The following is a 110,977-nucleotide window of genomic DNA, read 5'->3' on the forward strand; positions in this document are numbered from 1 at the left end:
AAGGGATTCAATTGATTTGAAGCCCCCTCGGAAGGGGGAAAGACATGTTTTCCTGAATACCGTCGAGCGGGCGCACGGTGCGTGCACCCAGCGCCTTGAGCCGATCGACAATCGATTGTGCCAGCTCTTCGGGTGCCGACGCCCCCGCGGTCAGGCCCACGCGGCGCTTGCCAGCCACCCATTCGGGGCGCACCTGTTCAGGTGTATCCACCATATAGGCAGGTACGCCCAGCTTTTCGGCCAGTTCACGCAGGCGGTTCGAGTTCGAGCTGTTCGGGCTGCCGACCACGATCACCACTTCCACCTGCGGCGCCATGAACTTCACGGCGTCCTGGCGATTCTGCGTCGCGTAGCAGATGTCCTGCTTCTTGGGCTCGTGCACGGCCGGAAAGCGCGCTTTGATGGCCGCCACGATCTCCTGGGTCTCATCCACCGACAGCGTGGTCTGCGTCACGTAGGCCAGACGCGTCGGGTCTTTCACCTCGAGATGCGCAACGTCATCGACGGACTCAACCAGCAGCATGCCGTCGTTGGCCTGCCCCATGGTGCCTTCCACCTCGGGATGGCCCTTGTGCCCGATCATGATGATCTCGAAACCCTGCGCACGCATCTTCGAGACTTCCACGTGCACCTTGGTCACCAGCGGGCAGGTCGCATCGAACACGCGCAGGCCGCGCGCTTCCGCCGCCTCACGCACAGCCCGTGACACGCCGTGCGCACTGAAGATGACTGTGCCACCCACTGGCACATCGTCGAGTTCCTGCACGAACACCGCGCCCTTGTTGCGCAGATCGCCAACCACATAAGCGTTGTGCACGATCTCGTGACGAACGTAAATCGGCGCGCCAAACAACTCCAGCGCGCGCTCGACGATCTCGATGGCACGATCCACGCCGGCGCAGAAGCCGCGCGGCTGCGCCAGCAAGACCTCGGCGTCGGCCTGGGTGACAGGATCAATGGGATCGAGCGGGGCGTTCACAGCGTTGCTCATATCAGAGGATGCCGATCAGCTGGACTTCAAACACGATCGTCTGGCCGGCCAGCGGGTGGTTGAAGTCAAACAATGCCGAGGTCTCGCCCACTTCCTTGAGCACACCGGCATATTTGCCGCCGCTCGGCGCATTGAACTCAACCAGGTCGCCCGGCTGGTAATCCTCTTCGAACGAGGAGTTCTCCCGCAGCGTGGCCAGCGACACGCGCTGCAGCAGTTCCGGATTGCGTGGGCCGAACGCATGCTCCGGTGCCAGCCGGAACGTCGTGCGCTCGCCCTCGCGCATACCAAGCAGCGCCTGCTCCAGCGTGGGCGCCATCTGGCCCTGGCCGAGCAGCAGCGTGGCCGGTTTGTCGTCGAAGGTGGTAACGATGTCGGTGTCGTTTTCCAGCGCGATGCGGTAGTGCAGCGTCAGAAAGGAATCCGGGCCAACCACCTTGCCTGTGCCGCTTGGCGTCGCCGCGGACGCCTCGTTCACCAAATTTTGCACGCTCAACCTGCTTGACCAAAAAGTAACCCGTTATTGTACGTCAGCCCTCCGCGCTGCCGCAGGCGCGACGCGCGCCGCACTCCCGCTGGCAGGGCCTTTCCTCCGCGCATCCCAACCCTATGGCAATCGTCGACTGGCCCGCCCACGAGCGGCCGCGTGAAAAACTGCTCGCCCACGGCCCCGCTGCGCTCTCCGATGCGGAGCTGCTGGCCATTTTCCTGCGCGTGGGCGTGCCAGGCAAAAGCGCCGTCGACCTCGCCCGCGAACTGCTCGCGCACTTCGGGTCCCTCGCGCGGCTGTGTCATGCCTCTCAACAGGAGTTCTCGTCGATCAACGGCATGGGCCCCGCCAAATACGCACAACTGCACGCGCTGCTGGAAGTTGCCCGGCGTGCACTGAAAGAAGACTTCACGCAGGGTCAGACCTTTGAATCCGCACAAAGCGTGAAGGATTTCTTGCGCCTGACACTCGGCCACCGCCCGCATGAAGTGTTCGCCTGTTTCTTTCTAGATGTACGGCACCGGCTGATCGCTTGGGAAGAACTCTTCCGCGGCACGCTGACCGAAGCCCGCGTCTACCCGCGCGAGATCGCGAAGCGCGCGCTACATCACAATGCAGCCGCCGTGATCCTGGCCCACAACCACCCCACCGGCAACACTGAACCCAGCGAATCCGACGTCATCCTGACCCGCGAACTGTGCCGCGCGCTGGCAATGCTCGACGTGATCGTCCTGGATCACATGATCGTCGGCCGCAACCACGTCTACGGCTTTCTCGAACACGGCAAAATGTAGTGCCGATGCCGCATCGCACGGGGCCCAACGGCAATCCATCGATCTCGTTGATTTGTCAGCGGTTTTGTGTGTATAATCCGCGTTTCGCTGAAGTCCCACCTCTACAGTGGCGCTGCGCTTGGTTTTGGTCCCAGCGCCCGGTCGCAAACTGTAGCCAACGAATTTAGTTAGGAGTGCTCCATGGCACGCGTCTGTCAAGTGACCGGGAAAGCGCCGATGGTCGGCAATAACGTTTCCCACGCAAACAACAAGACCAAGCGCCGTTTTCTGCCGAACCTGCAGAATCGCCGCTTTTGGGTCGAATCCGAAAACCGCTGGGTCAGCCTGCGCGTCTCGAACGCTGGTCTGCGCCTGATCGATAAAAAAGGCATCGACGAAGTGCTCGTGGACCTGCGCGCACGCGGCGAAGTCTAATTAGGAGTTAAACATGGCCAGCAAAGGCGGACGCGACAAGATCAAGCTGGAATCGACCGCAGGTACGGGTCATTTCTACACGACCACCAAGAACAAGCGCACCAAGCCGGAAAAGATGGAGATCATGAAGTTCGATCCCGTCGCCCGCAAGCACGTCGCTTACAAGGAAACCAAGATCAAGTAATCCTCGCGGATTGCGTATCTTGTTTCCGTCGGCATGACCGACAGCAAAAACCCGCTTTCAAGCGGGTTTTTTGTTGCCTGCGGTTTGGCGCATGCTGCGGTGTACACTGCTTCTCTTTCCGATTGACACGCGACTGTGTTGTTCACCAGTTGCGTCTGAACCGCGTTCCGCGTCTTCCATGAATTTCGATGTTGCCGTTGTTGGCAGCGGCTTGGCGGGCCTGACCGTCGCCCTGCACCTAGCCGATCACCGCCGCGTGGTCGTCATCAGCAAACGCAGCCTGCCGGAAGGCGCCAGCGATTGGGCGCAGGGCGGCATTGCCGCCGTGCTCGATTCGGGCGACAGCCATGACGAACACGTCGACGACACGCTCATCGCTGGCGCAGGACTGTGCGATGAAGCCGCTACCCGCTACATCGTCGAGAACGGGCGCTCGGCCATTGAATGGCTGATCGGCCACGGCGTGCCTTTCACGCGCGATGAGCAGGCCGAACTCGGCTTCCACCTGACACGCGAAGGCGGCCATCGCCATCGACGCATCATCCACGCAGCCGATGCCACCGGCCATGCCGTCGTCACGACGCTGGTTGAGAAGGTACGCAATCACCCGAACATCACGCTGCTGGAAGACCACTTCGCGATCGACCTGATTACCGATGCGAAGCTGGGTCGGCCGGGCATGCGTTGCCACGGCCTCTACGCGCTCGACATTGCATCGGGCCATGTCAAGACGATTACCGCGAGCCAAACCGTGATGGCCACGGGTGGCGCGGGCAAGGTCTATCTCTATACGACGAATCCGGATACGGCCAGCGGCGACGGCATCGCCATGGCCTGGCGAGCGGGCTGCCGCGTGGCGAACATGGAGTTCATCCAGTTCCACCCCACGTGCCTGTACCACCCGTTCGCGAAGTCCTTCCTGATTACCGAGGCCGTACGCGGTGAAGGCGGCAAGCTGATCCTGCCCGACGGCACGCGTTTCATGCCCGCGCACGACGAGCGCGCCGAACTGGCTCCGCGCGATATCGTCGCCCGCGCGATCGACTTCGAGATGAAGAAGCGTGGGCTGGACTGCGTCTATCTGGACATCAGCCATCAGAGCCCAGCGTTCCTCAAGGAACATTTCCCGACCATCATGGCGCGCTGCCTGGAGCTGGGCATCGACATCACGCGCCAACCGATTCCGGTCGTGCCGGCGGCGCACTACACGTGCGGCGGTGTGGTCACAGACCACCTCGGGCGCACGGATATCGCCGGCCTGTACGCCGTGGGCGAGACAGCTTACACCGGCCTGCACGGCGCCAACCGGCTGGCGAGCAATTCGCTGCTGGAATGCATGGTGATCGGGCGTGGCGCGGCGGAAGACATCCTGGCGCAGCCGCCCTCGAACCCGACCTCGGTGCAGATTCCCGCGTGGGATGAGAGCCGCGTGACCGATCCCGATGAGGAAGTCGTCGTCTCGCACAACTGGGACGAACTGCGTCGCATGATGTGGAACTACGTCGGCATCGTGCGCACGAACAAGCGGCTGGAGCGGGCGCAGCACCGCATTGCGCTATTGCGCGAAGAGATTACGGAGTACTACGCTAACTTCCGCGTGAGCCACGATCTGCTCGAGCTGCGCAACCTCGTCGAGGCCGCCTCGCTGATCGTCGACAGTGCGCTGTCACGGCATGAGAGCCGCGGCCTGCATTTCTCGCGCGACTACCCCGAAACGCTACCCAAGGCACTGCCGACGGTCATGCAGCCGACCCATCGGCAGATCGCCCGGAAACGCTGAGGCTTAGCCTTAGTCGACGATTCGCAAAGAGAAGTCGGTTGCGCGCACGTCTTTCGTGAGCGCGCCGACGGAGATTCGGTCCACGCCGGTCTCGGCAAAGGTGCGGATCGTCTCGATGTTTACGCCGCCGGACACCTCGAGCAGCGCCCTGCCCGCCGTTACGCGCACAGCCTCGCGCATCGCGGGCGGTTCGAAGTTGTCGAGCAGCACGGACGTGGCACCTGCCGCCAGTGCTTCATCCAGCTGCGCGAGCGTTTCCACCTCAACCTGAATCGTCACGCCCGCGTTCAGCGCCTGCGCCGCACGCAGGGCCGCTGTCACGCCACCTGCCGCAGCGATGTGGTTTTCCTTGATCAGGATGCCGTCGTACAAGGCTAAGCGCTGATTCTCGCCGCCACCGATCCGCACGGCGTACTTCTGCGCCAGGCGCAGGCCCGGCAGCGTCTTACGTGTGTCGAGCACGCGGGCGCGCGTGCCCTCGACGGCTGCGGCGTAACGCGAAGTCGCCGTCGCCACACCGGACAGCAACTGCAGGAAGTTCAGCGACGGGCGCTCAGCCGTCAACAGCGAACGCGCCGGGCCCTCGATCTCGCACACCACGGAATCGGGCGCCATGCGATCGCCTTCGTGCTGACGCCACGTGACCCGCAGCGTCGGGTCAACGGCGCGCATGCACGCATCGAACCAGGGTGTGCCGCAGAGCACGGCGTGCTCACGCACGATCACGCGCGCGCGTGCAAGGCGATCGGCGGGGATCAGCAAGCCAGTGCGGTCGCCCGTGCCAACGTCCTCGGCAATGGCTGCGGCCACATTCGCGGACAACGCCTCGCGCAGTGCCGGGCCAAAGCCATCGAAAATTGCCTCAGCCGCAGGGGCGAGACGCGTCGTGTTCATCTGTGTTGCCGTCATGCCGGGCCGATTCCTTGAAAGAGTTGTGCGTTCGCGGCCAGGTCGCCTTGCGGGCGAACCGTGGCTTTCTCGCGCGCGGCAAAGTCCAGCATGCGATCGATGCAGACCACGGCTTGCCGCCCGATGGCCGGATCGACGTGGATCTCGTTGCGACCGGTTTCCAGCACCTCGGCCAGATTGGTCAGCGCGTTCATCGCCATCCAGGGGCAATGCGCGCAGCTCTTGCAGGTGGCAGCGTTGCCGGCGGTCGGCGCCTCGATGAAGCGCTTGCCCGGGGCGGCCATGCGCATCTTGTGCAGGATGCCGTTGTCGGTCGCGACAATAAATTCCTGCGCCGACAATGACTGCGCTGCGGCAATCAGCTGCGAAGTCGAACCCACGACATCGGCCTGGGCCACGACCGATTCCGGCGATTCCGGATGCACGAGAATCTTCGCGTTCGGGTGCTCGGCACGCAGCAGGTCAAGCTCCATGCCTTTGAATTCGTCGTGCACCAAGCACGAGCCCTGCCACATCAGCATGTCGGCGCCGGTCTGCTTCTGAATGTAGCTGCCGAGATGGCGATCGGGTGCCCACAGGATCTTCTTACCCTGCGCGTGCAGGTGCTGCACGATCTTCAGGCCGATGGAAGACGTCACCATCCAGTCCGCGCGCGCCTTCACGGCGGCGCTGGTATTGGCATAGACGACCACGGTGCGATCCGGATGCGCGTCGCAGAAGGCGGCGAACTCATCCGGCGGGCAACCCAGATCCAACGAGCAGGTCGCATCCAGATCCGGCATCAGCACGGTCTTTTCAGGACTCAGAATCTTGGCGGTCTCGCCCATGAAGCGCACGCCCGCCACGATCAATGTCTTAGCCGAATGGTCGCGGCCAAAGCGCGCCATCTCCAGCGAATCGGACACGCAGCCACCGGTCTCCTCGGCCAGATCCTGAAGGTCGGCGTCAACGTAGTAGTGCGCGACCAGCACGGCCTCGCGTTCCTTGAGCAGGCGCTTGATGCGGGCCTTCAGTTCGTCGCGTTCCTCACGCGACAGCACCGGCGGCACCTTGGCCCAGGCGTGGGCCACGCAACTGGCGCCGGATTGCGCCTCGGAAAGCATATCCGGGCGCTCGAATTCAACCGTCTTGATGTGGGTTTCCATGGTGGTCTCCGCGTCCATTCGCGCTGTGAAAGCGCCAAGAAGCTGGCGCGGCAATGAAACGGACGGCGTGTGAGGAGGACTGGCACCGCGATACATTGTCGCGGCTTGCTAAAAATGTGAGTTGGGGCAGTTTACCCAAAAGAAAAGCCCCGCTGCGGAGCGGGGCTTCACCTATGAAACAAGAAACTCAGGCGTAGCGGCGCAGGCGCACAGCAAATTCCTGCAGCGCGTGGATACCGCTTTCCTCAGCACGCTTGCACCACTCTTGCAGCTGATACAGCAGTTGCTCACGCGTGGCGTTCGATCGGCCCCACAGGGCGCCAAGCTCACGGCGCATCTCAACGAAGGTGTGCAGCGCCGAATGATCCGACACGATTTGGGAGAGCTGCTCGCGCTGCGGCGCGCCCAGTTTCGTCTCGTCGCGGTGGAACCACTTGCGGGCCGGCTTCAGCGCGCGGTACTCGACAGCGCGCGAGTCCTTCAGCTTGGCCAGCTCCTGGCGGTAGGCCGCCTTGACGGTCTTCGCGTAGCGGGCCATCACGTCGTAGCGGTTGGCGATGATGGCTTCCAGCGTGTTCTGGTCGACCGGCTTCACGTCGCCAAAACGAGCCTTGGGCGCCACTTTCTTGACTTTCGCCAAACCGACAATTTCCAGCGCGCGGATGTAGCCCCAGCCGATATCGAACTCGTACCACTTGACCGAAAACTTGGCCGACGTAGCGTACGTGTGGTGGTTGTTGTGCAGTTCTTCGCCGCCGATGATGATGCCCCACGGCGACACGTTGGTCGAAGCGTCTTCGCAATCGAAGTTGCGGTAGCCCCAGAAGTGGCCCAAACCATTGATGATGCCGGCAGCGTGGATCGGGATCCACAGCATCTGCACCGCCCACACCGTCAGGCCCAGCGCGCCGAACATCAGCACGTCCAGGATCAGCATCAAACCGACGCCCTGCCACGTGAACTTCGAATACACGTTCTTCTCGACCCAATCGTCAGGCGTACCGTGGCCGAACTTCTGGATCGTTTCCTTGTTCTTGGCCTCAGCACGATACAGCTCGGCCCCTTCCATCAGCACCTTGCGGATGCCACGGGTCTGCGGGCTGTGCGGGTCTTCTTCGGTTTCGCACTTGGCGTGGTGCTTACGGTGAATGGCGGTCCATTCCTTGGTGACCATGCCCGTGGTTAGCCACAGCCAGAAACGGAAGAAGTGTCCGGCGATGGGATGCACGTCCAGCGCACGGTGCGCCTGGCAGCGGTGCAGAAAAATCGTGACGCTGGCGATCGTGATGTGCGTCATCACCAGCGTGAAAATCAGGATCTGCCACCAGGCCCAATCCAGGGTGCCGTTGGCAAGGAAAGTCAGAAAGGAGTCGATCAAAGTGTTCTCCGTGGTCAACTCGGGTGATCAAAGCAGCCTTTGGTCCATCAATCGATCCGGACGTTGCTGCCTCTTAAGGCCATCCACTGTCGCAGCGTTACGACAATGGGGTCGTGTTGGCGGGGATTCGGGTGTTGACACCCGGCTTGCGCGTCACATCGGCGAGCTTTCCGACCGCCGTTTATATGACCTCCGCCCCAGCGCAATACAAGGTATTCGCGGCGTCTTGTCGCAAGTGCGATGCCTTCGCGACGGGGCCGTCAATTCCTACGTGGGGTCATCCAACATTTTAACCGAATACCCCCTCGATTCCATGGGGGAAAACCGCTGGTTTGACCTCAGGCAAGTGGGCACCGTTCCGCCCGCAGGTGTGCTAAGTCGGCAGGGGTGCGCTGGAAGAGGCCGCCACATCACCCGAAGTGCCTGAAGCGCCCTGCAAGGCCAGCGAGCCCAGGACACGCACTTCGCGTTGTGGGTACGGAATCTCGATGCCAGCCTCCTTGAAGCGACGATAGATGGCGCGGTTCAGGTCGGACTGCACGCCCAGCTTGCCATTGTGCGGATCGGCGATCCACACGCCAAGTTCGTACTCGATACCGCTGTCGGCGAACAGAGCCATGAAAGCGGCGGGCGCCGGCTCGGGCAGAACACGCGGGATGCCCTCGGCGCATTGCACCAGTAGCGCCAGCACGGCTTCGGGGTCGGCGGCATACGATGCCTGCACGCGCACCGCCACGCGCACGGTGCCGCGCTCGTTATGGTTTTGCACGGCCTGCGCGACCATCAGTTCGTTCGGAACCAGCGTATCGCCGTCGCCATTGCGCACCACGGTATAGCGGGTGCGGATCTGCGTGACGATGCCGGTGTACGTGCTGACGGTAATCTGATCGCCCAGCTTGAGTGAGCGCTCGAGCAGGATGATGAAGCCCGAGACGTAATTGCTGGCGATCTTCTGCAAGCCGAAGCCCAGGCCAACGCCCAGCGCGCCGCCAAACACCGACAGCACCGTCAGGTCGATGCCAACCAGCGACAGGCTCAGCAGCAACGACACCAGCAGCAGCACCGCCTTGGTCACGCGCGACAACACCACCTTCAGGTTGGCATCGATTGCCGAAGCACGCGTAATGCGGCTGTCCAGCCACGAGCCGAACCACATCGCCACCAGCACGGTGACGAGAATCCAGACCACGCCCATCAGCATGGCGGCAAGGCTTACTTTCTGCTTGCCGCCCAGCGCAAAGCGGATGCCGTCAAGGTAGTCCACCACATCGCCCAGCACACCCAGCACGTAGAGCACCATGCCGATCCACATCAGCGTGGTCAAAACGCGCTCTGCCAGGACGAGCATGCCGTGCAGCTCGCCGTTGGCCGACAGCACGCGACGCAGCACGTAGAAGCCGAGATAGAGGATCGCCAGGCCAAACAGCGGCACCGCAGCCAGCCGGAACACGCTGATCGGCATGGTGCCGATCAGGGCGTAGCGCGCGCCCACCACCAGCAGCCAGCCGATCAGCGGGAACATCGCCCGCTCCAGGCTCGACCAGGCAAAACGCAGGGCGAACGTGTCGTTCACATGGGCCGTGTGCAAGCGCCGCGAAATCGGCCGCGCGATCAGCCAGGCGGCCGCGAGCACCAGCAGCAGCACACCCAGCTGCCAGATAAAGCGAGGGCCACCCAGATCGAAGACAATGTCGTCGATCATGTGGCCCAGCGCGATGTGGTTCAGGTTCAGCGGCAATCCGTTCATTGGGCGGCCGGTTGTTGGGCTCGATAGGGCAACGCGTCACCCGCATGCTTCTGCCAGTTGGCGGCATAGCGCTGGGCGAGATCGGCGTCGCCGCGCACGATCAGTACGTTCTCGGCATTGCCGCGCTGCGCGGTCTGCGTGAAGTTGAAGCTGCCGGTGACCAGCACCGGATGCGCGCCGCGCGGGTCGATCACGATGACCTTGTTGTGCGCATTTTTATAGCGCACCTCCAGCCAGACTGGGATGCCCGCATTGGCGACCTCGGGCACGCGGCTGCCGCCGGAGCGCGTCATCTGCTCGCGATCGGCCAGCACGCGCACATCAACGCCACGCTGATGCGCCGCCAGCAGCGCACGCGTAATCGCCTTGTTCGACAGCAGATACGCCTGCACCAGCACCTGCTCGCGCGCCTGGTCAATGGCATCGGCCAACAACCCTTCGATGTCGTCATCCGGCGTAAACGCTGCCTGCACCGTGCCCTTGGCCGGCTGCACCGGCGGCGCGCTGCGGGCCAGTGCGACACCACCTGCAGCAAACGCCAGCCATGCGGCCAGCAGCCACCCCAAGCGGCGCACCATCATGCGCGGCGCTCCAGCACGGCCGCGAAGAAGCCGTCGGTCTGATGTGTGTGTGGATACAGCTCCAGGTAAGGCCCCATTTCCAGCGCGATCTTCTGCGCGGCCAGCACCTCACCGGCGGGCACGAGCACGAAATCTTCATGCGCGGCCAGGAACTGCTCAACCACCTGCTGGTTCTCGCGCGCCAGCACGCTGCAGGTCGCGTAGACGAGGCGACCGCCCGGCTTCAGCAGCCGCGCCGCCGATGTCAGGATCGACAACTGCTTGGCCGACATTTCTTCCACGGCCTGTGCGGACTGGCGCCACTTCAGGTCCGGATTGCGGCGCAGCGTGCCCAAGCCGCTGCACGGCGCGTCGACCAACACACGATCGATCTTGCCCGCCAGGCGCTTGACCTTGGCATCGTGCTCGCTGTCGATGCGACCGGGATGCACGTTGGACAAACCGCTGCGCGCCAGGCGCGGGCCCAGGTTCGACAAGCGCTTTTCCGATACGTCGAAGGCATACAGGCGCCCGGTCGAGCGCATCGCCGCGCCGATCGCCAGGGTCTTGCCACCGGCGCCGGCGCAGAAATCGACCACCATCTCGCCGCGCTTGGGTGCCAGCAATTGGCACAGCAGTTGGCTGCCCTCGTCCTGCACCTCGACCGTGCCGTTGGTGAAGATAGCGAGCTTGTTCAACGCCGGCTTGCCGGCCAGGCGAATGCCCACCGGCGAGAGCGGCGCTGCACTGCCTTCAATACCGGCTTCGGCAAGCGTGGCGAGTACGGCGTCGCGTTCGCCCTTGAGCGTGTTCACGCGCAAGTCCAGCGGCGCCGGCGTGAGCCATGCTTGCGCCAGTGCTTCGGTGAACTCCGCACCGTGCTGGGCAACTAGCGCATCGAAGAGCCAGTCGGGCAGGTTGGCGCGCACGCGGGCCGCCAGCGCGGCGCGGTCACGGTTTTCCCAGCGATCCAGCCATTCGGCTTCTACGGGGTTCAGGAACGGGGCAATGGCCTCACGCCCGGCGGTCTGCAGCAAGCCCAGCAGCACCAGGCGACGACGCGCCGGGCCCGTGCCGCTCTCGGCAAACTGGCCGAATTCCACCTTGCGGCGCAGCACGGCAAACGCCGCTTCGGCGATGATGCCGCGCTCGCGGTGGCCAAGTTCGTGATGCTCCCGGAAGTACTGGCTGACCACCATGTCGGCGGGCGCCGCAAAGTGCAGCAGGCGCGCAAGCACCTTGTCGAGATGCTCCAGATGGCTGCCATGCACGCCCGTGCGGGAACGCGGAGCGCTGCGGGGCGCAGGCTTGCCCTGCGGGGCCCGGTACCAGCCGCCGCCACCCGAACTCGCGCGCTTGTTGCCCGACCCGCCGCCGCTTCCATTGCCGCCCGAACGCTGACGATTCTGGCTCATGCTGCCTCCCGGGCGTTGACGCCAATCACAAGCTGCGATTCATCCGGCCAGACGCGCACCACACCGTGTTCGACCGACAACCGCCCTTCCACGAACCAGCGCACGGCACGCGGATAGATCGTGTGCTCCTGTGCCAGCAGCCGCCCGGCCAGCGAGTCAGGCGTGTCGCCTTGACGCACGTCGATGATGGCCTGCAGCACGATCGGGCCGTGATCCAGGTCGGCGGTGACGAAATGTACAGTCGCGCCATGCACCTTCACGCCCATGGCCAGCGCGGCCTCGTGCGTGTGCAACCCGGGGAAGCACGGCAGCAGCGACGGATGAATGTTCAGCATGCGGCCGGCGTAGCGCTTTACAAAGCCGGGCGTGAGGATGCGCATGAAACCGGCCAGCACCACCAGATCCGGCGAAAAGCCGTCGATCACCTGCGCCAGGGCGGCATCGAAGCTGTCGCGATCGGGGAAAGCCTTGTGGTCGACCACTGCGGTGGCAATGCCGTGCGAAGCGGCAAATTTAAGTCCTGCCGCATCGGGCCGATTAGAAATGACGGCGGCAATGCGTCCCGACCAACCTTCGGCCTGACAGGCGCGGACAATGGCTTCCATATTGGAGCCGCGTCCGGAAATGAGAATGACGATGTTTTTCATCGCGGCATTTTATCAAGTGCGCCGCCGTTCCCCGAGAAAATCGGGTGTGACGGCTGCAAGGCCATGCCGTGGGCGCTTTTGCAGTCACCGTGGCATTTTGCCGACGGGTGCCGGCAAAAACCTTGTCGCACCCGCAAAAGGAAGGGGCAACCGTTGGCGTGCATTGGCGCGCTCTGATAATCTCAGCACCATAAATGTCCGCGCTCCCGAGGGGTCGGGTGTGCAGCCCGCGATGATTCGACGCAAATCAAACGTCCGTTCATCCTGCGCTGCAACATCGTGCGGGCGATACCGTGACGGTCGATCGGCTCAGGGTGATAAACCCGGCCAGTCGGCCATCGCCCGCGCCGGGTCGACACGCGTACAACAACAAGAGGGCTCTGCCCTCACCGGGGAATAAGAATGACGAGCTCGCTGCGTAGCCTGCTGGTGGTCGACGACCACCCTCTCGCCTTGTCTGGCACGACCACGTTTCTTGCACACGCCTTGCCTGAAGTTCAGGTGCACGCGGCCATTGGCCGGCGCCAGGCGCTTGCGCTGGTTGAAGAAGGCGTCCGGCCTGACGTCGTGCTGCTCGATGTATGGCTGTCCGATTGCACCGGCTTCGATGCCATGCGTGAACTGCGCGGCAAACTGCCGGAAGCGCGCTTTGCCTTCATGTCGGCGGAAAACACGCCGGAAATCGTCGCCAAGGCCCAAGCGCTGGGCGCCATCGGCTTCATCGGCAAGCATGCCGATGCCCATGCGTTCTCCAAGGCAGTGGCCGGCATCTTTGGCGGCGATGCGTCCTTCCCGTCGGAAGACGATATGGGCGGCATCAATGGCAAGGGCGGCGCTTCGCACGGCATCCCCATCACGCCGGCCGAACTGGGACTGACGCCGCGTCAGGGCTCGGTGCTCGCGCTGCTGCTCGAAGGTCTGCCGAACAAGTCGATCGCACGTCAGCTGGGCCTGACGGAAAACACCGTCAAAGAGCATGTCTCGGCGATTTTGCAGCGGCTGGGCGTGCGCACGCGCATCCAGATCATTTCGCGCATGGAGCGTTTTCGCCTGACGGGCGCGGCCTGAACTGAGCGTCTGGCCTCTCAATCCGGCGCCACCATCGACGGCGCCGTTTTACATTCCCATCCGTATCAGTAGGCCACCTGCGGCTCGGCTGAGCGGCCGCGCAGCCAGCGCTTGAGCAGCACGCGCAGCATGTTCGGGTCCATGGGCTTGGCCAGTAGCAGATAGCCGGCTTCTTCGGCACGCGCCAGGGCGGCGGAGTTGCGATCGCCGGTCAGCAGCACGGCGTGGGCATCCGGATGACTAACCTGCCAGCGTTCGAGAAGTTGCAGGCCGTCTTCCTCCCCGGGCAGGCGCAAGTCGCAGAAGATGATCTGCGGGCGGATGCCGCGCGCCAGCAATTGCTCGGCGGAGCGGCCATCGGCTGCACTGTGGACTTCCACGCCCCACGCTTCAAGCAGCGCGTGCCAGGCCTTGCGGATCTGCGGGTCGTCGTCCACTACCAGTACCACGCCGGAGAATCGCGGCTGATCGAGCACGGCGCGCTTTTGCTCGGCGCGCGGCTGCGTGGCCAGCGGCGCCTTGATCTCGGCGGGCACCGGCCGCAGCGCCATCCAAAACATCGAGCCGCGCCCCGGCACCGAGCGCACGCCGAACGTGCCGCGCAGCAGACGCACGCATTCCTTGTAGATCGACAGGCCCAAACCCAAGCCCTGGCTCGGATCGCGTTCTGGGTTTTCGACCTGGTAGTAGGTCGAGAAAATGTCTTTCTGATGCTCAGGCGCGATGCCGATACCGGTATCCCACACCTCGATCCGCAAATGCTTCTGGCGCACGCGCAGCGCCACCATCACGCCACCGCGCTCGGTGTAGCGCAGCGCGTTCTGCAGCAGGTTGAACAGCGCCCGGCGCAGCAGCACCGGCTCGGCCATCCCGTACACCGGCAGCGGCGGAATGCGCGCCGCGAGCGTCAGGCCCTTGGCGCGGGCATCCGGCATGAATTGCTGGACCACCTCGGTGATCACCTCGCCCAGATCCACCGGCTCCAGTGTCGGCGAGGTCTTGCGGCTCTCCAGCTTTGACAGGTCCAGCAGCGAGCGGAACAGCAGGTCGATGGTCGCGGCGCCCGAGGCGAGTTGTTCCACCAATGGCGCCAAGGATTCCGACTGATTGCGCGCCCGCAACGCCTCCACCAGCAGCACAATTGCATGCACCGGCTGACGCAAATCGTGGCTGGCCGCGGCCAGGAAGCGCGATTTTTCTTCCGACGCCGACAACGCGCGCTGCTTTTCATCCTGATAGCGGCGCGCGAGCTGGCGGCTCTCGTTCTCCAGCTGGATTTCGCGCACCAGCGTGTTGTGGATGTTCACGGCATGCCGGGTCAGCAGCGCCGCAAAGAACAGCAGCACGCCGCGCAAATACAGCCCGTGCCCCGGAAACGCCTGCTCGGCCAGCAAAAAGTGCGGCGCCAGGATGCCCGTTCCGAGGATCAGCAGGCTCGACGGCACCGGCGCTTGCGACAACACCGCCGCCGCCGCCACACCGATGATCACGATCATCAGCAGGCTGCTGAACTCCAGCGACGGCGACATCAGATACAGCCCCGCCGAGCAGCCCCACGCCACCCCGCCCACCGCCGACATGACGTGCATGCCCGTCCACCACTTGCGGGTGTGCGCGGCCAGCGTCATGCGGGTCAGGTCGTAGCGATAGCCGAAATAGAAGCGCAGGCCCGACACCGTCAGGCACAGCATGATCAGGCACCAGCCCAATAGCGCCGGCCGGTTGGAGGCATCCCAGAACGCGGCGACCGTCAAGGCAGGCAGGACGACCGAGGCGGCGATCCCCATGGGCGCCCCGCGATGCACGGCGGCGAGCAGCTTGGCTCGGGCATCCAGTTCAAGCGGCGCGCGGCTGGCAAGCCCGAACTTGGCGAAGAAAAGGCGCAGCGAGGCGTTCAAGGGGGATGTAGGGAAGAAACTGGATACCGGATTGTGCCGCAAGCATGAACCGCGCGGGCGCACCGTTCGGACGATTGTGCAACACCCCGACACCAATCCGCGTGCGCGCCGGGGATGGGGCAATCCCTTATATAATGTGCGTTTTGCTGGATTTTGGCGGCTGCCACGTCAATCCGGCACAAGAACGCACTTCTCCCTTCCTCGACCACCGACGCTTCTCGTGAAAGTCTTTCGCGGCCTGCCCAACGCCGAAAGTCGCGCGCCCTGCGCGTTGACCATCGGCAACTTCGACGGCGTGCACCGCGGGCACCAGTCTCTGCTGGCCCGCGCACGCGCGGCGGCCGATGCACGCGGATTGCCGCTCACGGTGATGACGTTCGAGCCGCATCCGCGCGAATTCTTCATACCGGACCGCGCGCCCACCCGCATCGCCCTGCTGCGCGACAAGCTGGAAAGCCTGCGCCGCCAGGGCGTCGACCGCGTGGTCGTGGAGCATTTCAACGCGCATTTCGCCGGGCAGACGCCCGACGAGTTCGTGCGCAATGTTTTGGTGGATGGCCTGCACACGCGCTGGCTGCTGGTGGGCGATGATTTCCGCTTCGGCGCCAAGCGCGCCGGCGATTTCGCTTATCTCCAGGCCGCTGGTGCCCAGTTCGGCTTCGAAGTCGAGCAGATGGGCTCGGTGTCGGAGTCCGGCGTGCGCATCTCCAGTTCCGCCGTGCGCGAGGCGCTGGCCGCCGGTGACCTGGAACATGCCCGCCGCCTGCTCGGTCACGGTTATGCCATCAGCGGGCACGTGGTGCACGGGCAAAAGCTCGGCCGCTCGCTCGGCTTCCCGACGCTGAATCTGCGCATCTCGCACCGCAGGCCGGCGGTGGCCGGCATCTTTGTCGTGCAGGTGCACGGGCTGGCCGAAAAACCGCTGCCGGCCGTCGCCAGCATTGGCGTACGCCCGACGGTGGACGACTCCGGCCGCGTGCTGCTGGAAGTGCATATCTTCGATTACCAGGCCAATGTCTACGGCAAGCTTGTCCGCGTGGAATTCATGAAGAAGCTGCGCGACGAGGCTCGCTACGATTCGCTCGATGCGCTCAAGGACGCCATCGCGCAGGACTGTGTTCATGCGCGGCAGTTCTTCGGCCTGCCTGTTCCGCCGGCCGGCGAGTCTCCAACGCTTCGGCGCGACTTCGCCACCTCCGCCACCGACCGAATTCAGTAGGCGGCCGACACGTTCGCCGCCCAGAAGCCACACGCTGCGCACGCGCGTCCTGCACTGTCAGCCGCGCCTGCACCCACCCGAATTGCCCGAATCTGCCCCACATCACACCATGTCCGATTCCAAGAAGCCTACGCCGGAGAAGAGCAAATACCCGGTCAACCTGCTGGACACGCCCTTCCCCATGCGCGGCGACCTGCCCAAGCGCGAACCGCTGTGGGTCAAGCAATGGCAGGACAAGCAGCTCTACAAGAAGATCCGTGCTGCTCGTAAAGGCGCGAAGAAGTTCATCCTTCACGACGGCCCGCCGTATGCCAACGGCGATCTGCACATCGGCCACGCGGTCAACAAGATCCTCAAGGACATGGTGATCAAGGCGCGCGGCCTGACCGGGCTGGACGCCGTCTATGTGCCGGGCTGGGACTGCCACGGCATGCCGATCGAGATCCAGATCGAAAAGCAGTTCGGCAAGGGTCTGCCCGTCAAGGAAGTGCAGGAGAAGGCGCGCGCCTACGCCACGGGGCAGATCGCGCGCCAGAAGGCCGATTTCGAGCGACTGGGCGTGCTGGGTGACTGGGCCGATCCCTATCTGACCATGAACTTCCGCAACGAAGCGGATGAAGTGCGTGCGCTGGGCAAGATCCTGGAGAAAGGCTACGTCTTCCGCGGCCTGAAGCCGGTCAACTGGTGCTTCGACTGCGGCTCGGCACTGGCTGAGGCGGAAGTCGAATACGCGGATCGCACCGACCTGTCGATCGACGTCGGCTTCCCATTTGCCGATATCGACGCACTGGCGAGCGCCTTCCACGTCGGCGCCGATGTGCTCAAGGCCAAGCCGGGCTGGATCGTGATCTGGACCACCACGCCGTGGACGATCCCCTCCAACCAGGCGCTGAACCTGCACCCGGAAATCGAATACGCGCTGGTCGACACGTCGCGCGGGCTGCTGATCGTTGCCAAGGAGCGCGTCGAAGCCTGCCTGCAAAGCTGGAAGCTGGAAGGCACCGTGCTGGCCACGTGCGAAGGCGCAGCGCTCAATGGCGTGCGCTTCCACCATCCGCTTGCCAAGATGGACGCGGGCTACGATCGCACCTCGCCCGTCTACCTGGGCGACTACGTGACCATCGACACCGGTACCGGCATCGTCCACTCCGCGCCCGCCTACGGCGTGGAAGACTTCCAGTCGTGCAAGGCACACAACATGCCCGACTCGGAAATCATCAACCCGGTGATGGGTAACGGCGTGTACGCATCGACGCTGCCGCTGTTCGGCGGGCAGATGATCTGGGACGCCAATCCGAAGATCGTCGAAGTGCTGCGCGAATCCGGCAACCTGTTCGACGCGCACAAGTACGCGCACAGCTACATGCACTGCTGGCGCCACAAGACGCCGATCATCTATCGCGCCACGTCGCAGTGGTTTGCGGGGATGGACGTGCAGCCCAACGACGGCAACGCCACGCTGCGCGAAACGGCGCTCGCCGGCATCGATGCCACCGCGTTCTACCCGTCGTGGGGCAAACAGCGCCTGCACAACATGATCGCCAACCGCCCGGACTGGACGCTGTCGCGCCAGCGCCAATGGGGCGTGCCGATGGCCTTCTTCGTGCACAAGGAAACCGGCGCATTGCACCCGCGCACGCCCGAGCTGCTGGAGCAGGTCGCCCAGCGCATCGAACAGAGCGGCATCGAAGCCTGGCAGTCGCTCGACCCGCGCGAGCTGCTCGGCGACGAGGCTGACGTGTACGAGAAGAATCGCGACACGCTCGACGTGTGGTTCGACTCGGGCACAACGCACTGGCACGTCATCCGCGGCTCGCACGCGGCGGACCTGTACGACGCTTCGGCCGACCTGCCGGACGGTCGCCTGGCCGATCTGTACCTGGAAGGTTCCGACCAGCACCGTGGCTGGTTCCATTCGTCGCTGCTGACGGCCTCGATGCTGTACGGCAAGCCGCCATACAAGGGCCTGCTCACACACGGCTTCACGGTGGACGGCGAAGGCCGCAAGATGTCCAAGTCGATCGGCAACACGATCGCGCCGCAGGAAATCGCCAACAAGATGGGCGCCGAGATCATCCGCCTGTGGGTGGCCTCGACCGACTACTCGGGCGAACTGGCCATCTCGGATGAAATCCTGAAGCGCGTGGTGGAAGGCTATCGCCGCATCCGCAACACGCTGCGCTTCCTGCTCGCCAATCTGACCGACTACGACCACGCCAAGCACGCGCTGCCGACCGAGCAATGGCTCGAAATCGACCGCTACGCGGTAGCGCTGACGGATGCGTTGCAGAAGGAAGTCCTGTCGCACTACGACGTGTATGAATTCCACCCGGTGGTCGCCAAGCTGCAGACGTTCTGCTCGGAAGACCTGGGCGGCTTCTACCTCGACGTGCTGAAGGACCGCCTGTACACCACGGCGCCCGATTCCGTGGCACGCCGCTCGGCACAGAACGCGCTGTATCACATCACCCAGGCCATGCTGCACTGGATGGCGCCGTTCCTGTCGTTCACGGCCGAAGAGGCCTGGCAGGTGTTTGCGCACGGCACGGAGCACACCGACACCATCTTCACCAGCACGTATTACAACGCTCCGGTGCCGCAAGGCGCCAGCGCGCTGCTGGAGAAATGGGCCGCCATCCGCAACGTGCGCGGCGAAGTGACCAAGCAGCTGGAGGCGCTGCGTATCGACGGCAAGATCGGCTCGTCGCTGCAGGCGGAAGTGACGGTGTCGGCGGGTGAATCCGTGCATGACGCACTGGCCAGCCTCGGCGACGACCTGCGCTTCGTGCTGATCACGTCCGCGGCCAAGCTGGAGCGCGCGCCGGAAGGCGGCGATCTGCTCATCACCGTGGTGCCGTCCACGCACGCCAAATGCGAGCGCTGCTGGCATTACCGCGCCGACGTCGGCCACGATCACGCCCACCCGACCCTCTGCAAGCGCTGCACCGACAACCTGTTCGGTTCCGGCGAACAACGGAGCGCTGCCTGATGGCCACTCGGAACAACGGCAAGAGCAAATCGATCGGGTTGAAGAAGAGCAGCGGCGGTCATGGCGTGGGCCCCTGGCTGGGTCTGGCCGTCATCTGGATCCTGCTGGACCAGTTGACCAAGATCGCCGTCCTCAAAACCTTCACTTACGGCGAGTCGCGCCCGGTCACCGGGTTCTTCAACCTGGTGCTCGCCTATAACAGGGGAGCGGCGTTTTCGTTCCTGGCGGCGGCAGGCGGCTGGCAGCGCTGGTTCTTCACGGGCCTGGGCGTGGCGGCGGCGCTGTTCATCGTGTGGCTGCTCAAGCGGCACAGCGGGCAGAAGATGTTCTGCTTCGCGCTGGCGCTGATTCTGGGCGGCGCGCTGGGCAACGTGATCGACCGCGTCATCTACGGTCACGTGGTGGACTTCCTCGACTTCTACCTGCACAACTACCACTGGCCGGCCTTCAACGTGGCGGACTGCGGCATCACCATCGGCGCGGTGCTGCTGATCGTCGACGAACTGCGACGCGTGCGTCGCTGATCCTGCTGTGTCAGAACTCCAGCATTGGAACGGCGAAGCGGTGCTATGCCTCGATGAGGCCGGCCCGCGCATCGCCAGCGAACAGGATGCGCTGGACCACCTGATTGGCGAGGCGCTGGGGCATGGAGCATCGATGATTGCCGTGCCTGTCAGCCGTCTCGATGCCGCGTTCTTTGCACTGCGCACCGGCCTGGCCGGCGGCATCGCGCAGAAGATCACGAACTATCGACTGAAGCTCGCCGTGGTCGGAGACATCTCTGCGCATCTCCAAGCCAGCAACGCGCTGCGCGACTGGGTGCGGGAATCCAACAAGCGCGACACGGTCCGCTTCGTGCCCTCGCTTGACGACCTGGCCGCCGATGCGCGGCCCATGCCAGCCAAATGAGGCTCAGGCCCGGTAGCGGACGGCATACCACGCCCGCTTGACGTACTCCGCAAGAATCGACCCGGCTTCGTAGATCGGGACCGACTTGGCCAGCGTGTCGCCCGGGAATACGCCCTGCGCACCCCAGGTGACCTCCGGCCATACCTTGCGGAACACCGCCAGCGCCCGGCCGGTGTGATACCAGCTCGTGACCAGTATTGCGCTTTGCACCTGCTGGCCCGCTAGCGTCCCGCGCGTCATCCGCGCATTTTCCATCGTGCTGCCAGACACACATTCGTGGCCGATGCGCTCTGCGGGCACACCCGCCATCACCAGGCGACGTTCGATCAGCAGGCAATCGCCCTGCCCGCTGACGAACACGCGGGGAGCAACGCCCGCGTGGTACAGCTCGGCGGCGCCGATCACGCGCTGGCCCGATTCGCCGCCCAGCACGACGATCACGTCCGCCTGTGCGAGCCTCGGCTCCTCGCGCAGCCATGCCTTCGCCCCACACACGAGCGCACCTCCGACCACCACCGCCACGATGGCGCAACCGCCAATCCAGGCGAGAACATTGCGAACTGCGGAACGACCGAAAACCATATCGAGAATGCGCTCTTAACGAAAAACCCGAGCGCCAGACGCGCCGCGGGGCAAGCCGGTATCATCGCCACTGTTCAGCAGGAAGCCCGGGCACCGGGTTGTATCCTGCCCGCGCATATTGCGTCAATCGGATTCCCAAGCGGGTTGTTATGGAACTGCAAGGCAAACATTTCGTGCTCGGCCTGACCGGGGGCATCGCGTGCTACAAGTCGGCCGAGCTGGTGCGGCTCTTGACCAAGGCGGGCGCCACCGTGCAGGTGGTGATGACCGAGGCCGCCACGCACTTCATCACGCCGGTGACGATGCAGGCGCTTTCCGGTCGCCCGGTCTTCACGTCGCAGTGGGATGGCCGCATCGGCAACAACATGCCGCACATCGACCTCTCGCGCGAGGCAGATGCCATCGTCATTGCGCCTGCCTCCACGGACTTTCTCGCCAAGCTCGCGCACGGCATGGCCGACGATCTGCTCTCAACGCTGTGCATCGCGCGCGATTGCCCGCTGCTCGTGGCGCCCGCGATGAACCGCCAGATGTGGGCCGCGCCCGCCACGCAACGCAATGCCGCCCAACTGCGAGCCGACGACGTCACCCTGCTCGGCCCCGATGCCGGCGACCAGGCCTGCGGCGAAGTCGGCGACGGTCGCATGCTCGAGCCGGAAGACATCGTCGAGCAGCTCATCGGCTTCTTCCAGCCCAAGCTGCTGCGCGGCCACCGCGTGCTGCTGACAGCCGGCCCGACCTTCGAGCCGATCGACCCGGTGCGCGGCATCACGAATCTGTCCAGCGGCAAGATGGGCTTTGCGCTGGCGCGGGCCGCATCGCAGGCCGGTGCCGAAGTCGCGCTAGTCGCCGGTCCGTGCCATCAGGACACCCCTGCAGGCGTATTGCGCATCGATGTGCAAACCGCCCAGCAGATGCACGACGCCGTCATGCGCGAACTGGATGCGGCGAAGAACGACATCTTCATTGCCGTGGCCGCCGTGGCCGATTGGCGTGTGGCACAAGCCGCGGAGCAGAAGCTTAAGAAGCAGAGCGATTCCGACGTGCCCACACTCATGTTCACGCAAAACCCTGACATCCTGGCCGCCGTGGCGCGCCGCGCAAATGCGCCGTTCTGTGTCGGCTTTGCAGCAGAAACCGAACGCCTGGAAGAGTTCGGCGAGGCCAAGCGTCAGAAAAAAGGCATCCCGTTGCTGGTCGGCAATCTCGGCCATCAGACTTTCGGCCGCGACGACAACGAAGTGGCGCTCTTCGATGCAAAGGGGATCACGCGCCTGCCGCGTGCCGACAAGCTGACGCTCGCGCGCCAGATCGTCGCGGCCATCGCCGATCGCGTGCATGGGGCTCAGTCATGAGCGCCGCGCCGATCCGCCTGTCCGTCCTCGATCAAAGCCCCGTCATCTACGGCCACAGCGCGCGCGATGCCATCGCCGCGACGGTCGACCTGGCGCAACTCACGGATGCACTCGGCTACACGCGCTACTGGTGCGCCGAGCACCACGGCCTGCGTGGCGTCAGCAATCCGGCGCCGGAAGTGATGATCGCCCGCGTGGCGAGCGCCACGAAACACCTGCGCGTGGGCTCCGGCGGCGTGATGCTGCCGTATTACAGCCCGTTCAAGCTGGCCGAGCAGTTCCGCCTGCTGGAAGCGCTGTTCCCGAACCGCATCGACCTGGGCGTCGGCCGCGCACCCGGCGGCGACATGCGCACCGCGCAGGCCGTGGCCATGGGCGACTACAACCGCGGCGACATCTTCCCGCAGCAGGTGCAGGAACTGATCTGGCACCTGACGGGCACGCTGCCGCCGGATCACCCCGCCTACGGCGTCATCCTGCAGCCGGAGATCGACACCCAACCCGAACTGTGGGTGCTCGGCTCCAGCGATTTTGGCGGCGCGCTGGCCGCGCGCCTGGGTATCCGTTTCGCGTTCGCGCACTTCATCAACCCGCACGTCGGGCACATCGTCTCCCAGCAGTACCGCACCGATTTCGAACCTGGCTACGATGCGCGCCCGTATAGCGCCGCCGCCGTCTTCGTGATCGCCGCCGACACCGAGGCCGAGGCGCGCCGCTATGAAGCTGCCATCGACCTGCGCCGCGTGCAGATGGCGCTTGGCGTGAATGGCCCGATCCCGACCGTCGAGCAAGGCGAAGCGCACGTCTACACCGAACGCGACCAGGCCATCGTCATGCGCGAGCGGCCGCGCAGCATCATCGGCACGCCGGAATCCGTGGCCGAGCAGATGCATGCGCTCAAGGACCGCTTTGTCGCCGACGAACTGATCGTGCTGACCGTCGCGCCAAGCTACAAGGCGCGCCTGCGCTCATACGAGCTGCTAGCCGAGGCGTTTGCGCTACCATCTCCGGCTTCTGCAACCTCTTCGGCCTGCCCCGCATGAAACTCGACGTCAAGATCCTCGACGCCCGCCTGCACGAACAACTCCCGCAGTACGCCACCACCGGCAGCGCCGGGCTGGACCTGCGCGCCTGCGTCGACGCCCCGCTCACCATCGAACCTGGCACTACGCACCTGATCCCGACCGGCATGGCCATCCACCTGGCCGACCCGGGCTATGCCGCGCTGATCCTGCCGCGCTCGGGCATGGGCCACAAACATGGCATCGTGCTGGGCAACCTGGTCGGCCTGATCGATTCGGACTACCAGGGCCAGCTGATGGTCAGCACGTGGAACCGCGGCAGCACTGCGTTCGTGCTCAACCCGATGGAGCGGCTTGCGCAGCTCGTGATCGTGCCGGTGGTACAAGCCGAGCTGAACATCGTGGACGACTTTGCCGAGAGCGAGCGCGGTGCCGGTGGTTTCGGCAGCACCGGGCGTCACTGACAATATCGCCCACATATAAAAAAGGCCCGGAACTTCCGGGCCTTTTGTTTGGTGCGACAAACTCGTCACGCTTCCGCTTCTTCCTGGGCAGGTGCCGGCGGCGCTTCGTTCTCGGAGAACTCCAGCTTCACCGCGTCTGCATCGTCCAGATCCACGATCACCTTGCCGCCGTTGACCAGCTTGCCGAACAGCAGTTCGTCGGCCAGAGCCTTGCGGATCAGGTCTTGAATCAGGCGCTGCATCGGGCGTGCACCCATCAGCGGGTCGAAACCCTTCTTCGCCAGGAAGCGACGCAGCTTCTCGGTAAAGATGGCATCCACCTTCTTCTCGTGCAGTTGCTCTTCCAGCTGCATGAGGAACTTGTCGACCACGCGCATGATGATTTCCTCATCCAGCGAGCGGAAGCTGATGGTTGCGTCCAGACGGTTGCGGAACTCAGGCGTGAACATGCGCTTGATGTCGGCCATCTCGTCGCCCTGTTCGCGCGCCGTGGTGAAACCGATCGTTGCCTTGTTCATCGTCTCGGCGCCCGCATTGGTCGTCATGATGATGATCACGTTGCGGAAGTCCGCCTTGCGGCCGTTGTTGTCCGTCAGCGCGCCGTGGTCCATCACCTGCAGCAGGATGTTGAAGATGTCCGGGTGCGCCTTTTCTATCTCGTCCAGCAGCAGCACGCAGTGCGGCTTCTTGGTCACGGCTTCCGTCAGCAGGCCGCCCTGATCGAAGCCCACGTAGCCCGGAGGCGCGCCGATCAGCCGGCTCACCGCATGGCGCTCCATGTACTCCGACATGTCGAAGCGGATCAGCTCGATGCCGAGGATGAACGCGAGCTGCTTGGCGACTTCCGTCTTGCCCACGCCTGTCGGGCCGCTGAACAGGAACGAGCCGATCGGCTTGTCCGTCTTGCCCAGCCCGGCGCGCGACATCTTGATGGCCGAAGCAAGCGCATCAATGGCCGGGTCCTGCCCGAACACGACCGACTTCAGGTCGCGCTCCAGCGTCTGCAGCTTGCTGCGGTCGTCCTGCGACACGCTTTGCGGCGGAACGCGGGCAATACGCGAGACGATGTCCTCGATCTCACCCTTGCCGATGGTCTTCTTCTGCTTCGACTTCGGCAGGATGCGTTGTGCAGCACCGGCTTCATCGATCACGTCGATCGCCTTGTCGGGCAAATGGCGGTCGGTGATGAAGCGTGCCGACAATTCAGCCGCGGCGGTCAGCGCCGACGACGCGTACTTCACGCCATGGTGTTCTTCAAAGCGCGACTTCAGGCCACGCAGAATCTGGACGGTCTGGTCGACCGTCGGCTCCACCACGTCGATCTTCTGGAAGCGGCGGGACAGCGCAGCATCCTTCTCGAAAATGCCGCGGTATTCCGTGAACGTCGTCGCACCGATGCACTTGAGCGCGCCCGACGACAGCGCGGGCTTGAGCAGGTTGCTGGCGTCCAGCGTGCCGCCCGAAGCGGCGCCTGCGCCAATCAGCGTGTGGATCTCGTCGATGAACAGAATCGCGTTCGGGTTGTCCTTGAGCGACTTCAGCACGCCCTTCAGGCGTTGCTCAAAGTCGCCGCGGTACTTCGTGCCGGCCAGCAGCGCGCCCATGTCGAGCGAGTAGACGACGGACTTTGCCAGGATGTCCGGCACTTCGCCCTTGGTGATGCGCCATGCCAAGCCTTCTGCGATGGCCGTCTTGCCGACACCGGCCTCGCCCACCAGCAGCGGGTTGTTTTTACGCCGGCGGCAAAGCACCTGCACCACGCGCTCCACTTCCTGCTCGCGACCGATCAGGGGATCGATCTTGCCGGCCTTGGCCAACGCGTTCAGGTTTTGCGTGAATTGCTCGAGCGGGCTTTCCTTGCCGTCGCCGCCTTCGCCCTCGGGGTTGCCTTCGCCTTGCTTGGCAGGCTCGGCCTGGTCCTTGCGGATGCCGTGGCTGATGAAGTTGACGACGTCCAGCCGGGTCACGCCCTGTTGCTGGAGGTAGTACACCGCGTGCGAATCCTTCTCGCCGAAGATGGCGACCAGCACGTTCGCGCCCGTCACTTCCTTCTTCCCGTTCGATGTGGATTGCACGTGCATGATGGCGCGCTGGATCACGCGCTGGAAGCCGAGTGTCGGCTGCGTGTCCACCTCGTCCGTGCCCGGTACCACCGGGGTGTTGTCGGCGATGAAGTTCTTCAGGTGCGTGCGGAGGTCTTCGATGTTGGCAGCGCAGGCGCGAAGCACCTCGGCGGCCGTCGGGTTGTCCAGCAGCGCAAGCAGCAGATGCTCCACCGTAATGAATTCGTGGCGAGCCTGGCGGGCTTCAACAAACGCCATGTGCAGGCTGACTTCCAGTTCTTGCGCAATCATGCTTCCTCCATCACACACTGCAGCGGATGCCCCGCTTGCCGTGCATGGGTTGACACCAATTCCACTTTCGTCGCGGCGATATCCCGGGTATAGAGACCGCACACGCCCTTACCTTCCCGATGCACCGTCAGCATGATTTGTGTGGCTGTTTCCCGGTCTTTGCTGAAGTATTGTTGAAGAATCATCACGACGAATTCCATCGGGGTGTAGTCGTCGTTAAGCAGCAGCACCTTGTACATCGCGGGCGGTTTGAGCGCTTGCTCTTTCCGCTCCAGGACGGTGCCTGCATCGTGTTGTGGAGTGGTCGCTTGCCGGATTGCCATGGTCTTATTCTAACCACTCCTTTCGAGTTCGCAATTTGGGGAAATAACGCCGACTTCAAGGTCTACAAACGGTTTGGCCCGTGCCGCGTGCGTCCGTCAGCCCTCGGGAGCGAAGGGTCTTACCGCCTCCGCGCTGGCTGGAGCCGGCGCAAGCGCCGCGCCCGGGATGCCAATCGTTTTCCGTACTTTGAGGCGATCGGCCGGATTTCGAGCAAATCCTCTTCAGAAACTGACCGTTTTTCGCCACAAACCCATCCTTTGTGGCCTTGACAGTCTCTTACATTCCTCGAACAATCGAATTCAGCATGTGCGCCCTACTGCCCCGCAAACCGTTGGCAGTGAGCCACATGAATGGTGGGCCCGGGAGGCCTCACACCAGTCGACAACAGATCGACAACCGCTTCAGGCTGTGGTGTTTGCCACAAGAAGACCGATCGCTTGCGGCGCGGTTCCACCCGTGCCATTCGTCGTGCCCTGCGGGCCGGCGGCCGGGCGATGACTGCGCGGTACCGCTCTGAACTGCCCCGACAGGCACACCCCTCCCGGCTCGGACTTGTGTTTTAACGGAGGGGTTTTCATGGCACTCGGTACGGTCAAATGGTTTAACGACGCCAAGGGTTTCGGTTTCATCTCGCCTGACGAAGGCGGCGAAGAGCTGTTCGCGCATTTCTCGGCCATCCAAATGGCTGGCTTCAAGACGCTCAAGGAAAATCAGCGCGTCTCGTTTGAAGTGACGCAAGGTCCGAAGGGCAAGCAGGCCACCAACATCCAGGCTGCCTGATTGGCGTTGTGCGGCACCTTGCCGCATGGCGATGGTGCCCAAATGCAAAAAACCCGGCGACATGCCGGGTTTTTTGTTGCCGGGGCGCACGACAATGGCGCAGATGACTCACCGCGCGCAACACGTCATTTCGGCGGGCTGTGCACTTGCGGTGTGGTGATCCCCGTCATTCCAAGGAGCCCCCCCATGAAACACCCCCTGACCCGCACCGCCGCCGCGGCAACGCTGCTGATTGCCGCACTGCTTCCCGCTGTCGCCCACGCCCAGCTTGGAGACCTGATCAAGGGTGCCACGCAGGGCAACAGCCAGGACACCACCGGTGGCCTTGGCAGCATCGGCAGCCTGGGCGGTGTGCCGTCGCTAGAGTCATTGACGTCGGGCAGCGCCGGCAATGTGGCTGGCGTGCTGGAGTTCTGCATGAAGAACAACTACCTGGGCGGCGCCACCGACGCGGCCTCGGTCAAAGACAGGCTGCTCGGCAAGCTGGGGGATGCGCCGGCATCCAACCCGGGTTACACCGAGGGCACAAAAGGCATCCTGACCAATTCGGATGGCAACAAATTCGACCTGAGCAGCATCAAGTCGCAGATCACCAAGCAGGCTTGCGACAAGATCCTGTCGCAGGGCAAATCGCTGCTTTAAGCCGCGGCGCAGGCGAGCGCGCACTACACTGCAATATTGACTCGCCGTTCGCCTCTCTTCTGCACCCCAAGGAGCCTCATGCTGGAAACCGCCGCGCTGGCCGCCGGGCTGTCCTGGACCAGCGGATTCCGCCTCTATCTGGCCGTATTTGCTGCCGGCGTGCTCGGCCGCACGGGTTGGCTGCATTTGCCGCCCGGGCTGCAGATGCTGGAATCGTGGTGGGTGATCGGCCTGGCCGGCGTGCTGGCCGTGGCGGAGTTCCTCGCCGACAAGATTCCCGGGTTCGATTCGGTGTGGGATGGCATCCAGACCTTCATCCGCGTGCCTGCGGGTGCGATTCTGGCTGCCGCCGCGTTCGGGCAGCTCGATCCGCAATGGATGGTGGCCGCAGGACTGATCGGCGGGACGCTGGCCGGCACGGCGCATGCCACCAAGGCCGGCACGCGCGCACTGATCAACACGTCGCCGGAGCCTTTCTCGAACTGGGTGGCGTCGTTCAGCGAAGACGTGGCCGCCAGCGGTGGTTTGTTGATGGCGTTTTTCCTGCCGATTGCGTTTCTGGTGGTGCTGGCGCTGCTGCTGTTGGTATCGGCGTGGTTACTGCCCAAGCTGTGGCGCGGTGTGCGGCAGCTGCGCGATGCATTGCGCGGACGCTCGCCTGGGCCACAATCGCCCGGCACAACGCGGTTGCCGCACTGAGGCACCATCCGAAAGCGCAGCGGCGAGAAACAGCATCCGCGCCGCACATGCGCATCCTCTAGGCAAATTCTGATTTATAGTTTCGCCCCTGCTCAGACGAAGCAGCCATCGGTACACTCGCGCCATCGCTTTCAGTGCCATAGAGAAAGCGATCGAGGTGTGGAAACCTCGTGCGTAACGGGTGAGGACCGAGCATAGGTTCTTGCCCTCGACTGCTATGGCTTGGCTTCGTCACCCTCCTGGGGCGAGCCAGGCATGAGCGGCTTCGGCCGCGCCGACTGTTACGCATCGGTTTTCCACCTTGCCTGTGCTCGCCCACCCCTCCTGCCAGGGTTGGGCGCGGTTCCGTTCATCAGATGAAAAGGAATGCCGTGACCCGCTCGATCTCCAAATCCGCCGATTCCCCGGCTGGCGATTCGCTCACCGAATATCAGAAAGGCGTTGCCTCCGGGCGTGCGTTTTTGCATGCGGTGTCCGCGCGCGCTGCGCCCCTGAAATACTCCCCGACGAGCACGGCGGACTCGCCAGAGCAACCCGAACACCCCTGCTGATCAATGGGCGAGGCCCGGCGCATGGGCCTGCAGCGCCGTTGTTGCAGCACCGGCGTTGGGGCTTGTTGGGGCTCGCCCGCCCTTTTTTTGCGTGCAAACGCGGCCAGAACTGCGAGCGTCTGCGGATGGCCGTTGGCGGCGCGAAATAAAAAAACCCCGGCCAGCCGAAGCTGCCGGGGTTTTCCTTTGCATCACGGCCGAAGCCGCGAAGCGCGTGCTCGATCATTCTGTGCAAATTTCCCGCAAACCGTTGTTGTATCAATGCGTCTGCGTTCAATCCTCCGAATAACACTCAGAAAAGTACTCACTACCCACGCGCTGCCCTACTTACCCACAGGTCGCCAGCACCTGCCGGACCCAGCCTCAGTCGATTCCTGACTGCCACGACGAATGAATATTGCGCGCTCGGCAGTTAGGTGACGCAAGGAAATCATCGTATTGCCCCATCGGCATTACGATATGACGAACTTCAGAGGGGACGTCAAATGGAAATCAGATCGGGTATCGCCGCAGCAGCTCTCGCGCTGGGTTGTCTCTCGGTTGCTCCGCAGGCGATGGCCTGCTCCACCGAAGATTTGCAGTCGTGCAAGACCTGCCCCGAGATCGCCGCTGCAGTCCGGGGCAAAGACCCCAATGCTGGCGATTACTATCGAGGGGCTTTCTGGAACCCGCTGTTTGCGGCCTATGTGCGCAATTGCCAATCGCTGGGCCAGACCCTGCTGGCAGCCGGTGCGAACCCATCATTCGGCGGCCAGCAAAGCTCGATGATTCTGACTGTTTCAAATCGCTGGCCGCACAATAGCGAGACGGTGAATAAGCAGTGGGCCTCAATGCTGGTCAACAGTGGCGCGAGCGTAGATGTGAAACTGCCGTACACGGACACGACGGCGCGAGAGATCGTAGCCGGGGGCGAAGCCTCGGTCGACTATCCGGTCATTTGGAAAGGCTTCCTCTCTGCGCATCCAGTGGCGGCTGGTGTAGATCCGCAGATCGTCAAATATTGCCGGTCCGTATCGGAAGCGGCCGGCGGCAGCTACAGGATAGAAGAGACCTGCAGGAAGCAAGAGGCTAGCGCTCGATCGCGGATGAGGAACGGAGAATAGGCAAATAGGGCAAAGCCGTGGCAACCGGAGTGGAAACCACGCCCGCCAAAACCGCTTCGGAGACCGCCATGGAGCTTGACGACCTACACGCCAAAATCTCGCTCATCCAGGAAAACTGCGACGAAGCAATCAAAGCGCTCAACATTATCGCGAGAGCGCGCTCAAGCGAGCCAACGCCGGACAAACTCGCTGCCGAGTGGGCAGAAAAGATCGCGCGACGCGCCGTCCAACTCTACGCAGAACGGCACCCCAGGCCTCCACAAGTCACGCAAATACAGGCAGCAGAAATGCTTGGAATCAGTCGCTGGACGGTCGCCAAGATGGTCCAGAGCGGGCAGCTGCGCCTGAACAAATGCGGGATGATCCCCATCGAGCAGATCGACCGCATTCTGCTCGCCGACTCCCCATAACGTACGCGCCGCACAAAGAAATGGAGCCCCGAAAGCCGAAGCCATCGGGGCGCAGGTGCGACACGAACGCCGCCCGGCGAGCTGGCAGTAAGTGGTTACGAGGAAAGAGCAATCATCATATTGATGCGCCGCTTCAATTCGCCGACGATGGCTACTGCATTGCCGAGGTTCTCCTCCTCGGCCAGCGCTCCCATCAGCTTGTACCTTACCTCTCCGTCATCCATCACGTAGGTGACGATGACCCCCTTTACCTTTTCAGATTCGTAATCGCCTGCAATCTCTCTCAGCTTGCATCCCGGCGTCTCATCATTAGCCGCGGCCTGGTACGAAGGAATGATCTTGCCCGTCGACTTACCATTGCGCCGTGTGACCTGTGCGCCTGCATTTTTCATGATGTGCTCCTTCTCAGGGTTCATTTCTAATCTGACGCATCGCCGGCTGCGACCGGCGGGACGCCTTCTATTGCCACCAGCCAAAGCCGGAGCGTCTCGGAGTTGCATCGTCTTTTGCTGGATTTTCTGGTTCATCTGCATCAATAATAAACCACCGTGGTCCATTGAAAGATAGGCCAACGCGGCACCCTTGTCAACACCACCATGGTCCATCACAATTTATCTATGACACGCGAAGATCCACAGATGAAGCTGCGCCTGCCGGTTGAACTGAAAGACCGACTGACGGCGCTGGCAAAGCGAAACGACCGGTCCTTGAATGCGGAGGTAGTGAGGCGTTTGGAAGGGAGCTTGGATGGGGAGACGACGAGCGGAACCACGCCGCCAATCGACGACCAAACGCTCGACGTGTTCGCCCACACAGTTGCCGACAAGGTTGTTCAAGCGTTGGACGAAAGGGAGAGGAAGCAGAAGAGGAAATGAACGGAGGCGCCTGATCGGATCGTAGGGTAGACACCTGGGCGAGTAAAAGCGGTCGCTCGCGATCGCTCCGATTTTTTACGGAAAGCTTCGAGAAATCTCGACGAGACCGCGCCAGACAGAGGTTTGTGGCCGATCTCGATGAGAAATTCGTATGTGCCGAGTCAAGGTAAAGCCACCCCGGGCGCGAAGCCGCCAAGGTTGATCAGTTCTCACTCGGTACCGCCGTCTCTGCGACCTTGGTTTGTGCGCTAACTTCGCCACTAACCAGCGAGGCACTAACCTTCGCGTCGGCCTTGGCCTTGATCTTGGCGCCTAGGTCGCGCTCCCATCCTTCTGCCTTGGCGCGCTTCTGGATGGCGGTGTGGGAAATACCCTGAGAGACAACGATCTCGCGTCGCAACTGCTAGGTAAAACTAGAGTCGCCGACGTCGCCGTGACACGCCAGTGGGCTGCGGGCGGCCAGTGGCAACCAAGCGCTCGGCCGTCTGCGCGATGATGAGCCTTTCAACGTAAGCAAGCACGTCGCGCGTCATCATCACCCAGGCGCGACCAACCTTTGCCGCCGGGATCTGGCCATTCGTGATCAGGTCCACAACCGTATTGGGGTGAATGTGAAGAATTTCCGCTGCCCCCTTGATGCCGACCGTCAGGCCAGTTGGGGAGAGGTTTGAGACGTCGGAGGACGCCGAGGGATCGACATAGATCGGTGTCGTTGAATCAAGGACCGCCTTCCTTGTTTTCATTTGCCCTACCTCCGTTGTCCAGCGCTGAACGCTGTGGCTCAGCCAGAAAATGACTTGGCTCCTCAGTCCGTCTTCCGTGGGCGCCCAATGACCTTATCCCGGTGCCCCTCGGTCCAGGCAATCACCTCGGACGCCTTCCAGAGCGGCAGTCCCTTGCCCTTGCCTTCGCCATTCCCGCCGGGCTTTCTTGGCCTTGCCGCTGGCAAGCGGATTGCCTTCGGGAACCCTGGCAACGTCACGATGCGCTCGCCGACCACTCGAGTCGAGCGGTGCAGATAGGCACCGATCATCTCCAGGTTCCAGAGCTGCACATCCAAGGGCAGAGTCGGCTTGATGCGCTTTTCGATTGCCTCGGCCAATCGCTCAATTAGGTCAGTTTCGCTCACTTCGCATCTCCAGTCGGCCGTTCTACCACCCGGCGGCACATTGCTCCACAAATGCGTTACTGGGATCTACAATCCCCCGTGTTGGCAGGCCGACATGGCCAAAGGCAACCTCGGTAATAGTAATCAGAATAAGTCTGCTGTGCTGATTCAAAGTGAAATGCCGATTTTCATAGCGATAACAACTTCGGTAACCTGTTAGCACCCTGGTTAAAGGACTTTGGATGGCTCTGATCAAATGCCGTGAATGCGGCAAAGATGTCAGCACTGAAGCCGCGGCCTGCCTGAACTGCGGCGCGCCACCCTTGCCCGGCGCATCGACTGTGGCGACAGGCAAGCCAAAAAAGAGCCAGGGCTTTCTTGGCATGCTGATTCTTGCGATCGTTGGAACCGTCGCTATCACACAATGCAGTTCGAAAGGCGCGAAGAAGGACGAAACTAAGTCTGCCACCCAAGAGTGCGCAAAGGACGATCTGCAATGCAAAGGCGACAAGGCCGTCGTGGCCGCTAGCGTCTACTGCAAAGATCCAGTCGAGCGATTGGCCCGCCACAGCGTCCGTTGGACGGATGGCACGTTTGAACTGAAGTTCAGCCGCTTTCGCTGGAAGGACAAGGCCGCCGGTACGCTCACCATGATCGGCGACAAGGCTGAATTTCAGAATGGCTTCGGCGCCTATACTCCAGTGACCTACGAGTGCGATCTTGCGGCCGATGGTAAGACCGTGCTGGACGTGCGCGCACACGAGGGGCGCTTGCCAAGCTAACCCGCGCCGGTTTTGCCATTCTGACGAATGACCTCTATTCGCGGACTGTTTTCGCTGTCCGTGCTGGCGTCGATGCTGTCGCACAGCTTCTGCAGTAGTGCTGCTCTGGCGGTCTCCAGGCGCCCTATACGTCCCAGCAGTCGAATGATGTGCTCAAGGTATTGGGGCGGCCGATAGGTGGCCTCCAAACCCGGTTTGCGCAGAATCACGCGGTCGATCGATAGCAGCCGCTCGTCTGTCTCCTCGGCCTCCATCGTGCGCATCAGTAACACACGCGCAAGGCGGATTTCCTCGTCGAGCGAGCCGACCGGCATCAGCTCGAGCAACGCCTTTTCCTCGTCCGTCAGGCGATCGCTATACAAGCCGTGTTTGAGGGCATTCCGGTTGCAGGGGCGGGCCGGATTGCCTGCGCCAGTGCTGGCCCCGCCGTGGAGCTTGCAGCGACGTTTGCCGGCCAATGGTGGGCGCTTACACGGGGTTCCGGCGCGCGTCTTGGCACCGCAACATTTCTTCATGGGGTGGCGTTCCTCAAATTGATGTTCGGTGGGCAACGAGCACAAACGGTGCAAACCGCGCTCCGAACCAGGCCATCAAAAGGCCCCAAACCGTGGAAACCAAAGTGGTTACCAACGGTTCGGAAACCATGTTTTGTTAGCCTCTCATGGGGTTCGCTTCCGTTTCGGTGCCAATCCGTTCGCTGCGGATCTAGCCTTGCCCGCATTGGAGCGTGGTCCCGTCGACATTCCGCCGTGCAGCTTGCACCGACCGTTACGATGGATCGCCGTCATCTTGCAGGGCGTGCCGGCGCGCGTTCGAGCTCCGCAGGTCATCCCTCGTAGTTCCTCAGGGAACAGCGGGTAAGACGGCAGTGGGGCACGACTCCAGCCGCGCCGGGGAGGCAAACGAGAGTTCAGGAACCGCTCATACTCTGCGCGCTCAATCGCATCTCGCTCGGCTCGCACGGCGTCACATTCAACGTAATGCGCCTTCAGCCGCTTCCGTTTCTCGTCATCATTCATGGCTAGCCTTTAGCGAATCGTGATCGTGAAGGGTCCCGGTCACGGTGAGGTGCGGCGCATAGTTTGTCTTGGTCGTCCACTGGGACCCTCGGTTTGGGAGTTGAGGCCCGCGCTGGGCGGGCCTTATGCCTGTCAGGTGCCCGCGGGGTAAGCAGGCTGCGTTGGCAAGGCCTGCGTCGGGTCACCGGTCGATGCGCCTACAATCGCGCGCAGCGCCTTGCGATAGGCGGCCCATGCTGCTGGCAAAGCAACCGCGCTCTCGGCGCACCGCAGGATAGTGATGTCCGAAACGGCCAGCGCGGCCTTGGCGGTCGCCTGATATGCGCTCCAGGCTGCTGCGGCCTGCTGCGCTGCTATCTGGGCAGCGGTGGGCGAAATTGGCGCAACGAGCGAGCCATTGCTGACCGTGTACCCCTGCGTTGAGATTGCCGCTTGCCATTGGGCGTCGGTTATTTCGATGGCGTTGACGCCTGACGGAACCGGGCTGTCCACGCTGTCGTAGTAGGCTGTGATCGCGCCTTGCGCGTTGTATGCTGCGAATTTATGGCCCATGGTCAATATCCAATTGCGATGTAATTCACTGCGATAGATGCCGAGTTTGGGTTCCACAAAGAGAACCCCGTGATACTCCGTGTGGCCTGCCCTATCATCGAATAAGCGCCGCTCACAAGTTGCGGAGTTACCAGAAGGTCGACTGCGGCGTTGGGAAATGAGATTGGGAACGTTCCGGACGTAGATGAGCTCGCCGCGGCTGTGATGGTGCCCCACTGAATAATCAGTCCGGAAGGAAACTTCTGATAGCCACCGGCCCCGATGGACGCACCGAACTGCCCAAGCTGCACTGCATGCTGGCTCTGCGTGGCGGGGGCGACTTGTAGGGCGCCGCCGGTGCATTCAAGTAGCACATACGAGCCACCACCGATCGAACTGTTCCACTGCACCCATGCGTCGCCGTTGACTGCGTACTCACCGCTCTGCAGGGCTTGGTGGGAGCCCCCCACCACACTCGCAGTGCCCACACCATCGTTGAGCGTCACCGCGCCCGTGTTCGTCGCGGGAGACTTGTAGCGGATCACCATGCCTTCGGTCCGCTGTTGAAGGGCAGGCGTCAGAGCGACAGTGTGCGCGTTGGCGGTGCCGCTTGCGGTCGCAAAAGACAGGTTGCCCGTTTGGATCGCAGCCAAAACGGACGACGGCAGAATCGGCTGGTTCGGATAGGCGACGATGTTGCCGGCGGTGATCGTGCTTTGGCCGTTGGCGACGGTAATCACCCACAAGCCGACATAGCCAGCCGTAACCGCAGGCGTCGTTTGCGAGCCCGTGGCGGCGGCAGTGCCGGCAACCAACTGCAGCGACACTTGGCCTGCGCGCGTCGTCGGCTGCGCCGTGCCATTGCCGCCCGGACCGTTGAACGCTTGGGTCGGGTTCGCGCTGTTGTAGTACGACAGAACCGTGTTGTTGATGTCGTTGTCCAGGTACGTCGCCTGGATCAGGTAGTTCTGGCTGTAACCGACGGTGCCCGGCGCGGTGATGGCGAAGTTCTGGGCGTCCAACAGAATGCCCTGCTTCACAATGCTGTGGGTCGTGTCTGCGGCGATCGCGCTGTAAGCGGTGCCGTCGACGTTCGCAAGCTGGTAAATCTGGCCCGGGTTGACGTTGACGCTCATCGAGGCCGGCGACGTTGGCGCACACGACAATCCCGTGGCCATCGTGGCGGTGCCGAACAGATCAGCGCACAACTTCGCCAGCGCGATCATCGTCTGCTTGTTAGTGTTCAGCAGGTCGGTCGTTTGCGGAACCGCTCCCGTGTAGATTATTGCTCTGTCCATTAAAGCTCCGATCTAAGGCCGAATTTTCATGCGGCGGGTTGTTGTCAGCCCTCCTTGGGCTGACCCATTGCATTTGTTTATCCCGTTGACCGGATCAGTCCTCCGGCGTTGGCTGGACTGCTTGTAGGCCGTCATAGGGCATCGCCCCATAGGGATAGCGAGCCATCACAGTGGCTGGCTCTCTGGGAGCCGCAATCTCTGGCGAGTTGTTTGCGGTGCACTCAGTTGGCACCAGGCTTTCGTTGTCTTCCATTTCAATCTCCGTGGGTCATTCAAACCCGCGGTTTCGCGGGTTACGTTGTTGGGACAAGGCGGCAAGGGGCCACGTCCCGGTGAAATTGGTGACTCGCTGGGTGTCGCCATCAAAGGACAAGGGGACGGTCCCGGTCTTGCCGCGGCGCATCTTTGCGACATTGACCTCCATCAGATCGCCCGGGTCGAATGCGGGGTCGTAGTACGAGGGGCGATGGCACAGCAGGACAGCATCGGCGTCCTGCTCAATGTCGCCGCTATCGCGCAGATCAGAGAGTTGCGGTCGCTTGTCCGGCCTAGCCTCGTTTTGCCGATTCAACTGAGCAAGCACGATCACCGGGGTTTGGAGTTCCTTGGCCAGTGCCTTCAGCCCACGCGAGATGGCGCCGATCTCCTGCGTCCGGTTTTCGCGCTGGGTGCCGCCCGTGCTACGCATCAGGCCGAGGTAGTCCACAACCAGCAGCGCAAGGCCATACCGTCGCTTGATCGAGCGCGCCTTAGCTGCGAGCCGAGCGAGATCCAGGCCACCTGTGTCATCGACGAACAGGTTTCGGTGAGCAAGCCTCTCCACGGCCTTGGTTACCGCATTCCACTCCTTGTCGCCCATCTCGCCGGTCAGGATGCCCGCATATGGCGCGCCGCCAGCCAGGGAGAGGCAGCGCTCCGTTAGCTCCATAGCGCCCATCTCTAGACTGACGAACAGGACGGCACCGCCCACCTCCCCGCCCATGGCAACGTTGGCGGCGATGTTCAGGCCAAGCGAGGTCTTGCCCATGCCGGGACGGCCTGCAACGACGATCATCTCGCCGGGCCGCAGGCCTGTGCGCCCTGGCGCCCGAGAGCGCGCCAGAACGCGCCCAGTTCCGATTCGCTGAGGTGCCGATGGTGCTCAGCCTTGGGCACGGTGATGACGCCGCGCAGAGGAACTGCCGGATTGCTCTCTACAAGCAGCTTCTGGATGGCGTAGTTGTAGATCTGCTGAATGATGACCCGTACGCCCTCCGCGGTGTTTGGCGTGGCGCGCCGGGCCTCGATGATCTCCAGCACGTGGGACGGCTTCACGTCTTCTAAGGCCTTGCGGCCGATGACCGGCCACACGAAACGTTCCAAGCGCGACTTGATCTGGCTGCGGTACCCCTCGGTTTTCGTAGCCAAGCGCTCATCGATCCACTTGAGGGAGAACGCCTTGAATAGCCCCTCATCCTCCTGCAGTGATTCCTTGGCCTTGCGCTCTGCCTTGTCCTGGCGCCGGTGTTCGGCCGGATCAGTGCCCTGCTCGACCATTGCCCTGTATTCGGCGTGCCGGTCGCGCGCATCAGACACGCCGATTTCGGGATAGCTCCCGATCAGGACCGATCGGCGCTTGCCCGAGAGCATGTATTGGTAGCGCCAGGCCTTCGAGCCGCCCGGGTGCACTAGGACGAACAGGCCACCGCCGTCCGTGAGCTTGTAGGGCTGTTCCTTGGGCTTAGCGTTGTTGATACGGGTGGGCGTCAGCTTGTAGTTGAAGTGGCGCATGGCAGCGATCCTCAGAAGTGAGCACTTTGAGTATTGCTTCGCCCCCAAAATACTCCGTACAACACTCACTTAGCGCCGGATCGTACTCACTCTTTCTGGAACTCTAGAGACAAAAAACCCCGGCGACACTAAGTGTACACCGGGGTTTTCTGGACTTTTCCGGAACACTCCGGATCAGTTTACATATTGTCGATCATCACCTGACCGAAGCCCGAGCACGACACTTGGGTCGCGCCTTCCAGCAGACGGGCGAAGTCATACGTGACCTTCTTCGACAGGATCGATTTTTCGATCGACGAGATGATCAGGTCAGCGGCTTCCGTCCAGCCCATGTGACGCAGCATCATTTCGGCCGACAGGATTTCCGAACCCGGGTTCACGTAGTCCTTGCCTGCGTACTTGGGAGCCGTGCCGTGGGTGGCTTCGAACATCGCCACCGAATCCGACAGGTTGGCGCCCGGGGCGATGCCGATACCGCCGACTTGCGCAGCCAGAGCGTCGGAGATGTAGTCGCCGTTCAGGTTCAGCGTTGCCACCACCGAGTACTCGGCCGGACGCAGCAGGATCTGCTGCAGGAAGGCGTCGGCAATCGCGTCCTTGACGATGATTTCCTTGCCCGTCTTCGGGTTCTTGAACTTGCACCACGGGCCGCCGTCGATCAGCTCGGCGCCGAATTCCTTCTGTGCCAGCGCGTAGGCCCAGTCACGGAAACCACCTTCCGTGAACTTCATGATGTTGCCCTTGTGCACGATCGTGACCGACGGCTTGTCGTTGTCGATCGCGTACTGAATGGCCTTGCGCACCAGACGCTCGGTGCCTTCGCGCGAAACCGGCTTCACGCCGATGCCCGACGTTTCCGGGAAGCGAATCTTCTTGACGCCGAATTCGTCTTGCAGAATCTTGATCAGCTTCTTGGCCTTGTCGCTCTGGGCTTCGAATTCGATACCGGCGTAGATGTCTTCCGAGTTCTCGCGGAAGATGACCATGTCGGTCTTCTCCGGCTCTTTGACCGGCGAAGGCACGCCCTTGAAGTAGCGCACCGGGCGCAGGCAGACGTAGAGGTCCAGCTCCTGGCGCAGCGCCACGTTCAGCGAACGGATGCCGCCGCCCACCGGCGTCGTCAGCGGGCCCTTGATGGACACCACGTAGTCCTTCAGGACTTGCAGGGTTTCTTCCGGCAGCCACACGTCCGGGCCGTACACCTTGGTCGACTTCTCGCCGGCGTAGATTTCCATCCAGGAAATCTTGCGCTCGCCCTTGTAAGCCTTCTCAACCGCTGCGTCGACCACCTTGATCATCACCGGGGTGATGTCGAAGCCGGTGCCGTCACCTTCGATGTAAGGAATGATCGGGTTGTTCGGAACGTTGAGGGAGAAGTCTTGGTTGACGGTGATCTTCTCGCCGGCCGGGACCTTGATGTGTTGATACATGGACGACTCCAGTGCAGACCGCAGGTTAGCGGGTGGACGGTGGGGATTGACAGCACAGCGCGCCGCTCACGGGTTGGCCGGCGTGGAGCGCTGCAATGAACTGGCGATTCTAACGGCCTACGGTGACGCTCTCACGATGCACTGCACAAATCACGCATCTCGCGCAAGCCGCAACTCTTATATAAGACACAAGAGTGAATTCCGCATTATGCCGGAAAATTTCACCATCCGCCATACTGCCGCACGCATCGGGGCGGCTGTCAACTGCCTGACAGGCTGGCCTCAGAAGCCCTGACGATGAGCGGGCGGATGTCCCCCCACGCGGGATCCGCATCCAGCCGGGCGCTCCAGGCATCCACAAGGCGGGCCAAGGCGGCGCGCAGGTCGCACGCGCTGTCGGCATCGATTAAGCGGACTAGGCCAACGCCGTCCAGGCCCGGATTGCGCCTGACCAGCCACGCAAGCGTCTGGATGTGTTCGATGAAGCGATCGTCAGTCCGGTGCAAATGGCTGAAACAGGACAGGCCCACGTGGCGGTCCGGCGGGGCACCGGAGATCGTCTGCGACACCAGCATGAAATCGTCGAGGCTGGGCGCGTCACGCGAAGGCGGACGAAAACCCGGCACGGCGCCCAGCACAAGTAAGGCGCCGCAGCCCAGAACAAAATCGCGGCGCCGGAAATGGGCAGGCTTGCTGCGCTGGGCGGGCTTGGTGGGGCGGGGAGATGACGACGGCAGAGACACGGCGGGCCTTGAACAAAATCGGCTCGCATTTTCAAGGCTCAGGCGCCCCCATCCAATCAGATGGGTCCGAAACGCAGTCACGACGCATCGTCCGGCGGGCACCTTTCTTGCGCAGCGCAACATGCGCCACATGGCGGATCCGGCGACGCAGAGGCTTTCGCCCGGGGCCACAAAAAATTCGACGGAACATGTCAACGCGCCTGTAACGGGCTGCGTTATTGCAGATGACTCATTAAGCGGGTCGTTGGTTAACTCACTGATCTATAAAAGGATTCACCATGAAGAAGCTGATCGCTGCCCTGATCGCCGGCCTGTTCGCCACCGGTGTGTTCGCTCAAGCCTCCGCTCCGGCTGCTGACGCAGCTGCTGCTCCGGCTGCTGCCGAAAAGGCTGCTCCGAAGGCCAAGAAGGCCAAGAAGCACCACCACAAGAAGGCTGCCAAGAAGGCTGCTGACGCTTCGGCTCCGGCTGCTGACGCCGCCAAGCAATAAGCTTGTGTTTCTGTCGGGCCCACGCGGCTCGGCCGATACAGAGAAAGCAGGTGCTTATGCATCTGCTTTTTTTTCGCCCTCGCCTGCTGAACGGAAATCCCGGGCGCGCGTGCTGGGCTGTCAAAATAGCGCCATCAAGCTTGAGTACCTTGCCCGTTCCTCACAACAAAAAAAAGGGATGGCGCAATGGAATTCCGATCGATGTTCGCTCCGGTGCGACGAAAACGCGCCGTGCTCACGATGCTCTCTCTTGCCGCGCTGGCCGCTGCCGCCGTAATTGCCGGCTGCGGTGGCTCGTCGTCTGATTCGACGCCGGTGTCGACGGCCACGCCCTCGGATGCGGCCACGGCTGACGCCAACATCCAGGCCGCATGGGTGGAAATCGGCGACAGCAACCAGGCTGTCGTGCGCGCGGTCACCAGCTATACGAACAGCGCCTCGCCCGTCGACAGCTCGGTCTGCCCGCTGCTGACGGTGGACGGCACCGCCACGCGCATGACGCTGCGTGTGGCGGCCGGCACGCCGGCGCAGCGCACCACGGCCAGCGCCGCCAGCGATTCGAAAGCCTCGTCGTTCCCTGTGAATGCCTGCGAAGCCACCGTGGCCTCCACGGCCAAGGCCGCGTCGATCGGCTCGCGCGTGCTGCCGCTGCCCAAGGCCAACCCGCAGCGCGTGGTGATCCTGGCGGACACCGGCTGCCGCATGAAAAAGTCGAGCAACACGTTCCAGTCGTGTAACGACCCGCTGTCGTGGCCGTTTGCGAGCGCTGCCGCCACGGCCGCCAAGATGAACCCGGACCTCGTCCTGCACGTGGGCGACTACCACTACCGCGAAAACGCCTGCCCGCCTGACGTGGCCGGCTGCCAGGGCAGCCCCTGGGGATACGGCTGGGATACGTGGCAGGCCGACCTGTTCCAGCCCGCCGCCCCGCTGATGGCTGCGGCCCCGTGGGTGCTGGTCCGCGGCAACCACGAGGAATGCGCGCGCGCCGGCCAAGGCTGGTACCGCTTCCTGGATCCACGCCCGTACTCCACCGCCCGCTCGTGCGACGACCCGGCCAACGACACCGCTGCTAACGCGTCGGACCCGTACGCCGTCGCCATCGGCAGCGACACGCAGGTCATCGTGTTCGATTCGGCCAAGGCCGGCACGACGGCATTGGCGACGACCGACCCGTGGTTCCAGACCTACCAGAAGCAGTTCAGCACGGTGGGCACGCTGGCCGCCAAGCCGGGCGTGATGTCGATTTTCACCAACCACCATCCGATCCTGGGCTTCGTGCCCATCGCGGGCAGCACGCCGCTGGGCGGCAATGCGGCGCTGCTGTCGGTCATGAACAGCCTGAACGCCACGGCGTATTACCCGCCGGGCGTGCAGGTCGCGCTGCACGGCCACGTGCATGACTTCCAGGCAATCAACTTCACCAGCAACCACCCCGCGACCATCGTTGCGGGCAACGCCGGCGATTCGCTCGACGTGGCCCTGCCCGATCCGTTCCCGGCCATCAGCCCGGCTTCGGGTGTGACCGTTGGCAGCATCTCGCACAACAACTCGTTCGGCTTCATGGTGATGGACCGCCAGCCCGCGCCCGCCAAGGGCTGGCTGTTCAAGGCCTACAGTGTGGCCGGCAAGCTGCTGACGACCTGCACACAGAACGGCACGAGCCTGGTCTGCGACAAGACCGGCTTCGTTGCACCTTGAAGCGCCTGAGCACCACGCTGCTCGTTGCCGCCGCACTCTTCTCGGGTGCGGCAGCGGCCGAATCGATCGGCATGACGCCCAGGCTGGACGCCGTGCCGCCGCCCGCCGAGTCGACCGCGTTCAAGCCGGACCCGAACCTCGTCGCGCTCGGCAAGCGGGTGTTTTTCGACCCGCGCCTGTCGGAGCCGCAAGGCACCGCATGCGCGGCGTGCCATGATCCGGGCCGCGCCTTCGGGCCCACGCTGAAGGGCGAGGCGCTGCGCATCGGTGTGCCGGCCGGCAGCCGCCCAGGGCATGTTGCGGCACGCAATGCGCCGTCGCTGCTGTACCTGCGCTACATCCCGCATCGCTATTTCTTCCAGGATGACGACGCGAGCTTCCCGTCGCCGTTCGGTGGCTTCTTTGCCGATGGCCGAGCAGATTCCATCCCGGAACAGATTCGCGGCCCGCTGTTCAATCCGGACGAAATGGGCAACCGTTCAGCGCGCGACCTGCAGCGCAAGGTGGCCGGCACCGACCTTGGCGAGGCGCTTGCAAAGCAGTTCGGCGCCAATGCGGTGCATGAGCCCGAACGCCTGGTCAGCGTGCTGGGCAAGGCGCTGGAGGCCTATTTCCAGAGCGATGAGTTGGCGCCGTTCACCTCGCGCTTCGATGATTTCCTGCGCAAGCGCACGCCGCTCTCCGCCGCCGAGATGCGCGGCCTCGCCCTGTTCCGCAATCCGGACAAAGGCAACTGCGCGTCGTGTCACCTGATGGTGGAATCGTCGTCGCGTCCAGAGCGCTCCCTGTTCACGGATTTCGGCTACGACGCCATTGCTGTGCCGCGCAACCCGCTGCTGCCCGCCAACAAGGACGCGCGCCACTTCGACGTCGGCCTGTGCCAGACCGCCCGGACGCTGAAATGGCCGGAGCCCGACCAGTGGTGCGGCTACTTCCGCACGGCCGGCCTGCGCAACGTGGCGGTGCGCCAGACGTTCATGCACAACGGCGTGTTCCGCACGCTGCGCGACACGGTGACCTTCTATGCCACGCGCTCGACCGACCCCGCGCAGTGGTACCCCGGCGGCAAGCGTTTTAACGACGTGCCGGCCAAGTACCAGGGCAATATCAACGTGAATGCCGTGCCGATGAACCGCCGCCCCGGCACCACGCCTGCGCTGACGGAAGACGAGATCGACGACATCGTTGCATTCCTGCGCACGCTAACCGATGCGCGGTATGTGGCGCTGATGCCCGATCCGGCAGCCGACAAGGCGCGCTCGGCGCATACGCCAAAGGTGGCCGCGAAGACGGTCGCCCTCGAACATCAGCCTCCCGCGGGCACCAACACGCGGTAACAACTTCGTCGCACAGCCCGCCGCCGTTTCATTGACGGCGGCGGGCCGAGTGCCGATCATGGAGCGTTTCTTTTCCGATCCGCTCGCGCCATGACCACCCTGTCCCGCCTCTTTGCCGCTCTGTCGCTGGCCGTTGCCGCCACCGGAGCCCTCGCCCAGACACCCGCCGCGCCCACCGCCCCGAATACCGGCCTGCCCGTGGTCGACCTGACCATCGGCATGTACAAGGTCAAGGCCGAAGTGGCGGCCACCCCGCAAACCCGCGAGACCGGCCTGATGTTCCGCAAGACCATGCCCGATACCGCAGGCATGCTCTTCGTGTTCGATGAATCCGCTGGCCACTGCTTCTGGATGAAGAACACTGACCTGCCGCTGTCCATCGCCTTCATCACCGACGACGGCACCATCTCCGACATTGCCGAGATGAAGCCGCAGACCGAAGACAATCACTGCCCCACCCGGGCTGGCAGCTACGCGCTGGAAATGAACAAGGGCTGGTTTGCACGCAAAGGCGTCAAGCCCGGCATGAAGGTGGGCGGGCTGCCGCGCTGAAGCCCACGCACATACAACAACAGAGAGGAGACCGCCGCATGCACGGTTTCGACAACAACCGTCGCCGCTGGATGCGGCAGGCCGGCGCGCTGGCCGTGGGTGCGGGCGCGGCGTCGGCAGGTCTGCCGCTTGGCGCCTTGGCCGCCGATGCACCCAAGAAGGGCACGCGGTTGATCTTGCTGGGCACGGCGGGCGGGCCGACGCCGAAGAAGAATCGCTCGGCGCCGGCACAGGTGATCGTCATCAACGGCGTGTCGTACGTGGTCGATTGCGGCAACGGTGTCGCACGCCAGTATGTGACGGCGGGCCTCAAGCTCAAGGACATCCGCCACGTCTTCATCACGCATCAGCACTCCGATCACAACGCCGATTACGGCACGCTGATGCTGCTCGCCTGGGCCACCGACCTGACCGGCCCCGTCGACGCCTGGGGCCCGCCCCCGCTGGCCGCAATGACGACCAAGTTCCTTGAGCTGTACGACTACGACATCCGCACCCGCATTGCCGATGAAGGCCGCCCGCCGCTGGCGCCGATGCTTCATCCGCACGAGCTGACCGAGGGCGGCCTCGTCATGCAGGATGCCAACGTGAAGGTGACGAGCGCGCTGGTCAAGCACCCACCGGTCTCGCCGGCATTCGCGTTTCGCTTCGATTCGGCAGACCGCTCCATCGTCATCTCCGGCGATACGGCGCCGAGCGAAAACCTCGTGCGCCTGGCATACGGCGCCGATGTGCTTGTGCACGAGGTGATGCACCTGCCGTCGCTCGACAAGCTGCTGTCCACCGAGCCCAACGCCAAGACGCTACGCGAGCATCTGCTGGCGAGCCACACCTCCACCGAAGAGGTCGGCCGCATTGCCACCGAGGCCAAGGTGAAGACACTGGTGCTGTCGCACTTCGTGCCCGGCGGCTATCCGTATCTGGAAGATTCAGTCTGGCTGGATGCCGTGCGCCCGCACTTCAAGGGCGAGATCATCGTCGGGCGCGAACTGCAGGAAATTTAAGGACGGCCGCTGCTCGCTTCGCTGCAATCGCGGTAAAGCTGGTTGCGGCTGCCGGACAGGGTCTCGTCGGCGAGGAAACCGGTGGGGCCCTTCGTCCACCAGACATACTGGCCCGACGCATAGCGCGCACCCGACGCGGCCATCACGTTGGCAAACACGAGCGTCTTGCCGTTGAGGGTCATGGCGGCCAGCGGCGTATCCCCCACGGTCATGTATTTCACAAGCAGCGTCTTGCCGCCTTCGCACGTGTAGCGCACGTCGTGCGGGTCCTTGATCGGCAACGCGGAATAGGCGCGCGCCTGATCGATCGCCTTGTTGAGCCCCGCCTTGGCAAAATCGAGCGCAGTATTCAGATCGTCGGACGACATGCCGGGCACCGGCGATTGCTGGGCGGTGGCGACGCCGCTGAAGACGCCGGCGCCCAGCGCCAGCCCGAACATCACTGCAGTTGCGAAACGACGCATGGATCCGTCTCCTGAGAATGGTCAGCGCAAGTCGGTTAGTCCGCCGCGTCGCTGTCAGGTTCGGTGGGCTTGAGCACGAATGCTGTCGGCTCGACGCGCTGCGGGAGTTCATCGGACAGCGCACGCGCGGCCTCGGCAAAGCACTGCACCAGGCTATCGGCCAACGATGACGGCGCATGATGCTCGGCACGCATGGCGCGCACGTCGAACGTCTGCGCCGGCTCCAGCGCGAACAGCGCGATGCGCTCCATGCTGCCGGTGGCGGCTGTGAACTGATCGAGCATCGTCACGCCGAGCGACTCCTCCACCAGCGAACGCGCCAACGAATATGTCTGCACTTCCAACGTCGACTGCGGCGCCAGCCCGCCGCGCGCCAATGTCTGCCCGACCAGCGAGCCAAGCGAGATCTGGTCTTCCAATCCGATGAAAGGCTTCTCGGCAACGAGCTTGTGCAGCGCGCGCCCATCGGTCTTGCCGCTCACCCAGGCGCGCGGCGCGGCCAGCAGGATGCGCCCCTGCGCCACCGGCTTGGTGCTGATGGCCGGATGCACGGGCGGCGCAAAAGCAAAACCGACGTCGATGTCCTGCGAGAGTAAGCCCTGCACGATCTCGGCGGTGTGGTGCGTGAACACACGCACCAGCGTATCGGGATGCCGCTGCGAGAAACGCCGCACGGCGGGCGCGAGAATGCTCGGCGCCAGGCTGGGCGTAGCCGCCACGCGCAAGCGCCCCGCCCCCTTGTGGCGCAAGTTGGCCGACACGCGCCGCACGCGCTCGACCTCCTGGTACAGCCGCTCGACTTCGCTGAACAGTTCGAACGCCTCGGCGGTGGGCTGCAGGCGGCCCTTGGTGCGGTCGAACAGGCGGAAACCGAGTTGCAGCTCGGTGTGCTGCAGCACGCGCGTCACCACGGGTTGCGACACGTTCAGCATGCGCGCCGCCTCGCTGACGGTCCCAACCAGCATCACGGCGCGGAAGACTTCGATCTGGCGCAAACGCATGGCCGCCGGTCCTCACAATCCGAATAGGGAAGCGCCGATTGTGACATCCGGCGCCGGTCTTCGGCTAGGCGGGTGCAGGTGTGGCGGAAGCGCCCTCCGCTTCCAGCGCATCCAGAAACACGCGGACCTTGCGCGGCACCAGCTTGCGGGCAGGCATCAACGCGTAGACGCGCAGCGCGGTCAACTCGAAATCGGGCAGCACGCGCACAAGCCGGCCGGCCGCGACTTCCGTATCGCCCACAGAGCGCGCCATGCGGGCCACGCCCAGGCCCCGCACGGCGGCGCGGGCGCGCATTTCGGCATTCAACGTCTGCAGGCGTGGCTGGATGGGGACTTCGATTGGTTCGACGGCGGGCTCGCCAACGGGGCGGAAGGCCCAACTCGCGTCGTCAGGCCCGGAGAGGCAGGGCCAGCCGGCCAGGTCGGCGGGCGTCTTGAGCGGCGGGCGTTCCGCCAGCAAGGCCGGCGATGCATACAAGCCGCGCGGGATGAGCACCACGCGGCGCGCCACGAGCGACGAATCCGGCAACACCTGGTCAACCATGACGAAGACGATGTCGAAGCCGCTGGCTAGCAGGTCTGGCTGTTCCCATGAGATGTGCACCTGGATTTGCAGATGCGGGTATTTCTCCAGCGTGCGGCACACGGGTTCGGTCAGGTGCTGCGCACCGACTTCGTACGGCGCAGCGATGCGCAGCGTGCCGGCCACGGTTTCGCTGGCCGCGGTGGTGTCGGCGTGCACTTCGCGCAGGCGCTCGAACAGCGGCGCGATGTCGTCGTAGAAGTGCGAGCCCGCTTCGGTCAGCCGCAACTGTCGCGTGGTGCGGGTCATGAGCCGCACGCCCAGCCCGGCTTCCAGCCGTGAAACGGCGGCGCTGGCGGTCGATTTGGGGATGCCCAGCGCCTCGGCGGCGGCGGTAAAGCTGCCGGCCTCCACCACGCGGCAGAAGGTTTCCCAATCGTTCCACTCCATTGTTCGCATGACTGGACAGTGTTCCTAGAGTTGGCCGTTTATCCGGCTGGCGGGCAAGTTTAAGCTCGGGCACATGTCGCTGCAAATCCTCAAACCCGCATCCCTGCGGGCGTTTCCCCATTTTTCTTCGGCGCGCGTCCACGCTTTTGGGCTGGCGATGGGCCTCTCCACGGGCCTCGATTTCGTCTCGTCGCAAATGTTCGCCGTGGCGGGCCAGCACATCCAGGGCGGTGTGCATGCGAGCCCGGATGCCTATCTGTACGCTGTCACAGCGTATGCCGTGGCGGCCGTCGTCGCCAACCTCGCCATCGGCCGCATTGCGGCGCACGTGGGCTACCGCATGTATTCGCTGGTGGGCATCGTGCTGTTCGCCATCGGCTGCGTGGTGTGCGCCGAGTCCAACAACATCGGCGAACTGATCATCGGACGGGCCATCCAGGGCCTGGGCGCGGGTGGCCTGTTCTCGGCGTCGCGCATCCTGGTGCAACTCGCAGCCGAGCCCGACGAACGCATTCCGCCGATGCTGATGTTCAGCGTCGGCCTGTTCGGACTGACCACCATTGCGCCGTGGATCTGCGCCGAAGTGCTGGAATACAGCGAATGGCGCGTGATTTTCTGGATCGAACTGGCGCTGGCCGGTGTGGCATGGATGGCGGTGTTCTTCCTGCCGCCCGAGCATCATCAGCCGCGCACACGCGCCGCGCGGCGCCCCGATGAAGCGCCGCCTGAAGACGGCCAGTGGGATTGGGTTGGCGTGGGCGCCATGGCCATCGGTGCGCTGTCGTTCCTGGTGGGCCTGTCGGAGCTGCGCTACAACCGGCTGACGGCCTCGCCTTTGATTCCGCTGCTGTTGCTGGGCGGTACGGCTTCTTTGCTGCTGGCCATCCACCGCCTGCGCACGCACCCAGACCCGTGGCTCGATCTCTCGCGGCTGAACGGCCGCCGCTACCTGTGGGGCATCGGTTTCTACGGCATCTATTACTTGATGAGCGGGTACTGGTCGTACCTCTTTCCGGCGGTATCGCAAGGCGGCCTGGGTTTTACGTTCCGCACGACCACGCTGTTCCTGATGATCAGCGGGGCAGTGTCGACCGTGGTAGCCGTCGCCATGACCGCCTGGTTGCCGTTCTTCTTCCGCAAGCGGCGCTTCATCGCCATCGGCTTTGCCGTGTATGCGGCAGCGGCGCTGCTGCTGGCAACAAGCCTGATGCCGGGCGCGCCAGACTACGCGTTCTTCCCCGTGTCGATTCTGGAAGGCATCACGCCAGGCGCGGTGATGATCCAGGTCGCGATGATGACCTACCTCGATCTCGACCGCGAAGACTTCGCGCACGGCTACCAGATGAAGAACATCGCGCGCCAGTTTGCGACCGCGGTGGGCACGGGGCTGGCGGCTGTGTCGCTGCAGACGCAGCAGGCGGAATCGCGCTCGCTGATCGTGGCGCACGTCACGCGCTTCACGGCAGACCTGCAGGCTGCCAACCCGCTCACGCCGGAGCGCCTGGCCAGCCTGTCGGCCGAGATCGACCGACAGGCAACGCTGCTGGCCGGCACGCAGCTCTTCAGCTGGTTTGCCGTGGCGTGCGGCGTGTTTGCCGTGCTGGTGCTGGTGCAGCGGTCGTTGCGCTGAGCGCGCACTACGACTTCTGCACCGCGTACTTGCCCGGCCCCACCGCTGCCAGCAGGAACAGCCCGCCCATGATGCTCAGGTTCTTGTAGAACTGGATCTTGTTGGCGGCCTCCATGGAGCCTTCCATACTCCAGTAGCTGTGGGCGATGAACGAAGTGCCCAGCACGAACAACGCCATCAGCAGCGTCAGCGGCCGCGTCCAGAAACCGATCAGCAAGGCGATACCCACGCCAAACTCCATGACGACGGCAACCGCTGCGGCCACCATCGGCATGGGCGCGCCCGTGCTGGCCATGTAGCCGACGGTGCCCTGAAAGCCCGTCAGCTTGCCCCACCCGGACATCACGAACAGCACCATCATGAGGATGCGGGCGAGCAGCATTAGTTCGTTGCGCCAACGTTCGATGAACGCGTCCATTTTGGGCCTCCAGGGCGGGCTTTGGTGATTGCAGTCTAGGCGCTGGATTTACCAAGTGTGGTTTCGAGCGCATCGAGTACCGCCTGAATCACACCGTGCCGCACGTGCTCTTTCCGCTCGATCATGCCGACGGTGCGCACCGGCGTCTGCGGCGGCAGGGGCAGCACGCGCAGGGCCGGGTCGCTCTCCCAGCTTGCGCGGCGCAGGCGCGGCACCAGTGTCACCCCTACCTGCTGGCGCACCAGTTCGACAATCGCCTCGATGGAATTGACCTCGATGAACTCGTTGACCGCCATGTGCGTCTTGCGCAGGGCGCGATCGATCAGGGCGCCGGTGCGTACCGCGCGGTCGAAGCGCAGGAACGGGTGAGTGCGCAGGACTTCCTCTGCGCGGCCGCGTGTGTGGCGGCCCGCCACAACGACCAGCGGCTCGGTATAGAGCGGGTGCCACACAAGGTTGGCAGGCAGGCGCTCAAGGTGTTCGACCACCAGTGCCCCATCCAGCTCGCCCGCTTCCACCTGCTCCACCAGCTCGCCCGATTTGCCGGTAATGAGCTTCACGTCCAGTCCCTTGTGCGCCTGCTTGAGCCCCGCCACCGCATGTGCCAGCGACCCCATCACCGACACCACCGCACCAATCGCCACCGCGCCGGACAACGCCGTCTGCGGTTCGTCACCGACGCGCATGGCGTCGTAGAGCGCCAGCAGGTGCTCGGCTTGTGGCAGCAGCGCGCGACCATGCGCATTCAGCGTGACAGTCCGCCCCGACCGGTCGAACAAGTCGCGGCGCAGCTCGGCTTCGAGCGCGCGCATCTGCAGGCTCACAGCGGCCTGCGTGAGTGCCACGCGCTCGGCGGCTGCGGCAAACGAGCCATGGCGCGCCACGGCGACAAAGGTGCGGAGAAAGCGGACGGTACTCACGGCAAGGCGCGGCGGACTATCAAGTTTTTCTTAAGCAAGATCCAATGAATTTTAACTTTATTAAATCCAGCGCACCGCAAATAATCATTCGTCAAACATTCCCGCTTATCACCGCTTGAGCCCCATGTCCCACCGCTTCGATTGGCAAAACCCCTATCCCTCCGTCCGCATTCCCCTGTTTGCGCGCAACGTTGTCTCCACGTCGCACCCGCTGGCCGCACAGGCTGGACTGCGCATGCTGCTCGCGGGCGGCAGCGCCGTGGATGCAGCCATCGCCGCGGCGGCCATGCTGACCGTGGTCGAGCCCGTCTCGTGCGGACTCGGCAGCGATGCATTCGCGATCCTGTGGGACGGCAAGGAACTGCATGGGCTGAACGCTTCCGGCACGGCGCCGCAGGCTTGGAGCCTCGACTACTTCCGCAAGAAATACGGCGAAGACGCCAACGGCAACCCCAAGCGCCCCACACGCGGCTGGGACGCGGTGACCGTGCCCGGCGCCATCTCCGCGTGGGCTGCATTGCACGAACGCTTCGGCAAGCTGCCGTTTGCCGATGTGCTGGAACCCGCCGCCGAGATTGCCGAGCGCGGCCACACCATCGCGCCCATCGTTGCGCACAAATGGGCAGCGGCCATTCCCGAACTGCACAACCAGCCCGGCTACGCGCAGGCCTTCATGCCGCACGGCCGCGCGCCGGAAGTGGGCGAGAAGTTCAAGCTGCCCGACGCAGCCGCCACGCTGCGCCGCCTCGGCCAGACCAACGGCCGCGATTTCTACGAAGGCGAACTCGCCGAGCGCATCGCCGCCTATTCACGAGAATGCGGCGGCAGCATGACCGCACAAGACCTGCGCGACTATCGCCCCGAATGGGTCAAGCCGATCACCAAGCGCTACCGCGGCTACGACCTGCACGAAATCCCGCCGAACGGCCAGGGCATCGCCGCGCTCATCGCGCTGGGTATTCTGGATCGCTTCGATCTTGGCGCCCTGCCCGTCGACTCGGCAGACTCGCAGCATCTGCAGATTGAGGCGATGAAGCTGGCGTTTGCCGATCTCTACCAATACGTGGCCGACCCGCGCTCGATGGACGTCACGCCCGAGCAGATGCTCGACGACGCGTACCTCGATGCGCGCGCCAAGCTGATCGACATGGGCCGCGCGCAGATGCCGACCTTCGGCATGCCACGCGCCGGCGGCACGGTGTACCTGACGGCCGCCGACGAGAACGGCATGATGGTCTCGTTCATCCAGTCCAACTACATGGGCTTCGGCTCCGGCGTGGTGGTGCCCGGCACCGGCATCAGCCTGCAGAACCGCGGCTTCGGTTTTTCGATGGACGCGCGTTCGGCCAACGTGGTGGAAGGCGGCAAGCGGCCATTCCACACGATCATCCCGGCGTTCCTGACCAAGGACGGCCAGCCGCAGATGAGCTTTGGCGTGATGGGCGGCGATATGCAGCCGCAAGGCCACCTGCAGACGCTCGTGCGCATGCTCGATTACAAGCAGCAGCCGCAGGCCGCGTGCGATGCCCCGCGCTGGAAGGTCAACCGCGATTTCACGCTCGACGTGGAAGGCACGATGAACGCCAAGACCGTCGCTGCACTGGAAGCGCGAGGCCACAAGCTTGAATCGGTGGCCGATCCGTACATGGATTTCGGCTCCGGCCAGTTCATCTGGCGCCTGTCGGACGACGCCGACCACGGCTACGTGGCCGCCAGCGACAGCCGCCGCGACGGCCACGCGGTGGGCTTCTAAAGAGGCCCGCCGCACCAGCGCGCTGACCCGTTGGACCGGGCGGGCAACGCGCTGCAGTTCCCATAAAAACGATCCCGGCCGGCACCAAAGGAACCCTCATCATGACCGCCCCCTCTGCGGCAGGCACTGCTGCACCTGCTCGTCCTGCGCCCACGAGTGCAGCGCACGCACGCCGCATCGTCATTTCGTCGTCAATCGGCAATGCGCTGGAGTGGTACGACTTTCTTGTCTACGGCTTCTTCGCGTCGGTCATCGGCAAGCTGTTCTTTCCGGCCGATGACGAATGGGTGTCGCTGCTGTTTGCGGTGGGCAGCTTTGGCGTGTCGTTCATCACGCGGCCGGTCGGCGCGATCGTGTTGGGCATGTATGCCGACAGGAAGGGGCGCAAGGCAGCACTGACACTGTCGATCCTGCTGATGATCATCGGCACGCTGGTGATTGCCGTGATGCCGAGCTACCAGCAAATCGGTATCGTCGCGCCCATCACCATCCTGCTCGCACGGCTGGTGCAGGGCTTTGCGGTGGGTGGTGAATTCGGCAGCGCGACGGCCTTCATGGTCGAGCACAGCCCGCGCGGGCGCGGATACTACGCCAGTTGGCAATTCGCCAGCCAGGGCATTGCCACCATTCTGGCGGCCGGGCTGGGAGCGCTGCTCACGGCATCGCTCACGCAAGCGGATCTGGAAGGCTGGGGCTGGCGGTTGCCGTTCATCTTCGGTCTGCTGGTCGGGCCGGTGGGGTTCTACATCCGCCGTCATCTGGATGAGACGCCGGAGTTCGTCGCCGAGCAGAAGAAAGCAACGGTCGACCCGCAGGCGTCGTTCAAAGCGCAGTGGACCAACCTGCTGCTGGCGGTGGGCGTGGTGGCGCAGTCGACGGTGTCGGTGTATGTGCTGCAGCTCTACATGCCCACGTACGCCGTCAAGCAACTGCACCTGCCGGCGGCGCAGTCGTTCGCGGTGGTGGTGCTCAACGGCGGGTTGCAGTTCTTGCTCTCGCCGGTGATGGGCGCGCTGTCGGATCGCATCGGCCGCATCCGCATCATGCTCACCACATCGGCGCTGATGATCCTGCTGATCTACCCGATGTTTGCGCTGTTGCGCGCGTACCCGACCATCGGTGCGCTGCTGGCGCTGCAAGCCGTGTCGGGCATCTTCAAGGCAGCGTATTCAGGCCCGATGCCGGCGTTGATGTCGGAGATCTTCCCCACGCGCGTGCGCTCGACCGGCCTGTCGCTCGGCTACAGCCTCGGCGTGACGCTGTTTGGCGGGTTCGCGCCGTTCATCGTCACATGGCTGATCCATACGACGGGCGATACGCTGGCACCGAGCTACTACGTGCTGACGGCCGCTGCGGTGAGCGGCATCTCGCTGACGATCATCGCGCTGCGTCGTCGCAAGGCAGTGGGCGCTGCCTGAGCATTTACACTTTCTTTACGGAGCGTCACACCCCTTTTTCACGCTTTTTACGAGCGAATCGATACGGTGTCGTCGTGTTCAACGACATGGCGACGCGGGCCGTCGCCACCTTCCATCATGGCGCGATCGATGCTCCTGTCTTCGCTGGTTCCGCAATTGCTGCCGCCTTCTCCGGCGGCGGTACCTCGCGCAGTGGCTCTGCCGGCACGCCAGCACGTGTGTCTGCGCGTGACCGTGCCCGGTGACACACCGCATGCGGTTCGGCGGCAGATGCATGCATTGCTTGGGGACGCGCTCGGGCTGTACATCGTGCGGCATGACGCGCGCCGCAAAGCGGTCACCGTTGATCTCGAACTGGCTCACGCAGATGTGGATGCGGTAATCGGCGCGCTGCTGCATGGCTTGCCGCGCGCCACGCTGGGCCGTATTACGCCGCTGCGCACGTCGCACAAGCGCGCGCATGCTGTGCTGCATTGAGGCGTGCCATGTTCTCAGGAATCTGGATTCCGCTGGTCACGCCGTTCCACCATGGACAGGTCGACACCGCCGCACTGCGGCAACTGGTACGCCATTACGAGGGCGCCGGTGTATCGGGCTTCGTGGCGCTGGGCACGACCGGTGAAGCCGCGCTGCTCTCTCAGATCGAGCGCTACACCGTTTTGGAGGCCATCGCGGACGCTTGCGGCGAGCGCACGCCGTTTCTGATCGGCGTCGGCGCGACGGACACACGCGACGTGTGCGCGCAGATCCGCCACTACGAGCGTTGGAACAGCGCCGGCTACCTCGTGCCCCCGCCGTATTACGTCTGCCCTTCGCAAGCGGGATTGCACTGGCACTACGCACACGTGGCGGCCAGCACGGCCCGCCCCGTGGTGCTCTACAACGTGCCCAAGCGCACAGGCGTCTCGATCGCGCCCGATACCGCGCTGGCGCTGGCTGAACAGCCCAACATCATCGCCATCAAGGAATGTGTGGCCGAGCATTTCGGCGCGTTGCAGGATGGGCCGCTGGATGTGCTGAGCGGCGATGACAGCGCGCTGCTCGATTGCCTCGCACATGGCGGCACGGGAGGCATCCTGGCCGGCGCGCATCTGCGGCCGGAGTTGTTCGTGGCGCTCGTCGCGCACCATCGTGCGGACCGCATCGACGAGGCGCGCCGCTTGGCCGACGCGTTGGCGCCGCTGGCTGCGCTGCTGTTTGCAGAGCCGAACCCCGCGCCGGTCAAGGCGTTGTTGTCAGCGGAGGGCCGCATTGGCGCAGACACGCGCGCGCCGATTCTGCCGGTATCCGAATCGCTGCACCGCCGCCTGGTGGCAGCGATGCACGCGTTGGAAAACGTCAAAGCGGATTGCCCGCCGCAGCTGGCCGCGATGTAGAGAGGGCCGATCAGGCGCCCTTGTACCACGCCGCGTTGAACGGCGCGCCGTGGCGCATGTAGCGCGTACCGCGACGATGACGGCGCGCGTTGGCCGGCGCCGGCGCGTCGTTGTCTTCCATCGTCTCGCGTTCGGCCACCGTGCGGGCACGCGGCGGCTGGACCTGCGAGTAGACGCGTTGCTCCATCCGGTCACGCGCGGCCGCAACCCGGTCGGGCGATGCGGGTTGCGTGGCAGCTTCCGCCGGCGCGGGTGCAGCCGTCAGCGCCGGCGCGGCGGCGTTGGCAGGCCCGGCGGCCATGGCAACGCTCATCGCATCGCCGGCCTGTGCGGCCGACGGCGTGTGGCCGGCGAGGCTCTTCACCCATGGCGCGTGGTACATCCCAACGTAAATCGCGCCCGTCACCGCAATCAACGCGGCTGCCACACTGCTGAATGCGCCGCCCATGACTGCATCCGACACGCGTCCCCACCACGGCTTGCGCTTGGCTGTGGCTTGCTCCACGTCCGACACCTCGGTCGGATCGACATGGGTGGCAGCCAGATGCGACGGCTCTGTGGCGCCGGGTGGTTGAGCAGTGATCGAAGCAGGCAAGCGCATGGTGAGAACTCGAGGTCATGGATCGGCAGCGTCATCTTCTGCCGAACGTTATTCGGGAACCGCCGCATGTCACCTGTGTGACAGCCGGACGGAGGATGAGCAGCCTTGGTTAGCAAGTTTCCTGCCGGGCTTTGTGCGGCGCCGCAAATCGCCGTGAACCCTTGCCAATGCTCGCGCTGGCGCTCCGTGCAGACGATTCGGCAGCGCGGCGGCATGCCCGTACGTACGCACAGCAGGTAGACTTTGCAAAGTTTGCCGGGTGTGGCGCCCGGCCTTACCCCGCCCTAATTGCGTCACAGGCCCCTCAAGGAGAACACCGTGCGTTGGGATGACATGCGCGAAAGCAACAATGTCGAGGATGAGCGCTCATCCTCGGGCGGCGGCGGCTTCGGTGGGGGCGGCATGCGGCTCGGCATCGGCGGCATCGCGATCGTGGCCGTGGTGGGCCTGCTGATGGGCAAGAACCCGCTGGAAATCCTCAGCATGGTGATGCAGGTGTCGCAGAATGCGCCGACGCAATCCGCGCCGCACAGCCCCGCCCGGCCCACCGGGGAAACCGACAACGACCGCAGCAAGCAATTGGTCTCGCACGTGCTGGGCGACACCGAAGACACGTGGAGCCAACTGTTCAAGCAAGCCGGCCGCGCGTATCAGCCGCCCAAGCTCGTGCTGTTCCGCCAGGGCATCCGCTCAGGTTGCGGCGACGCCACCTCGGCCGTCGGCCCGTTCTATTGTCCGGCCGACACCAAGGTCTACCTGGACCTCGGTTTCTTCGATGAACTGCGCCGCAAGTTTGGCGCCCCAGGGGACTTTGCCGCTGCGTACGTCGTCGCGCACGAAGTGGGCCACCATGTGCAGAACCTGCTGGGCGTGTCGGAGAAAGTCAGCCGCGCACAGGCCGGCAAATCGCAGGCCGGGACGAATGCGCTGTCGGTCAAGCTGGAGCTGCAGGCCGATTGCCTGGCTGGCGTGTGGGGCCACTTTGCACAGCAACGCGGCCTGCTCGAGCGCGGCGACCTGGAGCAAGCTCTGACCGCCGCACACGCCATCGGCGACGACACCCTGCAGCGCAACGCCGGCCGCAGCGTCACGCCCGATGCCTTCACGCATGGCACGTCCGAGCAGCGCATGCACTGGTTCCGTCAGGGCTTCGATGGCGGCGACCTTCGCCAGTGCGATACCTTCCGCGCGGGGGCGGACGCCTGATCACCCGTCAGCGCCCACCCGCGCAATCCAGCAGCGCGCCAGTCACGTACGACGCCGCATCGGAGAGCAGCCAGACGATGGTCTCGGCCACTTCTTGCGGCGTGCCGGGGCGGCCGATCGGCGTGCCGCTGCCAAGGCGCTGAGCGCGGTCGGGCTGGCCGCCAGAGGCGTGAATATCGGTCTCGATCAAACCGGGGCGCACGGCATTGACACGTACGCCATCGCGCCCGAGTTCACGCGCCAAGCCCAGCGTCATGGTGTCGACGGCACCCTTTGAGGCGGCGTAGTCGACATATTCGTGCGGCGACCCCAGGCGCGACGCCGCCGACGACACGTTCACCACCGAACCGCCCACACCACCGCGCGACGTCGACAACCGCCGCGCCGCCTCGCGCGCGACCAGAAAGGCGCCCAGCACATTGGTCTCGAACATCGTCCGCAGCCGGTGCGTGGTCATATCGGCCACGTCCTGCGCCTCGGCCACGATGCCGGCGTTGTTGACCACCCCATGCAGCGCACCAAAGCGACCCGTCGCTGCCTCGAATAGCGCGATGACGTCTTCGTCGTTCGACACGTCGCCCTGCACCGCCAGCGCATGGCCGCCGGCCTGTTCGATCAGCCCCACCGTCTCTTCCGCCGCCTGGCGGTTGCCGCGGTATTGCAGCGCGACAGACCAGCCGCGTTGCGCGCACAGCACCGCCGTGGCGCGACCGATACCCCGGCTCCCGCCGGTAATGACGATGGTCTTGGACATGCCGGTCTCCTGATGTGTAGTTGTGTTCGCAATTGTGCCGAGATACCGAAGTTTTGGCATCGAGGGATGTGTCCGAATCCGGCGAATTCATTCGGGCCGACAGGGCTAGACTAGCTGGCGAGTCCCCCGATCACCACCATGCATCTCGACCACAACGCCTGCTACCACGCCGTGCAATCGCGCGACCGACGTTTTGACGGCTGGTTCTTCGTCGGTGTGACATCCACCGGCGTATATTGCCGCCCGGTCTGCGCGGTGCGCACGCCGCTGGAGAAGAACTGCCGCTTCTTCACCACGGCGGCCGCTGCCGAGCGCGCGGGTTTTCGGCCCTGCCTGCGCTGCCGGCCGGAACTGGCACCGGGGCACAGCCTGGCTGAGATGTCGTCCAACCTTGCACGCGCCGCCGCTCGCATGATCGACGAAGGCTTTCTGCAAGAACACGACCTGACCGCGCTGGCTGCAGCCGTGGGCGTGACCGACCGCCACTTGCGCCGCATCTTCCGCGCGGAGTTCGACGTCTCGCCCATCGAGTACGCGCAAACGCAGCGCCTGCTGCTCGCCAAACAGCTGCTGACCGATACGGCCATGCCCGTCGGCGACGTCGCCTTTGCCGCCGGCTTCGGAAGCGTCCGGCGCCTGAACAGCGGCTTTATCGAGCGCTACGGCTTTACACCCACGCGCCTGCGCTCGCGCACGACGGCACCGCGCACCGAAGACGGCCCCACGCTCATGCTTGGCTACCGTCCGCCGTTTGCGTGGCCGGCGTTGCTCGAATTTCTGCGTGCCCGTGCCGTCGACGGCGTCGAGGTGGTCACCGCCGACAGCTACGCCCGCACGATCACCGTCGACTACGGCGGCGTGCGGCACATCGGCTGGCTGCACGCGCGCAATGTGCCGCAACGCCACGCGGTGGCACTGACCCTGTCGCCCAGTCTGCTGCACGCCATGCCGCCCGTGCTGGCGCGTGCGCGGCGGCTGTTCGATCTCGATTGCCGCCCGGACCTGGTCGACGCGCACCTCGGCACGCTTGCTGCCGAGACGCCCGGCCTGCGCGTGCCGGGCGCCGTGGACGGCTTCGAGATTGCCGTGCGCGCCATCGCCGGGCAGGTCATTTCGCTGGCGCAGGCCCGGCGCATTCTCGGACGCATGACTGCCGTGTACGGCGTGCCGCTGCCGCAACCGAGCGAAGGGCTGACCACAGCATTTCCGAGCGGGGCTGCACTGGCGAACAGCGATGCCCAGGCGCTGTCCGCGCAGACCGGTCTGCAAGCCAGCCGCGCTGCTACCGTCATCGAACTCGCCCGCGCCATCGACGGCGGAAGCCTGCGGCTTGAACCACTGGTGCCGCTCGCCCCCACGCTGGCCGCCTTGCAAGCGCTGCCCGGTGTCGGCGAATGGACAGCGCAATACATCGCCATGCGCGCACTGGGCTGGCCGAACGCATTCCCGCTGGGCGATTACGTCCTGCGCAAACGCCTTGCAGACGGAGACGGCGCGCTGCCTACTCGCCGTACCATGGTCGAGCGCGCCGAACCGTGGGCCCCGTGGCGCGCTTACGCCGCCATGCATCTCTGGCATCGCGAGGATGCGCTGACCCAGCCTGCGTCGCATTGACGAATCGACCGCCATGTACCGCCACATCTTTGCCTGCCCCCTCGGTGATCTGCTGTTGACCGCCACCGACACCCTCCTGACCGGCGCGTTCTTTCCGGGCCAGAAGACGATTCCCGAGAACACCGCGCGCATGTCGCCGGGCGCAGACGTCCCGGTCATCCGCGAGGCGCAGGCGCAGTTCACCGCGTACTTTGCCGGCAAGCTGCACGACTTCGATCTGCCGATGGCACCCGACGGCACACCGTTACAGCAAGACGTCTGGCGCCTGCTGTGCGACATCGCGTTCGGCAATCGCACCACCTACGGCCAGATCACGGCGCGCCTCGGGCTCACACGCGAACATGCGCGCGCAGTGGGCACCGCCGTGGGCCGCAACCCGATCTCGATCGCCATCCCGTGCCACCGCGTGGTCGGCGCCGACGGTGCGCTCGCGGGCTATGCCGGCGGGTTGCCGCGCAAGGCCGCGCTGCTCCGGCTCGAAGGACATCCCGCGCAGGTTGGACAACGCCTGCCCATGCCCGACGACGATCGCCAGAGCACGCTGGCACTGCTGCCTGCATAAAACGCAAATCGCGCGGACAATGCGCGCACACCACCCCACAACGATAACGAGACCTCTTCATGCGCCGCTCCGATGTGCTCGAACTCCTCGCGCTGGCTGCCCTATGGGGCGGCTCCTTCCTGTTCATGCGCGTGGCAGCGCCGCCCTTTGGGCCCGTTGCGCTCATCGCGCTGCGAGTGGCGATTGCCTCGTGCTTCCTCGTCCCAATGCTCACCTTGCGCGGCGGCATGGGCGCGCTGCGCACGCACTGGCCGCATCTGCTGGCCGTGGGCGTGCTGAACTCGGCCATCCCGTTCTGCCTGTTCGCCTATGCCGAACTCACGCTCACGGCGGGCTTCACCTCGGTGCTCAATGCGGCGGCCCCGTTGTTTGCGGCCATCGTTGCGTTCACGTGGCTCGGTGAGCGGATGTCGTCGCTGCGCGTGCTGGGATTGGCGATCGGCTTCATCGGCGTCATCGTGCTGGTGGGCGGGTCGTCTGTCATCGACGCAAAACAAGGCGGCGTGGCGGTGGCCGCGGCGCTGTCCGCCACCGTGCTGTACGGCGTGGCCAGCAGCTACACCAAGCGCTTCCTGACCGGCCTGCCGCCGCTGGCCGTGGCAACCGGCAGCCAATTGGGCGCCGCCATCGTGCTCGCACCGCTGGCCTACTGGCTGTGGCCCGCGCAAACGCCCACCGGCAGCGTGTGGCTGCACGTCATTGCACTGGGTATCGCATGCACGGGCGTGGCTTACATCCTCTTCTTCAGACTCGTCGCGCACGTGGGGCCGACGCGCGCGGTATCGGTCACCTTCCTGATCCCGGTGTTTGGCGTGCTGTGGGGCATCCTGTTCCTGGGCGAGCAACTGACGCTCAACATGGTGATCGGCTGCGCCGTCATCCTGCTCGGCACGTCGCTCTCGACCGGCGTGTTCGCTCCGGGAAAAAAGGCCCCTGCAAATGCAGCGACCACAGCAAACGAGAAGGATCCGCTGTTGCGTTCCGGCCGCTGAATGGGCCCAGTTCGTCGTGCCCCGGTTGGCCGGGGCGCGCTCCTGACCGATCAGAAACCGCTTGAAGCCGGCGCTTAAAATCCGCAGTTGAATCCATGCGCAATGCGGTTATGCCATCTTTGCCCTGACATAGCGAAGGACTTTTCGCCGATTGGCGCAGCGCGACAAAGTGTTGGCATCGCCGCGATAAAATGCCGATTTGTAATGAATACACTATCGTAGCGACGCCTCTGAAATTTATTCAATGGCGCCAACATTGACTCTCCAGCTAGATTTAAAAAATCTGCAAAACTGAAGTAGACACCTGAAACATCGACCAAAGCGCACTCGATCTTAACGATCCGATAATCCGATTTGAGAAAATTGCATCATCAAATTCGGGTATCTCCGCGCGTTGTGCAGATTTTCTTTGTTATGCTCGCCCTCGGTCGATGAGGGGCGTGCGAGGGAATGGCATATTTGCTGCAAAGCAGCCAAAATTCCCAATTGCCGGCGGATTCTCCGCTGCACAGCCGACTACGCACGCTCCATCAAATATGTTGGATACGCGCATGCTGGACGTCTACCTGAACAAGCATCTGATCGGTCAGCTATCGTGCGGCCGCAGCGGTTGGGCGTTCGAATACGATGCACGCTGGCAGGCTTCGTCGCAGGGCTTTGATCTGAGTCCGCACCTGCCGCGCACCGCCGGCAATATCGCCGACACGGCAAAAGCCCAGCCGGTACGCAACTTCTTTGAATACCTGCTGCCCGAACCGGCACGCAACACGCCCAAGGCTGCCGCCGCCGCGCTGGAACATTTCGCGCAAGCGGCGCCGCATCTGGATGGCCCGCTGGCGCTGGTGCCCATCGGCCTCAAACCCTGCAGCGGCCGCGCCGACGGGCTGTCCGAGCGCGATCTCGTGCTGCAGTTCCAGCAGACCGTCGGGCGCCCGCCCCGCAGCACGCCGCTGCGCGTGGCCGAACCTCGCGCGCGCTACGGCGCCGATGCAGCAACCGCGTCCGAAGAAATCAGCCTGCCCTTCCTGGCTTCGAATGGCCTGCCCGTGTCGATGTGGCTAGGGCGGTTTTCCGCGCCGGCCAATGCCGCGCAATCGAGCCACTTCGTCCGGTTGGATCTGGGCGAAGGCGCGCACCTTCCGTACGCCACCATCAACCACTGCTGGGCCACGCTGTTGGGCCGCAGTATCGGGCTGGAGACACCGTTCATCGGCCTGCGGCAGTTTCCGGAAACCGCCGCCGTGGTGCAGCGCCTTGATCGCACCCTGCGCTGCAAGAGCGACGACACCGCGCTGGTGCAGGCGCGCTATGTCGTCTCGGCGGTGCAATTGCTGGGGCTCTCCCCCAAGCACCGCTTCCTGCCGATCACCGTCGAGCAGGTCGCGCAATGTGCAAGCCTGTGCGCGGACCCGGCTTGCGCGACGGCCGCGCTGTTCCGCTGGATGGTGTTCTGCCTGTTGATTGGCGGGCGCAACGCCTCGGCTGGCACACTGCATTTCCACATCGGTGCGGATGGCATCCGCCTCGCGGCGCACGATCACCTGTTCTGCGCAGCGGTCTACGCTAACGAATGGAATGCCGATGAACTGTCGCCGGACGCACAAGCCCGCTATGACGCCATCGATCAGGACGCGCTGCTCGCCGTTGCCGATCACCTTGGCTACGACGCCAGTCAGGCGCGCCGCGAGTTGCTGCGGCTGATCAGCATGCTCGCGCCGCAGTCGTCGTTCGTGGCGACGCATCTCTCGCAGGCGTTGGGACATTCGCCGACGCGCGCGGCGGAGATCGACTTCCTCGCGCGCATCCATCGCCATGTGTCCGAGACGGCACGGCGGCTGGGCGGAAAGACAGCAGAAGTCTGAAACGCAAACGCGCGGCCACCGCAGGCGCTTAGAGCGCAGCCAGGCTGACCGAACCGTAGCGGGTGTAGCCGTGCGCGGCCAATGTATCCATGGCCTCGGCTTCCGCTCGGGCGAACGTCAGCGCGAGCGTGTCGGGGCTCCCCGCCCCGCTGGCGAAGGCTTGGTAGGCCGCGAACGCTTCGCGCGGCGACACACCACTGCGTTCAAGCACCCGCTGCGCGGCTTCCAGCGCCGCACGAATCGCCGTCTCCCCGGGCGGGGCATCGCGAAACGCTAGCTGTAGACAGGACGTCGTCGGATTCATCCGCGTTTCGATGTTCGATTCACTGAAACAGCACACCTGACCCAGTCTAGGAAAGCGCCTATCGAGTGCCAAGCGTGACGCTCATCCCTGAGCGCGCGTTTCCGTTTGCCGTCTGACCGGCAAGGACCGACTTGGGGATGCCCCCGGGTGCACATGCTCTGAATCACGTTGCATAATCGAATCGATTGACCAAGCAACGACTTTGTTGGCGCCACCACAACGACAGGAGACATCATGATCACGCCACCCATCCGGTTGAAACGTACTGCGCTCGCCTGGCTGCTGGCCGGTGCAGCCTTGCCGGCATTCGCACAGATTCCGTTCAGCCCCGGTGGCGCGTCGGCCGCGCCCGCACAGGCTGCGGCGGCCACGGCCGGCGGGATCGACGTGGCGCAGATCAAACCGGCGGTGGATGCAGCGGTCAATGCGGAATACGGTCAGCTCGATCTGCTCTACAAAGACATCCATGCGCATCCGGAGCTGGCGTTCCAGGAAACGCGCACCGCGGCCACGTTGGCCGATCAGATGCGCAAGATCGGCTTTGATGTAACAGAGCACGTCGGCAAGACCGGCGTGGTGGCGGTCTATCGCAACGGGGCCGGCCCGACGATCCTGGTGCGCACCGAACTCGACGCGCTGCCGATGGAGGAGAAAACCGGCCTACCCTACGCGAGCAACGTCCACACCAAATGGCGCGGCGAAGACGTAGGCGTGGCGCATAGCTGCGGGCACGACCTGCACATGGCGTCGTGGGTGGGCACGGCGAAGACGCTGGTGTCGCTCAAGGACCGCTGGCACGGGACGCTGGTGTTCGTCGCACAGCCTGCCGAAGAAACCGTGTCGGGCGCGCAGAGCATGATCGACGACGGCTTCTTCAAGCGCTTCCCCAAGCCCGACTATGCGTTTGCGCTGCACACGGGCCCGGGGCCGTACGGTTCGATCGTCTTCAACAGCGGGCCGATCACGTCCAACTCCGACGGGCTGGAAATTACGTTCAAGGGCCGCGGCGGCCATGGCTCCGCGCCTGACAAGACCATCGACCCCGTGATGATGGCGGCGCGCTTCGTGGTCGACCTGCAGAGCGTGATCAGCCGCGAGAAGGATCCGCAGGAATTTGGCGTGGTGAGCATCGGGGCCATCCAGGGCGGCAGTGCTGAGAACATCATCCCGGACAGCGTGCTGCTGCGCGGCACGATCCGCTCGTACAAGCCAGCGGTGCGCCAGAAGATGCTTGACGGTATCCGCCGCACGGCCAAGGCCGTCACCGAGATGTCGGGCGCGCCGGACGCCGATATCAAGATCACCGAGGGCGGCAAGGCAGTCAACAACGACCCGACCGTGGTCGCGCGCACCGAGGCGATGTTCAAGACCGCCTTCGGCAACGAGCGCGTACTGCGCGTGCCGCCCATCACGGCCAGCGAAGATTTCTCGGCGTTTGTTGACGCGGGCATCCCCTCAATGTTCTTCTTCATCGGCGTGAACGATCCGCAGACGTTCCTTGCCTCGCTCAAGCCGGGCGCCAAGCCGCTGCCGACCAATCATTCGCCGCTGTTCGCGCCCGTGCCGGAACCGTCCATCAAGACGGGTGTGACGGCGATGTCGCTGGCGGTGCTGAACGCGCTGCAATGGAGCAAGGCGTCGGGCCAGTAAGCCGGCGTCGATGTGGGCGCGGTCGGCCCCGGTACCGGACGGCCGCGCCTTTTGATTTCTCAGGAGGGCATTCCATGTTCAACCGTTTCATCCGCACGAGCGCCCTGCTGCTGTGCGCCTGCGCCGCGGCACCCGCCCTGGCGCAAACCACGCAAGCCACCAACCGACTCGACGAAATCATCGCGCGCGGCTCGCTGCGCGTCGGCACCACTGGCGACTACAAGCCCTTTACCTACAAGAACCCCGCCGATGGCCGCTTCATCGGCCTGGACGTCGAGATGGGCGAACGTCTGGCCAAAGCCCTCGGCGTAAAGCTGGAAATCGTGCCGACCACGTGGTCGACGCTGATGCAGGACTTTGCGGCTGACCGCTACGACATCGCCATGAGCGGGGTGTCGGTCACGCTGGAGCGGCAGAAGAAGGCGTTCTATTCGATTCCGTATCAGCGCGACGGCAAGACGCCGATCACGCGTTGCGAGAACCAGTCGAAATACCAGACGCTGGCGCAAATCGACCAGCCGAACGTGCGGGCCGTGGTCAACCCAGGCGGCACCAACGAGAAATTCGCGCGCGAGCATCTGAAGCAAGCGCAGATTCGCGTGTATCCGGACAACGTGACGATCTTCAACGAGATCGTCGCCGGCCGCGCAGACCTGATGATGACTGACGCGGTGGAAACCAAGCTGCAGCAGAAGCTGCACCCCGAACTGTGCGCCGTGCATCCGGAAGCGCCGTTCGATTTCTCCGAGAAGGCCTACCTGCTCCCGCGCGACGCCGTGTTCAAGAACTTTGTCGACCAGTGGCTGCGGCAGACCGCCGAGAGCGGTGAGTTCGCCAAGCGCTTTGATGCGTGGCTGGCGTATCCGTGGAATGCGCCGGTCAAGTGAGCAGTGCTACGCCCGTGCGGCGCGCTTGGCTGCGTCGCCCACCAGCAACACGAGGCGCACGCCGGTAAGCAGCGCGCCCATCAACCAGACCGCGCCGGACCACACTGGCGCCGTTAGCGCATAAAAGGCTGTGGCCACCGGCGGCCCAATCATGGCGGCCACGCTGGCGAGGCTCGCCAGCGCGCCCTGCAATTCGCCCTGCCCATGCTCGCCCAGCTGACGCGAGAGCCGCCTGCAAGCTTAGTGGAGGCTGGCCGGATCGCCGTGTTGCAGGGCCAGTGCGTCGCGCAGCAATGCGTCGGTCATGTCGCGGCCCAGGAGCGCCGGGTCAAAGCGCGCAGAAAAGCGCGTCGAGCACGACTCCACCTGCAGCACCACCTGGCCCGGCGGCAGCAGTTCGATGTCGACGTGGATGACCTCGTCGTCTTCGGTAAAGGAATGCAGCAGCGTGAGTGCACGGTAGCCGTCGGCGCGCTCCACGGCGGCCTCCGTCCAGGACGGTGCCAGCAGCGCGCAACTGACCAGCGTTTCGGGCTCGTCCGGGCGATACAGGTGCAGGCCCATCATGGTCGAGGCGGCATCGGCCACGCTGGACCATTCAGCCGCCGGAATCAGGTCACCCAGCAGGCGGATGTCGTCGACGGGGGCATCGGTCTGCACAAAGGCGGCGCCCAGGAAGAACGCGGTCTCGTCGCGGAAACCACCCGCCACGGTGTTGCGCCACAGGCGATGGCTGCTCTTGCTGCCAAGTGCGACCTGCGACAGCACCTTGGCCGCACGCGCGCCGTCGGCGCCCGACCACTGCTCCACCGCGCCGTGCGAGAACAGGCGATCGGCCATCACCAGGCACACGCCTTCGGGCAACACGCGCTCTTTCAGCCACCCGGCCAGCACGTGCACACCGCTGAACGGCATGTCCGGACGCCCGATCGCATGTGCGCGCACGCGGCCGTTTTCCGGCACGTGGAACGGCATGGCAAACAGCCTCGCCTGGTAAGCGACGCCGTCAATCTCGAAACGGGCGATGGACGCGGTGGTGATGGACATGATGACCTTCCTGCACAAGGGGCGGAAAACGCCGCCCGTACCTGCATCAACGACCATCCACGCCGAATGTTTAGCCGCCACATGGGGGGCTGTGGGAAGGGGAATCCCGCTGTCTGTAATGCAACGCAACAATCGGGGGCCTCAAGACAGGAATTTTTTGCCGCGCCAGTCGTCAGACCTTCGCATTAAGGGTTATCCCGCATCTCACATTTTCATTTCACTTCAATGACTTATGTGCAGGTTGCCGCGCTTGAAGGGCCAAAATTGTTCTTCTTTTTTGAACAAAGAGTTTAATAGAACTACTTTTTTACCCTCTGGGCAACGACTAAGCTTATGCCATCGCGTTACCGCGCTGCAGCGAAACTGCCCTGCGGCAATGCTCACCCCCCTGTTGTGGAGTCCATCATGAAGACCAAGAACCTGATTCTCGCCTCGCTGATCGCTGTTGCCGCTGTTCCTGCCTTCGCTGCCGGCGTGCAAAACAAAGACCCGTACACCAACGGCCAGGCCGTGACCAAGGCTGACCCCTACACCGATGGCGCCCGCAAGGCCGACGTCTACACCGACGGCGCCGTGCGCAAGGCCGACCCGTACACCGATGGCGCCCTGCGCAAGGCGGATCCGTACACCGACGGCGCGCTGGTCGGCAAGGCTGACCCGTTCAGCGACGGCCAATAAGTCGTCGATCTGCTGTCCGCATCACCCGTATCACTCTCCCTCCCCGACGCCGGGGGCCCCAGTTGGCACCGGCACCGGCTTACCTAGGCGGCCTTTTGGCCGCTTTTTTTTCGCCTACACCCGCAGACTTCACATGGCGAGCCCGGACTTTTCCCCCTCAAGGCCGCGGCCGCACGTCCGATAGAAGAGAATCCATTCGTTGGCGGGTAGCCTTCCCCTGGACCCGTTGCGCCATCACGTGCCCCGCCACGGCCGATCTCTGAACATCAACATGCGCAAGCGCATCGCTATCGAACACCTGCGGGTGGGCATGTACCTCGACGAATTCGTCGGCTCCTGGCTGGAACACCCGTTCTGGCGGGCCCGTTTTCGCGTGGAAGATGCTGCCCAATTGCAACGCCTGCGTACCAGCGGAGTGCGTGAGGTGTGGATCGACATCATGCGCGGCACCGACGTGGCCGCCGCCAATGCAGCACCTCCGGCCCCCCCCGAGGTGCCGGCGCCGCCCGCCTGCGCCGCCGACGCCGGCATCGCCCTGCGCCCCGTCACGTATGCGGAAGAAATGCGCCGCGCCGCCCGGCTCATCAGCAAGGCCGAGGTGGCCGTGCAGGCCATGTTTGCCGATGCACGCATGGGCCGCACGATCGAAGCGCGCGACGCACTGCCGTTGGTGGAAGCCATTTCCGGCTCGGTCGACCGACACCCCAGCGCGCTGACCAGCCTCGTGCGGCTGAAAGCGAAAGACCGCTACACGTTCTTGCATTCAGTGGCTGTGTGCGCGCTCATGGTGTCGCTAGGCCGTCAGCTGGGGCTGTCAGACGACGAAGTGCGCGACGCCGGCCTGGCCGGGCTGCTGCACGACATCGGCAAGATCGCAATCCCGCCCGAGGTGTTGAACAAGCCCGGCGCCCTGACCGACGCTGAATTCCGCCACGTGATCGTCCACCCGCAGGCCGGGCACGACATCCTGGCCGGCGACAGCAGCATGCGCGACATCGCACTCGACGTCTGCCTGCACCACCACGAGCGCATGGACGGCACCGGCTATCCGCACAAGCTGGCCGGCGAAGGCATCTCGCTGTTTGCACGCATGGGCGCCATCTGCGATGTGTACGACGCGGTGACGTCCGACCGCCCGTACAAGAAGGCGTGGGAAGCCGCCTACGCCGTGCAACGCATGGTCGAATGGCGCGGCAATCATTTCGACCCGATGGTGTTCAACGCCTTTGTCAAAAGCGTGGGCATCTATCCGGTGGGCTCGCTGGTTCGGTTGCGTTCGGGCCGGCTGGCTGTGGTCATGCAACATGCGCCGGGCGCGTTGCTCACGCCCACGGTCAAGGTATTCTTCTCGATATCGTCGGGCACGCGGATTGCGCCCGAACTCATCGACCTGGCGCAGACCGGCGACCAGATCGCCTCGCGAGAAGAACCCCGCGACTGGGGCCTCACCGACCTCAACGAACTTTGGATACACGGCGACTGATCCGTAGCCCCTTTCTGTGGCGCTTGTTGGCATGGCTTGCGCTGGGCTGGCTGGCGAGCAGCGCATCGGCCTTCGCAGAACAACCACTGCGGATCGGCTCAAAACGCTTCACCGAGTCTTACGTGCTAGGCGAAATCCTCACGCAGACCGCAAACCCGCGCGGCCCCGCCGAACACGTACCGGGCCTGGGCAACACCGCCATCGTCTTTGCCGCGCTCAGGAACGGCAGCATCGACGTCTATCCGGATTACCTCGGCACTATCGCCGCTGAAATCCTCCACTTGCCCGCCGACCAGGCAGCCAATCCCGATCAAGCCGCGCTGCTGGCCGACGTCAACCGCGGCCTTGCGCCGATGGGCCTGGCGGCCGGCGTGCCGCTCGGCTTTGAAGACACCTACGCGCTGGCCATGCGCGAAGCCGATGCCGAGCGCGAACACATCCGCACGCTGGCCGACCTCGCCACGCATCCGGCGCTGCGGCTTGGGCTGTCGCACGAATTTCTCGGCCGCGCCGATGGCTGGCCGGCAATTGCTCAGCACTACAAACTGCCGCAGCACCCGACAGGACTCGACCACGGCGTCGCCTACGATGCGATGGGCGCCAGTCAGGTCGACGTGATCGACATCTACTCCACTGACGCCAAGATCCGCCGCGAACATCTGCGTGTGCTCGACGACCCGGCGCACGTCTTCCCGCGCTATGACGCCGTGTTGCTTTACCGCGCCGACGTTGCGCAGCGGCATCCGGCGCAATGGCAGGCGATCAACACACTCGCGGGGCACATCCAGCGCGACGACATGGTGGCAATGAATGCAGCGGTCGAACTCGAGGGCCAGTCGTTCTCGCAAGCGGCGCGGCGGTTTCTCGCTGGGCATGGCAACGCGCCGGCTGCCACACCGACCCGCGCGTTCTTCGCCCGGCTGACGGACGGCCTGGGGCGGCTCACGCAACGGCATCTCGTGCTGGTGGGCATTTCCACCGGCGTTGCCGTGCTGCTGGGCGTGCCGCTGGGCCTCGTGGCCGCGCGTCGCCCGATCAAGCAGCCGATCCTTGCGATCGTGGGCGTGCTGCAGACAATTCCGTCGCTGGCACTGCTGGCGATGCTCATCCCCGTCGTCGGGTCGATTGGCGTCGTACCGGCCCTGATTGCGCTGGCGGTCTATGCGCTGTTGCCCATCGTGCGCAACACCATCGTTGGGCTGGAACAGGTACCCGACGGCCTGCGCGATGCGGCATTGGCGCTGGGGCTTACGCCGTCGCAACGCACCCGCGTGGTGGATCTGCCGCTGGCGCTGCCGGTCATCCTCGCCGGCGTCAAAACCGCCGCGGTCATCAGTGTGGGCACGGCGACCATCGCTGCGTTCATCGGCGCCGGCGGCTATGGCGAGCGCATCGCGACCGGGCTCGCGCTGAACGACAGCGCAACGCTGCTCGCAGGCGCCATCCCCGCAGCAGTGCTGGCGCTGCTCGTGCAGGCCGCGTTCGAGTTGGCCGAATGGTGGCTGCGCCGGCGCAGCGGCAGCACCCCACCGCGCTAACGAGCACGCGCGCGGGCGTTCCATTACCATCGCGGTCATTCCAGCCGCCCAGCACGCTCCGCTTATGACCACGCTTTCGTTTTCCACCGCCCTGCTCGTCGCCGCAGCCGGCGTCTATGCCGGCGCCCAAAATGCCCTCGCGGGCGGCGGGTCGTTCATCACGTTTCCGGCGTTGCTGCTGGCGGGGCTCAACCCGCTGGGCGCCAACATGACGTCGACGATCGCGCTATTCCCGAGCCAGATCACCTCGTCGATCGCCGGACGCAAACTGGCCGGCGGCGTCGATGCCGGCGAGCATCACCTCTCGCTCAAGCAGCTCATTGTCATCAGTCTGGTGGGCGGCGTGCTAGGCGCGCTGTTGCTGCTGGCGACACCGCCTTCGTTCTTCGCCAAGCTGGTGCCATATCTCGTGCTGTTTGCAACGAGCGTGTTTGCGTGGGGCAGCTTCCGGCGCAAACCGCTGCACGCGGCATCGGGCATGTCGACCACCGCGCTGGCGACCGCGCAGTTTGCAATTGCCATTTACGGCGGCTACTTCGGCGGTGGGATCGGCTTCCTGATGCTGGCGGCGCTCACCGTGGCCGGCCAGCAGGTGCGCATGGCGGGTGCGACCAAGAACGTGCTCGCCATGACGATGAATGCATCCGCCGTGGCGGTGTTTGCGTTCTCGCCGCAGGTGAACTGGGCGGCCGTGGTGGCGCTAGGCATCGGCGGCATCGCGGGCGGGTTTGCTGGGGCCTGGCTGCTGCATCGGCTGCCGGAAAAGGTGCTGCGCGGCTTCGTCGTCATCGTCGGGATCATCCTGACGGTCTGGCTGTTCATGCGCGCTTGAACGCTGCATCCCGCGTTGTCTTGACAGCGTTTGTCCGACAGGCGGTTCAGTCAACGCCGACTGTCTGCCGGGTGGCCGCTTTCCTATTGTGACGTTAGGGATGCACGTCGTGGCACGCGGCATGCGTGCCATGAAGCCGCCCCCCGTTTCGCAACAAGGAGAACGAGCATGCAAGCACGCAAGATGTCGAGTCTGGCCGCCGCGATCGCCGTGGCCGCCTGTGCGTGGATCGGCGCGGCGCCCGCGCAGGCCCAGCAGAAGGACCACAGCGCAGTGACGGGCGTCGATAGCCCAATGGAGGGCCCGCGCACCCAGGTTCAGCGCAACGCCGATGCTGCCGCCAACCCCGGCTATCACAACAAGGCCACTGGTGCGCAACCGAAAGCGACGCCCGGCACGCTCAAGCAGAAAGTCCATCGTGCGCATGTGAAGACCGACAAGTGGGTCGACAAGCACGTCACGCACCGCCGTGGCAGGGGCATGGCGACGGCGGAATCGTCGTCGGACCGCGCCTTCTGGTCGCGCCGCGCCAACCAGTGCGATTCGCTGGCGGGTGAAGCCCAGCGCGTCTGCCGCGAACGCCGCTCCGACGCCGCGGGCAGCATGCAGTAACGGCATCCGCCCATGAAAAAAAGCCGACGTTTGCGCGTCGGCTTTTTTCATTGCGGCAGCGTCTGCGTCAGACGATGCCGGTGGCGTAGAACACGGCAATCACGAAGAACACGGCCAGTGTCTTGATGATCGTCACGCAGAACACATCGCGGTACGCTTCGCGGTGCGTCAGGCCCGTGACAGCCAGCAGCGTGATCACGGCGCCATTGTGCGGCAGCGTGTCCATGCCGCCCGAGGCCATCGCCGCCACACGGTGCAGCACCTCCATCGGAATACCCGTCGCCTGCGCGGCCTGCACGAACTGATCGGCCATTGCCGCCAGCGCGATGCTCATGCCGCCCGACGCGGAACCGGTGATACCTGCAAGCGTGCTCACCGTCACTGCTTCATTGACGAGCGGGTTCGGGATCGCGCGCAGACCCTCGGCCAGCACCAGGAAACCCGGCAGCGTGGCAATCACGCCACCGAAACCGTATTCCGAAGCGGTGTTCATCGCGGCCAGCAAGGCGCCCGACACCGCCGCCTTGCTGCCGTCAGCAAAGCGGCCCTTCACGGCGCGGAAGCCAAACACGAGCACCACGATGATGCCGATCAACAGCGCGGCCTCCACGGCCCAGATCGCGGTCAGCTTGTCGGCTTCAACGGTGAGCGGCTTGGGCAGGCCCGGCAACGCAACGGTGACGACCTTGCCGTACCACGCCGGAATCCAGCGCGTGAACACCAGGTTCATCACACCCACCAGCACCAGCGGCGACAGCGCGACGAGCGGATGCGCGAGCGTGCCCGTCTCGGCGGTTTCGGGCTCGTTCACCAGCTTGGTCAGGCCGTGGTCATAGCCATGGCCATTGCGCAGCGCTACGCGGCGGCGCCATTCCAAATACGACATGCCCACCACGATGATGAACAGCGCGCCGATAGTCCCGAGCCACGGCGCAGCCCACGAAGTGGTGTGGAAGAACGTGGTCGGGATGATGTTCTGGATCTGCGGCGTACCCGGCAGCGAATCCATCGTGAACGAAAACGCGCCCAGCGCGATCGTGCCCGGGATCAGGCGCTTGGGGATGTTGCCCTGGCGGAACATCTCCGCCGCAAACGGGTACACCGCAAACACCACCACGAACAGCGACACGCCCCCGTACGTCAGCAGCGCGCACACCAGCACGATGGAAAGCATCGCCCGCTTGGCCCCCACCACGCGGATGACCGACGCGACGATCGAGCGCGAAAAGCCCGACAGCTCGATCACCTTGCCGAACACGGCACCGAGCAGAAACACAGGGAAATATAGTTTGACGAAGCCGACCATCTTCTCCATGAAGATGCCGGAGAACACCGGCGCCACAGCCAATGGATCGGTCAACAGCACCGCGCCGAGTGCGGCCAGTGGTGCAAATAGGATGACGCTGTAGCCGCGATACGCGGCGAACATCAGGAACGCCAGCGCAGCCAGCACGATGATGACGGACATCGACAATCTCCTCGCATGCTTTTCTTTTAAGAGCGAAGGATTGTATGTCGCGATGCAGCAGATTCCGTTACGCAATCACGCGTATTGAACTGGCGGCGGAACTGGCGTTCGGGCGCGCCGGATGCGCGTCTTCGTCACGTTGACGATGACGATCAATGACGATGTCCCCAGCCTCCTTCGTGCCCCCAGCCCCCTCCATGGCCCCAACCGCGACCACCCCACCCCCGGCCACCCCAGCCGCGATGGCAGCCCCAGCAGCCGCCCCCGCCGATCCACACGCTGCCGAAAACCGGCGCCGGGTACACCGGCGCTGGGTAATAGGCCGGCCCGTAGTAGTAATAGGGGTCGTACGGATAGGACGGATACGCTGGCGCAGGCGCCACGACTGCGGGGGCGATCGGGTTCCCGTAGGCGTCGTAATACGGCGCGACCACGCAACCCCCCAGCAAGACGACCGCGCACGCGGCCACCGCGCCCGGCAGGATGACGGCACGACGGCGACGTTGCAGTGTGCGGCTCATGATGTGCTCCGTTGGACGCATGTGCATATGCGTTCGACAGCGTTTGGTTGCTTCAATTCCAAGGACTTCGTATACCGCCGCAGCGAATCCTTGCCGGATCACTTACCATGACCGCTTCGCCGCCCACGCTGGGGAGAGATCGAGGCAGGCGATGCCCATAGAACACTGGAGGACACATCCATGCAAGCCACGGCAGCGCCCACCCACGGCGATGGGGCACCGGCACCCGCCATCACTGCGGCCACCCGACGCAAGGCCATCATCGCCGCCACCATCGGCAACGGCCTCGAATGGTTCGACTTCACGGTCTACAGCTTTTTCGCCGTCATCATCGCCAAGCTGTTCTTCCCCACCGGCAACGACTTCACCTCGTTCATGCTCACGGTCGCCACGTTCGGCGTGGGATTCTTCATGCGCCCCGTCGGCGCTGTCGTCCTTGGCATCTATGCGGACCGCGTGGGCCGCAAGGCTGCGCTCACGCTCACCATCATGCTGATGGCGATCGGCACGGCCATCATCGGCCTTGCACCGACGTACGCGCAGATCGGTATCGGCGCGCCCATCCTCATCGTGATCGCGCGGCTCATCCAGGGCTTCTCGGCGGGCGGTGAGGTCGGTGGCGCCACGGCGTTCCTGATCGAGTATTCACCGGACGAACGGCGCGGCTACTTCGCAAGCTGGCAGCAGGCGAGCCAGGGCATCTCGTTCATCCTGGGCGCCGCCATGGGTGCGATCGTCACGAACGGTCTGTCGCCGGAGCAGATCGATGCGTGGGGCTGGCGCATTCCGTTCCTGTTCGGCCTGTTGATCGGGCCGGTCGGCATGTACATCCGCTCGCACCTGCACGAGCCGCCCGCCTTCGCAGCGCAGAAGGCAAAGGCGGCAAAGGAGTCGCGTCTGGCACCGCTGTCGCAAGTGCTGCGCGATCATCCGCGCGAGGTGCTGGGTGGCCTGGGCGTGACGATTCTCTGGACCGTCTGCACCTACACGCTGGTGTTCTACATGCCGACGTATGCAAAGCAACAGCTGGGGCTGCCCCTGGGCGCGACGTTCCAGTCGACGGCGCTTTGCGGCGCGATCATCTTCGTGCTGTGCCCACTCATGGGAACGCTGTCCGATCGCATCGGTCGCAAGCGCATGCTGGGCACGGTGGCGCTTGTCATCGCAGCAGCGGCGTATCCGCTCTTCCACTGGCTCAACGTCAACCCGACGGTGCAGACGCTGCTGCAGGTGCAGGTGATCCTGGGTGTGTTGCTGGCGGCGTTTACGGGTCCGGCGCCGGCCGTGCTGGCCGAGCAGTTTCCGACGGCGGTACGCTCCACCGGCCTGTCGATTTCGTACAACCTGGCGGTCACCATCTTCGGTGGTTTTGCCCCGCTGATCGTGACGTGGTTGATTGCCAGCTCGGGCAGCAAGCTCGCACCGTCGTACTACGTGATGGCCGCTGCCATCATCAGCGTGTTTGCGCTGGCGCTGATGCACGACCGCACGGGCAAGCCGATCGAAAAATGATCGCGTGAAATAGCCCCGAAACGAAACTAGACCGAACAACGGCCGGTGGATCATCCCACCGGCCGTTCGTCTTTTGCGGCAAGCAACGCCGCGTTCTCCAGCACACGCACACCGGGCGCATCCACCCGCGCCGCCATGACGAGCGCCGCCGCAACCGATTCCGCCGGCACCGGCCGCCACGTCTTGGGCACCATCCATCCGATTGCGCACGACAGGCCTTGCGCAATGCGTTCACCGAGCCGAAATTCTGCGCGCGCGCCGAGCAGCAGCGAAGGCCGGACAACCGTCACCGACGGAAAGCCGATCGACAAGATTTCGGCCTCCACCTCACCCTTGCAGCGGTTGTAGAAAACCCGCGAGCGCGCATCGGCGCCCAACGCACTCACCAGCAGAAAATGATGCGCGCCAGCGGCAAACGCGCGCCGCGCCAGTTCAGCCGGATACGCGACATCAACGCGCCGGAATGCCGCCTGGGAACCGGCCTGCCGGATCGTCGTGCCAAGCGCGCAGATGACGATATCGGCGGCAAACGCAGACTGGGTTTCGGGCGCATCGAGGCGATCGAAATCGACCACGCATTCGCGCAATCGACCGGGCGCCGCCTGCCCTGCTGTCAAGGCCCCGCGCCGCCGTACAAGCGCGGTCACGCCGCCCGCCCACGGCTGCGCAACGAGCCGATGCACCACCGCGCGGCCCACCAGCCCGTTGGCGCCGGCCACCAGAACGGACGGTCCGCGCGGTTGCTCCGGCGCTTCGCCGCCCGCCGCGAAGCCTTGTCCGACAGGCATTTGCGCACTCGACATGATGTTCTCCATGAAGTTGGCACAGGCGCTGGGACACAGTGTACGGCGTCTGACGAACCGGTTCGCTGCCGTGCTGCCTGCGCGCTTTCGGTGCGTTTCCGGCGTAAAGAACGCTGGCGGAAATGCAAACAAACCGCGTCGGTATAGGGTGTTTCCCGGATGCTCGCCCGCAAACCCAGGCGGGACAAGTGTCGGCTGCAAGCAACGGCCCGCAAACCCTTGCAGTTAGGGGATGTGCAACCCTTCGCAACGGTGATATAAAACGGGTCGCAGTACAACGCTGTCCAACAAACCTGAAGTGGGGAACTGACATGACGACCAAATCCGAACTCGTAGCCGCCATTGCGAAAGACGCTGAACTGAGCAACGCCGCCGCCGAGCGCGCGCTGAACTCCGCGCTGGAAAACATCAAGAAGACCGTCGCCAAGGGCGGCACCATCACGCTGGTTGGCTTCGGTTCGTTCTCGTCGGGCAAGCGTGCTGCACGCACCGGCCGCAACCCGCGCACCGGCGAAGCCATCAAGATCCCGGCAACCAAGACCGTGAAGTTCACGGCTGGCAAGGGCTTCAAGGACGCCGTGAACAAGAAGAAGTAAGAGTCTTCTGCCGAGCCCGGCATGCATGCCGGACCGGGAGACTTGCAAGGGACCCTACGGGGTCCCTTTTCTTTTGGTGCATTTGGTTTGACCTGGCGCTACGTCAGGCGACCGGCCACAAGCCCACCAGATAACCGACCGAACCGACACGCGCGACAACCGTGTCAGCATCGCACTCTGCATCGAGCCATGCCGCGGCGCCCTGCGGGACATCGTCAGCGCCGATCGACAACACGCCGTGCACGCAATACACCAGCCATTGCATGCCCCGGTGCAAGCGCGGCAGTGAACGGCGCTCGCCGGCCGTCAGAGCAATGGCCTCGGCATGGTGCGCCCAGGCGTCGCGCCGCGTCATCACGTTGAAATCCGACAGCGGTGCATCCAGCGTGGCATGCACATCGGCTTCACCGGGAAAGCGCGCGGGGGCCTCGCCGGGCGCGAGCGTCACGGCTTCGGCGTCGGCGCGGTGCATCGTCAGCCGGCCGCCCGCAATCACCGCCAATGAGCGATCCATGCCGGCAAAACGCGAGAACGGCCCGGCCGCATCCACCTGCGCGGTGCTCACGCGCCAGTCGAAATTGTCCAGCGTGGCACCTGTCGGTGCGATGGCGATTTCGGTTGTGACACCGCCTCCGTTCTTCCACGGCATGCGGCGCATTGCATCTGCAGGAATCAGTTTCATGGACTGCGCAGGAGGTGATAAGCCAGACGCGCCGCAACGCGCACGGTGCGACGGTCCTGATCGTATTCGGGGTTGGTCTCGGCGATATCCGCCACGCGCACCTTGCCGGTCGCGCAAACGTGCTGCACGAGGGCTTCGAGCATCGGCAGCGTGATGCCATAGGCCGCGGGTGCGGAAACGCCCGGCGCCACGGCGGCGGCCAGCACATCCATGTCGATGGTCAGGTAGACGTGATCGGCATCAGCCAGCCATGCATCGAGATCGGCCGTGCGCGCATCGAGGTGCCGCTCCTGCATGACGGTGTCTTCCACGTAGTGCGCGTGCAGCGCGTCGGCGCGGTCGAACAGCGCGGGCGTGTTCGACAGGCGGCTCACACCGAGGCAGCAATACGTCAGGTCGATGCCGTGCGCGGCGCAGTCTTCGGCGATCTGGTCGAACGGCGTGCCGGAGTTGCCGGGGCGGCTCGTGCGCAGGTCGAAATGCGCATCGAAATTGACGACCGCAAGACGCCCGCACCAGCCTTGCTTCTGCCAATGCTGGCGCAGGCCCTGGTAGGTGCCGAAGGCAACCTCGTGGCCGCCGCCGAGCACGACCGGGCGCGCGCCGGCATCAAGCAACTCGCACACAGTTTCGCCAAGTGTGGCTTGCGCGCCTTCCAGATCGCCATCGTCACACGTGACATCGCCCGCGTCGGCGAGCACCGACAGGCCATGCGCGGGCACGTTGGCCAACGCACGGCGAACTTCCCGCGGGCCCAGTGCCGCACCCGCACGCCCGTGGTTGCGCACCACGCCCGCATCGCACGCAAAGCCCAGCAGCGCGGGCACGCCGGACAACGTCGTCGCATCATGCGACAGCACAACCTGGAACAGGCGCGTCACGTCACCGCGCTCGCCGGTGTCGTCACGCCCCTGCCAGACGGAGGCATCGAACATCGTCCTCATGCGCGTGTCAGCACCGCTTGCAGGAACGAACGCGTGCGCGCTTCCTTGGGCTCGCCAAAGATGACCGACGGCGGCCCGGCTTCGACGATGCCGCCGCCGTCCATCACCACCACCACGTCGGCCACCTCGCGCGCGAAACCCATCTCGTGCGTGACGACCAACATCGTCATGCCTTCCTTGGCGAGCAGCTTCATTACTTGCAGCACTTCACCCACGAGTTCCGGGTCAAGCGCGGAGGTCGGCTCGTCGAACAGCATCACCTTGGGCCGCATGGCCAACGCACGGGCAATGGCCACGCGCTGCTTCTGGCCGCCCGAGAGACTTGCGGGCATCGCATCGGCCTTGTGTGCCAGGCCCACTTTCTGCAGCAGCTCGCGCGCCTCCGTTTCAGCTTCGTGCTTTGACTTGCCACTCAGCATGCGCGGGCCCACCGTGACGTTGTGCAGCACAGAAAGATGCGGGAACAGGTTGAACGACTGGAACACCATGCCAACCTGCTGCCGCAGTTGGTTCAACTCGCCATCGGGCAGCAACTTGCCGTCGTCGATCAGGCGCTTGCCGCAGATGTCGATGGTGCCGCCTTCGGCTATTTCCAGCCCGTTGCAGCAGCGCAGGAACGTGCTCTTGCCCGAGCCGCTGGGGCCGATGACGACCACCACCTGCGAGGCGTCGACTTCGAAGTCGATGCCCTTGAGCACGGTGTGATCGCCATACGATTTGGTAAGCCCGCGAATCTGGATCATCGGGACATCCAGCGCAGATTTCAGAGTTTGCGGGTTCGCATTCGCCATATTCATTGCACCATGCCTCCCGCACGGATGTTGCGTTCAAGCCGATGCAGCAGATAGCTGGCGGCACTGGTCAGCACCAGGTACACCAGCGCAATCGCCAGATACACCTCCAGCGAGCGATACGACACGCTGATGATCTTCTGCCCTTCGTGCATCAGGTCGTGGATCGTGAGCAGCGACACCAGCGCCGAGTTCTTGATCAGCGCGATGAACTCGTTGCCCAGCGGCGGGATCATCCGCACGACGGCCTGCGGCAGGATGATCGCGCGCATCGACTGCGCTGAAGACATGCCGATCGAGCGTGCCGCCTCCATCTGCCCGCGATCCACCGACTGGATCGCACCGCGCACGATTTCCGAGACATAAGCGCCCGAATACACGCCCAACCCCAGCACGCCGCACACAAACGCCGGCAGCAGGATGTCGAACTGCGGCAGCCCGAAGAACAGCAGGAAGAGCTGCACCAGCAGCGGCGTGCCACGGATGAACGTCACGTACACCGTGCAGATGCCGTAGATGAGTCGGCGGCGCGGGTTCAGCCGCCCGATGCCAATCAGCAAGCCGAGCACGCAACCGAGCACCAGCGCGGCGGCCGTCACCTCAACCGTGACGAGCGCACCGCGCAGGATGTCCGTCCAACCGGCCCAGACAGGAGAGAAATCCAGTTCCATCAGCGTGTCCGTCGGTCGTTACTTAACTGCGGCGCCAAACCACTTCTTGACGATCTGGTCGTACGTGCCGTCGGCCTTGATCTTCTCCAGCGCGGCGTTCAATGCCTTGGTCAGCTCGGGCTGGTCGCGACGCACGGCAATGCCGTATTCCTCGGTGGTGAGTGCCGGCTCAACCAGACGCAGGCCCGGACGCGCCTTCACGTAGTACGCGGCTGCGGGGCGGCCCGTGACGGCGGCATCGGCGCGGCCGATCTCGACGAGGTTGAACATCTCGTTGTTCTTCTCGACTTCCACGCGTTCGACCTTCGGGTAGTTCTCGCGCAGGTAGTTGACCGATTTGGTGCCCACCTGCACGCTGACCTTCTTGCCGTTCAGATCCGCCGGCGTCTTGATGGCCGTGTTGCCTTGCTTGACCAGCGCGACCAGGCCGCCGTGGTAGTACGGCACCGTGAAGTCCACCACCTTCTTGCGCTCTTCCGTGATGTAGATGCCCGAAATGGCCACGTCGAAGCGGCGCGAGATCAGGCCCGGCACGAGGCCCTTGAAGTCGATGTCGGTCCACTCGACCGGGCGGCCCAGGGTGCGGGCCAGCGCATCGATCAGGTCCACATCAAAGCCGGTGCGCTTGCCGTTTTCGACAAACTCCATCGGCGCGAACGTGGCGTCGGTAGCCACTCGCAACGGCTCCCCAGCAGCGTGCGCAGCGGTTGCGAAGGACGCCGCAGCGGACAACGCCACGGCACAAGCCAGCATCGAATGCATGAACTGACGACGATTCCCCATGAGTGGTCTCCTTGTGTGATGCATGTGGGGTGAGAAAAAAGAATCGGAAAAATCGAGAATTCAAAGGTCCTGCAGCCGTGCGGAAATGGACGCAGCCGCTGCAACGGTCATGTCGATCAGGCGCTGCTCCTTGCCGCGCACGCGCGTTGCAGGCGCCATCAACGTGATGGAGCCGAGCGCGTGGCCGGGCAGCCGGAACACCGGCACGCTCACGCCCCAGACGCCCGGGTCGACCTCGCCTTCGGACAGCGCATAACCGGCGGCGCGAATGTCATTGAGTTCGGCTTGCAATTGCGCCTGAGTGTCGGCATCGACGGCCAGCAAATCGGCGAGGATGGCGCGCGCCGCAGCGGGCGGCATGAAGGCGAGCAACGACTTGGCGGAAGCGCCGGCCAGCAGGGGCACCCCGCGCCCTTTCTCGAACGAGCAGCGCAGCGACTGCTGGCTCTCGACCATCTCCAAGCAGACGGCCTGATCCTTGACGGCCACGACCAGCCCCACCGATTCGCCCGACTCGGCCACGAGTTTGGCCATGCCAATGCGCGCTTCCTGCACCAGATGCGAAGCGTGGTCGAAACCGAGTGCGAGCTGCAAGCTGATCGGCCCCGGGGCATAGGTGCCGGCCGACTCGAGCACGAAGCCCCAACGCTTGAGCATCGCCACCTGGCGGTACAGCGTGCTCTGCGGCAGGCCGGTCAGTTCGACCAGCTCGCGCGCGGCGACCGGGCGGCCATGGCGGGCGATGGTGGCGAGCACCATCAGCACGCGGTCCGAACCGCTCGTGGCGGCAGCCGATTGTGCTAGCGAAGTGCCCAAGCCCGGCTCGGTCATCGCGAAACTCCGTCGAGTGATGTTGCGACGGAGAATGCGACGATTTTCTCAATGCATCAATGCAACATTCCCATTCAACGGGAATACAGTGCGAATTCGGTATTTACACCTAGGACGCTTCGGTCACATTCCAGGCTTCCTCGTCCAGGCGCGCCTCCAGAAACGCGACAACGGCGTGGGCGGACGCCTCGCTGCGGCACGTCGTCAGCGCGGCGTACAGCGGTGCGGCCAAGCCGTTGAGAAAGTCGATCGGCGCTTCCGGACCTTCGGCGAGATAGCGCTGCAAGGCCGAGAATGCGCCGGCCTGGCTCAGGCGCCAGTCGGCGATCGAAGCCTGCCGTACGTGGCGCGGCGCAAGCGGAGCGGCCGGCACCGGCTTGGGCGGCTTGGGCGGCTTGGGCGGCTTGGGCGGCTTGGGCGCGATCTTGATGGGCGCGCGGCTTGCGACATGGCCGTCGGCAATCAGGCGCGCGAGGTCTTCGGCACGGTCGTCGATATCGGGGCCGGCGCTGCTCAACTGCGCCAGGATGTCCGCGGCGCAGCGCTCGCCATTGACCAGTAGCAGGATCGCCCGCTGCCGATGCGTGACGTGCCCGCTGCGCGTTTGCAGTTCCTGCGTGCCGCGCTCGGTGCGCGACAGGATGTAGCTCGGATCCACCGTCCCCTCCCTTGTTTTTCATGCGTCTGTTCGATGAAGGGCCAGTCTAGAAAAACCTGGCGCGGCGCGGACCATTTGAACGCAGCTGGGCGCGCGATACCGACTATCACGTGCGCTCGATTGCGTTCGCGCGGACGACCGGCATGGCGATCGATCATCAAATCTGGATTGAAACCAGATCGACTCACAAGCCCTTTATCGTCCGCGATTGGAAATCTACAGTGCAGCGCATTGCCACCCAAACGGAGTCTCACCATGTTCATCCGCCCCGCCCTGCTTGCCGCCGCTGTGCTGACGTTGCCGACTGCGCTCACCATCACCCCGGCTGCGGCTGCGTCCGGTGCAGACCTCATCCGCGCCGACCACATCGCCGCAGCGGACACGCCGCAGGCCGCAGCCGCCGTGCTGGCCGCGCGCCGCTACGCCACCTTCTGGCATACCGGCGATGCGCGCTATGCCACCGAAGCGCTGTCGCCGTCGTTCGTCGACCGCACACTTCCAGCCGGGCGCGTGCAGGGCACGCAAGGTCCGCTCGACGCATCCAAGGCGTTCCGCACGGCAGTGCCGGACATGCGCGTGGCGATCGAAGACATGGTTGTCGCCGGTGACCGCGTCTCGGTGCACCTGCGCTTTCGCGGACACTTCACCGGCGAGTTCGGCCGCACGCACGGGCAGAACCAGCCGATCGATTTCCAGGCCTTCGACCTGTACCGGATTGCCGACGGCAAGATCGCCGAGAACTGGCACCTGGAAGACAACCAGACGCTGCTGCGGCAGATGGGCCTTCAACCGTAATCCTCACGGCTTCATTAACGCCCATTAACAGCCCGGCGCACCGCTCCCGCTATGCTTCCGCGCAGCTTGCAGACCGCTTTGGCGGCTGCCAAAGCGTCAGAAGAATCGAGCCAATCAACACATAAGAACATCTTCGGGAGAAGCACATGGGCAAGGGGTTTCAGGGCGCGCTGCGCGCCTGCGCGAGCGCGCTCGCGTGCGCGGCGGTGCTGGGCGCAACGGGCTTGACGGGCGCTACGGCAGCCCACGCGCAACAGGCCAGCGATCGGCAACAGGAAATGAAGCAGGCGTGGGCGGCCGCCAAGGCCGCCGCGAGGGTCGGCCCCACGTCGATCGAACTGCGTGACCAGGCCACACTGAAGATCGGCAAGAACGAGGTGTTCATTCCGCAGCCGGCCGCCGGGCAGCTCATGCACGCCATGGGCAACAGCAACAACCCCGACATGCTCGGCCTGGTCATGCCCACTAGCGACGAAGACGAATGGATGGTCGTCGCCAAGTACGAGGCCTCGGGCTACATCAAGGACGACGACGCCCGCGACTGGAACGTCGACGATCTGTACAAATCGCTCAAGGAAGGCACCGCCGCCGCCAACGAAGAGCGCGAGAAGCGCGGCATCCCCGCACTGGAAATCCAGGGCTGGGTCGAGCGTCCGCACTATGACGCCGCCACGCACCGCCTCATCTGGTCGATGGCGGCGCGCTCCAAGGGCCAGCCCGCAGATGATCCCGGCGCGGTCAACTACAACACCTACGCACTGGGGCGCGACGGCTACATCAGCCTGAACCTGATCACCGGCCGCAACCACGTCGACGCCGACAAGCCCGCCGTGCAGAAGCTGCTCGCCGATCTCGATTTCAAAGACGGCAAGCGCTACACCGATTTCAACGCGAAGACCGATAAGGTGGCCGAGTACGGTCTGGCCGCGCTGGTCGGTGGCATCGCTGCCAAGAAGCTGGGCCTGTTTGCGGTGATCGCCGCGTTCCTGGCGAAGTTCGCCAAGGTGGCGATCCTGGCGGTGGCAGGCTTTGGCGCGGCCATCGCCAAGTTCTTCAAGCGCAAGCCGAGCGCATAAGCCGTGGCCAAGCTGCTGATCCTGCTGTTTTCAGGGCTGAAGTTCGGCAAGCTGCTGACCACCGGCGGCACGATGCTGCTGTCGGTGGTCGCCTATGCCTTCGTGTTCGGCTGGCGCTATGCGGTGGGATTCGTGGTGCTTCTGTTCATCCACGAGATGGGCCACTTCATGGCGGCGCGGCAGCGCGGGCTGGCCGTGGGAGCGCCCACCTTCATCCCCTTCGTGGGCGCATGGATCGATTTGAAACAGCAGCCGATGGATGTGGAAACCGAGGCCCATATCGGCCTGGCCGGGCCCGTCGCCGGCACGGTGGGCGCGATGCTCTGCTACGGGCTCGCGCGCTACACCGACAGCCAGTTGCTGCTGGCCCTGGCCTACGCGGGCTGCTTCCTGAACCTGTTCAACCTGATCCCGCTCTCGCCGTTTGACGGTGGACGGATTACGGCGGTGCTGTCGCCGCGCATCTGGTTTCTGGGCGTACCGGTGCTGGTGGCGCTGTTCATCTGGCGGCCGAGTCCGATCCTGATCCTGATTGCGGTGCTGGCCGTGCCGCAGTTGATGAAGGCCTGGCGGTACGACCCACACGCGCCGGAAAACCGCGCGTACTACAGCATCTCGAACGAATCGCGGTTGACCTACACCGTCTACTACATCGGCCTGGTCGTGTTCCTGGCGATGATGAGCCATGAATTGCACGACATGCTGGGCAGCGTGCGCGCATAAAAAAACCTCCGCTGGTGCGGAGGTTTTCTTGGATCGCCGGAGCGATTCGCCTTAGGCGAAGTTCTTGGCAACGAAGTCCCAGTTGACCAGGTTCCAGAACGCCTCGACGTACTTCGGACGGGCGTTGCGGTAGTCGATGTAGTAAGCGTGTTCCCACACGTCGCAGGTCAGCAGCGGCTTCGCGTCGGTCGTCAGCGGCGTGGCGGCGTTGGAGGTCGACACCAGATCCAGCGAGCCGTCGGCCTTCTTCACCAGCCAGGCCCAGCCCGAACCGAACGTGCCGATGGCCGTCTTGGTGAACTCTTCCTTGAACTTGTCGAAGCTGCCCCACTTGGCGTTGATGGCGTCAGCCAGCGCGCCGGTCGGAGCGCCGCCGCCTTGCGGCTTCAGGCCGTTCCAGTAGAACGTGTGGTTCCAGACCTGTGCGGCGTTGTTGAACACACCGCCCGAGGACTTCTTGACGATGTCTTCGAGGCTCAGGTTCTCGAACTCGGTGCCCTTGATCAGGTTGTTCAGGTTCGTGACGTAGGTCTGGTGGTGCTTGCCGTAGTGGAACTCCAGCGTTTCCTTGGAGATGTGCGGCGCCAGAGCGTCTTGGGCGTACGGCAGCGGGGGGAGCGTGTGTTCCATTTTTCTTGCCTTCTGTGGGTTGTACAGGTTGGGAGCGACGATTGTAGGAGACTTGCAAAACCGGCGCAAACCGCAGGCTAAATAGTCGGAATACCCGCTAAACGCGTGCGGAATCGCGATCATTGCCGCTATAAGGTCATGCGCTGGTCACAGTTCGAGCTTCGGTTGCACCCGGGCGATTTCGATGTCGGCCGTGCCCTGCGCCAGCCTCGCCTCGATGTGCGCCCGGGCATGCAGTGCGTTCGGATCGCGGATGGCGTGGCCCTTGTCATCGAGCAGCACCGCATACCCGCGCTCCAGCGTGCGCTGCGGCGCCAGCAGTTCCAGGCCGGTATGCTGACGCGCCAGGCGTTCCTGGGCGCGAGACAGCGTGTCCCGCATGGCGCGTGCCAGCGTCGCTTCGGCTTGCTGGAGGCGCGTGCGCTCTCGCGTGGCATCCGGGCGCGCCGCGTTCAGGCGCATCGTCAGGAGACGCTGGAGATGTTCCGCCCGCTGCACGCGGCCGGTGAGGGCAAAGCGCAGACGGCCCTCCAGATGGGCGAGTTGCGTGCGGCGTTCGCGCATCTGCGCCTGCGGGCTGCGCAGGCGGCGCGCGAGCCAATCGACGGTCTGGGCGCGGCGATCGAGCTGGCGGCGGAACTGCGCGGACAGCGCATCCCAGTCGCGGCCCACATCGCGCAGCATGCGGGCACGATCGGGGCTGACGAGTTCGGCCGCAGCAGTCGGGGTGGGTGCGCGCACATCGGCCACAAAGTCGACGATAGTCACATCTGTTTCATGCCCGACACCTGCCACGATGGGAATTTCGGATGCCGCCACCGCACGGGCCACCGGTTCTTCATTGAAGGCCCACAGGTCTTCAATGCTGCCTCCGCCCCGGCACAGGATGACAACGTCGACCTCTGCCCGGGCATTGACCCGTTCCAGCATGGCAGCGATACGCTCCGACGCACCGGCACCCTGCACCGGCACGGGATACACCACCACCGGCACATGCGGCGCGCGCCGGCGCAGCGTGGTCAGCACGTCGCGCAAGGCCGCCGCCTGCAGTGACGTCACCACGCCGATCGCGCGCGGATGCCGTGGCAGCGGCCGCTTGCGGTCGACGTCGAACAGGCCTTGCGCCTCCAGCGCGGCCTTCAGCCGCAGGAAAGCCTCGTACAGATTGCCCAGGCCTGCCCGGCGGATGGCTTCAACGCTCAATTGCAGTTCGCCGCGCGCTTCATACAGCGTGACCAGCGCGCGAACCTCCACGGCCTCGCCTTCGCGCGGGGTGAAATCGGCGTACTGGTTGCGGCCCTTGAACATCACGCAGCGGATCTGCGCGGCTGCATCTTTGAGCGAGAAATACCAATGGCCGCTGGCCGCGCGCGTGAAGTTCGAGATCTCGCCGCGCACCCAGCCCAGCGGAAAGTTGCGTTCAAGCAGCCCCGCAATGCGGCGATTGACATCGCTGACGGAGAGCACCTCCTGCCCGCCCCGGTTCGGTGCTGACGCGGCATCAGGTGCAGCCGACACCTCCGGCGCGGATGTGGCCGTGGGTGCAGTGGCATCCATCCAAAACGGGCGGCGGGAAGACGGTGGCGGGGTCATAAGTGGTGCGAGGAGCGCAAAACGATGAGGCTTTGGGGCGACATCTACCTTGAATAGGGGAGGCAACTCACGCTGGCCGGGCTACCTGTCCACAGCATAACGTGCTTGTCAAGCTTGACAGAGGTGAGGTGACGCGCTCTGTGCATCTTGACGCAACCCTTTGATTCTTATGAAAAATCCACCCATGTCAAAATTTCAGCAGCGCAAGTAATTTCGTTCTGCGTCAAGCATTTAGCGCAAGCGCCCCAGGGATGTTCACAAAGTTATCCACAGCGGCGCTGGAAAACCGTGGTGTGACGCCTGGGCAGTGGATAAATCGGCCGTCGATTCTCACACGTTCGCGGCGAGCATCCCCATTTTTTTGAGCCTCCCCCCGGTTGCACAACTTTTAAGCGAAGTGCCGAACACCCTTTTGAATCAGTCACTTAAGTTGCTTGTCCGGGCAATGTCCACAACCCATCCACAAGACTGTCCCGGATCGCTGTGGATTTCCGGGCGGTTTTTTGAAGCACGCCCTCATTTTTCTCCTGATCAACGCCAAAACGCCGGTTGCCTCATTTTTGAGCACGCCATCGGACTTCCTTTTGGATCAATCACTTAGCGTGCTTGTTGAGGCAATGTCCACAAGCCATCCACATAACTGTCCCGCAACGGTGTGGATTACCCGCCGTTCTGCCGGGTCGGCGGCGTTTGTCCATGGATTGGCCAACGAAATGCCGCTTGCATATTTTTTAAGCACGGCACAGAACGCCCTTTCGCATCAAGCACTTAGTTTGCTTGTTCGGGCAATGTCCACAACCCGTCCACAAGACTATCCCGCGTGGCTGTGGATTGTGCGGCCCCCAACTTTCATGACAATGCGTTGACCATCGTCTGCGCATGTCGCGATGCTGCGCCATCGTGTTGCCGAGGCAGGTCCGACGCGCTAGAGTGCTGCCTGTTTTTGCCGCAACGGACAGCGTTCGGGGACGCGGACGGCACGAGCACCAAATCAGAATCACATCCTTTCACAACGACAAAACGGGTTGTCCAGTGTTTTCCATCATTCAAGCCGCCGGCTGGCCAATCTGGCCGCTGTTGATCGCCTCGGTGCTCGCACTCGCGCTCATCATCGAACGCTTCGTCGCCCTGCAACGTAAGAAGATCATTCCGCCCAAGGTGTATGACGAGGCGCTGGCCGTCGCGCATCAGCGCCGCGCCACGCCTGAAGTGGTGAACACGCTGGAACAGGGTTCGCCGCTGGGCCGGCTGCTAGCGGCTGCGCTGCGCCACGTGGTGCTGCATCCGAACACCTCGCGCGATGCCGCCAAGGAAGTGGTGGAAGAAGCCGGCCAGAACGTTGCCCACCGGCTCGAACGCTATCTGAACGCACTCGGCACGATTGCCTCGGTGGCGCCGCTGATGGGCCTGTTCGGCACGGTCGTCGGCATGATCGAGATCTTCGGCAGCCAGACCGCCGCAGGCACGAACCCGCAGGCGCTGGCGCACGGTATCTCGGTCGCGCTGTACAACACGGCGCTGGGCCTGGTGGTGGCCATCCCGACGCTGATCTTCTGGCGCTACTTCCGTGGCGTGGTGGATAACTACGTGGTCGAGCTGGAGCATCTGTCCACCACGTACCTCGACGCGATCCTGCCGCCGCGGCGCGGCTGATCCGGGCAACGCCTCACTGGAAACAGCCATGCGCTTCCGCCCGCGCCGTGCCCGCGAAGAGCCGGAGATCAACCTGATCCCGCTGATCGACGTACTGCTTGTGATCCTCATCTTCCTGATGATCACGACCACGTATTCCCGCTACACAGAACTGAAGGTCAACCTGCCGACCGCCGAGGCTGAAAAGGCCACCGAGCGCCCGGGTCAGATCGTCGTGTCCGTCACCGCCAACGGCGTCTACTCCGTCGACAAGCAAGTGCTCGACACCCGCGATGTCACCAGCTTGGCCGATGCCCTGCGCAATGCCGCAGGTAAGGCCGGCGGCCCCGAGCCCATCGTCATCGTCAACGCCGATGCGCAGGCCGCACATCAGGCGGTGGTCAATGTGATGGAAGCGGCGCGGGTGGCCGGTCTCTCGCACCTGACCTTCGCCACGCAAACCGGCAACGCCCGCTAAGAGACCCGTCTCTCAACCACCATCACGCCGCATGCCCGTCGCCCAGCACCGCCTCGCCAGCTTCGTCACCCGCCAATGGCAGCAACGCGGCTGGTTTGCGTGGGTGATGTGGCCGTTGTCTTGGCTGTTCGGGGGGGTAAGCGCGCTGCGCCGGCTGCTGTTCCGCACTGGCGTGCTGCGCTCGGTGCGCCTACCGATGCCGGTGGTGGTGGTCGGCAACGTCACCGTAGGCGGCGCCGGCAAGACGCCCGCCGTGATTGCGCTGGCCTCGGCGCTGGCTGAAGCGGGTCTGCGGCCGGGCATTGTCTCGCGCGGCTATGGCGCACAACTGAAGCATCCCCGCCCCGTGCGCGAACACTCCCGCGCAGAAGACGTCGGCGATGAACCGCTGCTCATCGCCCGCGCCACCGATCTGCCGGTGTGGGTCTTCCCCGACCGCGTGCTGTGCGCGCAGACGCTGCTGGCCTCGCACCCCGGCTGCAACGTGATCGTCTGCGACGACGGCCTGCAGCACTACCGCCTGCGCCGCGACATCGAAATCATCGTGTTCGACACACGCATGGGCGGCAACGGCTTCCTGCTGCCCGCCGGCCCGTTGCGCGAGCCGATGACGCGCCGCCGTGACGCCACGCTCATCAACGACCCCAACTACCGCGCCACGCCCGACCGCCCGAACGTCTTTGGCATGCGCCTCGAGCTGCAGGACGCCTACAACCTGGCCGACCCGGCGCTGCGCCGCCCGCTGGCCCAGTTCGCACGCGTCGAAGGCGGGCAATTGCTGGCCGCGGCCGGCATCGGCAACCCCGAGCGCTTCTTCGCGTCGCTGCGTGCCGCCGGCCTCAAGCCGAGCACGCTGCCGCTGCCCGACCACTACGATTTCGCCAACAACCCCTTCACCGACAGCCACGCCGAGGTCATCCTGATCACCGAAAAGGATGCCGTAAAATGCGGCCATCTCGACGACCCGCGCATCTGGGTGGTGCCGACCACACCGGTGGTCGACCCGGCGCTGGTCGAACAGGTCTGCCAGCGCGTGCGCGCCCTGGCCGATCGCGCAACGCTCAAGGCAAGCGCACAATAACGCCACCCCTTCCGCTGTACCGGCGCGCCGCCCTACCTGTTGAGCGGCCGCCACGGAGCCTCTACCGCCATGGACAATCGCCTGCTGGAAATCCTCGTCTGCCCGTTGTGCAAGGGCACGCTGCAACACGACCGCGCCAACAACGAACTGATCTGCCACGTCGACAAGCTGGCCTACCCGATCCGCGACGGCATCCCCGTCATGCTGGCTGACGAAGCGCGCCAGACCGTGGAAGGCACGCCGGTCGATCCGGCCTGATACGAAGGTCACCGCCATGTCGCACGCGCCGTTCATTGCTGTCATTCCCGCGCGGCTGGCGTCCACGCGGCTGCCCAACAAACCGCTGGCCGACATCGACGGCAAGCCGATGGTGGTGCGCGTGGCTGAACGCGCGCATCAGTCATCCGCCGCGCGCGTGGTGGTTGCCACCGATGCAGCGTCGGTCGCCGACGCCTGCATGCAGCATCACGTGGAAGCCGTGCTCACGCGTGCCGACCACGCATCCGGCACCGACCGTCTGGCCGAAGTGGCCACCGTGCTGGGGCTGCCCGATGACGCCATCGTCGTCAACGTGCAAGGCGACGAACCGCTGATCGCCCCAACGCTGATCGACAACGTGGCAGCGCACCTGCGCGACCACCCCGACTGCGCCATCGCCACCGCTGCCCACCCGATCCACGACCCGGCCGACGTCTTCAACCCGAACGTCGTCAAGGTCGTGCTGGACGCCGCCGATCGCGCACTGTTGTTCTCGCGCGCACCGCTGCCGTGGGCGCGCGACACCTGGACGCCCGCCGTCATGGCCGGGTCCGTTGCGGAACGCCCGCTGCCGGCCATGCCCGTGCTGCGCCATATCGGCATCTACGCGTACCGCGCCGGGTTCCTGCGCCGCTTCCCGCAATTGGCCGCCGCCCCCATCGAACAGACCGAACAGTTGGAGCAGCTACGCGCGATGTGGCACGGTGAGCGCATTGCCGTGCTGACCACCGATGACGCCCCCGCCGCCGGAGTCGATACCCCCGAAGACCTTACCCGGGTACGCGCTGCCTGGGCTGAACTCCTGGCGCAGGACGGCCCCTGAGCCCGCATTTCTCTGAAGTTTGCGCGCGGGGCTGCCAAAACCCCGGCCCCGGCATGGCATAATCGCGAGGACGACAAGCCGCATGACGGCGCCCACGCAGGCGCCACAGCGGCGACAGGGAGACAAATCGAGCCATGGGTGCCGCCGTCCGGCGGACGCCTGATTCCCCAGAGTCCGGTAAGGCTGGCGTCAACTTCGCCCGCTAGGCTGCCTGTTCGCGTCGATTGCGTCGCCATGGTTTTACCCGCAGGCGTATTGGGAATCCGCCCTCTTGGACCGATTCCCAACGCGCTTCACACACCCTGACAGCGCGACAGGATTCGAAAACTTGAGGAACTCGTCACCATGCGGTTGATTCTGTTGGGCGCGCCCGGCGCCGGCAAAGGTACGCAAGCGAAATTCATCTGCGAAAAGTTCGGCATTCCGCAGATCTCCACCGGCGACATGCTGCGCGCGGCCGTCAAGGCCGGTACCCCGCTGGGTATCGAAGCAAAGAAGGTGATGGATGCCGGCGGCCTGGTATCGGATGACATCATCATCGGCCTCGTGAAAGACCGCCTGCAGCAGCCTGACTGCAAGAACGGCTACCTGTTCGACGGCTTCCCGCGCACCATTCCGCAAGCGGAAGCCATGAAAGATGCCGCCGTGGCCATCGACTACGTGCTGGAAATCGACGTGCCGTTCGACGCCATCATCGAGCGCATGAGCGGCCGCCGCGTGCACGTGGCGTCGGGCCGCACGTACCACGTCAAGTACAACCCGCCCAAGACCGAAGGCGTGGACGACGAATCCGGCGAACCGCTGATCCAGCGCGACGACGACAAGGAAGACACCGTGCGCAAGCGCCTGGACGTGTACGAGAACCAGACGCGTCCGCTGGTGGACTACTACTCGCAGTGGGCCGCCAACGGCAACAGCGCCGCCAAGGTTGCGCCGCCGAAGTACCGCAAGATCAGCGGCGTGGGCAATGTCGACGAAATCACGGCCCGCGTGTTCGGAGCGCTGCAGGACTAAGCGCTCCCGCGCATTACACGCCAGGAAGAACGGCGCCTCGATTATGAGGCGCCTTTTTTTTGCGCGATCGACGGCCGCTTCGCGCTACCATACGACGCTGAACTTGACGCGAACGTAAACGTCAAGTAACTCGCAAACCACACACAGGGAGACATGGCATGGAGATTCGCGATCAGGTATTCATCGTCACCGGCGGCGCGTCGGGACTGGGCGCAGGCACGGCACGCACGTTGGCCGAGGCCGGCGGCAACGTGGTGATTGCAGACCTGAACGAGGCCGCCGGCACGGCGCTGGCGCAGGAACTGGGCGGTCGCTTCGTGCGCTGCGATGTCACGTCCGAAGCGGACGGGCAAGCCGTTGTGGACGCCGCCACATCGCTGGGCACGCTGCGCGGGCTGGTGAACTGCGCAGGGATTGCAACGGCGTCGCGCACGGTGGGCAAGACGGGGCCGCACCCGCTGGACCAGTTCGCACGCGTGATCAACATCAATCTGATCGGCACCTTCAACATGATCCGCCTGGCCGCGACGGCCATGGCCGGCAACACACCCAACGCCGGCGGCGAGCGCGGCGTGATCATCAACACGGCATCGGTGGCTGCGTTTGACGGGCAGATTGGTCAGGCGGCCTACGCGGCGTCCAAGGGCGGCGTGGTGGCGATGACGCTGGCGATTGCACGTGACCTGTCGCGTGACGGCATCCGCGTGATGACGATTGCGCCGGGCATTTTCGAAACGCCGATGCTGCTCGGCATGCCGGCCGAAGTACAGGACGCGCTGGGCAAGATGGTGCCGTTCCCACCGCGCCTGGGTAAGCCGTCGGAATATGCGCAGCTCGCGCGTGCGATCGTTGAGAACCCGATGCTCAATGGTGAGACCATCCGCCTGGATGGCGCCATCCGCATGCAGCCGAAGTAAGCGCAGCGATCCGGTCGTCAGGCGGCTGGCAGCGCCATCCGGCGAATCATCTGCCACGCCGCTTCGGCCGCCGGCGACAACGACCGGTCATGCCGACGCGCCAGCACGATGGCGCGCGTTTCCTTAGGGGACAACGGCACCGCCACCAATGGCGACGAGGACGGCAGCGGCAACGACAGCGACGGCACCACGCCCGCGCCGATACCAGCTTCCACCATGCCGAATACGGCGCTGCTGTGACCCATCTCCTGCGCAACGTCCGGGTGAACGCCGTGGCGCAGGAAAATGCGGTCGATGAGCGGGCGGCTGCCCGAAGCATGGTCGAGCAGGACGACCGCCGTGCGATGCAAATCTTTCCAGCGCACACTGCTGCGCTGCGCGAACGGGTGATCCTTGCGACAGACGAGGCAGAACGGATCGATCAGCAGTGGCTCGGTCCATAGGCCTTCGGTATCGAGGGGTTCCACCACCACCCCAAAATCGGCTCCGCCTGTGCGGATCAATTGCAGCGTGTCGACCTGCACGGAGTCACGCACGATCATGCGGATGTCTGGATAGCGCACCGCGCACTCCGCCACGTAGACCGGCATCAACCGGGTCGACACGGTCGGACTGGACGCCACGACAACGCGGCCGCGCCGCTGCTCGCTCACCTGTCGCGCCTGTTGCAACGTGTCGTCCAGATCAGCGACGAGGCGATCCAGCGCCGTCGCCAGCGAGCGGCCCACTTCCGTCAGCACGACTTCGCGGGTGGTGCGATCGAGCAGCTTCAAGCCCAGTTCGCCTTCCAGCTCCGAAATCGAGCGGCTCACGGCCGGTTGCGTCAGGCCAATGGTGTCGCCCGCCCGGCTGAAGCTGTGCGCACGTGCCACCGCGAGAAAGACGCGCAACTGGCGCAAGGTCACATTCATGCCGACGACGTATGAATTGATTCGATCAATGCATTTGTATTCTAGATGGGGATGTTGTGCAATAGCGGCTATCCCGCCATCCAAACCGCGCCGTCACGTAATGGTGACCGCGCACGCACATGAAGATCCCGCTGTTGTCTCCGTTGTTGTCCCAGATCGATGGGTTCATCCGCGCCATGCTCGTGATGGTCGCGCTCGCCCTTTTCTTCCCGGCGCTTGGCGCGAGCGACGGCCCGCTGCGGCTGGACATCGTCACCATCGTCGGCGTGTCGCTGGTGTTCTTCCTGCACGGCGCGGCGCTCTCCCGCGAGAAGATCGTCGAAGGCGCGCGCAACTGGCGCCTGCATCTGTTCGTGCAGAGCTGCACCTTCATCCTGTTTCCGCTGATCGGCGCGGTCATCCTGTTTGCGTGCAAGCCGTTCATTCCGGCTGAACTGCTGCTGGGCGTGTTCTACCTGTGCGCGCTGCCATCCACGGTGTCGTCGTCGGTGGCGATGACGGCGATGGCCAAGGGCAACGTGCCGGCCGCCATCTTCAATGCGACCATCTCGGGCCTGATCGGCATGATCGCCACGCCGCTGCTGATGAGCTTCGTGATCCAGGCGTCGGGCGCGGACCTGTCGGTCGGCAAGGCGCTGCTGGGCGTGGCCGAGCAACTGCTGCTGCCGTTCGTGCTAGGCCAGTTGCTGCGACCCGTGCTGGGGGGCTTCATCAACAAGCACAAGCCGATCATCAACAAAGTGGATCGCGCGGTGATCCTGCTGATCGTCTTCAACTCGTTTGCTGATTCGACGCACGCGGGTGTGTGGTCGAAGTATCCGTGGGAAACCATCGTGGCCGTGGCCGTGATGAGCGGCGCGCTGCTCTTCGTCGTGCTGGGCGCGACGACTTGGCTGTCGCGGCGCGCGGGCTTCAACCTGGCCGACGAAATCACTGCCGTGTTCTGCGGCTCGAAGAAGAGCCTGGCGAACGGCGTGCCGATGGCGAAGATCCTGTTTGCCGGCAACCCTGCGCTCGGCCTGATCGTGCTGCCGCTGATGATCTTTCACCAGTTGCAGCTCATCGTGTGTTCGACGCTGGCGCGCAAATACGCCGATCGCGTTGCCCACGCAGAGGCCAGCGCGGGGGTCCCGGCGAGCCGCCCGGCTTGATCAGCGCAGGCCCATCAGACCCGCGAGTTTCGCTTCCGGCCAGTGGTAGGTGCGCACCCACGCGTGCCCGCCATCGGCCGTCTCCAGCCAGTCCCGGCTGGCCGACACACCGCCCAGGGCTTCGTAGAAGCCGATCGCGGCGGTGTTCGCCTCGTACACCAGCAGATGTAACTGTGTGATGCCCTGAGCCACGGCCCAGCGCGCCGCTTCGCCCATCAGGCGCTTGCCGACACCATGGCCGCGTGACGTCGGCAGCAGATGCAGGTTGTCGACGAGCGCGCCCCATGGCGTATTGTCTTCACGCATGGCGCAGAGGAAACCGATGGTCTCGCCATCCAGATCGGCACACCACACGTATTGCCCGGCCACGGGTGCAGTCATGCGTTCACGCCACTTCGCGTGCATCTCTGCGCTGGCCACGCCGTCGAGATACGCGTCGGACAGGACCCCGAGCCCGCGATACGCGGTCTGCCAGCTTCGCGTGTGGATGTCGGCGATGGTGCTGGCGTCAGACGCACCGCCTTCGCGTAGCACAAGCGTCGTCATGCGTCAGACGCCCGGGTTGCGCGACAACGGCGGGTTCTTGGCAAAGTAGGCGCGAATGCCGCGCAGGATCGCGTCGGCAAGCTGGTTCTGGTGCCCCAGGTCGTTGAGCTTGGCTTCTTCTTCCGGGTTGGAGATGAAGGCCGTCTCGACGAGGATCGATGGAATGTCGGGCGCCTTGAGCACCGCAAAGCCCGCCTGCTCCACCTGCCCCTTGTGCAGCCGGTTGATGCCGCCGATCTGGTCCAGCACGGCCTTGCCGACCTTCATGCTGTCGCCGATCTGCGCGGTGGTCGACAAATCCAACAGCACGCGCGTGACCTGGGCGTCTTTCGAGCCGAGATTGGCACCGCCGATCATGTCGGCGGCGTTTTCCTTGTTGGCGAGCCACTTGGCCTGCGCGCTGGAGGCGCCGCGATCCGAAAGCACGAACACCGATGCACCGCGCGCTTCCGGGGTGACGAATGCATCGGCGTGGATGGAGACGAACAGATCCGCCTGCACGCGGCGCGCCTTCTGCACGCGCACGCCCAGCGGGACGAAGTAATCGGAATCGCGCGTCATCATGGCGCGCATGTTGGGCTGGGCGTCGATCTTGGCCTTGAGCATGCGGGCGATCGACAGCACGACGTCTTTCTCGTGCGTACCGGCACCGCCCGTCGCGCCCGGGTCCTCGCCCCCATGGCCGGGGTCGATGGCGACCGTGAGCAGGCGGCGCATGCGCGGGCCGTTCGAGGGTGCACGCGGCACGGGTGGCTCGGGAATGATCTCCAGCGGCGGCGTATTCGGCGCGTTGGCGAGCGTCGACGGAGGATTCGAAGAGGTCGTCGGCGGCACCTTGCGCGGCGGCGTGCGGTTGGCAAGCGCCGGGAGGTGCGGCTCTTCGATCGGCGGCTTGGTTGGGCTGCCGCCGCTGCTGCGGCGTGCCAGCGCAGCGATGGGGTCATCGTCATCCGGTGTCGGCATCGGCGTGCCGCCCGACGCGGCAAAGCGCTCCTGCTTGCCCTCGGTGGCCTGCACGAGCTGCATCAGCGGGTCGGGCGGGTTGGTTGGGTACAGGTCGAACACCAGCCGGTTGCGATAGCCGGCAATCGGCAGCAGCGTGAACACCTGTGGGTTGACGCTTTCCTTCAGGTCGAACACCAGGCGTACGACGCTCGGCCGGTTCTGACCCACGCGCACCTGGCGGATGTACGGATCGTTCGGCGCGATCTTGGCCACCAGCTCGCGCAACGTCGGGTTCAGCTCGAGCCCGTCGATATCGACCATCAGGCGATCCGGATCCTTGATGAGCTGATGCGTGGCCTTGAGCGCGACGTCGGATTCGATCGTCACGCGTGTGTAGTCCTCGGCGGGCCACACGCGCACGGCGACGATGTTGGCGCCGCGCGCAATCTGCGGGCCCACCAGGCTCAGGATGACCGTGCCTGCGCCGGCCTTCGCCATGCGCGTGAGCCATTGGCGGCGGGCCTGGCTCGGCAGGTTGGGATCATCCGGATGGTCGGTCGGCAGATGCTTGATCAGCATGGGAACAGGTGTTGCAACGACTGTAGAAGTTGAAGGCCGGTCTGCGTGCGTGCGCTCAGACGTGCTGCGCGCGGTGCATGCTCAACGCCGTCATCGTAGGTTTCGTGCACAACGTCGACCGATAACGCGATGTGCAGATCGGGCGTGCCGAGCAGCGCCTGCGCCTTCTCGGGCCATTCGACCAGGCACAGCGCGGGTTCGGCAAAGCAGTCGCGGAAACCGGCATCGGTCCATTCTTCGGGATCGGCAAAACGGTACAGGTCGAAGTGATAGACCTTTTGCGTGCCCGTAGTTCCGGCAACGTCGTACGGCTCGACCAGCGTATAGGTGGGGCTGCGCACGCGCCCGGTGTGTCCGAGGCCGCGCAGGATGGCACGCGAGAGCGTCGTCTTGCCCGCGCCCAGATCGCCCGAGAGCTGCACCTGCACGGGCCGCGGACCCAGTGCCAGCACCGCCTGCGCAAGCGCCGTGCCAAAGGCCGACGTGGCCGCTTCATCGACGAGCGAAAGCGTGCGCTCGGCGAGCGGAGGGGTCAGACCAGAAGGCACGTCAGCAGGGAGCACGGTGGGCATTGCGTACAATTTGGGCATGTCCGCCACCCCCACGTCATCACCCGAAACGAACCTGGATGCACGCCTGCCAGCCGATGCGGCCGGCATGCACGCGCTCGTGGCGCAGATCCGTTCCTGGGGTGCCGAACTCGGTTTCGATGCGGTCCGCATCGCCGATGTCGACCTGTCGCATGCTGAAGAAGGGCTCCAGACATGGCTTGCGCAGGGGTTTCACGGTGACATGGATTATATGGCGAACCATGGCATGCTCCGGGCACGCCCGGCCGAACTTGTTGCCGGAACGGTACGCGCCATCGTCGCGCGGATGCCGTATCTGCCACATCTGGCCGATCCGCAAACACCCGGCAGCGACTGGCGCACCATCGAGTGGGACCGCCTGCGGCGCCCGAAAGACGCCACCATCTCGCTCTACGCACGCGGCCGCGACTATCACAAGGTACTGCGCCAACGCCTGCAGAAGCTGGCCGAAAAAATTGCCGGTGCCATCGGGCCGTACGGCTTTCGCGTGTTCACCGATTCGGCGCCAGTGCTGGAAGTCGCACTGGCTACCAACGGCGGCCTGGGCTGGCGCGGCAAACACACTCTGCTGCTGGACCGCGATGCGGGCTCGATGTTCTTCCTCGGCGAAATCCTCGTCGAGCTGCCCTTTCCCGTTGACCCGCCCGTGGAGCCTCTCTGCGGCAACTGCACGCGCTGCATCGACGTGTGCCCCACGCAGGCCATCGTCGCGCCATACACGGTGGACGCGCGACGCTGCATCTCTTACCTGACGATCGAGCACAAGGGCAGCATCCCGGTCGAGCTGCGCGCGGCGATGGGTAACCGCGTCTACGGCTGCGACGACTGCCAGCTCATCTGCCCATGGAACAAGTTTGCTGTGCCGGCCAACCTGCCCGACTTCGATGTGCGCAACGGATTGGATGCGGCCACGCTAGCAGAGCTGTTCAACTGGACCGACGCCGAATTCAACCAGCGGCTGGAAGGCAGCCCGATCCGCCGCATCGGGCACGAGCGCTGGCTGCGCAACATTGCCGTGGCGATTGGCAACGCACTGCGCGCCCCGCTGCCGGATACCACGCGCGCGCAACTGTTTGCCGCCTTGAAAGCACGCGCCGATGACGCCTCGGAACTCGTACGTGAACACGTGGCCTGGGCGCTGGCACAGACGACGTAAGCGCTCGCTCGGGTTAGGCACGTCAACGCATCAGGACTGTGACGCGTCTTTAATCTGATTTTCCAAGTTGCAACGCCGATTGGTTTAAAAACCAAACAAAGTGTGCCTAGCACAGAGCCATGAATGCCTGCTTAACGCTCATGCCAGCAGGGCCTTATACCGCCTAGTACGCAAACGCTTGCGCATCAGGGCAGACACCAATTGTTTGCAAACAAAATATCGGGAAAATGGCGGCTTAATCTCAAACCGCTCACTCCGATGTTTTCCGCTCCTGTTGATCTCCGCTGCGCGTTGCAGGTTGCTGTGCGTGCCTGCTCATCCCGGATGGCACGCGCGTGGCGAGGCGGCGTCCTGGGCGCGGTGTTCTGCGCCGCGTGCGTGAGCCCGGCATGGGCAACGGTGAACGTCGAGGGCGTGCCCTTCGACGACGCCGCACGCGTAGCCGGCCGCGAACTGCTGCTCAACGGCACGGGTCTGCGTTCCGTGTTTGTCATCAAAGGCTATGTGGCAGGCCTGTATCTGCCCGAGCGCGCGAAAAACGCGGCGGTCATCCTGGGCATGAAGGGGCCGAAGCGGCTGCAGATCCACCCGCTGCGCGATGTGGGCGCCGACACCTTCATCCACGCGCTGAACGACGGCATCCACCGCAACCAGACGGAAATTCAAGTGCAGAAGCTGGCCGACCGCCTGACACTGTTGCAAGACGCGATGCGCCAGATCGGCTCGACCAAGCGCGGCGACACCATCAACTTCGACTACGCGCCCGATGCCGGCACCATCATCAGCATCAATGGCGTGACACGCACCAAGGCCATCCCCGGCGAAGATTTCTACCAGGCCGTGCTCAGCATCTTCATCGGCAACAGCCCGGTCGACCGCGATCTGAAAAGCGGGCTGCTCGGAACCTGACAATCTGACGATTGGCTTTTCGGGGTGTCCCCGGTTGTCGCATGGTTGGCGTTTGCCGTTGTGCTATTCAGCAGTTTCCCCACAAGAACGCAGAACGCACACCAAGCTACAAGGAGGAGACGATGACCAAGGGACGACTGATCGCCAGCCTGATGGGCGCCGCAGGAATGGGGTTGTGCGGGCCGGCGTTGGCCGGCAACTACCCAGTCAAGCCGCTCAAGCTGATCATTCCATTTCCCCCGGGCGGCACGACCGACATCGTGGGGCGCGGCGTGGCCGATCAGCTCTCGAAGGTGCTGGGCCAGGCCGTGGTCGTAGAAAACAAGGGCGGCGGCGGCGGTTCGATTGGCGCCGATGCGATCGCCAAGGCGGCGCCAGATGGCTACACGATCGGCATCGCCACCGTCTCGACGCACGCGGTCAACCCGGCGTGCAACCCGAAGCTTTCGTACGACCCGCTCAAGGATTTCAAGCCGATCACCAACCTGGCCACGGTGGCCAACGTGATTGCAGTCAACCCGACCTTTCCGGCCAAGAACTACAAGGAATTCGTCGCGGTGCTGACGGCCAATCCCGGTAAATATTCGTTTGCGACATCCGGCACCTGCGGCATCGGCCACATGCTCGGTGAGGAGTTCAAGGTGCTGACCAAAACGCAGATGGTCCATGTGCCGTATCGCGGCGCTGGGCCGGCGCTGAACGACGTGCTGGCCAACCAGGTGCCGATCATGGTCGACAACCTGCCGTCGTCCATTCAGTTCATCAAGGGCGGCAAGCTACAGCCGATCGTGGTGGCGTGGAACAAACGCATCGATAGCCTGCCCGATGTGCCCACCTTTGCCGAAGTCGGCCTGAAGGATGCGAATGACCCGGCGTGGTATGGCCTGGTCGCGCCGGCGGGCACATCCGACGACATCATCCGCAAGCTCAACGAAGCCGCCGTGAAGGCGCTGAAAGACCCCAGCCTCGTGGACCGATTCCGCGGTGCCGGTGCTGAGCCTGTCGGCAATACCCCGCAGCAATACGCGGCCGAGATCAAACGCGAATTCGACAAGATGCGCACCCTGGTCAAGCAGCAGAACATCAAGCTGGATCAGTAACCCTGCCCCACCTGGGGCCTGTGCTAGATTCGCAGGATTGTTTTCCAGCGCCGGCCCCTGTCATGCCATCCCCTTTCGACGCCGTTCTCGAAGCGCCCTTCGGCAAGCTGGGCGTACGCGTGGCCGACGGCGCGCTTCGTGAACTCGTTTACCTGCCGGAAGGCACGCCCCTCGCCAATTCATCGGACGCGTTGATCGCAAGGCTGGCCCGTCAGCTCGATGCGTACTACAGCGACCCTCGCGCGACATTCGACGTCCCGCTCGCGCGCGCCGGCACCGATTTCCAGCACCGCGTATGGCAGGCCATCAGCGCCATTCCGTGCGGCAGCGTCATCACCTACGGCACCATCGCGCAACAGATCGGCAGCGTGCCACGCGCGGTCGGCCAGGCATGCGGTGACAACTGGTTCCCGATCCTCATTCCGTGCCACCGCGTGGTGAGTGCGTCCGGCATCGGCGGGTTTTCGCATCACACGGATGGCTACCTGTTGAACATCAAGCACTGGCTGCTGCGCCACGAAGGCGTGATGCTGATATGAGAAAGGCCGCACGGAAAGACGCCGAAGCGCCATCCCTGCCGCCGCAAAGCGCAGATGTCATCCAGCGTTTTTGCGACGCGCTGTGGCTGGAGGATGGCCTCGCCCGCAATACGCTCGATGCGTACCGGCGCGACCTCACGCTCTATGCGCACTGGCTCGCCGAGCGCAACAAGTCCATCGCCGAAACCGAAGACGGTGACCTGGCTGACTACTTTGCCGCACGCCATGCCGAGAGCCGCGCATCGTCCGCCAACCGGCGCCGCACGGTGTTCAAGCGATTCTTTCAATGGGCGTTGCGCGAGCACGTGGTGAACACCGATCCGTCGCGCCTGCTGCCGACCGCCAAGCAGCCGCCCCGCTTTCCGAAGACGCTGTCCGAAACGCAAGTCGAGGCGCTCATCAACGCGCCGGATGTCGACACGCCGCTCGGCCTGCGCGACCGCGCGATGATCGAGCTGATGTATGCGAGCGGGCTGCGCGTGTCGGAAATCGTCGCGCTGAAAACGGTGGAAGTCGGCCTGAACGAGGGCGTGGTTCGCGTGGTCGGGGGCAAGGGCGGCAAGGACCGCCTGGTGCCGTTCGGCGCGGAAGCGGGCGACTGGCTGCGGCGTTATCTGCAGGATCGCCAAACGGGCCGCACCGCGCTGCTCGGCGAGCGCACGGCTGACGCGCTCTTCGTCACCGCGCGCGGCGAAGGCATGACGCGCCAGGCGTTCTGGTATCTCATCAAACGCTATGCGCTGCTCGCCGACATTCACGCGCCGTTGTCTCCGCATACGTTGCGGCACGCGTTTGCCACGCACCTGCTTAACCACGGCGCAGACTTGCGCGTCGTGCAGATGCTGCTCGGCCACGCAGATATTTCCACGACGCAGATCTACACCCACGTCGCGCGCGAGCGGCTGCGTACGCTGCATGCGCAGCACCATCCGCGCGGATAGCGATCGTTCCCCTGCCCCGTATGAGCAAGTCCAAGCACGTTTCCGAGACGCCCGCCACGCAGTTCCTCAAGGCACATGGCGTCGCTTTCACCGAGCACACCTACGACTATGTCGACAAGGGCGGCACCACCGAGTCTTCGCGCCAGCTCGGCGTGGAGGAACACCACGTCGTGAAGACACTGGTGATGGAAGACGAACACGCCAAACCGTTGATCGTGCTGATGCACGGGGATTGTTCGGTCTCCACCAAGAACCTCGCGCGCCAGACCGGCCGCAAGACCGTGCAGCCCTGCAAGCCCGAAGTGGCGCAGCGGCACAGCGGTTATCTCGTCGGCGGCACGTCGCCGTTTGGCGTGCGCAAGGCGATGCCGGTGTTTGTGGAAGCGAGCGTGCTGGAGCTGGAGCGCATCTACATCAACGGCGGCAGGCGCGGCTTTCTTGTGAGCATCGCGCCCAGCGTGCTCACCACCGTGCTGAACGCGCAGCCCGTCAACTGTGCAAACCCCGATTGAAACGAACGCGGCGGCTGGGGCACCCTACGCGGCACGCTACAATCCCGCAGCCTGATTTCCTCGATTTCCTATGTCCCCAGTCGTCGCAACCGTCATTTTTGCCCTGGCCGCCTACCTGATCGGCTCGATCTCGTTTGCCGTGGTGGTGAGCCGCGCGATGGGTCTGGCAGACCCGCGCACCTACGGCTCGGGCAACCCCGGCGCCACCAACGTGCTGCGCTCGGGCAACAAGAAGGCGGCCATCCTCACGCTGCTCGGCGATGCGGCCAAGGGCGGGCTGGCGGTGTGGCTGGCGCAATGGCTGGCCCCGCGCTTTGGTGTGGACGAGACCGGCATCGCGCTGGTGGTGATCGCCGTGTTCCTGGGCCACCTGTTTCCGGTGTTCCACCGCTTTGAGGGCGGCAAGGGCGTGGCCACGGCGGCAGGCATTCTGCTCGCGCTGAACGTGTGGCTCGGGCTGGCCACGCTCGCTACGTGGCTCATCATCGCCGTGTTCTTCCGTTATTCGTCGTTGGCTGCGCTGGTGTCGGCGGTGTTCGCGCCGTTCTTCTACGTGCTGATGAACGGCTTCGACTGGATTGCCGGGGCGGTTGCGCTGATGGCGGTGCTGCTTATCGCGCGCCACCGGGCCAATATCGCCAAGCTGCTGGCCGGCAAGGAAAGCCGCATCGGCGAGAAGAAAAAAGCGGCCTAACTCCGCAGCTCGGCGCGCACCGAATGCGCGCGCCGATGTTCTCCCGGCGGCCGGCCCGTGTGTCGCCGGATCAATCGCCGGAAGGCGGACATGTCCTGATAGCCGCACTGCTCGGCAATCGCCGTCAGGCTCAGCGTGCTGACTTCGAGCAAGTGACACGCGCGCTCCACGCGCAACCGGTGCAGCAATTGCAACGGCGACATCCCCACCGTCTTCGTGAAATGCCGCAGCAGCGTCCGCTCGCTGCTTGAGGCGGCCGCAGCCAGCTTTCCCAGGTCAAACGGTTCGTGCAGATGGTGCTGCAGGTAACGCCGCGCACGCAGCACGACGCTGTCGCGGATGGCCGGTTTGCTGCGCAGCCAGATGCCGATGGCCTCGCCGCGCGAGGGGTGATCGAGCGCCGTATTGCCCAGCGTGCGCGCAAGCCGCGCATCCGCCAATCGCGCGACCACGCGATGCGTGAGCGCCACGCCATGCTCCATCGCCCGTGCGGTGATGACGTTGCCGCTGCTGACAATCGCCTGTGCCGGCACCACCTTCAGGCTGGGGAAATTGCCCTGCACCCACCCGGCAATCAGCCACGTGACGGTCAGGCGCTGCCCGGGCGGCAGCACGTCGGCCAGCATCGCCACACCCGTGAACGGCGACGCCACCAACCGCCCGGCCTGCAGATAACGGCGGATGGTGGCGCGCTCCACTTCCAGGAGAGCCAGGCGCTGTTCCAGCGTGCCAATGTGGTCGAAATGCACGGGCGGGACAATCAACGCATCACCGAGCTGCGCGTCGTCATCCGGTAGTGCATCACAACGGCAAGCGAGCGTTTGTGCCGCAGCCTGCCAATGCGCCGGGTCCCGCGCGATGAGTCGCCAGCCGAACATCGGCGTCTTGGCGGCATTGGCGCGCTTGCCGGCCTGCATGGAAGCCAGCGCATTGGCCACGCCAAGCGTGTCGGCAGCCGTTGCCAGTGTGGAAAAGCCGGCGTCGGGAAAGGTCAGCAGGTCGATTTTCGGCATGCCCGAGTATAGGCGTGTGCGGCAATTCCCGTGGCGATATTGACCCCAATTCTGGCGGGAATACCTCTTTCGAATCAGACGCGCCCGATTGACGATGCGACGGTGGCTGCGCACAGACGCAACCGCCTATAACGACACCGACATCAGGAGACAACGCACGATGCAGCGATTCATGCAGGGATGCGCACTGCGCAGCGCGCTTGCCGTGGCCGCACTTGCGGCGCTGGCCGGCTGCGCAAGCACCGACAGTGGCTGGGCCACGCCCGCGGACACCGGCCTCTCGGCTGAAATCAGCCGCACCCGCTTCGGCATTCCGCACGTCCGTGCCAACGACTACGCCAGCCTCGGCTTCGGCATGGCCTATGCCTATGCACAGGACAATGTCTGCCTGCTGGCCGACCAGATCGTCACCGTCCACGGCGAGCGCTCGAAGACGTTCGGGCCGGACGGCACGGTCGTGGTGTCGTTCAAGTCGGTGCCGAACACCCAAGCCGACGCCTTCTTCAAGAGCGCATTCGACGAGGCTGGCCTGCGCGCCGGCTATGCGCAGATGTCGCCTGAAGCGCGCGAGCTGCTGCGTGGCTACATCGCGGGCTACAACCGCTATCTGAAAGACACGCCGGCCGCCAACCGCCCAGCCGCCTGCCGCAATGCCGACTGGGTGCGTCCGCTCACGGTAGCCGACATGATGCTGATGGGCGAAGAAAAAGCCATCCAGGCGAGCGCAGGTGCCATGCTGGCGAGCATCGTCGCCGCGCGGCCCCCGGGCGGCGCCCCTGCATCGGCGGTCATTCCACCCCATGCCGTCGACATCGCTGCACTCGACCGCGACCTGCAACTGCGCGATATGCCGATCGGCTCCAACGGCTGGGCCTTCGGCAAGGACGCCACGGATAACGGCCGCGGTGTGCTGCTCGGCAACCCGCACTTCCCATGGACGACCACCAACCGCTTCTACCAGGTCCACCTGACCGTGCCTGGCAAGCTGGACGTGATGGGCGCGTCGATTGCCGCGTTCCCCGTCGTCAGCATCGGCTTCAACAAAGACGTGGCGTGGACGCATACCGTCTCCACCGGCCGCCGCTTCACGCTGTTCGAGCTGAAGCTGGCCGAAGGCGACCCGACCACCTACCTGATTGACGGCAAGCCGCACAAGATGACCACGCGCACCGTGGCTTTTGACGTGAAGCTGCCGGACGGCCGCATCGAGCGCCGCACGCACACCTTCTACAACACGGTGTACGGCCCCGTGCTGTCGATGCCCGCCGGTGGCATGCCGTGGACCTCGCAGAAGGCCTACACGCTGCGCGACGCCAATCGCAACAACACGCGCTCCATCGATACTTGGCTGCATATCGCACAGGCCAAGGACGTGGCGGGCATCCAGCAGGCGATCGGCAACCTCGGCATCCCCTGGGTGAACACGATCGCCACCGACCGAAACGGCCGTGCGCTGTTTGCCGATGTGTCGACCACGCCGGACGTGTCGGCTGAAGCGCTCAAGCGTTGCGCGCCGTCGCCGCTCGCAGACAAGCTCTTCAAGGGCGCGGGGCTGGTGCTGCTCGACGGCTCACGCAGTGCGTGCGACTGGCAGGTCGATCCGGCCTCGCCCGTGCCGGGCCTGGTGGCGCCCGCGCGCATGCCGGTACTGGAGCGGGAAGACTACGTCGCCAACAGCAACGACAGCTCGTGGCTGACCAACCCAGCGCAGAAGCTGACCGGCTTCTCGCCGGTGATAGGCTCGACCGACGTGCCGCAGCGCCTGCGCACACGCATCGGCATCATCGAAATCGAACGTCGCCTGAACGGCACTGACGGGCTGCCCGGCAACAAGGTCAACCTACCGAACCTGCAGGCGATGATCTTCCGCGACGCCAACCTCGCCGGCCACCTCGTGCACGACGATCTCCTGGCCGCCTGCAAAGGCACGTCCGATCTCGACACCGATGTACGCGACGGCTGCGCCGCCCTGGCGCAATGGAACCTCACGGACAACGTCGACGCACGCGCTGCGCACCTGTTCCGCGAGTTCTGGATGCGCGCCAAGGACATCCCGCACGTCCATGCGATCGACTTCAACCCGGCTGATCCGGTCCACACGCCGCGCAGCCTGCGCATGAGCGATGCAGCCGTGCGCACGGCCGTGTTCAAAGCATTGAAGGATGCCGTGGGCGCGGTTCGCACCGCCGGCTTTGCGCTGGATGCGCCGCTGGGCACTGTGCAGGCGGCACACGCGCCGGGCGACAACATCACCCTGCACGGCGGCGAGGAATACGAGGGCGTGCTGAACAAGCTGCAGAGCACGCCGATCGGGCCGAAGGGCCTGCAGGTGTATTTCGGCACGAGCTACATCCAGACTGTAACGTTCGACGATCAGGGTCCGGTGGCCGATGCGCTTCTGACCTACGGTGAATCGACCGATCCGGCTTCACCGCATGCGTTCGACCAGATGCGCGAATTCTCGGCCAAGCGCTGGAACCGGCTACCGTTCTCGGAAGCCGCCATCGCCGCCGATCCGGCACTGAAGGTGACGAAGTTGTCGCAGTAAACTTTGCCGCTGCAAATGCAAACGCCCCGCTCGTGCGGGGCGTTTTGCTTGGAAAGCGCGTCGGGCTCAGTCGCGGAAGTTATTGAAATCCAGCGGCGTGTCGCTCACCTCCTTGCGCAGCATGGCGATCACGCTTTGCAGGTCATCCCGCTTGGCGCCGGTCACACGTACCGCGTCGCCCTGGATACTCGCCTGCACCTTGATCTTGCTGTCCTTGATCGTCTTGACGATCTTCTTGGCCAGGTCGCCCGAGACGCCCTTCTTGATCTTGACGACCTGCTTCATCTTGTCGCCGGCGATCTTCTGCTTGTCCTGGTAGTCCAGGAAGCGTACGTCGACGTTGCGTTTGGCGAGCTTGTTCATCAGCACGTCGTTGACCTGTTCGATCTTGAAATCGTCGTCGGCAAACAGCGTGAGTTCCTGCTCCTTGTGCTCGACCCGGGAGTCCGAGCCCTTGAAGTCGAATCGCGTCGAAATCTCTTTGTTGGCCTGTTCCACGGCGTTTTTCACTTCCACCATGTTGGCTTCGCATACCACGTCAAACGACGGCATCGTGTTCTCCTTGCAGACTTGAATTCGGGTTGCTGCGGCGCCCTTGTGCGGGTGCCGCGTTCGCCATGGCTTCTATAATCTTGGCTTTCCCAGCAGATTTGGCGCCATGGCGTTGCTCGACACGCATTATCCCCTAGGCCAGCACAACACGTTCCGTTTTGAGGCCACCGCCCGCTACGCCGCGCACGTGCGCACGCCGGAAGACATTCCCGCCGCGCTGGCCGACCCGCGCGTGCAGGGCTTGCCTTTGCTGGTGCTGGGTGGCGGCAGCAACGTCGTGCTCACGCGCGATTTCGAAGGCCTGGTGTTGCTGATGGAGATTATGGGCATCGCCACTGGCCAAAGCATGGTCGATGGCCACGCAGTCAACACCGTCACCGCAGGAGGCGGCGAATCATGGCACGGCCTCGTCGCTCACACCGTCTCTCATGGCTTGCCTGGGCTGGAAAACCTCGCGCTGATTCCCGGTACGGCGGGCGCGGCGCCCATCCAGAACATCGGCGCATACGGCGTCGAGATCAAGGACCGCTTCCAGTCCCTGCGCGCCTACGACCGCCACGCCGGCGAGTTCGTCTCCCTCACCGCCGCCGATTGCGCCTTCGGCTATCGCGACAGCCTCTTCAAGCGCGCCGGCGCCGATCGCTACGTCATCACCGAAGTCACCTTCGCCCTGCCGGTGGATTGGCAGCCCGACACGCATTACGCCGAACTCGCGCGCGAGTTGGCCGCGCAGAACATCGCCCGCCCGACGGCGCAGGACATCTTCGATGCGGTTGTCACCATCCGCCGCCGCAAGCTGCCCGATCCGGCGGAGATTGGCAACGCGGGCAGCTTCTTCAAGAACCCCATCGTCGACGCCGCGACGCGCGATGCGCTGGCCGCGCGCTTCCCGAATCTGGTCGGATATGCCCAGCCGGACGGCAAATACAAGCTCGCCGCCGGCTGGTTGATTGATCAATGCGGCTTCAAGGGCCGGCAGAGCGGCGCAGTGGGCGTGTATGAAAAGCAGGCGCTGGTGCTCGTACACCGGGGCGGCGGCAGCGCAGTCCAGTTGATGACGCTGGCGCGCGAGATCCAGGACGCCGTGCATGCGCGCTTTGGCGTGCGTATCGAACCCGAACCGGTCGTGGTGTAAACGGGCTGGCGGGTGGGCACGCTGGGCATCTCGCGCCACATCGCACGCCTCAAGATCCAGGCAGCCCTCGCCCGACATACCCGCGGTCGACCCAATGGCCTAAAATGGCTGGTTTGACCCCACGACCTCCCTTTTCGCGTTCCATTTCATGACCACCGAAACCTTTGACGGCGTCCGCCTGACCACCAAGGCCAATGTGTACTTTGACGGAAAGTGCGTCAGCCACAGCTTTACCCTGCCCGACGGCACCAAGAAGTCCGTGGGCGTGGTGCTGCCGGCCACGCTGACCTTCGGCACGGCCGCCGCCGAGATCATGGAATGCGTGGGTGGTTCGTGCGAATACAAGCTCGACGGCACCGATGAATGGAAGACGTCCGGCGCAGGCGACAGCTTCCAGGTTCCGGCCAACTCGAAGTTCGACATTCGGGTGACCGAGGCCTACCACTACATCTGCCACTACGCCTGAAACCGGCTCACGATCCTACTGCGCACTCCGATCTTGGCCCTGCGATGCTCGCCGTACCCATGTACGGCTGCGCTTCTCGAACCAACCTCGGAGCGCTCGCTGCGGATCGTGAGCCGGTTTGAATCCTGAACGGCTATTTGAAGAGAAAGATTATGGAAACCATCCTGCAACATGTTCCCGTCGGCCAGAAGGTCGGCATTGCCTTCTCGGGCGGTCTCGATACCAGCGCTGCGCTGCGCTGGATGAAGAACAAGGGCGCGCTGCCCTATGCCTATACCGCCAATCTCGGCCAGCCCGACGAGGAAGACTACGATGCCATCCCGCGCAAGGCCATGGAGTACGGTGCAGAGAAGGCCCGCCTGATCGACTGCCGGCCGCAGTTGGCCAATGAAGGCATCGCCGCAATCCAGTCCGGCGCCTTCCACATCAGCACCGGCGGCATCACGTACTTCAACACCACGCCGCTGGGCCGCGCCGTGACCGGCACCATGCTGGTCGCCGCCATGAAGGAAGACGACGTCAACATCTGGGGCGACGGCTCGACCTTCAAGGGCAACGACATCGAGCGCTTCTACCGCTACGGCCTGCTGACCAACCCGGCACTGAAGATCTACAAGCCGTGGCTGGACCAGGCCTTCATCGACGAGCTGGGCGGCCGCGCCGAAATGTCGGCCTTCATGACCAAGGAAGGTTTCGGCTACAAGATGAGCGCCGAGAAGGCCTACTCCACGGACAGCAACATGCTGGGCGCCACGCACGAGGCTAAGGATCTGGAGCACCTGAACAGCGGCATCCGCATCGTCAACCCAATCATGGGCGTGGCGTTCTGGAAGCCGGAAGTCGAGGTCAAGGCGGAAGAAGTCTCGATCACCTTCGACGAAGGCCGCCCGGTCGCTGTCAACGGCCGCGAAATCGCCGACCCGGTGGAGATGTTCCTGGAGCTGAATCGCATCGGTGGCCGCCACGGCCTGGGCATGAGCGACCAGATCGAAAACCGCATCATCGAAGCCAAGAGCCGCGGCATCTACGAAGCCCCGGGCATGGCGCTGCTGCACATCGCCTACGAGCGCCTGGTGACCGGCATCCACAACGAAGACACCATCGAGCAGTACCGCATCAACGGCCTGCGCCTGGGCCGTCTGCTGTACCAGGGCCGTTGGTTCGACCCGCAAGCGATCATGCTGCGCGAAACCGCCCAGCGCTGGGTGGCCCGCGCCGTGACCGGTACCGTCACGCTGGAACTGCGCCGCGGCAACGACTACTCGATCCTGAACACCGAATCGCCGAACCTGACCTACGCACCTGAGCGTCTGTCGATGGAGAAGGTTGAAGACGCACCGTTCAGCCCCGCCGACCGCATCGGCCAACTGA

The 110,977-nt window shown here is 64.4% G+C and carries 117 protein-coding genes (1 of these 117 cut by a window edge); 65 read left to right on the plus strand and 52 right to left on the minus strand.

Features of this window, described 5'->3' with window-relative positions; translation table 11 throughout:
- Positions 1–7 precede the first annotated feature (7 nt).
- Together ispH and CFE42_RS04035 are read right to left on the minus strand one after the other, a co-directional pair.
- Positions 8–991 carry a 4-hydroxy-3-methylbut-2-enyl diphosphate reductase gene (ispH, locus tag CFE42_RS04030; RefSeq protein WP_004632005.1) on the minus strand — a complete coding sequence of 328 codons (984 nt, stop codon included), beginning with the start codon at positions 989–991 and terminating at the stop codon, positions 8–10.
- A 1-nt stretch (position 992) separates the two neighbouring features.
- The gene (locus CFE42_RS04035) at positions 993–1,481 is read right to left on the minus strand and encodes a peptidylprolyl isomerase (protein WP_004632003.1); all 489 of its coding nucleotides are present in this window, start codon (positions 1,479–1,481) and stop codon (positions 993–995) included.
- A gap of 119 nt (positions 1,482–1,600) precedes the next feature.
- On the opposite strand from CFE42_RS04035, the gene radC reads away from it, so the two are divergent.
- From radC to nadB, 4 genes are all read left to right on the plus strand, one after another.
- On the plus strand, positions 1,601–2,275 hold the full coding sequence (gene radC, locus CFE42_RS04040) for a DNA repair protein RadC (RefSeq protein ID WP_004632001.1): 675 nt from the start codon (positions 1,601–1,603) through the stop codon (positions 2,273–2,275).
- 180 nt (positions 2,276–2,455) lie between these two features.
- Positions 2,456–2,689, plus strand: coding sequence for a 50S ribosomal protein L28 (gene rpmB, locus CFE42_RS04045; RefSeq protein WP_004631999.1), 234 nt, complete (start codon positions 2,456–2,458; stop codon positions 2,687–2,689).
- Positions 2,690–2,702: 13 nt separating this feature from the next.
- Complete coding sequence (gene rpmG / locus CFE42_RS04050) at positions 2,703–2,873, plus strand: 50S ribosomal protein L33 (RefSeq protein WP_003262397.1); 171 nt, start codon at positions 2,703–2,705, stop codon at positions 2,871–2,873.
- Between the two features lie 178 nt (positions 2,874–3,051).
- On the plus strand, positions 3,052–4,653 hold the full coding sequence (gene nadB / locus CFE42_RS04055) for an L-aspartate oxidase (protein WP_004631994.1): 1,602 nt from the start codon (positions 3,052–3,054) through the stop codon (positions 4,651–4,653).
- 9 nt (positions 4,654–4,662) lie between these two features.
- On the opposite strand, the gene nadC is transcribed toward nadB, so the two are convergent.
- From nadC to purN, 7 genes are all read right to left on the minus strand, one after another.
- Positions 4,663–5,562: a carboxylating nicotinate-nucleotide diphosphorylase gene (gene nadC, locus CFE42_RS04060; protein ID WP_004631991.1), complete on the minus strand. Its 900-nt coding sequence runs from the start codon at positions 5,560–5,562 to the stop codon at positions 4,663–4,665.
- Positions 5,559–6,707 carry a quinolinate synthase NadA gene (gene nadA, locus CFE42_RS04065; RefSeq protein ID WP_004631990.1) on the minus strand — a complete coding sequence of 383 codons (1,149 nt, stop codon included), beginning with the start codon at positions 6,705–6,707 and terminating at the stop codon, positions 5,559–5,561. The genes nadC and nadA overlap by 4 nt, the downstream gene beginning before the upstream one ends.
- 187 nt (positions 6,708–6,894) lie before the next feature.
- Positions 6,895–8,085, minus strand: coding sequence for an acyl-CoA desaturase (locus tag CFE42_RS04070; protein ID WP_004631987.1), 1,191 nt, complete (start codon positions 8,083–8,085; stop codon positions 6,895–6,897).
- 373 nt (positions 8,086–8,458) lie between these two features.
- Positions 8,459–9,832 carry a mechanosensitive ion channel domain-containing protein gene (locus tag CFE42_RS04075; RefSeq protein WP_004631984.1) on the minus strand — a complete coding sequence of 458 codons (1,374 nt, stop codon included), beginning with the start codon at positions 9,830–9,832 and terminating at the stop codon, positions 8,459–8,461.
- Positions 9,829–10,413 (minus strand): phospholipase D family protein, encoded by a 585-nt coding sequence (locus CFE42_RS04080; RefSeq protein WP_004631983.1) that lies wholly within the window; start codon positions 10,411–10,413, stop codon positions 9,829–9,831. Before CFE42_RS04080 ends, CFE42_RS04075 begins: the two co-directional genes overlap by 4 nt.
- Positions 10,410–11,807, minus strand: coding sequence for an RsmB/NOP family class I SAM-dependent RNA methyltransferase (locus CFE42_RS04085; RefSeq protein WP_004631980.1), 1,398 nt, complete (start codon positions 11,805–11,807; stop codon positions 10,410–10,412). The genes CFE42_RS04080 and CFE42_RS04085 overlap by 4 nt, the downstream gene beginning before the upstream one ends.
- Complete coding sequence (gene purN, locus CFE42_RS04090) at positions 11,804–12,454, minus strand: phosphoribosylglycinamide formyltransferase (protein ID WP_004631979.1); 651 nt, start codon at positions 12,452–12,454, stop codon at positions 11,804–11,806. The genes CFE42_RS04085 and purN overlap by 4 nt, the downstream gene beginning before the upstream one ends.
- 402 nt (positions 12,455–12,856) lie before the next feature.
- Between purN and CFE42_RS04095 the strand changes: the two genes are divergently transcribed.
- Entirely contained in the window at positions 12,857–13,522 is a 666-nt protein-coding gene (locus CFE42_RS04095) for a response regulator transcription factor (protein ID WP_004631976.1), read from the plus strand.
- Between the two features lie 65 nt (positions 13,523–13,587).
- On the opposite strand, the gene CFE42_RS04100 is transcribed toward CFE42_RS04095, so the two are convergent.
- Entirely contained in the window at positions 13,588–15,420 is a 1,833-nt protein-coding gene (locus tag CFE42_RS04100; protein WP_004631975.1) for a hybrid sensor histidine kinase/response regulator, read from the minus strand.
- Between the two features lie 220 nt (positions 15,421–15,640).
- Here CFE42_RS04100 and CFE42_RS04105 point away from each other — a divergent pair, with 220 nt between their 5' ends.
- From CFE42_RS04105 to CFE42_RS04120, 4 genes are all read left to right on the plus strand, one after another.
- Positions 15,641–16,639 carry a bifunctional riboflavin kinase/FAD synthetase gene (locus CFE42_RS04105; protein WP_004631972.1) on the plus strand — a complete coding sequence of 333 codons (999 nt, stop codon included), beginning with the start codon at positions 15,641–15,643 and terminating at the stop codon, positions 16,637–16,639.
- Between the two features lie 109 nt (positions 16,640–16,748).
- Positions 16,749–19,628: an isoleucine--tRNA ligase gene (gene ileS, locus CFE42_RS04110; RefSeq protein WP_004631971.1), complete on the plus strand. Its 2,880-nt coding sequence runs from the start codon at positions 16,749–16,751 to the stop codon at positions 19,626–19,628.
- Positions 19,628–20,152 carry a signal peptidase II gene (gene lspA / locus CFE42_RS04115; RefSeq protein WP_004631969.1) on the plus strand — a complete coding sequence of 175 codons (525 nt, stop codon included), beginning with the start codon at positions 19,628–19,630 and terminating at the stop codon, positions 20,150–20,152. Before ileS ends, lspA begins: the two co-directional genes overlap by 1 nt.
- A gap of 7 nt (positions 20,153–20,159) precedes the next feature.
- Positions 20,160–20,537 carry a DUF4180 domain-containing protein gene (locus CFE42_RS04120; protein WP_012436256.1) on the plus strand — a complete coding sequence of 126 codons (378 nt, stop codon included), beginning with the start codon at positions 20,160–20,162 and terminating at the stop codon, positions 20,535–20,537.
- 3 nt (positions 20,538–20,540) lie between these two features.
- Here the strand turns inward: CFE42_RS04120 and CFE42_RS04125 are convergent, their stop codons facing one another.
- A complete protein-coding gene (locus CFE42_RS04125) occupies positions 20,541–21,119 on the minus strand; it encodes a YdcF family protein (protein WP_012436257.1) in 579 nt (192 codons plus the stop codon).
- 149 nt (positions 21,120–21,268) lie between these two features.
- Between CFE42_RS04125 and coaBC the strand changes: the two genes are divergently transcribed.
- Genes coaBC through dut form a run of 3 tightly spaced genes read left to right on the plus strand, consistent with a single transcriptional unit; the run spans position 21,269 to position 23,960 of the window.
- A complete protein-coding gene (gene coaBC / locus CFE42_RS04130) occupies positions 21,269–22,474 on the plus strand; it encodes a bifunctional phosphopantothenoylcysteine decarboxylase/phosphopantothenate--cysteine ligase CoaBC (protein ID WP_004631963.1) in 1,206 nt (401 codons plus the stop codon).
- Complete coding sequence (locus CFE42_RS04135) at positions 22,471–23,517, plus strand: LLM class flavin-dependent oxidoreductase (protein ID WP_004631961.1); 1,047 nt, start codon at positions 22,471–22,473, stop codon at positions 23,515–23,517. The genes coaBC and CFE42_RS04135 overlap by 4 nt, the downstream gene beginning before the upstream one ends.
- A complete protein-coding gene (gene dut, locus CFE42_RS04140; RefSeq protein ID WP_004631959.1) occupies positions 23,514–23,960 on the plus strand; it encodes a dUTP diphosphatase in 447 nt (148 codons plus the stop codon). Before CFE42_RS04135 ends, dut begins: the two co-directional genes overlap by 4 nt.
- Before the next feature lie 65 nt (positions 23,961–24,025).
- Here the strand turns inward: dut and clpA are convergent, their stop codons facing one another.
- On the minus strand, positions 24,026–26,314 hold the full coding sequence (clpA, locus tag CFE42_RS04145; RefSeq protein ID WP_004631957.1) for an ATP-dependent Clp protease ATP-binding subunit ClpA: 2,289 nt from the start codon (positions 26,312–26,314) through the stop codon (positions 24,026–24,028).
- The gene (gene clpS, locus CFE42_RS04150) at positions 26,311–26,637 is read right to left on the minus strand and encodes an ATP-dependent Clp protease adapter ClpS (protein WP_004631954.1); all 327 of its coding nucleotides are present in this window, start codon (positions 26,635–26,637) and stop codon (positions 26,311–26,313) included. The genes clpA and clpS overlap by 4 nt, the downstream gene beginning before the upstream one ends.
- A 577-nt stretch (positions 26,638–27,214) precedes the next feature.
- On the opposite strand from clpS, the gene CFE42_RS04155 reads away from it, so the two are divergent.
- The 5 genes from CFE42_RS04155 to CFE42_RS04175 all read left to right on the plus strand — a co-directional run bounded on the left by CFE42_RS04155 (position 27,215) and on the right by CFE42_RS04175 (position 30,823).
- Positions 27,215–27,418 carry a cold-shock protein gene (locus CFE42_RS04155; RefSeq protein ID WP_004631953.1) on the plus strand — a complete coding sequence of 68 codons (204 nt, stop codon included), beginning with the start codon at positions 27,215–27,217 and terminating at the stop codon, positions 27,416–27,418.
- 186 nt (positions 27,419–27,604) lie between these two features.
- Complete coding sequence (locus CFE42_RS04160; protein WP_004631950.1) at positions 27,605–28,060, plus strand: DUF2501 domain-containing protein; 456 nt, start codon at positions 27,605–27,607, stop codon at positions 28,058–28,060.
- Between the two features lie 78 nt (positions 28,061–28,138).
- Positions 28,139–28,759, plus strand: coding sequence for a DUF4126 domain-containing protein (locus CFE42_RS04165; RefSeq protein WP_004631947.1), 621 nt, complete (start codon positions 28,139–28,141; stop codon positions 28,757–28,759).
- A gap of 1,036 nt (positions 28,760–29,795) precedes the next feature.
- Positions 29,796–30,413, plus strand: coding sequence for a hypothetical protein (locus CFE42_RS04170; protein ID WP_004631945.1), 618 nt, complete (start codon positions 29,796–29,798; stop codon positions 30,411–30,413).
- A gap of 68 nt (positions 30,414–30,481) precedes the next feature.
- Positions 30,482–30,823 (plus strand): hypothetical protein, encoded by a 342-nt coding sequence (locus tag CFE42_RS04175; RefSeq protein ID WP_004631943.1) that lies wholly within the window; start codon positions 30,482–30,484, stop codon positions 30,821–30,823.
- A 95-nt stretch (positions 30,824–30,918) separates the two neighbouring features.
- Here the strand turns inward: CFE42_RS04175 and CFE42_RS04180 are convergent, their stop codons facing one another.
- A complete protein-coding gene (locus CFE42_RS04180; RefSeq protein WP_238563812.1) occupies positions 30,919–31,428 on the minus strand; it encodes a hypothetical protein in 510 nt (169 codons plus the stop codon).
- A gap of 12 nt (positions 31,429–31,440) precedes the next feature.
- Here CFE42_RS04180 and CFE42_RS04185 point away from each other — a divergent pair, with 12 nt between their 5' ends.
- Complete coding sequence (locus CFE42_RS04185; RefSeq protein ID WP_080633390.1) at positions 31,441–31,698, plus strand: Arc family DNA-binding protein; 258 nt, start codon at positions 31,441–31,443, stop codon at positions 31,696–31,698.
- Positions 31,699–32,111: 413 nt separating this feature from the next.
- Here the strand turns inward: CFE42_RS04185 and CFE42_RS04190 are convergent, their stop codons facing one another.
- A complete protein-coding gene (locus CFE42_RS04190; RefSeq protein WP_004631936.1) occupies positions 32,112–32,441 on the minus strand; it encodes a helix-turn-helix domain-containing protein in 330 nt (109 codons plus the stop codon).
- Positions 32,442–32,503: 62 nt separating this feature from the next.
- Positions 32,504–32,827, minus strand: a complete 324-nt coding sequence (locus CFE42_RS04195; RefSeq protein ID WP_004631935.1) for a hypothetical protein — start codon at positions 32,825–32,827, stop codon at positions 32,504–32,506.
- 221 nt (positions 32,828–33,048) lie between these two features.
- On the opposite strand from CFE42_RS04195, the gene CFE42_RS04200 reads away from it, so the two are divergent.
- The gene (locus CFE42_RS04200; protein WP_004631933.1) at positions 33,049–33,588 is read left to right on the plus strand and encodes a zinc ribbon domain-containing protein; all 540 of its coding nucleotides are present in this window, start codon (positions 33,049–33,051) and stop codon (positions 33,586–33,588) included.
- On the opposite strand, the gene CFE42_RS04205 is transcribed toward CFE42_RS04200, so the two are convergent.
- From CFE42_RS04205 to CFE42_RS04240, 8 genes are all read right to left on the minus strand, one after another.
- Positions 33,585–34,103 carry an HGGxSTG domain-containing protein gene (locus tag CFE42_RS04205; protein WP_004631931.1) on the minus strand — a complete coding sequence of 173 codons (519 nt, stop codon included), beginning with the start codon at positions 34,101–34,103 and terminating at the stop codon, positions 33,585–33,587. The genes CFE42_RS04200 and CFE42_RS04205 overlap by 4 nt on opposite strands.
- 144 nt (positions 34,104–34,247) lie before the next feature.
- On the minus strand, positions 34,248–34,607 hold the full coding sequence (locus CFE42_RS23875) for an HGGxSTG domain-containing protein (RefSeq protein ID WP_152458829.1): 360 nt from the start codon (positions 34,605–34,607) through the stop codon (positions 34,248–34,250).
- 132 nt (positions 34,608–34,739) lie between these two features.
- Entirely contained in the window at positions 34,740–35,216 is a 477-nt protein-coding gene (locus tag CFE42_RS04215; RefSeq protein ID WP_152458827.1) for a hypothetical protein, read from the minus strand.
- Positions 35,162–36,364 (minus strand): hypothetical protein, encoded by a 1,203-nt coding sequence (locus CFE42_RS04220; protein ID WP_052035686.1) that lies wholly within the window; start codon positions 36,362–36,364, stop codon positions 35,162–35,164. The genes CFE42_RS04215 and CFE42_RS04220 overlap by 55 nt, the downstream gene beginning before the upstream one ends.
- A gap of 340 nt (positions 36,365–36,704) precedes the next feature.
- Positions 36,705–37,490 carry a DnaB-like helicase C-terminal domain-containing protein gene (locus CFE42_RS04225; RefSeq protein WP_004631921.1) on the minus strand — a complete coding sequence of 262 codons (786 nt, stop codon included), beginning with the start codon at positions 37,488–37,490 and terminating at the stop codon, positions 36,705–36,707.
- Complete coding sequence (locus CFE42_RS04230; RefSeq protein WP_004631920.1) at positions 37,487–38,206, minus strand: integrase arm-type DNA-binding domain-containing protein; 720 nt, start codon at positions 38,204–38,206, stop codon at positions 37,487–37,489. Before CFE42_RS04230 ends, CFE42_RS04225 begins: the two co-directional genes overlap by 4 nt.
- Positions 38,207–38,385: 179 nt before the next feature.
- Entirely contained in the window at positions 38,386–39,636 is a 1,251-nt protein-coding gene (gene icd / locus CFE42_RS04235) for an NADP-dependent isocitrate dehydrogenase (protein WP_004631917.1), read from the minus strand.
- Between the two features lie 260 nt (positions 39,637–39,896).
- Positions 39,897–40,511 carry a hypothetical protein gene (locus tag CFE42_RS04240; RefSeq protein ID WP_004631916.1) on the minus strand — a complete coding sequence of 205 codons (615 nt, stop codon included), beginning with the start codon at positions 40,509–40,511 and terminating at the stop codon, positions 39,897–39,899.
- A gap of 146 nt (positions 40,512–40,657) precedes the next feature.
- Here CFE42_RS04240 and CFE42_RS04245 point away from each other — a divergent pair, with 146 nt between their 5' ends.
- From CFE42_RS04245 to CFE42_RS04265, 5 genes are all read left to right on the plus strand, one after another.
- Positions 40,658–40,870: a hypothetical protein gene (locus CFE42_RS04245; protein ID WP_004631913.1), complete on the plus strand. Its 213-nt coding sequence runs from the start codon at positions 40,658–40,660 to the stop codon at positions 40,868–40,870.
- A gap of 186 nt (positions 40,871–41,056) precedes the next feature.
- On the plus strand, positions 41,057–42,571 hold the full coding sequence (locus CFE42_RS04250; protein ID WP_004631912.1) for a metallophosphoesterase: 1,515 nt from the start codon (positions 41,057–41,059) through the stop codon (positions 42,569–42,571).
- Positions 42,568–43,908 (plus strand): cytochrome-c peroxidase, encoded by a 1,341-nt coding sequence (locus CFE42_RS04255; RefSeq protein WP_004631909.1) that lies wholly within the window; start codon positions 42,568–42,570, stop codon positions 43,906–43,908. The genes CFE42_RS04250 and CFE42_RS04255 overlap by 4 nt, the downstream gene beginning before the upstream one ends.
- Before the next feature lie 90 nt (positions 43,909–43,998).
- Positions 43,999–44,460 carry a DUF192 domain-containing protein gene (locus CFE42_RS04260; RefSeq protein WP_004631906.1) on the plus strand — a complete coding sequence of 154 codons (462 nt, stop codon included), beginning with the start codon at positions 43,999–44,001 and terminating at the stop codon, positions 44,458–44,460.
- Positions 44,461–44,498: 38 nt separating this feature from the next.
- The gene (locus tag CFE42_RS04265; protein WP_004631905.1) at positions 44,499–45,464 is read left to right on the plus strand and encodes an MBL fold metallo-hydrolase; all 966 of its coding nucleotides are present in this window, start codon (positions 44,499–44,501) and stop codon (positions 45,462–45,464) included.
- On the opposite strand, the gene CFE42_RS04270 is transcribed toward CFE42_RS04265, so the two are convergent.
- The 3 genes from CFE42_RS04270 to CFE42_RS04280 all read right to left on the minus strand — a co-directional run bounded on the left by CFE42_RS04270 (position 45,461) and on the right by CFE42_RS04280 (position 47,902).
- A complete protein-coding gene (locus CFE42_RS04270) occupies positions 45,461–45,928 on the minus strand; it encodes an MliC family protein (protein WP_004631903.1) in 468 nt (155 codons plus the stop codon). The two genes, CFE42_RS04265 and CFE42_RS04270, sit on opposite strands and share 4 nt — an antisense overlap.
- A 35-nt stretch (positions 45,929–45,963) precedes the next feature.
- Complete coding sequence (locus CFE42_RS04275; RefSeq protein WP_004631901.1) at positions 45,964–46,929, minus strand: LysR substrate-binding domain-containing protein; 966 nt, start codon at positions 46,927–46,929, stop codon at positions 45,964–45,966.
- Positions 46,930–46,993: 64 nt separating this feature from the next.
- Complete coding sequence (locus CFE42_RS04280) at positions 46,994–47,902, minus strand: LysR family transcriptional regulator (protein ID WP_004631898.1); 909 nt, start codon at positions 47,900–47,902, stop codon at positions 46,994–46,996.
- Positions 47,903–47,975: 73 nt separating this feature from the next.
- Between CFE42_RS04280 and CFE42_RS04285 the strand changes: the two genes are divergently transcribed.
- Positions 47,976–49,532 carry an MFS transporter gene (locus CFE42_RS04285; protein WP_004631897.1) on the plus strand — a complete coding sequence of 519 codons (1,557 nt, stop codon included), beginning with the start codon at positions 47,976–47,978 and terminating at the stop codon, positions 49,530–49,532.
- 7 nt (positions 49,533–49,539) lie between these two features.
- Here the strand turns inward: CFE42_RS04285 and CFE42_RS04290 are convergent, their stop codons facing one another.
- Together CFE42_RS04290 and CFE42_RS04295 are read right to left on the minus strand one after the other, a co-directional pair.
- Positions 49,540–49,950 (minus strand): DoxX family protein, encoded by a 411-nt coding sequence (locus CFE42_RS04290; RefSeq protein ID WP_004631895.1) that lies wholly within the window; start codon positions 49,948–49,950, stop codon positions 49,540–49,542.
- Between the two features lie 35 nt (positions 49,951–49,985).
- Positions 49,986–50,870, minus strand: coding sequence for a LysR family transcriptional regulator (locus CFE42_RS04295; protein ID WP_004631893.1), 885 nt, complete (start codon positions 50,868–50,870; stop codon positions 49,986–49,988).
- 124 nt (positions 50,871–50,994) lie between these two features.
- Between CFE42_RS04295 and CFE42_RS04300 the strand changes: the two genes are divergently transcribed.
- The 4 genes from CFE42_RS04300 (at position 50,995) to dapA (ending at position 55,417) form a co-directional block, all read left to right on the plus strand.
- Positions 50,995–52,623, plus strand: coding sequence for a gamma-glutamyltransferase family protein (locus tag CFE42_RS04300; protein ID WP_004631891.1), 1,629 nt, complete (start codon positions 50,995–50,997; stop codon positions 52,621–52,623).
- A gap of 101 nt (positions 52,624–52,724) precedes the next feature.
- Positions 52,725–54,041, plus strand: a complete 1,317-nt coding sequence (locus tag CFE42_RS04305; RefSeq protein WP_004631889.1) for an MFS transporter — start codon at positions 52,725–52,727, stop codon at positions 54,039–54,041.
- A gap of 129 nt (positions 54,042–54,170) precedes the next feature.
- Complete coding sequence (locus tag CFE42_RS04310; protein ID WP_004631887.1) at positions 54,171–54,518, plus strand: hypothetical protein; 348 nt, start codon at positions 54,171–54,173, stop codon at positions 54,516–54,518.
- 8 nt (positions 54,519–54,526) lie between these two features.
- Positions 54,527–55,417, plus strand: coding sequence for a 4-hydroxy-tetrahydrodipicolinate synthase (gene dapA, locus CFE42_RS04315; RefSeq protein WP_004631885.1), 891 nt, complete (start codon positions 54,527–54,529; stop codon positions 55,415–55,417).
- A 10-nt stretch (positions 55,418–55,427) separates the two neighbouring features.
- On the opposite strand, the gene CFE42_RS04320 is transcribed toward dapA, so the two are convergent.
- A complete protein-coding gene (locus tag CFE42_RS04320; protein WP_004631883.1) occupies positions 55,428–56,018 on the minus strand; it encodes a hypothetical protein in 591 nt (196 codons plus the stop codon).
- Positions 56,019–56,336: 318 nt separating this feature from the next.
- On the opposite strand from CFE42_RS04320, the gene CFE42_RS04325 reads away from it, so the two are divergent.
- A complete protein-coding gene (locus CFE42_RS04325; RefSeq protein WP_004631881.1) occupies positions 56,337–57,224 on the plus strand; it encodes a neutral zinc metallopeptidase in 888 nt (295 codons plus the stop codon).
- A gap of 7 nt (positions 57,225–57,231) precedes the next feature.
- Here CFE42_RS04325 and CFE42_RS04330 read toward each other — a convergent pair whose 3' ends face one another.
- The gene (locus tag CFE42_RS04330; RefSeq protein WP_004631879.1) at positions 57,232–57,978 is read right to left on the minus strand and encodes an SDR family oxidoreductase; all 747 of its coding nucleotides are present in this window, start codon (positions 57,976–57,978) and stop codon (positions 57,232–57,234) included.
- A gap of 138 nt (positions 57,979–58,116) precedes the next feature.
- Here CFE42_RS04330 and CFE42_RS04335 point away from each other — a divergent pair, with 138 nt between their 5' ends.
- The 4 genes from CFE42_RS04335 to CFE42_RS04350 all read left to right on the plus strand — a co-directional run bounded on the left by CFE42_RS04335 (position 58,117) and on the right by CFE42_RS04350 (position 63,008).
- Complete coding sequence (locus CFE42_RS04335; protein WP_004631877.1) at positions 58,117–59,592, plus strand: DNA-3-methyladenine glycosylase 2 family protein; 1,476 nt, start codon at positions 58,117–58,119, stop codon at positions 59,590–59,592.
- A 13-nt stretch (positions 59,593–59,605) separates the two neighbouring features.
- A complete protein-coding gene (locus tag CFE42_RS04340) occupies positions 59,606–60,154 on the plus strand; it encodes a methylated-DNA--[protein]-cysteine S-methyltransferase (RefSeq protein ID WP_004631875.1) in 549 nt (182 codons plus the stop codon).
- Between the two features lie 59 nt (positions 60,155–60,213).
- Positions 60,214–61,146: a DMT family transporter gene (locus CFE42_RS04345; RefSeq protein ID WP_004631874.1), complete on the plus strand. Its 933-nt coding sequence runs from the start codon at positions 60,214–60,216 to the stop codon at positions 61,144–61,146.
- Between the two features lie 551 nt (positions 61,147–61,697).
- Complete coding sequence (locus CFE42_RS04350) at positions 61,698–63,008, plus strand: HipA N-terminal domain-containing protein (RefSeq protein ID WP_004631871.1); 1,311 nt, start codon at positions 61,698–61,700, stop codon at positions 63,006–63,008.
- Positions 63,009–63,036: 28 nt separating this feature from the next.
- On the opposite strand, the gene CFE42_RS04355 is transcribed toward CFE42_RS04350, so the two are convergent.
- Positions 63,037–63,312 carry a hypothetical protein gene (locus CFE42_RS04355; RefSeq protein WP_009277411.1) on the minus strand — a complete coding sequence of 92 codons (276 nt, stop codon included), beginning with the start codon at positions 63,310–63,312 and terminating at the stop codon, positions 63,037–63,039.
- Positions 63,313–63,546: 234 nt separating this feature from the next.
- Here CFE42_RS04355 and CFE42_RS04360 point away from each other — a divergent pair, with 234 nt between their 5' ends.
- Both CFE42_RS04360 and CFE42_RS04365 read left to right on the plus strand, forming a co-directional pair.
- The gene (locus tag CFE42_RS04360; RefSeq protein ID WP_004631866.1) at positions 63,547–64,962 is read left to right on the plus strand and encodes a M20 family metallopeptidase; all 1,416 of its coding nucleotides are present in this window, start codon (positions 63,547–63,549) and stop codon (positions 64,960–64,962) included.
- 74 nt (positions 64,963–65,036) lie between these two features.
- Positions 65,037–65,849, plus strand: a complete 813-nt coding sequence (locus CFE42_RS04365) for a transporter substrate-binding domain-containing protein (protein WP_004631864.1) — start codon at positions 65,037–65,039, stop codon at positions 65,847–65,849.
- A gap of 6 nt (positions 65,850–65,855) precedes the next feature.
- Here the strand turns inward: CFE42_RS04365 and CFE42_RS04370 are convergent, their stop codons facing one another.
- Together CFE42_RS04370 and CFE42_RS04375 are read right to left on the minus strand one after the other, a co-directional pair.
- Positions 65,856–66,011, minus strand: coding sequence for a hypothetical protein (locus CFE42_RS04370; protein ID WP_296156312.1), 156 nt, complete (start codon positions 66,009–66,011; stop codon positions 65,856–65,858).
- Between the two features lie 78 nt (positions 66,012–66,089).
- A complete protein-coding gene (locus CFE42_RS04375; RefSeq protein WP_004631862.1) occupies positions 66,090–66,896 on the minus strand; it encodes a hypothetical protein in 807 nt (268 codons plus the stop codon).
- Between the two features lie 405 nt (positions 66,897–67,301).
- On the opposite strand from CFE42_RS04375, the gene CFE42_RS04380 reads away from it, so the two are divergent.
- The 5 genes from CFE42_RS04380 (at position 67,302) to CFE42_RS04400 (ending at position 72,039) form a co-directional block, all read left to right on the plus strand.
- Complete coding sequence (locus CFE42_RS04380; protein ID WP_004631860.1) at positions 67,302–67,574, plus strand: hypothetical protein; 273 nt, start codon at positions 67,302–67,304, stop codon at positions 67,572–67,574.
- Positions 67,575–67,845: 271 nt separating this feature from the next.
- Entirely contained in the window at positions 67,846–69,057 is a 1,212-nt protein-coding gene (locus CFE42_RS04385; protein ID WP_004631858.1) for an HD-GYP domain-containing protein, read from the plus strand.
- The gene (locus tag CFE42_RS04390) at positions 69,039–70,595 is read left to right on the plus strand and encodes a glycine betaine ABC transporter substrate-binding protein (protein WP_037044374.1); all 1,557 of its coding nucleotides are present in this window, start codon (positions 69,039–69,041) and stop codon (positions 70,593–70,595) included. Before CFE42_RS04385 ends, CFE42_RS04390 begins: the two co-directional genes overlap by 19 nt.
- Positions 70,596–70,659: 64 nt before the next feature.
- On the plus strand, positions 70,660–71,427 hold the full coding sequence (locus CFE42_RS04395) for a sulfite exporter TauE/SafE family protein (RefSeq protein WP_004631854.1): 768 nt from the start codon (positions 70,660–70,662) through the stop codon (positions 71,425–71,427).
- Between the two features lie 168 nt (positions 71,428–71,595).
- The gene (locus CFE42_RS04400) at positions 71,596–72,039 is read left to right on the plus strand and encodes a hypothetical protein (protein ID WP_004631852.1); all 444 of its coding nucleotides are present in this window, start codon (positions 71,596–71,598) and stop codon (positions 72,037–72,039) included.
- Positions 72,040–72,106: 67 nt separating this feature from the next.
- Here the strand turns inward: CFE42_RS04400 and CFE42_RS04405 are convergent, their stop codons facing one another.
- Both CFE42_RS04405 and CFE42_RS04410 read right to left on the minus strand, forming a co-directional pair.
- Positions 72,107–73,507 (minus strand): GntP family permease, encoded by a 1,401-nt coding sequence (locus CFE42_RS04405; RefSeq protein WP_004631851.1) that lies wholly within the window; start codon positions 73,505–73,507, stop codon positions 72,107–72,109.
- 152 nt (positions 73,508–73,659) lie between these two features.
- Positions 73,660–74,028 (minus strand): hypothetical protein, encoded by a 369-nt coding sequence (locus tag CFE42_RS04410; RefSeq protein ID WP_004631849.1) that lies wholly within the window; start codon positions 74,026–74,028, stop codon positions 73,660–73,662.
- 180 nt (positions 74,029–74,208) lie between these two features.
- Here CFE42_RS04410 and CFE42_RS04415 point away from each other — a divergent pair, with 180 nt between their 5' ends.
- Entirely contained in the window at positions 74,209–75,540 is a 1,332-nt protein-coding gene (locus CFE42_RS04415; protein ID WP_004631847.1) for an MFS transporter, read from the plus strand.
- A 50-nt stretch (positions 75,541–75,590) separates the two neighbouring features.
- Here CFE42_RS04415 and CFE42_RS04420 read toward each other — a convergent pair whose 3' ends face one another.
- Positions 75,591–76,343: an oxidoreductase gene (locus CFE42_RS04420; protein ID WP_004631845.1), complete on the minus strand. Its 753-nt coding sequence runs from the start codon at positions 76,341–76,343 to the stop codon at positions 75,591–75,593.
- Between the two features lie 311 nt (positions 76,344–76,654).
- Here CFE42_RS04420 and CFE42_RS04425 point away from each other — a divergent pair, with 311 nt between their 5' ends.
- On the plus strand, positions 76,655–76,939 hold the full coding sequence (locus CFE42_RS04425) for an HU family DNA-binding protein (RefSeq protein WP_003272088.1): 285 nt from the start codon (positions 76,655–76,657) through the stop codon (positions 76,937–76,939).
- Between the two features lie 103 nt (positions 76,940–77,042).
- Here CFE42_RS04425 and CFE42_RS04430 read toward each other — a convergent pair whose 3' ends face one another.
- The 7 genes from CFE42_RS04430 to CFE42_RS04460 form a co-directional block, all read right to left on the minus strand.
- Positions 77,043–77,621, minus strand: coding sequence for a HutD family protein (locus tag CFE42_RS04430; protein ID WP_004631833.1), 579 nt, complete (start codon positions 77,619–77,621; stop codon positions 77,043–77,045).
- Positions 77,618–78,565 (minus strand): formimidoylglutamase, encoded by a 948-nt coding sequence (gene hutG, locus CFE42_RS04435; RefSeq protein WP_004631830.1) that lies wholly within the window; start codon positions 78,563–78,565, stop codon positions 77,618–77,620. The genes CFE42_RS04430 and hutG overlap by 4 nt, the downstream gene beginning before the upstream one ends.
- On the minus strand, positions 78,562–79,362 hold the full coding sequence (locus CFE42_RS04440; protein WP_004631828.1) for an amino acid ABC transporter ATP-binding protein: 801 nt from the start codon (positions 79,360–79,362) through the stop codon (positions 78,562–78,564). Before CFE42_RS04440 ends, hutG begins: the two co-directional genes overlap by 4 nt.
- The gene (locus CFE42_RS04445) at positions 79,359–80,027 is read right to left on the minus strand and encodes an amino acid ABC transporter permease (RefSeq protein ID WP_004631827.1); all 669 of its coding nucleotides are present in this window, start codon (positions 80,025–80,027) and stop codon (positions 79,359–79,361) included. The genes CFE42_RS04440 and CFE42_RS04445 overlap by 4 nt, the downstream gene beginning before the upstream one ends.
- A gap of 18 nt (positions 80,028–80,045) precedes the next feature.
- Entirely contained in the window at positions 80,046–80,810 is a 765-nt protein-coding gene (locus CFE42_RS04450) for a glutamine ABC transporter substrate-binding protein (RefSeq protein WP_004631825.1), read from the minus strand.
- 60 nt (positions 80,811–80,870) lie between these two features.
- On the minus strand, positions 80,871–81,641 hold the full coding sequence (locus CFE42_RS04455) for an IclR family transcriptional regulator (protein WP_004631823.1): 771 nt from the start codon (positions 81,639–81,641) through the stop codon (positions 80,871–80,873).
- 109 nt (positions 81,642–81,750) lie between these two features.
- Positions 81,751–82,299, minus strand: coding sequence for a hypothetical protein (locus CFE42_RS04460; RefSeq protein WP_004631821.1), 549 nt, complete (start codon positions 82,297–82,299; stop codon positions 81,751–81,753).
- A 255-nt stretch (positions 82,300–82,554) separates the two neighbouring features.
- On the opposite strand from CFE42_RS04460, the gene CFE42_RS04465 reads away from it, so the two are divergent.
- The 3 genes from CFE42_RS04465 (at position 82,555) to CFE42_RS04475 (ending at position 84,893) form a co-directional block, all read left to right on the plus strand.
- Positions 82,555–83,094 (plus strand): ester cyclase, encoded by a 540-nt coding sequence (locus tag CFE42_RS04465; RefSeq protein ID WP_004631818.1) that lies wholly within the window; start codon positions 82,555–82,557, stop codon positions 83,092–83,094.
- Between the two features lie 146 nt (positions 83,095–83,240).
- Entirely contained in the window at positions 83,241–84,170 is a 930-nt protein-coding gene (locus CFE42_RS04470) for a DUF2167 domain-containing protein (protein WP_004631817.1), read from the plus strand.
- A 3-nt stretch (positions 84,171–84,173) separates the two neighbouring features.
- Positions 84,174–84,893 carry a site-2 protease family protein gene (locus tag CFE42_RS04475; RefSeq protein WP_004631815.1) on the plus strand — a complete coding sequence of 240 codons (720 nt, stop codon included), beginning with the start codon at positions 84,174–84,176 and terminating at the stop codon, positions 84,891–84,893.
- Positions 84,894–84,944: 51 nt separating this feature from the next.
- On the opposite strand, the gene sodB is transcribed toward CFE42_RS04475, so the two are convergent.
- Positions 84,945–85,523, minus strand: coding sequence for a superoxide dismutase [Fe] (gene sodB / locus CFE42_RS04480; protein WP_009241368.1), 579 nt, complete (start codon positions 85,521–85,523; stop codon positions 84,945–84,947).
- Between the two features lie 147 nt (positions 85,524–85,670).
- A complete protein-coding gene (gene xseA, locus CFE42_RS04485) occupies positions 85,671–87,080 on the minus strand; it encodes an exodeoxyribonuclease VII large subunit (protein WP_004631811.1) in 1,410 nt (469 codons plus the stop codon).
- Positions 87,081–88,148: 1,068 nt separating this feature from the next.
- Between xseA and CFE42_RS04490 the strand changes: the two genes are divergently transcribed.
- From CFE42_RS04490 to CFE42_RS04520, 7 genes are all read left to right on the plus strand, one after another.
- A complete protein-coding gene (locus tag CFE42_RS04490; protein ID WP_004631809.1) occupies positions 88,149–88,769 on the plus strand; it encodes a MotA/TolQ/ExbB proton channel family protein in 621 nt (206 codons plus the stop codon).
- A 28-nt stretch (positions 88,770–88,797) separates the two neighbouring features.
- Positions 88,798–89,226 (plus strand): biopolymer transporter ExbD, encoded by a 429-nt coding sequence (locus CFE42_RS04495; RefSeq protein WP_004631807.1) that lies wholly within the window; start codon positions 88,798–88,800, stop codon positions 89,224–89,226.
- A gap of 31 nt (positions 89,227–89,257) precedes the next feature.
- Positions 89,258–90,307 (plus strand): tetraacyldisaccharide 4'-kinase, encoded by a 1,050-nt coding sequence (gene lpxK / locus CFE42_RS04500; RefSeq protein WP_004631805.1) that lies wholly within the window; start codon positions 89,258–89,260, stop codon positions 90,305–90,307.
- A gap of 69 nt (positions 90,308–90,376) precedes the next feature.
- A complete protein-coding gene (locus CFE42_RS04505; RefSeq protein ID WP_004631803.1) occupies positions 90,377–90,565 on the plus strand; it encodes a Trm112 family protein in 189 nt (62 codons plus the stop codon).
- Positions 90,566–90,581: 16 nt separating this feature from the next.
- A complete protein-coding gene (gene kdsB / locus CFE42_RS04510) occupies positions 90,582–91,388 on the plus strand; it encodes a 3-deoxy-manno-octulosonate cytidylyltransferase (protein WP_004631801.1) in 807 nt (268 codons plus the stop codon).
- Between the two features lie 345 nt (positions 91,389–91,733).
- Positions 91,734–92,402, plus strand: a complete 669-nt coding sequence (gene adk / locus CFE42_RS04515; protein WP_004631799.1) for an adenylate kinase — start codon at positions 91,734–91,736, stop codon at positions 92,400–92,402.
- A 158-nt stretch (positions 92,403–92,560) separates the two neighbouring features.
- Positions 92,561–93,319 (plus strand): 3-hydroxyacyl-CoA dehydrogenase, encoded by a 759-nt coding sequence (locus tag CFE42_RS04520; protein WP_004631797.1) that lies wholly within the window; start codon positions 92,561–92,563, stop codon positions 93,317–93,319.
- A 17-nt stretch (positions 93,320–93,336) separates the two neighbouring features.
- On the opposite strand, the gene CFE42_RS04525 is transcribed toward CFE42_RS04520, so the two are convergent.
- Complete coding sequence (locus CFE42_RS04525) at positions 93,337–94,230, minus strand: LysR family transcriptional regulator (protein ID WP_004631794.1); 894 nt, start codon at positions 94,228–94,230, stop codon at positions 93,337–93,339.
- A gap of 119 nt (positions 94,231–94,349) precedes the next feature.
- Between CFE42_RS04525 and CFE42_RS04530 the strand changes: the two genes are divergently transcribed.
- Positions 94,350–95,381, plus strand: a complete 1,032-nt coding sequence (locus CFE42_RS04530; RefSeq protein ID WP_004631793.1) for a bile acid:sodium symporter family protein — start codon at positions 94,350–94,352, stop codon at positions 95,379–95,381.
- Here the strand turns inward: CFE42_RS04530 and CFE42_RS04535 are convergent, their stop codons facing one another.
- Genes CFE42_RS04535 through tsaE form a run of 3 tightly spaced genes read right to left on the minus strand, consistent with a single transcriptional unit; the run spans position 95,382 to position 98,023 of the window.
- Positions 95,382–95,927, minus strand: a complete 546-nt coding sequence (locus CFE42_RS04535) for a GNAT family N-acetyltransferase (RefSeq protein ID WP_004631791.1) — start codon at positions 95,925–95,927, stop codon at positions 95,382–95,384. It abuts the gene before it with no gap.
- A gap of 3 nt (positions 95,928–95,930) precedes the next feature.
- Positions 95,931–97,451: an N-acetylmuramoyl-L-alanine amidase gene (locus CFE42_RS04540; RefSeq protein WP_004631790.1), complete on the minus strand. Its 1,521-nt coding sequence runs from the start codon at positions 97,449–97,451 to the stop codon at positions 95,931–95,933.
- Complete coding sequence (gene tsaE, locus CFE42_RS04545; RefSeq protein ID WP_004631787.1) at positions 97,445–98,023, minus strand: tRNA (adenosine(37)-N6)-threonylcarbamoyltransferase complex ATPase subunit type 1 TsaE; 579 nt, start codon at positions 98,021–98,023, stop codon at positions 97,445–97,447. The genes CFE42_RS04540 and tsaE overlap by 7 nt, the downstream gene beginning before the upstream one ends.
- 16 nt (positions 98,024–98,039) lie before the next feature.
- On the opposite strand from tsaE, the gene queG reads away from it, so the two are divergent.
- From queG to plsY, 7 genes are all read left to right on the plus strand, one after another.
- Positions 98,040–99,197, plus strand: a complete 1,158-nt coding sequence (gene queG, locus CFE42_RS04550; RefSeq protein ID WP_004631785.1) for a tRNA epoxyqueuosine(34) reductase QueG — start codon at positions 98,040–98,042, stop codon at positions 99,195–99,197.
- Positions 99,198–99,455: 258 nt separating this feature from the next.
- A complete protein-coding gene (locus CFE42_RS04555; protein ID WP_037044371.1) occupies positions 99,456–100,106 on the plus strand; it encodes a chalcone isomerase family protein in 651 nt (216 codons plus the stop codon).
- A 122-nt stretch (positions 100,107–100,228) separates the two neighbouring features.
- Positions 100,229–101,206 (plus strand): tripartite tricarboxylate transporter substrate binding protein BugE, encoded by a 978-nt coding sequence (locus tag CFE42_RS04560; protein WP_004631782.1) that lies wholly within the window; start codon positions 100,229–100,231, stop codon positions 101,204–101,206.
- A gap of 62 nt (positions 101,207–101,268) precedes the next feature.
- A complete protein-coding gene (locus tag CFE42_RS04565; RefSeq protein WP_004631779.1) occupies positions 101,269–101,745 on the plus strand; it encodes a methylated-DNA--[protein]-cysteine S-methyltransferase in 477 nt (158 codons plus the stop codon).
- Positions 101,742–102,686, plus strand: coding sequence for a site-specific tyrosine recombinase XerD (xerD, locus tag CFE42_RS04570; RefSeq protein ID WP_004631777.1), 945 nt, complete (start codon positions 101,742–101,744; stop codon positions 102,684–102,686). The genes CFE42_RS04565 and xerD overlap by 4 nt, the downstream gene beginning before the upstream one ends.
- A 20-nt stretch (positions 102,687–102,706) precedes the next feature.
- Positions 102,707–103,198: a Cys-tRNA(Pro) deacylase gene (ybaK, locus tag CFE42_RS04575; RefSeq protein WP_004631775.1), complete on the plus strand. Its 492-nt coding sequence runs from the start codon at positions 102,707–102,709 to the stop codon at positions 103,196–103,198.
- Positions 103,199–103,268: 70 nt separating this feature from the next.
- Positions 103,269–103,892: a glycerol-3-phosphate 1-O-acyltransferase PlsY gene (plsY, locus tag CFE42_RS04580; protein ID WP_004631773.1), complete on the plus strand. Its 624-nt coding sequence runs from the start codon at positions 103,269–103,271 to the stop codon at positions 103,890–103,892.
- Here the strand turns inward: plsY and CFE42_RS04585 are convergent.
- Positions 103,889–104,905, minus strand: a complete 1,017-nt coding sequence (locus tag CFE42_RS04585; protein ID WP_004631771.1) for a helix-turn-helix domain-containing protein — start codon at positions 104,903–104,905, stop codon at positions 103,889–103,891. The genes plsY and CFE42_RS04585 overlap by 4 nt on opposite strands.
- A gap of 160 nt (positions 104,906–105,065) precedes the next feature.
- Here CFE42_RS04585 and CFE42_RS04590 point away from each other — a divergent pair, with 160 nt between their 5' ends.
- Positions 105,066–107,453, plus strand: a complete 2,388-nt coding sequence (locus tag CFE42_RS04590; protein ID WP_004631769.1) for an acylase — start codon at positions 105,066–105,068, stop codon at positions 107,451–107,453.
- Positions 107,454–107,519: 66 nt separating this feature from the next.
- Here the strand turns inward: CFE42_RS04590 and CFE42_RS04595 are convergent, their stop codons facing one another.
- The gene (locus CFE42_RS04595; RefSeq protein WP_004631768.1) at positions 107,520–108,005 is read right to left on the minus strand and encodes a YajQ family cyclic di-GMP-binding protein; all 486 of its coding nucleotides are present in this window, start codon (positions 108,003–108,005) and stop codon (positions 107,520–107,522) included.
- A 106-nt stretch (positions 108,006–108,111) separates the two neighbouring features.
- Between CFE42_RS04595 and murB the strand changes: the two genes are divergently transcribed.
- The 3 genes from murB to argG all read left to right on the plus strand — a co-directional run.
- Positions 108,112–109,140 carry a UDP-N-acetylmuramate dehydrogenase gene (gene murB, locus CFE42_RS04600; RefSeq protein WP_004631766.1) on the plus strand — a complete coding sequence of 343 codons (1,029 nt, stop codon included), beginning with the start codon at positions 108,112–108,114 and terminating at the stop codon, positions 109,138–109,140.
- Positions 109,141–109,288: 148 nt separating this feature from the next.
- Entirely contained in the window at positions 109,289–109,606 is a 318-nt protein-coding gene (locus CFE42_RS04605) for a pyrimidine/purine nucleoside phosphorylase (RefSeq protein WP_004631764.1), read from the plus strand.
- Positions 109,607–109,758: 152 nt separating this feature from the next.
- On the plus strand, positions 109,759–110,977 hold the 5' portion of the coding sequence (argG, locus tag CFE42_RS04610; protein WP_004631760.1) for an argininosuccinate synthase. The gene runs 119 nt beyond the window's last position; the window shows 1,219 of its 1,338 coding nt (coding positions 1–1,219); its start codon is at positions 109,759–109,761; its stop codon lies off the right edge, out of view.

The sequence above is a fragment of the Ralstonia sp. PBBBR1 genome, assembly GCF_002256165.1.
Taxonomy (GTDB): Bacteria; Pseudomonadota; Gammaproteobacteria; order Burkholderiales; family Burkholderiaceae; genus Ralstonia; species Ralstonia thomasii.

Bases quoted from the DNA above. Each gene is read 5' to 3' on its own strand.
- nadC (WP_004631991.1), bottom strand. From the start codon at position 5,562: ATGACGGCAACACAGATGAACACGACGCGTCTCGCCCCTGCGGCTGAG.
- CFE42_RS04585 (WP_004631771.1), bottom strand. From the start codon at position 104,905: ATGCCGAAAATCGACCTGCTGACCTTTCCCGACGCCGGCTTTTCCACA.
- CFE42_RS04415 (WP_004631847.1), top strand. From the start codon at position 74,209: ATGCAAGCCACGGCAGCGCCCACCCACGGCGATGGGGCACCGGCACCC.
- CFE42_RS04300 (WP_004631891.1), top strand. From the start codon at position 50,995: ATGTCCCACCGCTTCGATTGGCAAAACCCCTATCCCTCCGTCCGCATT.
- CFE42_RS04260 (WP_004631906.1), top strand. From the start codon at position 43,999: ATGACCACCCTGTCCCGCCTCTTTGCCGCTCTGTCGCTGGCCGTTGCC.
- CFE42_RS04365 (WP_004631864.1), top strand. From the start codon at position 65,037: ATGTTCAACCGTTTCATCCGCACGAGCGCCCTGCTGCTGTGCGCCTGC.
- xerD (WP_004631777.1), top strand. From the start codon at position 101,742: ATGAGAAAGGCCGCACGGAAAGACGCCGAAGCGCCATCCCTGCCGCCG.
- CFE42_RS04345 (WP_004631874.1), top strand. From the start codon at position 60,214: ATGCGCCGCTCCGATGTGCTCGAACTCCTCGCGCTGGCTGCCCTATGG.
- CFE42_RS04280 (WP_004631898.1), bottom strand. From the start codon at position 47,902: ATGGAGTGGAACGATTGGGAAACCTTCTGCCGCGTGGTGGAGGCCGGC.
- CFE42_RS04265 (WP_004631905.1), top strand. From the start codon at position 44,499: ATGCACGGTTTCGACAACAACCGTCGCCGCTGGATGCGGCAGGCCGGC.
- CFE42_RS04125 (WP_012436257.1), bottom strand. From the start codon at position 21,119: ATGGTTTTCGGTCGTTCCGCAGTTCGCAATGTTCTCGCCTGGATTGGC.
- CFE42_RS04190 (WP_004631936.1), bottom strand. From the start codon at position 32,441: ATGAAAACAAGGAAGGCGGTCCTTGATTCAACGACACCGATCTATGTC.
- CFE42_RS04170 (WP_004631945.1), top strand. From the start codon at position 29,796: ATGGAAATCAGATCGGGTATCGCCGCAGCAGCTCTCGCGCTGGGTTGT.
- CFE42_RS23875 (WP_152458829.1), bottom strand. From the start codon at position 34,607: ATGAATGATGACGAGAAACGGAAGCGGCTGAAGGCGCATTACGTTGAA.
- CFE42_RS04250 (WP_004631912.1), top strand. From the start codon at position 41,057: ATGGAATTCCGATCGATGTTCGCTCCGGTGCGACGAAAACGCGCCGTG.
- CFE42_RS04360 (WP_004631866.1), top strand. From the start codon at position 63,547: ATGATCACGCCACCCATCCGGTTGAAACGTACTGCGCTCGCCTGGCTG.
- purN (WP_004631979.1), bottom strand. From the start codon at position 12,454: ATGAAAAACATCGTCATTCTCATTTCCGGACGCGGCTCCAATATGGAA.
- tsaE (WP_004631787.1), bottom strand. From the start codon at position 98,023: ATGCCCACCGTGCTCCCTGCTGACGTGCCTTCTGGTCTGACCCCTCCG.
- CFE42_RS04340 (WP_004631875.1), top strand. From the start codon at position 59,606: ATGTACCGCCACATCTTTGCCTGCCCCCTCGGTGATCTGCTGTTGACC.
- queG (WP_004631785.1), top strand. From the start codon at position 98,040: ATGTCCGCCACCCCCACGTCATCACCCGAAACGAACCTGGATGCACGC.
- CFE42_RS04505 (WP_004631803.1), top strand. From the start codon at position 90,377: ATGGACAATCGCCTGCTGGAAATCCTCGTCTGCCCGTTGTGCAAGGGC.
- CFE42_RS04405 (WP_004631851.1), bottom strand. From the start codon at position 73,507: ATGTCCGTCATCATCGTGCTGGCTGCGCTGGCGTTCCTGATGTTCGCC.
- CFE42_RS04095 (WP_004631976.1), top strand. From the start codon at position 12,857: ATGACGAGCTCGCTGCGTAGCCTGCTGGTGGTCGACGACCACCCTCTC.
- CFE42_RS04495 (WP_004631807.1), top strand. From the start codon at position 88,798: ATGCGCTTCCGCCCGCGCCGTGCCCGCGAAGAGCCGGAGATCAACCTG.
- CFE42_RS04225 (WP_004631921.1), bottom strand. From the start codon at position 37,490: ATGATCGTCGTTGCAGGCCGTCCCGGCATGGGCAAGACCTCGCTTGGC.
- nadB (WP_004631994.1), top strand. From the start codon at position 3,052: ATGAATTTCGATGTTGCCGTTGTTGGCAGCGGCTTGGCGGGCCTGACC.
- rpmB (WP_004631999.1), top strand. From the start codon at position 2,456: ATGGCACGCGTCTGTCAAGTGACCGGGAAAGCGCCGATGGTCGGCAAT.
- CFE42_RS04285 (WP_004631897.1), top strand. From the start codon at position 47,976: ATGTCGCTGCAAATCCTCAAACCCGCATCCCTGCGGGCGTTTCCCCAT.
- rpmG (WP_003262397.1), top strand. From the start codon at position 2,703: ATGGCCAGCAAAGGCGGACGCGACAAGATCAAGCTGGAATCGACCGCA.
- CFE42_RS04535 (WP_004631791.1), bottom strand. From the start codon at position 95,927: ATGACGACGCTTGTGCTACGCGAAGGCGGTGCGTCTGACGCCAGCACC.
- CFE42_RS04410 (WP_004631849.1), bottom strand. From the start codon at position 74,028: ATGAGCCGCACACTGCAACGTCGCCGTCGTGCCGTCATCCTGCCGGGC.
- CFE42_RS04160 (WP_004631950.1), top strand. From the start codon at position 27,605: ATGAAACACCCCCTGACCCGCACCGCCGCCGCGGCAACGCTGCTGATT.
- kdsB (WP_004631801.1), top strand. From the start codon at position 90,582: ATGTCGCACGCGCCGTTCATTGCTGTCATTCCCGCGCGGCTGGCGTCC.
- CFE42_RS04470 (WP_004631817.1), top strand. From the start codon at position 83,241: ATGGGCAAGGGGTTTCAGGGCGCGCTGCGCGCCTGCGCGAGCGCGCTC.
- CFE42_RS04530 (WP_004631793.1), top strand. From the start codon at position 94,350: ATGAAGATCCCGCTGTTGTCTCCGTTGTTGTCCCAGATCGATGGGTTC.
- CFE42_RS04445 (WP_004631827.1), bottom strand. From the start codon at position 80,027: ATGGAACTGGATTTCTCTCCTGTCTGGGCCGGTTGGACGGACATCCTG.
- CFE42_RS04430 (WP_004631833.1), bottom strand. From the start codon at position 77,621: ATGAAACTGATTCCTGCAGATGCAATGCGCCGCATGCCGTGGAAGAAC.
- CFE42_RS04205 (WP_004631931.1), bottom strand. From the start codon at position 34,103: ATGAAGAAATGTTGCGGTGCCAAGACGCGCGCCGGAACCCCGTGTAAG.
- CFE42_RS04165 (WP_004631947.1), top strand. From the start codon at position 28,139: ATGCTGGAAACCGCCGCGCTGGCCGCCGGGCTGTCCTGGACCAGCGGA.
- CFE42_RS04185 (WP_080633390.1), top strand. From the start codon at position 31,441: ATGACACGCGAAGATCCACAGATGAAGCTGCGCCTGCCGGTTGAACTG.
- CFE42_RS04275 (WP_004631901.1), bottom strand. From the start codon at position 46,929: ATGCGTTTGCGCCAGATCGAAGTCTTCCGCGCCGTGATGCTGGTTGGG.
- sodB (WP_009241368.1), bottom strand. From the start codon at position 85,523: ATGGAACACACGCTCCCCCCGCTGCCGTACGCCCAAGACGCTCTGGCG.
- CFE42_RS04560 (WP_004631782.1), top strand. From the start codon at position 100,229: ATGACCAAGGGACGACTGATCGCCAGCCTGATGGGCGCCGCAGGAATG.
- ileS (WP_004631971.1), top strand. From the start codon at position 16,749: ATGTCCGATTCCAAGAAGCCTACGCCGGAGAAGAGCAAATACCCGGTC.
- dut (WP_004631959.1), top strand. From the start codon at position 23,514: ATGAAACTCGACGTCAAGATCCTCGACGCCCGCCTGCACGAACAACTC.
- CFE42_RS04425 (WP_003272088.1), top strand. From the start codon at position 76,655: ATGACGACCAAATCCGAACTCGTAGCCGCCATTGCGAAAGACGCTGAA.
- CFE42_RS04270 (WP_004631903.1), bottom strand. From the start codon at position 45,928: ATGCGTCGTTTCGCAACTGCAGTGATGTTCGGGCTGGCGCTGGGCGCC.
- CFE42_RS04380 (WP_004631860.1), top strand. From the start codon at position 67,302: ATGAAGACCAAGAACCTGATTCTCGCCTCGCTGATCGCTGTTGCCGCT.
- CFE42_RS04085 (WP_004631980.1), bottom strand. From the start codon at position 11,807: ATGAGCCAGAATCGTCAGCGTTCGGGCGGCAATGGAAGCGGCGGCGGG.
- CFE42_RS04395 (WP_004631854.1), top strand. From the start codon at position 70,660: ATGACCACGCTTTCGTTTTCCACCGCCCTGCTCGTCGCCGCAGCCGGC.
- CFE42_RS04330 (WP_004631879.1), bottom strand. From the start codon at position 57,978: ATGTCCAAGACCATCGTCATTACCGGCGGGAGCCGGGGTATCGGTCGC.
- CFE42_RS04555 (WP_037044371.1), top strand. From the start codon at position 99,456: ATGTTTTCCGCTCCTGTTGATCTCCGCTGCGCGTTGCAGGTTGCTGTG.
- CFE42_RS04355 (WP_009277411.1), bottom strand. From the start codon at position 63,312: ATGAATCCGACGACGTCCTGTCTACAGCTAGCGTTTCGCGATGCCCCG.
- CFE42_RS04240 (WP_004631916.1), bottom strand. From the start codon at position 40,511: ATGTGGCGCATGTTGCGCTGCGCAAGAAAGGTGCCCGCCGGACGATGC.
- CFE42_RS04455 (WP_004631823.1), bottom strand. From the start codon at position 81,641: ATGACCGAGCCGGGCTTGGGCACTTCGCTAGCACAATCGGCTGCCGCC.
- lpxK (WP_004631805.1), top strand. From the start codon at position 89,258: ATGCCCGTCGCCCAGCACCGCCTCGCCAGCTTCGTCACCCGCCAATGG.
- CFE42_RS04230 (WP_004631920.1), bottom strand. From the start codon at position 38,206: ATGCGCCACTTCAACTACAAGCTGACGCCCACCCGTATCAACAACGCT.
- CFE42_RS04375 (WP_004631862.1), bottom strand. From the start codon at position 66,896: ATGTCCATCACCACCGCGTCCATCGCCCGTTTCGAGATTGACGGCGTC.
- CFE42_RS04465 (WP_004631818.1), top strand. From the start codon at position 82,555: ATGTTCATCCGCCCCGCCCTGCTTGCCGCCGCTGTGCTGACGTTGCCG.
- radC (WP_004632001.1), top strand. From the start codon at position 1,601: ATGGCAATCGTCGACTGGCCCGCCCACGAGCGGCCGCGTGAAAAACTG.
- nadA (WP_004631990.1), bottom strand. From the start codon at position 6,707: ATGGAAACCCACATCAAGACGGTTGAATTCGAGCGCCCGGATATGCTT.
- CFE42_RS04175 (WP_004631943.1), top strand. From the start codon at position 30,482: ATGGAGCTTGACGACCTACACGCCAAAATCTCGCTCATCCAGGAAAAC.
- CFE42_RS04385 (WP_004631858.1), top strand. From the start codon at position 67,846: ATGCGCAAGCGCATCGCTATCGAACACCTGCGGGTGGGCATGTACCTC.
- coaBC (WP_004631963.1), top strand. From the start codon at position 21,269: ATGGAACTGCAAGGCAAACATTTCGTGCTCGGCCTGACCGGGGGCATC.
- ispH (WP_004632005.1), bottom strand. From the start codon at position 991: ATGAGCAACGCTGTGAACGCCCCGCTCGATCCCATTGATCCTGTCACC.
- CFE42_RS04335 (WP_004631877.1), top strand. From the start codon at position 58,117: ATGCATCTCGACCACAACGCCTGCTACCACGCCGTGCAATCGCGCGAC.
- adk (WP_004631799.1), top strand. From the start codon at position 91,734: ATGCGGTTGATTCTGTTGGGCGCGCCCGGCGCCGGCAAAGGTACGCAA.
- CFE42_RS04245 (WP_004631913.1), top strand. From the start codon at position 40,658: ATGAAGAAGCTGATCGCTGCCCTGATCGCCGGCCTGTTCGCCACCGGT.
- CFE42_RS04450 (WP_004631825.1), bottom strand. From the start codon at position 80,810: ATGGGGAATCGTCGTCAGTTCATGCATTCGATGCTGGCTTGTGCCGTG.
- CFE42_RS04310 (WP_004631887.1), top strand. From the start codon at position 54,171: ATGCTCCTGTCTTCGCTGGTTCCGCAATTGCTGCCGCCTTCTCCGGCG.
- lspA (WP_004631969.1), top strand. From the start codon at position 19,628: ATGGCCACTCGGAACAACGGCAAGAGCAAATCGATCGGGTTGAAGAAG.
- CFE42_RS04540 (WP_004631790.1), bottom strand. From the start codon at position 97,451: ATGCTGATCAAGCATCTGCCGACCGACCATCCGGATGATCCCAACCTG.
- CFE42_RS04520 (WP_004631797.1), top strand. From the start codon at position 92,561: ATGGAGATTCGCGATCAGGTATTCATCGTCACCGGCGGCGCGTCGGGA.
- CFE42_RS04290 (WP_004631895.1), bottom strand. From the start codon at position 49,950: ATGGACGCGTTCATCGAACGTTGGCGCAACGAACTAATGCTGCTCGCC.
- CFE42_RS04595 (WP_004631768.1), bottom strand. From the start codon at position 108,005: ATGCCGTCGTTTGACGTGGTATGCGAAGCCAACATGGTGGAAGTGAAA.
- clpA (WP_004631957.1), bottom strand. From the start codon at position 26,314: ATGATTGCGCAAGAACTGGAAGTCAGCCTGCACATGGCGTTTGTTGAA.
- hutG (WP_004631830.1), bottom strand. From the start codon at position 78,565: ATGAGGACGATGTTCGATGCCTCCGTCTGGCAGGGGCGTGACGACACC.
- CFE42_RS04440 (WP_004631828.1), bottom strand. From the start codon at position 79,362: ATGAATATGGCGAATGCGAACCCGCAAACTCTGAAATCTGCGCTGGAT.
- CFE42_RS04320 (WP_004631883.1), bottom strand. From the start codon at position 56,018: ATGCGCTTGCCTGCTTCGATCACTGCTCAACCACCCGGCGCCACAGAG.
- xseA (WP_004631811.1), bottom strand. From the start codon at position 87,080: ATGGATGCCACTGCACCCACGGCCACATCCGCGCCGGAGGTGTCGGCT.
- CFE42_RS04075 (WP_004631984.1), bottom strand. From the start codon at position 9,832: ATGAACGGATTGCCGCTGAACCTGAACCACATCGCGCTGGGCCACATG.
- CFE42_RS04420 (WP_004631845.1), bottom strand. From the start codon at position 76,343: ATGTCGAGTGCGCAAATGCCTGTCGGACAAGGCTTCGCGGCGGGCGGC.
- CFE42_RS04200 (WP_004631933.1), top strand. From the start codon at position 33,049: ATGGCTCTGATCAAATGCCGTGAATGCGGCAAAGATGTCAGCACTGAA.
- murB (WP_004631766.1), top strand. From the start codon at position 108,112: ATGGCGTTGCTCGACACGCATTATCCCCTAGGCCAGCACAACACGTTC.
- CFE42_RS04590 (WP_004631769.1), top strand. From the start codon at position 105,066: ATGCAGCGATTCATGCAGGGATGCGCACTGCGCAGCGCGCTTGCCGTG.
- clpS (WP_004631954.1), bottom strand. From the start codon at position 26,637: ATGGCAATCCGGCAAGCGACCACTCCACAACACGATGCAGGCACCGTC.
- CFE42_RS04305 (WP_004631889.1), top strand. From the start codon at position 52,725: ATGACCGCCCCCTCTGCGGCAGGCACTGCTGCACCTGCTCGTCCTGCG.
- icd (WP_004631917.1), bottom strand. From the start codon at position 39,636: ATGTATCAACACATCAAGGTCCCGGCCGGCGAGAAGATCACCGTCAAC.
- CFE42_RS04155 (WP_004631953.1), top strand. From the start codon at position 27,215: ATGGCACTCGGTACGGTCAAATGGTTTAACGACGCCAAGGGTTTCGGT.
- CFE42_RS04605 (WP_004631764.1), top strand. From the start codon at position 109,289: ATGACCACCGAAACCTTTGACGGCGTCCGCCTGACCACCAAGGCCAAT.
- CFE42_RS04080 (WP_004631983.1), bottom strand. From the start codon at position 10,413: ATGATGGTGCGCCGCTTGGGGTGGCTGCTGGCCGCATGGCTGGCGTTT.
- ybaK (WP_004631775.1), top strand. From the start codon at position 102,707: ATGAGCAAGTCCAAGCACGTTTCCGAGACGCCCGCCACGCAGTTCCTC.
- dapA (WP_004631885.1), top strand. From the start codon at position 54,527: ATGTTCTCAGGAATCTGGATTCCGCTGGTCACGCCGTTCCACCATGGA.
- plsY (WP_004631773.1), top strand. From the start codon at position 103,269: ATGTCCCCAGTCGTCGCAACCGTCATTTTTGCCCTGGCCGCCTACCTG.
- CFE42_RS04400 (WP_004631852.1), top strand. From the start codon at position 71,596: ATGCAAGCACGCAAGATGTCGAGTCTGGCCGCCGCGATCGCCGTGGCC.
- CFE42_RS04525 (WP_004631794.1), bottom strand. From the start codon at position 94,230: ATGAATGTGACCTTGCGCCAGTTGCGCGTCTTTCTCGCGGTGGCACGT.
- CFE42_RS04135 (WP_004631961.1), top strand. From the start codon at position 22,471: ATGAGCGCCGCGCCGATCCGCCTGTCCGTCCTCGATCAAAGCCCCGTC.
- CFE42_RS04180 (WP_238563812.1), bottom strand. From the start codon at position 31,428: ATGGACCATGGTGGTGTTGACAAGGGTGCCGCGTTGGCCTATCTTTCA.
- CFE42_RS04220 (WP_052035686.1), bottom strand. From the start codon at position 36,364: ATGATCGCGCTGGCGAAGTTGTGCGCTGATCTGTTCGGCACCGCCACG.
- CFE42_RS04350 (WP_004631871.1), top strand. From the start codon at position 61,698: ATGCTGGACGTCTACCTGAACAAGCATCTGATCGGTCAGCTATCGTGC.
- CFE42_RS04565 (WP_004631779.1), top strand. From the start codon at position 101,269: ATGCCATCCCCTTTCGACGCCGTTCTCGAAGCGCCCTTCGGCAAGCTG.